Origin of the sequence: Xanthomonas sp. PPL134 (genome assembly GCF_040595915.1) — a bacterium.
Classification (GTDB): domain Bacteria; phylum Pseudomonadota; class Gammaproteobacteria; order Xanthomonadales; family Xanthomonadaceae; genus Xanthomonas_A; species Xanthomonas_A indica.
In genome coordinates, this window is sequence record NZ_JAMDLL010000006.1 from 54,914 (window position 1) to 166,751 (window position 111,838).

At 68.9% G+C, this 111,838-nt stretch carries 107 protein-coding genes and 1 pseudogene (2 of these 108 cut by a window edge); 48 read left to right on the top strand and 60 right to left on the bottom strand.

The annotated features are described in order from the left end of the window. Positions 1–1,967, bottom strand: the 5' portion of a protein-coding gene (hrpB, locus tag M3U25_RS12770; protein WP_355502940.1) for an ATP-dependent helicase HrpB. It extends 643 nt beyond the left edge of the window; the window shows 1,967 of its 2,610 coding nt (coding positions 1–1,967); its start codon is at positions 1,965–1,967; its stop codon lies beyond the left edge, outside the window. A 97-nt stretch (positions 1,968–2,064) separates the two neighbouring features. On the opposite strand from hrpB, the gene M3U25_RS12775 reads away from it, so the two are divergent. Beyond that, complete coding sequence (locus M3U25_RS12775) at positions 2,065–2,862, top strand: TatD family hydrolase (protein WP_355502938.1); 798 nt, start codon at positions 2,065–2,067, stop codon at positions 2,860–2,862. 134 nt (positions 2,863–2,996) lie between these two features. Here the strand turns inward: M3U25_RS12775 and M3U25_RS12780 are convergent, their stop codons facing one another. From M3U25_RS12780 to M3U25_RS12870, 19 genes are all read right to left on the bottom strand, one after another. Continuing rightward, the gene (locus tag M3U25_RS12780) at positions 2,997–3,500 is read right to left on the bottom strand and encodes a hypothetical protein (protein WP_019798367.1); all 504 of its coding nucleotides are present in this window, start codon (positions 3,498–3,500) and stop codon (positions 2,997–2,999) included. Positions 3,501–3,681: 181 nt separating this feature from the next. Next, complete coding sequence (gene panE, locus M3U25_RS12785; protein WP_355502936.1) at positions 3,682–4,626, bottom strand: 2-dehydropantoate 2-reductase; 945 nt, start codon at positions 4,624–4,626, stop codon at positions 3,682–3,684. Positions 4,627–4,796: 170 nt separating this feature from the next. Beyond that, positions 4,797–5,816 carry an OmpA family protein gene (locus tag M3U25_RS12790; protein WP_355502934.1) on the bottom strand — a complete coding sequence of 340 codons (1,020 nt, stop codon included), beginning with the start codon at positions 5,814–5,816 and terminating at the stop codon, positions 4,797–4,799. 142 nt (positions 5,817–5,958) lie between these two features. Next, positions 5,959–6,567, bottom strand: a complete 609-nt coding sequence (locus M3U25_RS12795) for a hypothetical protein (protein ID WP_355502932.1) — start codon at positions 6,565–6,567, stop codon at positions 5,959–5,961. Next, positions 6,567–7,235, bottom strand: a complete 669-nt coding sequence (locus M3U25_RS12800; protein WP_242159181.1) for a TadE family protein — start codon at positions 7,233–7,235, stop codon at positions 6,567–6,569. Before M3U25_RS12800 ends, M3U25_RS12795 begins: the two co-directional genes overlap by 1 nt. Next, on the bottom strand, positions 7,232–7,618 hold the full coding sequence (locus M3U25_RS12805; RefSeq protein WP_355502929.1) for a DUF192 domain-containing protein: 387 nt from the start codon (positions 7,616–7,618) through the stop codon (positions 7,232–7,234). The genes M3U25_RS12800 and M3U25_RS12805 overlap by 4 nt, the downstream gene beginning before the upstream one ends. Further along, positions 7,615–8,505 carry a type II secretion system F family protein gene (locus tag M3U25_RS12810; RefSeq protein WP_019795943.1) on the bottom strand — a complete coding sequence of 297 codons (891 nt, stop codon included), beginning with the start codon at positions 8,503–8,505 and terminating at the stop codon, positions 7,615–7,617. The genes M3U25_RS12805 and M3U25_RS12810 overlap by 4 nt, the downstream gene beginning before the upstream one ends. After that, positions 8,502–9,350 (bottom strand): type II secretion system F family protein, encoded by an 849-nt coding sequence (locus M3U25_RS12815; protein WP_242081467.1) that lies wholly within the window; start codon positions 9,348–9,350, stop codon positions 8,502–8,504. Before M3U25_RS12815 ends, M3U25_RS12810 begins: the two co-directional genes overlap by 4 nt. Beyond that, positions 9,350–11,074 (bottom strand): ATPase, T2SS/T4P/T4SS family, encoded by a 1,725-nt coding sequence (locus M3U25_RS12820; RefSeq protein ID WP_355502927.1) that lies wholly within the window; start codon positions 11,072–11,074, stop codon positions 9,350–9,352. Before M3U25_RS12820 ends, M3U25_RS12815 begins: the two co-directional genes overlap by 1 nt. Before the next feature lie 30 nt (positions 11,075–11,104). Next, positions 11,105–12,484, bottom strand: coding sequence for a pilus assembly protein N-terminal domain-containing protein (locus M3U25_RS12825; protein WP_355502926.1), 1,380 nt, complete (start codon positions 12,482–12,484; stop codon positions 11,105–11,107). A gap of 221 nt (positions 12,485–12,705) precedes the next feature. Further along, on the bottom strand, positions 12,706–13,554 hold the full coding sequence (cpaB, locus tag M3U25_RS12830; RefSeq protein ID WP_242159184.1) for a Flp pilus assembly protein CpaB: 849 nt from the start codon (positions 13,552–13,554) through the stop codon (positions 12,706–12,708). A 42-nt stretch (positions 13,555–13,596) separates the two neighbouring features. Continuing rightward, positions 13,597–13,791: a hypothetical protein gene (locus M3U25_RS12835; protein WP_160946803.1), complete on the bottom strand. Its 195-nt coding sequence runs from the start codon at positions 13,789–13,791 to the stop codon at positions 13,597–13,599. Continuing rightward, positions 13,788–14,480 (bottom strand): hypothetical protein, encoded by a 693-nt coding sequence (locus tag M3U25_RS12840; RefSeq protein WP_242159185.1) that lies wholly within the window; start codon positions 14,478–14,480, stop codon positions 13,788–13,790. Before M3U25_RS12840 ends, M3U25_RS12835 begins: the two co-directional genes overlap by 4 nt. Continuing rightward, positions 14,477–15,307: a TadE family protein gene (locus M3U25_RS12845; RefSeq protein WP_355502923.1), complete on the bottom strand. Its 831-nt coding sequence runs from the start codon at positions 15,305–15,307 to the stop codon at positions 14,477–14,479. The genes M3U25_RS12840 and M3U25_RS12845 overlap by 4 nt, the downstream gene beginning before the upstream one ends. Positions 15,308–15,318: 11 nt before the next feature. After that, on the bottom strand, positions 15,319–16,113 hold the full coding sequence (locus tag M3U25_RS12850) for a hypothetical protein (protein WP_242159187.1): 795 nt from the start codon (positions 16,111–16,113) through the stop codon (positions 15,319–15,321). Beyond that, positions 16,110–17,663 carry a pilus assembly protein TadG-related protein gene (locus M3U25_RS12855; protein WP_355588617.1) on the bottom strand — a complete coding sequence of 518 codons (1,554 nt, stop codon included), beginning with the start codon at positions 17,661–17,663 and terminating at the stop codon, positions 16,110–16,112. The genes M3U25_RS12850 and M3U25_RS12855 overlap by 4 nt, the downstream gene beginning before the upstream one ends. Before the next feature lie 130 nt (positions 17,664–17,793). Then, positions 17,794–18,072, bottom strand: coding sequence for a pilus assembly protein (locus tag M3U25_RS12860; RefSeq protein WP_242159189.1), 279 nt, complete (start codon positions 18,070–18,072; stop codon positions 17,794–17,796). Between the two features lie 678 nt (positions 18,073–18,750). Further along, on the bottom strand, positions 18,751–19,566 hold the full coding sequence (locus M3U25_RS12865) for an ABC transporter permease (protein WP_019795950.1): 816 nt from the start codon (positions 19,564–19,566) through the stop codon (positions 18,751–18,753). Between the two features lie 18 nt (positions 19,567–19,584). After that, entirely contained in the window at positions 19,585–20,586 is a 1,002-nt protein-coding gene (locus tag M3U25_RS12870) for an ABC transporter ATP-binding protein (protein WP_242159190.1), read from the bottom strand. Positions 20,587–20,723: 137 nt separating this feature from the next. Between M3U25_RS12870 and M3U25_RS12875 the strand changes: the two genes are divergently transcribed. The 7 genes from M3U25_RS12875 to M3U25_RS12905 all read left to right on the top strand — a co-directional run bounded on the left by M3U25_RS12875 (position 20,724) and on the right by M3U25_RS12905 (position 27,607). Further along, the gene (locus M3U25_RS12875) at positions 20,724–21,434 is read left to right on the top strand and encodes an FAD-binding oxidoreductase (RefSeq protein ID WP_237473131.1); all 711 of its coding nucleotides are present in this window, start codon (positions 20,724–20,726) and stop codon (positions 21,432–21,434) included. A 756-nt stretch (positions 21,435–22,190) separates the two neighbouring features. Then, positions 22,191–22,766, top strand: a complete 576-nt coding sequence (locus tag M3U25_RS12880; protein WP_355502917.1) for a hypothetical protein — start codon at positions 22,191–22,193, stop codon at positions 22,764–22,766. Further along, positions 22,763–22,963 carry a helix-turn-helix transcriptional regulator gene (locus tag M3U25_RS12885; RefSeq protein WP_010340539.1) on the top strand — a complete coding sequence of 67 codons (201 nt, stop codon included), beginning with the start codon at positions 22,763–22,765 and terminating at the stop codon, positions 22,961–22,963. The genes M3U25_RS12880 and M3U25_RS12885 overlap by 4 nt, the downstream gene beginning before the upstream one ends. A 90-nt stretch (positions 22,964–23,053) precedes the next feature. Next, positions 23,054–24,568 (top strand): alpha/beta fold hydrolase, encoded by a 1,515-nt coding sequence (locus tag M3U25_RS12890; protein WP_355502915.1) that lies wholly within the window; start codon positions 23,054–23,056, stop codon positions 24,566–24,568. A gap of 31 nt (positions 24,569–24,599) precedes the next feature. Further along, a complete protein-coding gene (locus M3U25_RS12895) occupies positions 24,600–25,346 on the top strand; it encodes an ATP-binding cassette domain-containing protein (RefSeq protein ID WP_242081456.1) in 747 nt (248 codons plus the stop codon). Next, positions 25,343–26,524 carry an ABC transporter permease gene (locus M3U25_RS12900; RefSeq protein WP_355502913.1) on the top strand — a complete coding sequence of 394 codons (1,182 nt, stop codon included), beginning with the start codon at positions 25,343–25,345 and terminating at the stop codon, positions 26,522–26,524. Before M3U25_RS12895 ends, M3U25_RS12900 begins: the two co-directional genes overlap by 4 nt. 144 nt (positions 26,525–26,668) lie before the next feature. Beyond that, a complete protein-coding gene (locus tag M3U25_RS12905) occupies positions 26,669–27,607 on the top strand; it encodes a CPBP family intramembrane glutamic endopeptidase (RefSeq protein ID WP_355502911.1) in 939 nt (312 codons plus the stop codon). A gap of 74 nt (positions 27,608–27,681) precedes the next feature. Here the strand turns inward: M3U25_RS12905 and M3U25_RS12910 are convergent, their stop codons facing one another. After that, positions 27,682–28,683, bottom strand: coding sequence for an energy transducer TonB (locus M3U25_RS12910; protein WP_242159195.1), 1,002 nt, complete (start codon positions 28,681–28,683; stop codon positions 27,682–27,684). 171 nt (positions 28,684–28,854) lie between these two features. Next, positions 28,855–29,463 (bottom strand): TIGR00645 family protein, encoded by a 609-nt coding sequence (locus M3U25_RS12915; RefSeq protein WP_017908501.1) that lies wholly within the window; start codon positions 29,461–29,463, stop codon positions 28,855–28,857. 113 nt (positions 29,464–29,576) lie between these two features. Here M3U25_RS12915 and M3U25_RS12920 point away from each other — a divergent pair, with 113 nt between their 5' ends. The 4 genes from M3U25_RS12920 to M3U25_RS12935 all read left to right on the top strand — a co-directional run bounded on the left by M3U25_RS12920 (position 29,577) and on the right by M3U25_RS12935 (position 35,224). Then, positions 29,577–30,266 (top strand): glutathione binding-like protein, encoded by a 690-nt coding sequence (locus M3U25_RS12920; protein WP_355502908.1) that lies wholly within the window; start codon positions 29,577–29,579, stop codon positions 30,264–30,266. Positions 30,267–30,336: 70 nt separating this feature from the next. Beyond that, positions 30,337–32,568, top strand: coding sequence for a S9 family peptidase (locus M3U25_RS12925; RefSeq protein WP_355502906.1), 2,232 nt, complete (start codon positions 30,337–30,339; stop codon positions 32,566–32,568). A 50-nt stretch (positions 32,569–32,618) separates the two neighbouring features. Further along, the gene (locus M3U25_RS12930) at positions 32,619–33,203 is read left to right on the top strand and encodes a cytochrome c oxidase assembly factor Coa1 family protein (RefSeq protein WP_242081451.1); all 585 of its coding nucleotides are present in this window, start codon (positions 32,619–32,621) and stop codon (positions 33,201–33,203) included. A 215-nt stretch (positions 33,204–33,418) separates the two neighbouring features. Continuing rightward, the gene (locus M3U25_RS12935) at positions 33,419–35,224 is read left to right on the top strand and encodes a DUF885 domain-containing protein (RefSeq protein ID WP_355502904.1); all 1,806 of its coding nucleotides are present in this window, start codon (positions 33,419–33,421) and stop codon (positions 35,222–35,224) included. Between the two features lie 57 nt (positions 35,225–35,281). Here M3U25_RS12935 and M3U25_RS12940 read toward each other — a convergent pair whose 3' ends face one another. The 3 genes from M3U25_RS12940 to M3U25_RS12950 form a co-directional block, all read right to left on the bottom strand. Beyond that, complete coding sequence (locus M3U25_RS12940; RefSeq protein WP_242159200.1) at positions 35,282–35,653, bottom strand: hypothetical protein; 372 nt, start codon at positions 35,651–35,653, stop codon at positions 35,282–35,284. A gap of 265 nt (positions 35,654–35,918) precedes the next feature. After that, entirely contained in the window at positions 35,919–36,383 is a 465-nt protein-coding gene (locus tag M3U25_RS12945) for a hypothetical protein (protein ID WP_355502901.1), read from the bottom strand. Between the two features lie 160 nt (positions 36,384–36,543). Then, entirely contained in the window at positions 36,544–36,909 is a 366-nt protein-coding gene (locus tag M3U25_RS12950) for a hypothetical protein (RefSeq protein ID WP_019797800.1), read from the bottom strand. Positions 36,910–37,105: 196 nt separating this feature from the next. Here M3U25_RS12950 and M3U25_RS12955 point away from each other — a divergent pair, with 196 nt between their 5' ends. After that, entirely contained in the window at positions 37,106–37,354 is a 249-nt protein-coding gene (locus M3U25_RS12955) for a hypothetical protein (RefSeq protein ID WP_010340624.1), read from the top strand. Positions 37,355–37,560: 206 nt separating this feature from the next. Further along, on the top strand, positions 37,561–38,553 hold the full coding sequence (gene hemB / locus M3U25_RS12960; RefSeq protein WP_242159202.1) for a porphobilinogen synthase: 993 nt from the start codon (positions 37,561–37,563) through the stop codon (positions 38,551–38,553). Positions 38,554–39,077: 524 nt separating this feature from the next. Here hemB and M3U25_RS12965 read toward each other — a convergent pair. Beyond that, positions 39,078–40,064 carry an NAD-dependent epimerase/dehydratase family protein gene (locus M3U25_RS12965; RefSeq protein WP_355502573.1) on the bottom strand — a complete coding sequence of 329 codons (987 nt, stop codon included), beginning with the start codon at positions 40,062–40,064 and terminating at the stop codon, positions 39,078–39,080. Between the two features lie 91 nt (positions 40,065–40,155). Here M3U25_RS12965 and M3U25_RS12970 point away from each other — a divergent pair, with 91 nt between their 5' ends. Beyond that, on the top strand, positions 40,156–41,043 hold the full coding sequence (locus tag M3U25_RS12970) for a LysR family transcriptional regulator (RefSeq protein ID WP_355502571.1): 888 nt from the start codon (positions 40,156–40,158) through the stop codon (positions 41,041–41,043). Between the two features lie 116 nt (positions 41,044–41,159). On the opposite strand, the gene M3U25_RS12975 is transcribed toward M3U25_RS12970, so the two are convergent. After that, positions 41,160–41,915 carry a DNA/RNA non-specific endonuclease gene (locus tag M3U25_RS12975; protein WP_242159205.1) on the bottom strand — a complete coding sequence of 252 codons (756 nt, stop codon included), beginning with the start codon at positions 41,913–41,915 and terminating at the stop codon, positions 41,160–41,162. Positions 41,916–42,114: 199 nt separating this feature from the next. On the opposite strand from M3U25_RS12975, the gene M3U25_RS12980 reads away from it, so the two are divergent. Further along, positions 42,115–44,622 carry a sulfite reductase flavoprotein subunit alpha gene (locus M3U25_RS12980; RefSeq protein WP_355502567.1) on the top strand — a complete coding sequence of 836 codons (2,508 nt, stop codon included), beginning with the start codon at positions 42,115–42,117 and terminating at the stop codon, positions 44,620–44,622. Positions 44,623–45,150: 528 nt separating this feature from the next. On the opposite strand, the gene M3U25_RS12985 is transcribed toward M3U25_RS12980, so the two are convergent. Continuing rightward, complete coding sequence (locus tag M3U25_RS12985) at positions 45,151–46,041, bottom strand: TolB-like protein (RefSeq protein ID WP_355502564.1); 891 nt, start codon at positions 46,039–46,041, stop codon at positions 45,151–45,153. Between the two features lie 52 nt (positions 46,042–46,093). On the opposite strand from M3U25_RS12985, the gene aroE reads away from it, so the two are divergent. The 9 genes from aroE to M3U25_RS13030 all read left to right on the top strand — a co-directional run bounded on the left by aroE (position 46,094) and on the right by M3U25_RS13030 (position 54,817). Then, a complete protein-coding gene (aroE, locus tag M3U25_RS12990; protein WP_242159208.1) occupies positions 46,094–46,942 on the top strand; it encodes a shikimate dehydrogenase in 849 nt (282 codons plus the stop codon). A gap of 37 nt (positions 46,943–46,979) precedes the next feature. Further along, positions 46,980–47,324: a hypothetical protein gene (locus M3U25_RS12995; protein ID WP_242159209.1), complete on the top strand. Its 345-nt coding sequence runs from the start codon at positions 46,980–46,982 to the stop codon at positions 47,322–47,324. A gap of 34 nt (positions 47,325–47,358) precedes the next feature. Beyond that, positions 47,359–47,724, top strand: a complete 366-nt coding sequence (locus M3U25_RS13000; protein WP_242159210.1) for a hypothetical protein — start codon at positions 47,359–47,361, stop codon at positions 47,722–47,724. 67 nt (positions 47,725–47,791) lie between these two features. After that, positions 47,792–49,921: an ATP-dependent DNA helicase DinG gene (gene dinG / locus M3U25_RS13005; protein WP_355502559.1), complete on the top strand. Its 2,130-nt coding sequence runs from the start codon at positions 47,792–47,794 to the stop codon at positions 49,919–49,921. A 144-nt stretch (positions 49,922–50,065) separates the two neighbouring features. Continuing rightward, positions 50,066–50,563 carry a hypothetical protein gene (locus tag M3U25_RS13010; RefSeq protein ID WP_355502557.1) on the top strand — a complete coding sequence of 166 codons (498 nt, stop codon included), beginning with the start codon at positions 50,066–50,068 and terminating at the stop codon, positions 50,561–50,563. Positions 50,564–50,579: 16 nt separating this feature from the next. Then, positions 50,580–50,702: a hypothetical protein gene (locus tag M3U25_RS13015; protein WP_355502554.1), complete on the top strand. Its 123-nt coding sequence runs from the start codon at positions 50,580–50,582 to the stop codon at positions 50,700–50,702. A 165-nt stretch (positions 50,703–50,867) separates the two neighbouring features. After that, on the top strand, positions 50,868–52,391 hold the full coding sequence (katB, locus tag M3U25_RS13020) for a catalase KatB (RefSeq protein WP_355502551.1): 1,524 nt from the start codon (positions 50,868–50,870) through the stop codon (positions 52,389–52,391). A 63-nt stretch (positions 52,392–52,454) separates the two neighbouring features. Next, a complete protein-coding gene (locus M3U25_RS13025) occupies positions 52,455–53,012 on the top strand; it encodes an ankyrin repeat domain-containing protein (RefSeq protein ID WP_355502547.1) in 558 nt (185 codons plus the stop codon). A 233-nt stretch (positions 53,013–53,245) separates the two neighbouring features. Continuing rightward, positions 53,246–54,817 carry an SDR family oxidoreductase gene (locus M3U25_RS13030; protein ID WP_160946773.1) on the top strand — a complete coding sequence of 524 codons (1,572 nt, stop codon included), beginning with the start codon at positions 53,246–53,248 and terminating at the stop codon, positions 54,815–54,817. A 55-nt stretch (positions 54,818–54,872) separates the two neighbouring features. Here the strand turns inward: M3U25_RS13030 and M3U25_RS13035 are convergent, their stop codons facing one another. Then, positions 54,873–55,301: a hypothetical protein gene (locus M3U25_RS13035; protein ID WP_242081435.1), complete on the bottom strand. Its 429-nt coding sequence runs from the start codon at positions 55,299–55,301 to the stop codon at positions 54,873–54,875. 158 nt (positions 55,302–55,459) lie between these two features. Next, positions 55,460–55,927: a metallophosphoesterase family protein gene (locus tag M3U25_RS13040; protein ID WP_242081434.1), complete on the bottom strand. Its 468-nt coding sequence runs from the start codon at positions 55,925–55,927 to the stop codon at positions 55,460–55,462. A gap of 357 nt (positions 55,928–56,284) precedes the next feature. On the opposite strand from M3U25_RS13040, the gene M3U25_RS13045 reads away from it, so the two are divergent. After that, complete coding sequence (locus M3U25_RS13045) at positions 56,285–57,592, top strand: MFS transporter (RefSeq protein ID WP_355502542.1); 1,308 nt, start codon at positions 56,285–56,287, stop codon at positions 57,590–57,592. Between the two features lie 115 nt (positions 57,593–57,707). On the opposite strand, the gene acpA is transcribed toward M3U25_RS13045, so the two are convergent. The 17 genes from acpA to M3U25_RS13130 all read right to left on the bottom strand — a co-directional run bounded on the left by acpA (position 57,708) and on the right by M3U25_RS13130 (position 69,977). Beyond that, a complete protein-coding gene (gene acpA, locus M3U25_RS13050) occupies positions 57,708–59,417 on the bottom strand; it encodes an acid phosphatase (protein ID WP_355502539.1) in 1,710 nt (569 codons plus the stop codon). A 159-nt stretch (positions 59,418–59,576) separates the two neighbouring features. Next, positions 59,577–59,819 (bottom strand): hypothetical protein, encoded by a 243-nt coding sequence (locus tag M3U25_RS13055; RefSeq protein ID WP_355502536.1) that lies wholly within the window; start codon positions 59,817–59,819, stop codon positions 59,577–59,579. A gap of 77 nt (positions 59,820–59,896) precedes the next feature. Next, positions 59,897–60,892 carry an AI-2E family transporter gene (locus tag M3U25_RS13060; RefSeq protein WP_355502579.1) on the bottom strand — a complete coding sequence of 332 codons (996 nt, stop codon included), beginning with the start codon at positions 60,890–60,892 and terminating at the stop codon, positions 59,897–59,899. Between the two features lie 270 nt (positions 60,893–61,162). After that, on the bottom strand, positions 61,163–61,552 hold the full coding sequence (locus M3U25_RS13065) for a VOC family protein (protein ID WP_017907682.1): 390 nt from the start codon (positions 61,550–61,552) through the stop codon (positions 61,163–61,165). After that, a complete protein-coding gene (locus tag M3U25_RS13070) occupies positions 61,549–61,887 on the bottom strand; it encodes a hypothetical protein (RefSeq protein WP_355502532.1) in 339 nt (112 codons plus the stop codon). Before M3U25_RS13070 ends, M3U25_RS13065 begins: the two co-directional genes overlap by 4 nt. 58 nt (positions 61,888–61,945) lie before the next feature. Further along, positions 61,946–62,242 carry a DUF2695 domain-containing protein gene (locus tag M3U25_RS13075; RefSeq protein WP_242159221.1) on the bottom strand — a complete coding sequence of 99 codons (297 nt, stop codon included), beginning with the start codon at positions 62,240–62,242 and terminating at the stop codon, positions 61,946–61,948. A gap of 100 nt (positions 62,243–62,342) precedes the next feature. Next, complete coding sequence (locus M3U25_RS13080) at positions 62,343–62,783, bottom strand: cyclic-phosphate processing receiver domain-containing protein (protein ID WP_355588625.1); 441 nt, start codon at positions 62,781–62,783, stop codon at positions 62,343–62,345. A gap of 198 nt (positions 62,784–62,981) precedes the next feature. Then, positions 62,982–63,350, bottom strand: a complete 369-nt coding sequence (locus M3U25_RS13085; RefSeq protein ID WP_355502525.1) for a hypothetical protein — start codon at positions 63,348–63,350, stop codon at positions 62,982–62,984. Positions 63,351–63,496: 146 nt separating this feature from the next. Continuing rightward, a complete protein-coding gene (locus tag M3U25_RS13090) occupies positions 63,497–63,799 on the bottom strand; it encodes a hypothetical protein (protein WP_355502522.1) in 303 nt (100 codons plus the stop codon). An 82-nt stretch (positions 63,800–63,881) separates the two neighbouring features. Next, positions 63,882–64,115, bottom strand: coding sequence for a DUF1161 domain-containing protein (locus M3U25_RS13095; protein WP_355502519.1), 234 nt, complete (start codon positions 64,113–64,115; stop codon positions 63,882–63,884). 229 nt (positions 64,116–64,344) lie between these two features. Further along, positions 64,345–64,884 (bottom strand): hypothetical protein, encoded by a 540-nt coding sequence (locus tag M3U25_RS13100; RefSeq protein WP_355502516.1) that lies wholly within the window; start codon positions 64,882–64,884, stop codon positions 64,345–64,347. 450 nt (positions 64,885–65,334) lie between these two features. Continuing rightward, on the bottom strand, positions 65,335–65,736 hold the full coding sequence (locus tag M3U25_RS13105) for a hypothetical protein (RefSeq protein ID WP_355502513.1): 402 nt from the start codon (positions 65,734–65,736) through the stop codon (positions 65,335–65,337). A gap of 781 nt (positions 65,737–66,517) precedes the next feature. Then, positions 66,518–67,102, bottom strand: coding sequence for a hypothetical protein (locus M3U25_RS13110; RefSeq protein ID WP_355502510.1), 585 nt, complete (start codon positions 67,100–67,102; stop codon positions 66,518–66,520). Between the two features lie 466 nt (positions 67,103–67,568). Further along, on the bottom strand, positions 67,569–67,937 hold the full coding sequence (locus M3U25_RS13115) for a hypothetical protein (RefSeq protein WP_355502507.1): 369 nt from the start codon (positions 67,935–67,937) through the stop codon (positions 67,569–67,571). A gap of 113 nt (positions 67,938–68,050) precedes the next feature. After that, on the bottom strand, positions 68,051–68,491 hold the full coding sequence (locus tag M3U25_RS13120; RefSeq protein WP_355502504.1) for an OmpA family protein: 441 nt from the start codon (positions 68,489–68,491) through the stop codon (positions 68,051–68,053). Positions 68,492–68,563: 72 nt separating this feature from the next. Continuing rightward, positions 68,564–69,091 (bottom strand): hypothetical protein, encoded by a 528-nt coding sequence (locus tag M3U25_RS13125; RefSeq protein ID WP_355502501.1) that lies wholly within the window; start codon positions 69,089–69,091, stop codon positions 68,564–68,566. A 58-nt stretch (positions 69,092–69,149) separates the two neighbouring features. Further along, positions 69,150–69,977 (bottom strand): DUF5677 domain-containing protein, encoded by an 828-nt coding sequence (locus M3U25_RS13130; protein WP_355502497.1) that lies wholly within the window; start codon positions 69,975–69,977, stop codon positions 69,150–69,152. 177 nt (positions 69,978–70,154) lie between these two features. Here M3U25_RS13130 and M3U25_RS13135 point away from each other — a divergent pair. Continuing rightward, positions 70,155–70,336, top strand: a pseudogene (locus M3U25_RS13135) (recombinase XerD); the annotation flags it as partial. A gap of 149 nt (positions 70,337–70,485) precedes the next feature. On the opposite strand, the gene ilvD reads toward M3U25_RS13135, so the two are convergent. Further along, complete coding sequence (gene ilvD / locus M3U25_RS13140; protein ID WP_355502494.1) at positions 70,486–72,324, bottom strand: dihydroxy-acid dehydratase; 1,839 nt, start codon at positions 72,322–72,324, stop codon at positions 70,486–70,488. Positions 72,325–72,568: 244 nt separating this feature from the next. Between ilvD and M3U25_RS13145 the strand changes: the two genes are divergently transcribed. The 6 genes from M3U25_RS13145 (at position 72,569) to M3U25_RS13170 (ending at position 77,983) form a co-directional block, all read left to right on the top strand. Continuing rightward, positions 72,569–73,930 carry a cellulase family glycosylhydrolase gene (locus M3U25_RS13145; protein ID WP_355502491.1) on the top strand — a complete coding sequence of 454 codons (1,362 nt, stop codon included), beginning with the start codon at positions 72,569–72,571 and terminating at the stop codon, positions 73,928–73,930. A gap of 102 nt (positions 73,931–74,032) precedes the next feature. Then, positions 74,033–74,596: a DUF1190 domain-containing protein gene (locus M3U25_RS13150; RefSeq protein WP_355502488.1), complete on the top strand. Its 564-nt coding sequence runs from the start codon at positions 74,033–74,035 to the stop codon at positions 74,594–74,596. A gap of 34 nt (positions 74,597–74,630) precedes the next feature. Next, positions 74,631–75,812, top strand: a complete 1,182-nt coding sequence (locus tag M3U25_RS13155; protein WP_355502485.1) for a glutathionylspermidine synthase family protein — start codon at positions 74,631–74,633, stop codon at positions 75,810–75,812. A 67-nt stretch (positions 75,813–75,879) separates the two neighbouring features. Continuing rightward, entirely contained in the window at positions 75,880–76,482 is a 603-nt protein-coding gene (locus M3U25_RS13160) for a hypothetical protein (RefSeq protein WP_355502576.1), read from the top strand. Positions 76,483–76,640: 158 nt separating this feature from the next. Beyond that, entirely contained in the window at positions 76,641–77,024 is a 384-nt protein-coding gene (locus M3U25_RS13165) for a hypothetical protein (protein ID WP_355502481.1), read from the top strand. Continuing rightward, on the top strand, positions 77,021–77,983 hold the full coding sequence (locus M3U25_RS13170; RefSeq protein ID WP_355502478.1) for a hypothetical protein: 963 nt from the start codon (positions 77,021–77,023) through the stop codon (positions 77,981–77,983). Before M3U25_RS13165 ends, M3U25_RS13170 begins: the two co-directional genes overlap by 4 nt. A 60-nt stretch (positions 77,984–78,043) precedes the next feature. On the opposite strand, the gene M3U25_RS13175 is transcribed toward M3U25_RS13170, so the two are convergent. The 8 genes from M3U25_RS13175 to M3U25_RS13210 all read right to left on the bottom strand — a co-directional run bounded on the left by M3U25_RS13175 (position 78,044) and on the right by M3U25_RS13210 (position 86,878). Then, positions 78,044–79,342: a DUF58 domain-containing protein gene (locus M3U25_RS13175; RefSeq protein ID WP_355502475.1), complete on the bottom strand. Its 1,299-nt coding sequence runs from the start codon at positions 79,340–79,342 to the stop codon at positions 78,044–78,046. A gap of 166 nt (positions 79,343–79,508) precedes the next feature. After that, positions 79,509–80,501, bottom strand: coding sequence for a MoxR family ATPase (locus M3U25_RS13180; RefSeq protein ID WP_355502472.1), 993 nt, complete (start codon positions 80,499–80,501; stop codon positions 79,509–79,511). After that, positions 80,498–81,685, bottom strand: coding sequence for a DUF4350 domain-containing protein (locus tag M3U25_RS13185; protein ID WP_355502469.1), 1,188 nt, complete (start codon positions 81,683–81,685; stop codon positions 80,498–80,500). The genes M3U25_RS13180 and M3U25_RS13185 overlap by 4 nt, the downstream gene beginning before the upstream one ends. Beyond that, the gene (locus M3U25_RS13190) at positions 81,682–83,388 is read right to left on the bottom strand and encodes a DUF4129 domain-containing protein (protein WP_355502466.1); all 1,707 of its coding nucleotides are present in this window, start codon (positions 83,386–83,388) and stop codon (positions 81,682–81,684) included. Before M3U25_RS13190 ends, M3U25_RS13185 begins: the two co-directional genes overlap by 4 nt. After that, entirely contained in the window at positions 83,378–84,421 is a 1,044-nt protein-coding gene (locus M3U25_RS13195) for a stage II sporulation protein M (protein ID WP_355502463.1), read from the bottom strand. Before M3U25_RS13195 ends, M3U25_RS13190 begins: the two co-directional genes overlap by 11 nt. Next, complete coding sequence (locus M3U25_RS13200; RefSeq protein ID WP_355502460.1) at positions 84,418–85,095, bottom strand: RDD family protein; 678 nt, start codon at positions 85,093–85,095, stop codon at positions 84,418–84,420. The genes M3U25_RS13195 and M3U25_RS13200 overlap by 4 nt, the downstream gene beginning before the upstream one ends. 173 nt (positions 85,096–85,268) lie before the next feature. Then, the gene (locus M3U25_RS13205) at positions 85,269–86,180 is read right to left on the bottom strand and encodes a DUF2167 domain-containing protein (protein ID WP_355502456.1); all 912 of its coding nucleotides are present in this window, start codon (positions 86,178–86,180) and stop codon (positions 85,269–85,271) included. Positions 86,181–86,317: 137 nt separating this feature from the next. Beyond that, a complete protein-coding gene (locus M3U25_RS13210; protein WP_355502453.1) occupies positions 86,318–86,878 on the bottom strand; it encodes an alpha/beta hydrolase in 561 nt (186 codons plus the stop codon). Between the two features lie 125 nt (positions 86,879–87,003). On the opposite strand from M3U25_RS13210, the gene M3U25_RS13215 reads away from it, so the two are divergent. Further along, positions 87,004–87,477 carry an Lrp/AsnC family transcriptional regulator gene (locus M3U25_RS13215; protein WP_355502450.1) on the top strand — a complete coding sequence of 158 codons (474 nt, stop codon included), beginning with the start codon at positions 87,004–87,006 and terminating at the stop codon, positions 87,475–87,477. Positions 87,478–87,486: 9 nt separating this feature from the next. On the opposite strand, the gene M3U25_RS13220 is transcribed toward M3U25_RS13215, so the two are convergent. Further along, the gene (locus tag M3U25_RS13220) at positions 87,487–88,038 is read right to left on the bottom strand and encodes a gamma carbonic anhydrase family protein (RefSeq protein ID WP_355502447.1); all 552 of its coding nucleotides are present in this window, start codon (positions 88,036–88,038) and stop codon (positions 87,487–87,489) included. A gap of 158 nt (positions 88,039–88,196) precedes the next feature. On the opposite strand from M3U25_RS13220, the gene M3U25_RS13225 reads away from it, so the two are divergent. From M3U25_RS13225 to M3U25_RS13245, 5 genes are all read left to right on the top strand, one after another. Further along, entirely contained in the window at positions 88,197–88,802 is a 606-nt protein-coding gene (locus M3U25_RS13225) for a class I SAM-dependent methyltransferase (RefSeq protein WP_355502444.1), read from the top strand. A 241-nt stretch (positions 88,803–89,043) separates the two neighbouring features. Beyond that, on the top strand, positions 89,044–90,552 hold the full coding sequence (locus M3U25_RS13230; protein WP_355502440.1) for a NosD domain-containing protein: 1,509 nt from the start codon (positions 89,044–89,046) through the stop codon (positions 90,550–90,552). A gap of 38 nt (positions 90,553–90,590) precedes the next feature. Continuing rightward, positions 90,591–91,877, top strand: coding sequence for a carbohydrate porin (locus M3U25_RS13235; RefSeq protein WP_355502437.1), 1,287 nt, complete (start codon positions 90,591–90,593; stop codon positions 91,875–91,877). Positions 91,878–91,914: 37 nt separating this feature from the next. Continuing rightward, positions 91,915–92,805: a type I 3-dehydroquinate dehydratase gene (gene aroD / locus M3U25_RS13240; protein WP_355502434.1), complete on the top strand. Its 891-nt coding sequence runs from the start codon at positions 91,915–91,917 to the stop codon at positions 92,803–92,805. Positions 92,806–92,853: 48 nt separating this feature from the next. Continuing rightward, positions 92,854–94,161 (top strand): MFS transporter, encoded by a 1,308-nt coding sequence (locus tag M3U25_RS13245; RefSeq protein WP_242159246.1) that lies wholly within the window; start codon positions 92,854–92,856, stop codon positions 94,159–94,161. 214 nt (positions 94,162–94,375) lie between these two features. Here the strand turns inward: M3U25_RS13245 and M3U25_RS13250 are convergent, their stop codons facing one another. Beyond that, positions 94,376–96,805: a membrane-bound PQQ-dependent dehydrogenase, glucose/quinate/shikimate family gene (locus M3U25_RS13250; RefSeq protein ID WP_355502431.1), complete on the bottom strand. Its 2,430-nt coding sequence runs from the start codon at positions 96,803–96,805 to the stop codon at positions 94,376–94,378. A gap of 346 nt (positions 96,806–97,151) precedes the next feature. Here M3U25_RS13250 and M3U25_RS13255 point away from each other — a divergent pair, with 346 nt between their 5' ends. From M3U25_RS13255 to M3U25_RS13275, 5 genes are all read left to right on the top strand, one after another. Beyond that, complete coding sequence (locus M3U25_RS13255) at positions 97,152–98,294, top strand: efflux RND transporter periplasmic adaptor subunit (protein WP_355502428.1); 1,143 nt, start codon at positions 97,152–97,154, stop codon at positions 98,292–98,294. Positions 98,295–98,304: 10 nt separating this feature from the next. After that, the gene (locus M3U25_RS13260; protein WP_355502424.1) at positions 98,305–101,433 is read left to right on the top strand and encodes an efflux RND transporter permease subunit; all 3,129 of its coding nucleotides are present in this window, start codon (positions 98,305–98,307) and stop codon (positions 101,431–101,433) included. Next, a complete protein-coding gene (locus M3U25_RS13265; RefSeq protein WP_355502421.1) occupies positions 101,430–102,866 on the top strand; it encodes an efflux transporter outer membrane subunit in 1,437 nt (478 codons plus the stop codon). Before M3U25_RS13260 ends, M3U25_RS13265 begins: the two co-directional genes overlap by 4 nt. A gap of 603 nt (positions 102,867–103,469) precedes the next feature. Beyond that, positions 103,470–104,327, top strand: a complete 858-nt coding sequence (locus tag M3U25_RS13270; RefSeq protein ID WP_048491578.1) for a PA4780 family RIO1-like protein kinase — start codon at positions 103,470–103,472, stop codon at positions 104,325–104,327. Between the two features lie 634 nt (positions 104,328–104,961). Continuing rightward, entirely contained in the window at positions 104,962–105,921 is a 960-nt protein-coding gene (locus tag M3U25_RS13275) for an alpha/beta hydrolase (RefSeq protein WP_355502417.1), read from the top strand. A 182-nt stretch (positions 105,922–106,103) separates the two neighbouring features. On the opposite strand, the gene mnmG is transcribed toward M3U25_RS13275, so the two are convergent. Continuing rightward, a complete protein-coding gene (gene mnmG, locus M3U25_RS13280) occupies positions 106,104–107,993 on the bottom strand; it encodes a tRNA uridine-5-carboxymethylaminomethyl(34) synthesis enzyme MnmG (protein ID WP_355502414.1) in 1,890 nt (629 codons plus the stop codon). 507 nt (positions 107,994–108,500) lie between these two features. After that, positions 108,501–109,016, bottom strand: coding sequence for a hypothetical protein (locus tag M3U25_RS13285; protein ID WP_355502411.1), 516 nt, complete (start codon positions 109,014–109,016; stop codon positions 108,501–108,503). A gap of 164 nt (positions 109,017–109,180) precedes the next feature. Between M3U25_RS13285 and M3U25_RS13290 the strand changes: the two genes are divergently transcribed. The 4 genes from M3U25_RS13290 to M3U25_RS13305 all read left to right on the top strand — a co-directional run. Then, a complete protein-coding gene (locus tag M3U25_RS13290) occupies positions 109,181–110,140 on the top strand; it encodes a pyridoxal-phosphate dependent enzyme (protein WP_355502408.1) in 960 nt (319 codons plus the stop codon). Continuing rightward, positions 110,137–110,760, top strand: coding sequence for a YdcF family protein (locus tag M3U25_RS13295; RefSeq protein ID WP_160946735.1), 624 nt, complete (start codon positions 110,137–110,139; stop codon positions 110,758–110,760). The genes M3U25_RS13290 and M3U25_RS13295 overlap by 4 nt, the downstream gene beginning before the upstream one ends. Positions 110,761–110,791: 31 nt before the next feature. Further along, positions 110,792–111,220, top strand: a complete 429-nt coding sequence (locus tag M3U25_RS13300) for a ketosteroid isomerase-related protein (protein WP_160946734.1) — start codon at positions 110,792–110,794, stop codon at positions 111,218–111,220. Positions 111,221–111,336: 116 nt separating this feature from the next. Further along, positions 111,337–111,838 carry the beginning of a glycosyltransferase family 39 protein gene (locus tag M3U25_RS13305; RefSeq protein ID WP_355502404.1) on the top strand. 1,013 nt of this gene lie beyond the right edge of the window, so the window shows 502 of its 1,515 coding nt (coding positions 1–502); its start codon is at positions 111,337–111,339; its stop codon lies off the right edge, out of view.

The following is a 111,838-nucleotide window of genomic DNA, read 5'->3' on the forward strand; positions in this document are numbered from 1 at the left end:
CGGCCGGCGGGGCGGCTGTCGAGCACGATGCGATCGAAGCGGGTCTCGCGTAGCGCGCTCAGCGCGCGCCGTTCGGGATCCCAACGCACCACGTCCTCTTGCGCGAAGCGCTGCGGGAATTGCGCGCGCAGATAGGTCTCGTCCACCGGCGCGGCGCGCAGCAGCAACGCGTCCTTGGCCTCGTGACGCAACTCGGTGGCGACCAGCCAGGGCTCGCCGCGCAGGTCGCTGTTGTCGAACAGGCGCGCGCTGCGGCCGTTGGCCAGCAGGTAGCGCAGCGGATCGTTCGGGTGGCGGGTGCCGATGCGGTCGGGAAAGGCATGCGCCAGCAGATCGCCGAGTTCATGCGCCTCCACGCTGTCCGGCGCCGCGGCGTCGCTGCGCAGGCGCCGCCGCCACTGCTTGGCGGCCGCGTCGATCGCCGCCAGCGCACCGCGGTTGGCGTCGTGCGGCACGCGGCCGCGTCGGAACGCGGCCAGGGCGCGCCAGCGCGCGGCCAGCGCATCGCCACCCTGGCGCAGCGGGTCGCGTGCTTCGATCAGGGCGGCGAGGTCGCAGGCCAGCGCCTGCGCGCGCGCATCGCCGGCGGCCAGCAGCATCGCCGCCAGGCGGGGATGGGTGCCCAGCGCGAGCATGCGCCGGCCGCTGGCAGTGATGGTGCCGTTCGCGCCGAGCGCGCCCAGCCGCTGCAGCAATTCGCGGGCGGCGGCCAGCGCGCCGGGCGGCGGCGGATCGACGAAGCGCAGGCCATCGCTGCCCCAGGCGGCCAGTTCCAGCGCCAGCCCGGCCAGTTCCACCTGCAGGATCTCGGCGCGGCGCTGCGCCTCCAGGCGCTGCGACTGCGGCCACAGCCGGTAGGCCCAGCCGCTGGCGACACGGCCGGCGCGGCCGGCGCGCTGGTCGGCCGAGGCCTGGGCGATGGCGGTCACGTCCAGCCGCGAGAAGCCGCTGTTGGGATCGTAGTGCGGCTCGCGGGCCAGCCCGGCGTCGATCACCACGCGCACCCCGGACAGCGTCACCGAGGACTCGGCGACGTTGGTCGCCAGCACCACGCGCCGCCGGCCCTGCGGATCGGGCTGCAGCACTTTGCTCTGCTGCTCCACCGGCAACTCGCCGTGCAACGGCAACACCTCGACCCCGCCTTCTTCTCCCTCCGGGAGAAGGTGGCGCGCAGCGCCGGATGAGGGGGCGCCGGAAGTGGTGTCTGCTGGGGCAACGCTCGACGCGGCGGCGGATGCCCCCTCGACGCCAACCCCCACCGCCGCCAGCGCCGCCTGCACCCGCCCGATCTCGCGCTGCCCGGGCAGGAACACCAGCACGTCGCCCGGATGCTGCTGCAGCGCATGCTCCACCGCACGCCGGGCCTGCGCTTCCAGCGATTCCTCGCGTCGCGCCGGGAAGTGCGCGATCTCCACCGGGAAACTGCGCCCGGCGCTGGACAGTCGCGGCGCGTCGAGGAACTGCGCCAGGCGCTCGCCGTCCAGCGTGGCCGACATCACCACGATGCGCAGGTCCTCGCGTACCTGCGCCTGCACGTCCAGGGCCAGCGCCAGGCCCAGGTCCGCGGCCAGGTGGCGCTCGTGGAATTCGTCGAACAGCAGCGCGCCGACGCCCTCAAGCATCGGGTCGTCCTGCAGCATGCGGGTCAGGATGCCCTCGGTGACCACCTCGATGCGGGTGCGGGCGGAGACCTTGTTCTCGAAGCGGATGCGGTAGCCCACGGTCTCGCCCGGCGCTTCGTCGCGCTGCCGGGCCATGAAGGTGGCGGCACTGCGCGCGGCAACCCGGCGCGGTTCCAGCATGACGATGCGCCGGCCCTGCAGCCAGGGCGCATCGAGCAGCGCCGGCGGCACCTGGGTGGTCTTGCCGGCGCCGGGCGGGGCTTCCAGCACCAGGCGCGGATGGGCGGCAAGGCTGTCGCGGATCTGCGGCAGCAGCGGATCGATCGGAAACACGGCGGACGTCATCGGCCAAGGATACGGGGCCGCCGCGCCGCTGTAGAGCGGCGTTCTGGGCCGGACCCGTACAATCGGCGCCTTTCCCGGCTGATTCCCGCGCAACCGCATGACCCTGATCGACATCGGCGCCAACCTCACCCACGAGTCCTTCGATCGCGACCGCGACGCGGTGCTGCAACGCGCCCGCGCCGCCGGCGTCGCGCAGTTGGTGGTCACCGGCGCCAGCCGCGAACACTCGCCGCTGGCGTTGCAGTTGGCGCAGCAGCACCCGGGCCTGCTGTACGCCACCGCCGGCGTGCATCCGCACCACGCGGTGGAGTACACCGCCGAGTGCGACGCCGAACTGCGCGCGCTGCACACGCACGCCGAGGTGGTGGCGGTGGGCGAGTGCGGCCTGGACTACTTCCGCGACTTCTCGCCGCGGCCGGCACAGCACCGCGCGTTCGAGCGGCAACTGCACTTGGCGGTGGATACCGGCAAGCCGCTGTTCCTGCACCAGCGCGACGCCCATGCCGACTTCATGGCATTGATGCGCCAGTTCGACGGCAAGCTCGGGCCGGCGGTGGTGCACTGCTTCACCGGCAGCCGCGAGGAACTGTTCGACTACCTGGATCGCGACTGGTACATCGGCATCACCGGCTGGCTGTGCGACGAGCGCCGCGGCGCGCACCTGCGCGAGCTGGTGAAGCACATTCCCGCCAACCGGTTGATGATCGAGACCGACGCGCCGTACCTGCTGCCGCGCACGCTCAAGCCCACGCCCAAGGACCGGCGCAACGAACCGGCGTTCCTGGCGCACATCGTCGAGGAGCTGGCACGCGATCGCGGCGAGGACGTGGCGACGGTCGCCGCCGCCAGCACTGCCGCCGCGCGGACGTTCTTCCGTTTGCCGACGCCGGCCTGAGGGCAGGCGCCGGCCGGTAAACAGGTGTAGGAGCGGCTTCAGCCGCGACCGGGCGTTACCGGCAAGGCGTCGTCGCGGCTGAAGCCGCTCCTACGAAAAGCGCAATGCGGCCTGCCGGGCGGCAGCCGCCCGCCTCACTCGACCTGCGCGTCCTCGCGCTTGGCTTCGGCCATGGCTTCCGGCTCCAGTTCCTCGGCGCTGCGGTTGAGCTTGACGAACACGCCCCAGGCGACCAGCAGCAGCGCCGCGCACAGCCCGACCGCGGCGGCGTAGGGCAGCTTGGCCGGGTCGTCGTGCATCAGTTCGAAGATCGACACCAGCGTCTCGATCGCCAGGGCGATGACGATGACCACGAAGAACCGCGACAGATAGCGGCGCACCCGGGTCGGTCCGCTGACCTTGACGTCGCGCTGCACCTCTTCCTCGTAGATGGTCTGGCCCAGCTCCAGGGTCACCAGCGCCACGGTGAGCAACCCGATCGCTTCCAGCACCACGTTGAAGCGGTCGCGCACCACCAGTTCGCCGCCCGGCGTCAGGCCGTACCAGAGCTCGAGCACGGCCATGCAGATCAGCCCGGCCGCGCACAGCAGGAACAGCAGGATGATGAGGAAATGCCCGCCGCGGAACAGTTTTTCCATGCGCGTGCCCGTCGCTTGCCCCTGTGTGGTGGGCGAGCATAGGCGCCAGGCACGTCAGCGGCGCGCGAAGACGCAGCGCCGCCCTCGGGACGGCGCGGGTACGGCATTGCCCGGAGCACCGTGGCCGGCGTGCGCAGGGCAGGAGCGCGTTGCGCGCGGCACTGGTGTCCCGCGGCAAACCTCAGCGCGCGGGAAGGCCGGCCTGGTAGGCCTGCAGGTGGCAGTACGCGGCCATCAGCAGCGGTGCCTCGTGCCCGGCGGCGCGGGCGCGGGCGAGCATGTCGCCGACGATCTGTTGCGCTTCCACCTGCTGCCCGGCTTCCAGGTCGCGCAGCATCGACGCCTTCATTGGCGATCCGGGGTGGGTCAGCAACTGCAGCGCACTGGCCTGCGCCGCCTCGGGCACCGCTTCGCCGGCGGCCGCGGCCACCGCCGTGCACTCGGCATACAGGCCACGCACCAGCGCCACGCCGTCGTCGCTGGCGACGATGCGCCCGATCGGCGCACGCATCAGGCAGGTGGCTGCGGCCAACGCGGTGAGGAAGGTGTACTTGATCCATTGCTCCTGGGCGATCCGCGGCGTGGCCAGGTGATCCACGTCGGCGTGCGCGCATGCATCCGCCAGGGCGCGCACGCGCGCGCTGTCGGCGCCGCGGCCGTCGCGCTCGCCGAAGGTCAGCGAGGCCGGCTTGGCCAGGTGCTGGATCGCGCCATCGGCATCGAGCACCGCACTGATGAAGCACAGCCCGCCGATCACCCGTTCCGCACCGAAGCGCGCATCCAGCGCCCGGTAGTGGCGCAGGCCGTTGAGGATCGGCAACACGCTGGTGCCGTCGTGCACGGCCGGCGCCACCGCGGCCAGCGCACTGTCCAGGTCGTAGGCCTTGCAGCTGAGCAGCACCAGATCGAACGGCCGCGCCTGCGCCGCAGCGGGCAGCGTTTCGGCGGTGAGCGTGTTCACCGCGATCGTCGCATCGCCGCGCGGACTGCGGATGCGCAGACCGTCGCGCTGCAGGCGCGCGGCCCGCGGCGGCCGCACCAGGAAGCTGACATCGACGCCGGCCTGGGCCAGGCGTCCGCCGAAGTAACCGCCGGTCGCGCCGGCACCGAGAATCAGGATACGCATGAGACGTGGATCGTCATGGAGTGGGAGGCGTCCGACTGCGGGAACGCATGCCGGCAAACGAGCGTGTATGCAGCGCGGTCGACGATGCGACGCAATCGGCTATGCCGTTGCGCCGCATCGCGCGCCGCACGCGCCGTCAGCTGACTGCACGTAGCGGCGACCAGTGCGGCTCAGCTCTTCTTCACCAACTCGACGCGGCGGTTCTGCGACTTGCCTTGTTCGGTCGCATTGTCCGCCACCGGATCGGCATCGCCGAAGCCGGCTGCGCTCAGCCGCGACGCATCGATGCCCTGCGCAACCAGGGCCGCGACCACCGCCTTGGCGCGGCCCTCCGACAGCGTCTTGTTGTGCGCGGCATCGCCGGTGCCGTCGGTGTAGCCGTTGACGGCCAGCTTCAACGCGGCGTCCTGCTTGAGCAATTGCACGACCTGCGCGATCTGCGGCTGCGAGTCCGGCAGGATGTCGGTCTTGTCGGTGGCGAAGTTGACGTGCAGCGCCACCTTGCCGGTCTTGTCGATCTGCGTCTTCAGTTCGCTGGCCGGCAGCAGGCTGGCGGTGACTTGCAGCGGCTTGGTTTCGGCGATCAGCAGGCCGCCGCCGAACTGGTAGCTGCACAGATGGATCCAGATATCGCGATCGGCGCGATGCACCACGAACACCTGCGCCGGGTTGTTCCAGACATCGCCCAGGCCGCTGTTGTACTTGGTGGCGACATCGCGTGGCCACTCCTTGATCTTCTGCGTGGCCGCTTCGGGAATCCGGCCATCGAAGATCTTCTTGCCGCCAAGTGCCGTGACGACCGCCTCGATGTTGCGTTCCAGTTCCAGGTCCGAGAAGGTCTTGCCCTGTGCGGCATCGATGTGCGCGGACCAGACCTTGCCCTCGACCGGCTGCAGGCGATCGCCGGTCCAGAACGGCACCTGGTCGAAGTCCGCAACGTCCGGTGTGCTGCTGGTGACATAGCCCGTGGGCAACGCGATGTAGGGGAAGTCTCCCAGCGGGACGTCGGACACCGGCAGGCTGGCCGGGTCGAATGCCGTGCTGGCGGCAGCCTGCTGCGTGGGAGCGTCCTGCGTGCTGCTGGCAGTCGCCGCGGGGGCCGTCGCCTGATCGTCGGGATGCGCGGGCTGCTGCTCATGCTTCTTGCACGCGCTCAGACTTGCGATGACGGCCAGGGCCAAGGTCGCCACTACTGCTCTTTTCACAGAGATACTCCTTGTCGGGGGACGAACCAAACTAGTGTAACGGCGAGATCGATCGATCTTGCCGCAGAACGATGAATCCGCGTCGACCAACGATGGCGACGCGTGCTTGGTCGCAATGGAAACGGGATCAGTGCGCGAGGTCGGGGGGCTGGAACAACGCGTCCGGCTGCGGACCATAGTCGACGCGCTGGATGTCCCATTGCTGCTGCTGTTCCAGCCCGGTCTTGCCGCGATAGGCGAGCACCAGGCCGGTATCGCGATCCAGCCACATGGTGCCCTGCCGGGTCCTGCCAGGACCGTCCGGGTTGGCCAGGCGATAGCGCCATTGCACCGCGGAGCGGCCCGCGTGCAGGCCGCTGTCGCCTCGCTGGCAGTCGGCGAACATGCCCAGGCCCGAACAGGGCTGTTCCGGGTCGAAACGCAGCGGCCAGCGCATGCCGGGAACCGGCATGGCACCGCCCTGCTGGCCGACGATCCAGCCAGTCGGCGCATCCTTCGCGAGGATCAGGGCATACGACCGACCGCTGGCATCCTGGAACTGGATGCGCAGCGCGCCGTCGCGAAAGAACACCGTCGCCGGCTGCGCCGCGCCGCGCGGCTGGATCCGGCTCAGGCCGCCAAGCTCGTTGGTGGTCACCTGCGCTACGCCAGCGAACCCGGCGTCCTTGGCGTGTACCACGCCGGCAAATGCCTGGCACAGCGCCACCACGCACGCCAGCCGTGTCTGTCGACGCATCACTTGTCCAGATTGCCCTGCGTATAGATCGGCGACTGCATGCGCACGATGGCGTAGCTCTCGATCGGCAAGCGCCTGGTGAATGGCTGCAGCGGAGACGATTCGAACGTGCCTGGCTTCAGGTACTGGGATTTTCCCCCCAACACCCAGTCGACAAAAGGAACCACCAGCGGCGCGTCGTAGACCACCTTGATCTTGAGGATGTTGGCGTCCTGCACATTGACGCCGCTGCTGCCGACCGCATCGCTGCGATACGCGAGCGTGTCGTTGGGCAACGCATACTGGCCGTTGTACTGGCGTTCGCGGAAGTTGCTCCACGCGGCGCGCGTCGGATTGATGACCGTGATGCGGCCATGCAGCGTGAGGTCGGCGAACGCCTTGGCGTATGCCACTTCAACCGCGGCTTGACCCGTGTCGTTTGCATACAGCGGCATCATGCCCTTGGCGAAGCCCTTGCGCATCTCCATGCGGTCCACCCCGCTGACCGCGCCCGCGCGCGCCGCCATCAGCGCGGCATAGTCGAGCGTGGACTTCATGCGGTACAGCAGCACGGCCTGGATGACGGCAAGCAACAGGAACAGCAGCACCGGTGTGATGATCACCAGTTCCACCATGGATTGGCCGCGCATGGACGAGCGGCTGCGCAGAGCGCGTACGCGTGCTTTCATGACCGGGCTCCCGAATAGGATGGCACCGGCGCGGTTGCGCGCCAGTGCCAGTGTTCGCCGCGTTGCGGTTGCAAGCGGTCCAGCGCACCGCCATGGAACTCGATGGTGGCCGCGGCGCGCCGGCACATCGCGGTGCGATACGGCCTGACGTTCTCGCGCCACTCCAGCACCACATCATCGTGACCCAGGAACACCAGATCCAGCGGATAGCCCATGCCGATGGTATGCACGCTGGCGCAGGGGCGGATCAGCAAGGCCTCAGAGCCGTCCGTGGCCAGTGCCGGGCGCACCAGCAGCCCGCGCGCGCGCGACCACCAGGTATCGGCCGCCCACACCTGCGGGATCGGGATGCCGGCGCTGCGCTCGATGCATCCGCGCTTCACAGGATGCCCTCCTGCAGCATCTTCAAGTAGATGAAGTAGCCCAGGAAAAGGAAGATCAGCGGGAAGAAGAACATCACCAGCGGCAGCATCATCTTCACCGGTGCTTCCAGTGCCAGCTTCTCGGCACGCAGGAAACGTTCCTCGCGGCGCTGGTTGGCCTGTGCGCGCAAGGTGTCGCTCAAATTGGCGCCGACCTTGTCGGCCTGGATCAGCGCACTGGTGAAGCTGGTGATCTGCGCGATGTCCATGCGCTCGGCCATGCGCCGCAAGGCCTCGGCGCGCGGCAGGCCGGCACGCAGATCGCGCAGCATGCGCGAGAACTCCTGCGACAGCGCCCCTGCGGGTCCCTTGGCGACTGCCTGCTCGATGCCGCCGGTGACGTTCAGGCCGGCCTCGACCGACATGGTGATGAAATCCAGGTAGACCGGCAGATCGCGCACGACGGTCTTCTGCCGGGCCTTGCGCCGCTCGCCCAGCCACAACGCGGGGTACAGCCAGCCCAGCACGCCGCCGAACAGTAGGCACATCAAGCCCGAGCCGATACCCAGATGGCCGAGCATCCCGGTGCACAGCAGGAAAAAAGCGATCACCACCAGCGCGCTGGCCATGCGCAAGCCGTAGAACTCTTCCGGCGTCAGCGTGTAGTCCTGGCCGGCGGCCTGCAACTGGCGATGCGTCTGTTCCAATTGCGCCACGCTCAGGCGCGGCGCGATGCGCCGGGTCAGCACCGTCACCAACGGCCACATCAGTTGCATCAGCCGCGGTAGCGGGTCGTAGTAGGTGCGGTCTTCCAGTTCGACCTCGCGGATCACGCCGCGCGTGCCGATCACCACCAGCGCGACGGCGCCGGCAGCCAGAAGAGCGATGAGGACGAGCATCCAGGTCATACGTCGATCGTCATGATCTTCTTGCAGAGACGGTAGCCCAGGTATTCCATGACCAGGCAGATGGTGATCACCACCCAGCCGTGCCAGCTATGGAACATCGGCTGCATGGTTTCGCTGTACATCAGGCTCAGATAGCCGATCAGGAACACCGGCAGCATCGCCATGACGATGCCCTGCAGGCGGCCCTGTGCGGTCAGCGACTTCACCTTCTTCTCCATGGTCAGGCGTCGACGCAGGGTCTCGGCCAGGGTCGCCAGGGTTTCCGCCAAGTTGCCGCCGACTTCGCGCGAAATGTTGACCGCCGAGACGAACAGTTCGGCATCGGTAATGGGCACGCGCTTGCTGAAGTTCTCCATCGCCTCTTCGGCGCGAAGCCCCATGTGCTGCTCGCGCAGGACCAGCGCCAGTTCCTGCGCCAGCGGCGGTTGCCCGTCGTGGACCAGCACTTCCATCGCCGGCGCGAAGCCAACGCCGGCACGCAGGCTGCTGGACAGCATCTGCAGCGCGTCGGGGAGCTGCTCCTGGATCTTCTCCAGCCTGCGCTTGCGCAGGAATGCGTAGACCTTGCGGGGCGCGAAGATCAGGAAGATCCCGATCAGCACCGCGATGACCAGGCTGCCGGTCAGCATCCAGATCAGCAATGGAATGATCACCATCACGATGGCGCTGATCATGTACACCTGGGCCGGATCCAGGAACAGGAACATGTCCGCGAGGTTCATACGGGCCTGGTCCATGAAGCTTTCGCGGTAGCGCTTCAGGAACTGCTCGCTGGAGCGCGCGATCAGCAGGATGGCCATCGCGGTCCCGGCAAACACCAGCAGGGCGATCAGCCACAGGCCCATCAGCGCGCGCCTCCCTGGTTGCGGAAGATGCCCAGATCCACCGACACGCCGCGCTCGGCGAGTTCCTCGTAGAACTCCGGCACCGCACCGGTCGCCACGAAATTGCCGGCGACCTTGCCGTCGGGGCCGTGGTAGGTGGTGGGCTTGAACAGGAACAGGTCCTGCATCTGGATGGTGCCGCTTTCGATGCCGGTGATTTCGGTGATGTGGCTGACCTTGCGCGAGCCGCAGGGATAACGGCGCTGGTGCACGATCAGGTTGACCGCCGACGCGATCTGTTCGCGCACCACGACCATCGGCAGCTCCATGCCGGCCATCATCACCATCACCTCCAGGCGCGACAGCGTCTCGCGTGGGTTGTTGGCGTGCGCGGTGGTCAGGGAGCCTTCGTGGCCGGTATTCATCGCCTGCAGCATGTCCAGACACTCGCCGCCGCGACACTCGCCGACCACGATCCGATCCGGGCGCATACGCAGCGCGTTCTTGACCAGGTCGCGGATGGTGATCTGGCCCTTGCCCTCCATGTTGGGCGGGCGGGCTTCCAATGCCACCAGGTTGGGCTGCACCAGTTTGAGTTCGGCCGCATCCTCGATGGTGACCACGCGGTCGCCGTCGGGGATGAAGTTCGACAGGATGTTCAGCAGGGTGGTCTTGCCCGAGCCGGTACCGCCGGACACCACGATGTTGCGGCGCTCGCGCACCGCCATGATCAGAAACTCCAGCATCGCCTCGTTCAGCGAGCCGAACTTCAGCAAGTCTTCACCCATCAGCCGACGCGTGGCGAACTTGCGGATGCTGATACTGGGCCCGCGCAGGGCGACCGGCGGGATCACCGCGTTGACGCGCGAGCCGTCCTTCAGGCGTGCGTCGACCAACGGCGAGCTTTCGTCGATGCGCCGCCCCAGGGGCGTGACGATCCGCTCGATCGCCGCCAGGCAGGCGCGTTCGTTGGAGAACACCACGTCGGACTTCTGGATGCGACCGGCACGCTCGATGAAGATGTCGTCATGGGAATTGACCATGATTTCGGTGACGGTCGGATCGTCGATCAGGTCCTCCAGCGGCCCCAGTCCGATCGCCTCGTCCAGCACCTGCTTGGCCAGTCTGCGCGGGCTGATGTCGGCCGGCAGATCGCTGAACTCGCGCTTGAGGATGTCGTCGATCAGGTTGATGGTGCTGTCGCGCAGCGCGCTGTCGTCCATGCTGCGCACGTCCATGCGCCGCAGATCCATCTGCCGCACCAGCGCCATATGCAGCTTGGTGCGCCAGGTGGCGATGTCCGACGGCGGCGGGCCAGCCACCACCATGTCGGTTGCCGCGGGCGCGGTCGGCAGGCGGTCGGCGGCGGCCTCGCTCGCCGCCGCAGGCGCTTCTGCTGCCCTGGTGGCGGCGCCGTCGTTGGCGGCAGGCGTCTGCCGGACGATGCGCGCATCGTCGCCACTGACCTTCAGCATGTACTGGCCGATGCGGATCTCGTCCTTGCCGTCGATCGGCCCCTGCTTGGCCAGCACCACCTTGCCGTTGAGCGTGATCGGCTCGCGCCCGCCCAGGGGCAGGATGAACACGCCCTCGTCCTCGCGCAGCAGGGTGGCGTGTTTGCCGGCAATGTTCCAGCCCTGCAGCATCACCAGATTGGCATCGGCGCGGCCGATGCCGCACTCGCGGTGCATGCATTTGACCTGACGCGTGTCGCCTCCTGGCGTATTGATCAGCACTGTGAACATGGCGGTGAACCTTGCGCTCCGTGGGGTGGATTACTTGATCAACTTGTCTTGGCGGGGGCTGATTTCGTCCTGCAACTCCTTCTCGATCCCCTGGGCGCGCTGCAGGTCCTGGAGGTTCTCCGGCGAGGTGGGGCTGACGATGCGCGGGGTCACGAAGATCACCAGTTCGGTCTTGTTGCCGCGGAAGCCATCGGAGCGGAACAGCTTGCCCAGGATCGGGATGTCGCCCAGCAGCGGCAGCTTGTCCACGGCCTTGGAGGCCTCCCGATCGAGCAGGCCGGAGATGACGATGGTCTGGCCGGCAATGACGTTCAGCTCGGTCTCGACGCGCCGGGTGAGGAAGCCGGGAACGCCCTGCACCGATACCGACGGATCGATCCGGCTGACCTCGGCCATGATCGAGGTATTCACCTGATTGGACGAGTTGACCGACGGGTTGATGTTCAGGCGGATGCCGTACTCCTTGTACTCGATCTGGGTCTGGCCAAGGATCGACGGCACCACGATCGGCACTTCGCCGCCGACCAGGAAGGTCGCGTTGCTGCCGCTCTTGGCGCTCAGCTTGGGTTGCGCCAGCACCCAGGCCTTGCCGCGGCTCATCAGCAGGTTGATCTTCGAGGCGATCGTGGTGGCGATGCCGAAGTAGCCCTGCGGCCCGGGCAGCTTGGTGGGCAGCTGGTCCTTGATGTCCTGGAAGGTCTGGTTGTCCTGCGGCAGTACGCGGAAGTAATTGTTCGTGGTCACGTCGCGGATGAGGCCGCCGATCGGACCATCGATGGTGCTGTCCCAGCGAATGCCCAGATCCTCCACGGCGTTCTTGTTGAACTCCATGATGGACACGTCCATCTGCACCATCGGCCGCATGCCCACCGGGTCGGCCCCGGCGAAGTTCAACACCTGCGGATAGATCTTCTGCAACGCCTGGATTTTTGCCGTGGTGGCCGCGTCGACGTCGTTGCCCGAGATCACCACATTGGAGCCGATGGCCCGCACGGTAACGCCCGGCGTATTGCCCAACAGTTCGCGCACGGTCTCGGCCGCACCTTCGGACTTGCTGCCACCCACCGTCACGTTGACGTCGCGCTGGCTGCCATCGGCCATCCATAGGTGGACGTTGGTCTCACCGGGCTTGGTGCCGATCATGACCAGCTCGGACTTGCCGACCGAGAAGACGCTCAGGACCTCGCCGTCGCCGACCGCGATGCGGCGCAGTGCCCCGGGTACCCGCCGCACCACGGCCTCGCCCGCATAGATGCTTTGCGACGGCTGGATCAGCGGGGCGACCGACGGCTTCTTGTCGCCGGCCAGAGCGACGCCGCCACCGGCTGACGAAGAGCCGCCGTTGCCCAGTTCCTGGATCTGCGATTCCACTGTCTGCTTGAGCTGGTCGACTTGGCGCCCTTGCGCCATCAGTCGCGCCTGTTCCGCCGATGTGGCATCCGCTGCCTGTCCGGCCGCCGGCGCCGGTGACGGCGCCGCAGTGTGCGCGGCTGGCCGTGCGGCTGCGGCGTTGGTGGCGGCCTGTTGTGCCGATGCGTTCCATCCCCCGGTGCCCGCCAGCAGCAAGCCGGCCAACCATGGCGCCGATGTCCCGGCCTTGCTCCTGCGACGGCGTGTTGCTTGCGTCATGCTTAACCCTTTCCGCCAATGATGAACTCAACGCGGCTGCTTCCGCTGCCTGTGTTTGCCGGATCGCCCGATCCCAGCGATCGCAACAACTGACTCTCGCTCATGCCCGTCGCCGCACCCGGCGAGGTGTCCTGTACTTCGCGCAGCAGCACGCGTACCGCGCCCACCTTGGAGGCAACGGCCAGCTGCTTGGCCTGGTACTGGTCCAGCTCAAGGGTGACGCTGGAGAAGCCGGTGGAGGTGTTGGACTCCTCACCTTCCTTCGGCGTCGACGCCTCGCCGATCCGGCTGCCGGCCGCGAGCACCTTGATCTTCTGCAGCAGCGGGAACACCTGTGCACCCGCTCCCTGGCCGCCAGCGCTGCCGGCACCGCCACTGCTGGTGGCGGCGTCCTTGACGAAGAAGATGTCGATCAGGTCGCCCGGCGCGATCATGCCCGAGATCGAATTGTTCTCGTCCACGCTCATCGTGTAGGCGACCTTGCCTTTGGGAATCAGCCGCGAGAACTGGTCGTACAGCGGGACCAGGGCGCTGGCGCTCAGCGGCGCACCGCCACGTGCCGGCGCCCGCAACATTCGGCCTTCGAACTGGGTGTGGTTGTCGGGCGTGACCGCATCGGCGGGAGCGAACTCGGCCGGGACCGTGCGCAGGGCCAGATCGCTGCCCTGCAGGATCGCCCCCTGCGGCAAATCGTTCACCGGTACGGCAACGTCGACCATCGGCCGGTTGTCCTGGGTGCGCTCGGCGACGGTGGTACGGATATAGCTGACTGCGATGAAGGCGGCCAGGCCGGCCATGACCACCGCGATCAGGATGAAAAGGACGTTCTTGCTGAGTTTGGGTTTCTGCATTGAAGAGGCGCCGTCGGGCAGGTCATCGCGAGGAAAGGGGGATCACCCCACCAGCACGTCCGACGCCGAGATGGCGTAGACGAAGGCGGCATAGAGATCTTTCAGGGCTGTCACCACCTCGGTGATCACGTCGGGCTTGGCGATCAGTACGATCACCAGCGCCATGACCACCACGGTGTATTCGATCGTGGACTGACCGCGCTGAAGGCGTCGGTCGGGCAGGGCATGCGCGTTCATTCGACCACCGCGACGATCACGGTACCGGTGTGTCCGCGACTCGAGGTCACGGTGACGCGATCGTCCTGCCGGGTGAAACGGGAAACGCAGTGCGGGCTGTTCGCCGTGCAGGCCGACGAAGACCCGTCGCGCGCATAGCCCTGCCCGGCAAAGTACCGCGCGTAGTACTGCTGGTTCTGCAGCGGCGTGTAGCGGTTGAGCATGCTCAGCGTCCTGACATGACGCGGCGTGTCCATGTAGACGATGTCCTCGGCGACCTGCGTATCGGGCAGCCGGCCGAAGCCCTTGCCGACGCCGTCGGCGGGGAGGTCCTTCTTGGGGACCTCCATGACGCCGATCTGGCCCTGCGTGCGGTTGGCGTCCCCGCTCAGTTCCACCGTGATGTAGTAGCCGCTCTTGGTCATGTGTCCGAGCACGGTCTTGTTGCCCATCGGCGTGGTCACGACGGCGTTGCCCCACTCCTTGCGATAGAACTGCTCGACCTGCTTCGGCGATTCGGCGACCCGGAAGCGGCTGGCCCGCATGGCGATACCGTTGTAGAGCATGTGCTCGGACACGATCTCGCCCGAGGCCTGGTCGGGGACCGGCACCTCCGGCCAGTCCAGCGCATGCGCCTGCTGCGCCGCGGCCGTCGACAAGAGCGCGCCAAGCCCGCCTGCGAGCATGCGGTGGGAAACGCGCGGACTCATGGCTTGCCCGGCTTGACCGGGTAGTTGGCGAGCTTGTCTGCAGGCACGACATCCGGCTCGATCGCCCCCAGCTCGAGATCGCCCAGAGAGCCGACCATGGGCAGGATCGGTGTCAAGGGCTTCAGCAAGTCGAAGACCCCGTCCAGCCCCTCGAAGTAGGAGACCGGCGCCAGTGGGCGTACTGTGGCGATCACGCTGCGCGCACCGCTGCGCGGACCGGAGGCATTCCAGGCATCGGTCAGCAGTGTCTGGTGACGCTTGTCGGCCAGATTGAGGTTGTCCAGCGGCTCGAGAAAGCGCGCGGGTCGGCCGTCTGCGGTCTTCAGGTCGCGATAGTTCAGCGTCACTTCCGCAGTGACGTAGCCGCTCTTGCTGGGCGGAAAGGCATTGTCGAAATAGTTCTTCGGTAGCAACTGGGCTGCTTCGTCGACGTAGCCGGGAGAACCCTTGTTGGCAGTACGCGTGACCGACAGGTCGCGCTTTTCCAGCAGCTTCTGGTTCGAGAAAGTATTGAGCATCTGATCGGAGAACGTCCCGCTGCTGACGCCGGACGTACGGCTGGTGATGGGCGCGTCTGCATCGGCGAAGTTGCGGTCAAGCGCCTTGCTCTGCAGCACGGCGCGGCTGGCCGGCTGATAGTTCTTGGCTACGCTGGCTTCCCAGGCGGCGTTGCGGGCCGCCTGCATCGCCATCTGCTTGCCATGCCCCAGCTTGGCGACGACCGGGATCAACAGGAACAGCGGCACCAGCACAGCGGCGCACACCGCCAACTCCACCATCCCCTGTCCGCGCATCTTGCGCGCTGGTGTAAAGAGCGTCGTCTTCATCCTGTGTCCTCCTAGTTTTCTTCCTTCTCACCTGCCACGTTGGAAGGAATCAGACCGCTGCCGAGACTGAACGACTTGACCTGCAGCACGCAGCCGTTGCCGCCCTGCAGCGGCTTGGCCTCCAGCGGAATGGATTGCAGATACGCACCGGCACCATCGATCGTGCAGCCGGCCGCATCGCCGGGCGACTCGGAAAAGCCCCACTTGCTGCCGCCCGACCACATGCACACTTCCTGCTTGCCGTTCTCCCAACGCGTGCAGGGCTGTCCCTTTACCTGAGCGTCGCCAGCCAGTTTCCAGCCGATGGCCTGCACGGTCTGGCGCTCCTGCGCGCGCGCACTGCTGTCGATGGCCATGTACATGCCGTTCGCGTCTTCGATGGCGTCCTTGTCCGTGTGCTCCTCGAGCTTGACCATGCACGCAGCCTGCGCGCTATCGCCATCGGCGCCGAGGGTCCAACTGACCTGGTGCGCGAACTGCCGATGCGCATCGATCATGATCTCGACCTCGCCGGTTCCCAGCTTGGCTTCGTCCTGCGGCGAAAGCGCACGCGTGGGCATGCCGGAGCCACGGCAGGCTTCCAGCTTCGCCTGGTAGTTCTTGCGTTCCAGGTTTTCGCCCCCCATGCGCGACTCCCAGGTCAGGACGACATGGAGGGCGGGCAGCGACCTGACCCCGCTTTCCGAGGAGGAATCCCCGCCGTTGCCGCCCTCGGTGGCGTCGTGCGACTGGCAGCCGGCGGTGGACGCCAGCGAGGCCATGCAAGCAAGCGCCAGCGCACGGGATCGGTTGGTCAATAACATCATGGAGCGGCCACCAGGAGTGTTCGGTCGGAAAGGGGGGTTTGCACCAGGCGCGCCTGCCAATACGGACTGAACAGGCTGCCTTTTTCGAACTTGCTATCGCCTCTGCCCCATACCGAACGCCGGAAGGCGCTGAGTTCGTAGGGACGATTGAAGTAGACCTGCGCACTGGCCATCGCGCGCAATTGCTCGCCGCGCGCCTGATCCTTCAGCTGCATCCGTCCACTGCCGATCTTCAGCGCCGAGCTGGTGCGCGCCTTGTCGACCCGGGTGCCGACTTCGACGGTGTAGATCGGCCCGGCATTGGCACCCTCGGGCTGCTGCGAGTAGGCGTCCTTGACGTCCCGATAGCGAGGGCTGATGCCGTAACGATAGCTGTTGATGAAAGCTTTGTTGCGTTTGAAGTCCGGCAGGACGGCCGGATCCCCTTCGATGAATGCACCGGCGATGTCGCTGCGTTTGGTGCCGTTGTAAGCCCGATAGGTGCGATTGTTTTCGTAGGGCGACCGCCATCCCCGCCCGTTGTTCATGCCGGGAAAGAAGTTGGGTTTGCGATTGTCGACCGCCTGGGTGCCAGCCCAGCCGATCGGAATCTTGAGGGTGGTGACAAGCAGCGGAAGCTTGAGTTGAAAGGTGTCCACGGCCGACCACCGGTCGTACTCGACCATGTCGGTGCCGCCGTTGTTGTTGAAGATGCCGAACGCCGTGCCGTCGCGTGCACGCGTGAACGTATCGCGCGACGCCATCACCACATTGCGGTAGCGCTCGCCGCCCTTGTTGGTGCTGGTCAGGCCGCGGCGTTCGCCTGGGGTATAGCTTTCCAGCTGATTGCCTGCGGAAAGCACGTTCTTGGCCAGAACGCCCTTGCCGACCACGGTCAAATCGGCATCGGGCACATTGTCCTTGACCACTTTGCTGGCCATGGCGAAGACGTTGGCCTCCGACGTGAGGTCGCCCACCGCCGCCTCGGCGGCCAGCGCGTAGGGATGATCGAGCACTTGATCCAATATGCCGATGGTGGTGTCCGCTGCCCGCAAAAAGGTTTGGCGAAATATCTTGAGCGTTCTGTTGATCACCGTCATCGCGCGATCGACGCCGATCAGGACTTGACCAAGGGCCGGCACCCAGAACAGCAAGACTTCCGCGACCTCTACGACCTTCTCGAAGTGCACCGACGATGAGTGCACCATGGTCAGCCAGGAGTTGAGACTGACGATCTGCGCGACGGCCACCTCGTTGGCGACGCGTCCGCGATTGAGATACGCCGCGAAATTGCGCGCGCGCGCCTGCTCGACGGCGATGCTGTACGCCGCGGCATCGGCGGCATTGGTGAGTTCGACCTTCTTGCCGACCACCTGTCCGGTGTTGAAGGTCACCAGCAAGCCGACGCATAGCACCATCAGGAAGACCAGCACCATCGGCATTGCCTGCCCGCGCATCCTGGCGCGAGCGCAGGTCGGCCCTTGGGCGACCGTCATGGTCGAGGAATCGGCAGCGGCGATGATCACCATACAGCGTCCTTCGGGCAACACCACGCCGAGGGCACGACGCATGCGTCGGACCCGGCTGGTTCCATGGGATTGAGGAGCTAGCTAATGCGCAGAAGCCTGTGGACGGCTCCTGCCGGTACGACCAACGGCAGGCCACCATCTGCCCGTCGTCGGGCAGATGGTGGCAAGAGCGTTACTTGTTGCCGTTGTAAGCGGCCATGCCCTTGTCTTTGTCGGCCTGCGCCTGCGCCTTGCCGGCGTTGGTGCCAGCGCGGTTGATCATCTGGCTGGCATCCTGCTTGCCCGACAGCTCCTGCGCCATACCGGCAACCTGGCTGCGGACGGTGCCGCCGAAGAACGTGAACACGCCGATCGCCGCGATCGCGATCAGGGCCACGATGATGATGTACTCGGTCATACCCTGGCCGTGCTGCTTGCGGCCGAAGCGGATGGGCTTGCGTTGGATCTTCATCTGATTCCTCTCCTTGGCTCGATCGCCCAATTACCGGCAACACACAAGCGTGCCCCGCGGCAACGTGTGGCGAGTGGGTTCATTAAGTGAAGTCGTTCACGGAGACGAAGCTGGTCTCCGGCCCGCGCTTTACGTCCAGTAAAGAGATGGTGTGTAGCGGACGTGTGCACTGTAGCGTCGGCTTATTGCCGTTACAAGAAAACTAGCGTTAATAAATTGGCGCTTAACTAGGTTCGCATCACATTATTGAGTCAAACTTTGGACGCGTGCGATCCCGTATGGAATATACAATTGTGAATTCGGTGCCGTTGCGCCGTGCGCACCGTCAGATTTGGATGTGATGCATGGCAGGTATGTCGGCGTGTGGCGCGTCATGCCATCCGCGCATGCCTCTGCGCTCGCTGCCCTGCGCGGGCGCGGACCGAGTGATCGCAGGCGGTCGGCGACGCAGAACGGGACAGCCGGCGATTTGTATCGACACGGTGCAAGCTGGCGACGCCTGCTTCGGCTAAGCCCGTGAAATCACGACATAGCTGGCAGACGGCGCGACGCCGTCCCAGGTTTGCCGTCAGAGATTCTGAGCCGGGCCGACGCAGGGAGGCGTCCCGGTGGTGCCGCCGCCTGCGGGGCCTGGGACGCGTGAGCCGTCTGCAACTCGGGCGCGGAGGACGCGGAACGTCAGCTCCGCAACCCCACCCCGCGCCGCAGCAACCACAGCGCCAGCGCCGCCAGTACCGCGACGAATCCCAGCATCAGGCTATAGGCCACCCACACCGGCACGTCGCTGCTGCCGAGCAGGCCGTAGCGGAAGGCGTTGACCATGTAGAAGATCGGGTTGGCATGGGTGGCGGCCTCGGCCCAGCCGGGCAGCAGCTTGACCGAGTAGAACACGCCGCCCAGGTAGGTCAGCGGGGTCAGGATGAAGGTCGGCACGATCGCCACGTCGTCGAACTTCTTCGCGTAGACCGCGTTGATGAAGCCGGCCAGGGAGAAGATGGTGGCGCCCAGCAGCACCGTGGTCAGGGTCACCAGCGGGTGCGGGATGCGCACCGGGGTGAAGAACATGGCGATGATCAGCACGATCACGCCGACCATCAGCCCGCGCAGCACGGCGCCGGCGACGTAGCCCCACAGGATCACCCAGTTGGGCATGGGGCTGACCAGCAGTTCCTCGACGTGGCGGCCGAACTTGGCGCCGAAGAAGCTGGAGCTGATGTTGCCGTAGCTGTTCTGGATCACGCTCATCATCACCAGGCCGGGGACGATGAACTGCATGTAGCTGTAGCCGCCCATGTCGCCCACGCGCGAGCCGATCAGGCCGCCGAAGATCAGGAAGTACAGGGTCATGGTGATCGCCGGCGGCACCAGGGTCTGGCCCCAGATGCGCAGGATGCGCTTGACCTCGCGGCGCACGATGGTGCCCAGCGCGATCCAGTTGCGCTGGGCCGGGGTGGCGTCGGAAACGGGAAGGGTGGAATCGGTCGGGGTCGTCATGGTCGTCGCCGTGGGGCATCAGGGAGTGGCGGACGGCGGCGTGGCGCCGGCGCTGGCCGTGGCGGCGTCGCGGTGCTCGCCGGTGAGGCGCACGAACAGTTCTTCCAGGCGATTGCTCTTGGTGCGCATGGAGCGCACGCGGATGCCGGCGTCGCCCAGCGCGGCGAACACGCGGTTGAGATCCATCGCCCGCGGCATGTCCAGGTCCAGGGTATGCGCGTCCTGCGCCAGCAGGGTGGTCCCCTCGATCGCCGGCAGCTGCGCCGGCAGTTCGCCGTCGATGTCCAGCAGGAAGCCTTCCACGTCCAGCTTGGCGAGCAAGGCGCGCATCGGGCCCTGCTCGACGATGCGGCCGCGGTCGATGATCGCCAGGTTGCGGCACAGGCTCTCCGCTTCCTCCAGGTAGTGCGTGGTGAGGATGATGGTGGTGCCGGCGGCGTTGATCTCGCGCAGCACGCGCCACATGTCGCGGCGGATCTCGATGTCCACGCCGGCGGTGGGTTCGTCCAGGATCAGCAGGCGCGGCCGGGTCATCATCGCGCGGGCGATCATCAGCCGCCGCTTCATGCCGCCGGACAGGGTGCGGCTCATCACCTGGGCCTTCTCCCACAGGTGCGCGCGCTTGAGTTCCACTTCGGCCAGGCGCTCGGCCTCGGCGCGCGGCATGCCGTAGAAGCCGGCGTAGTTGACCAGGATGTCGAAGGGTTTCTCGAACAGGTTGAAGTTGATTTCCTGCGGCACCAGGCCGATCAGGCGCATCGCCGCGCTGCGCTGGCTGCTGAGGTCGGTGCCGAACACCTCGACCTGGCCGGCGCTGAGGTTGACCAGCGAGCTGATGATGCCGATCAGGGTGGACTTGCCGGCGCCGTTGGGGCCGAGCAGGGCGAAGAAGTCGCCGGGCAGCACGTCCAGCGACACGCCATGCAGGGCCTGCACGCCGTTGTCGTAGGTCTTGCGCAGGTCGCGCACGCGCAGGGCAGGCGCCAGCGTCTGGGGAGAAGGAGTGGATGCGGGAGTCAAGGCGGGCCTTCGCGCCGCATCGACGGCGCAGGAGAAGTGCAGCCGCTATTATAGAAGACCTCGTGGGGTCGCCCCTGGCCACAGACTGTTGCATCTCCGTGCCTGCCCAATTCCCGCTGAAACTGGTCGATCGCCACATGCTGGCCCCGGCCGTCGGCCACTACCGCTTCGTTCGCGACGACGGCCAACCCCTGCCGTTCGTGCCCGGCCAGTTCGTGCAGGTGCACTTCCACTATGCCGACGGTACCGCGACCAAGCGCAGCTACTCGCTGGCCACCCGCCACGATCCGGCGCAGCCGGCCGATGCCACCGTCGAGATCGCGGTCAGCTTCGTCGCCGGCGGCGCGGCCACGGCGTTGTTCGAGGGGCTGGAGATCGGCGGCCAGGTCTGCGCCAGCGGTCCGTACGGCCGCTTCTGCCTGCAGCCCGGCGACGTCAACCGTCGCTATCTGCTGATCGCCACCGGCACCGGCGTCACTCCGTACCGCTCGATGCTGCCGCTGCTGGAAGCGGCGATGGCCGAGCGTGGCGTGGAGGTGGTGCTGCTGCTGGGTGCGCGGACGCCGGCCGAACTGCTGTACGGCGACGAATTCCGTGCCTTCGCCGATGCGCACCCCGGTTTCCGCTTCGTACCGTGCTTCTCGCGCGAACTGCCGGAGGCGCCGCATGCCGATGTGCGGCATGGCTACGTGCAGCAGTTCCTGGGCGAATTCGCGCCGCAGGCCGAGGGCGACATCGCCTACCTGTGCGGCAATCCGAACATGGTCGACGCCTGCTTCGATGCGCTGAAGGAGGCGGGGCTGCCGGTGCAGCACATCCGCCGCGAGAAGTACGTCAGCAGCAAGTAGCGGCCGCTGTCGGCGCGGCGTCCGCTCGTAGGAGCGGCTTCAGCCGCGACCGCCTCATCGGGAAGGCCTGTGGGGCGAAGCCGCATGCTTCCGAAACGCCGAGCGCGCTGCGCGCGCTTACCCTCACCCCAAGCCCTCTCCCGGCGGGAGAGGGGCTAGTCGCGCCGGCTGGGTTTGTCGTCGTCTCGTCCGGACAGGTCAACAGCCAATGGCGGTTGCCATCGGCGCGGACATCCTGCGTAGGAGCGGCTTCAGCCGCGACCGCCTCATCGGGAAGGTCTGCCGGGGGCGAAGCCGCATGCTCCCGCAGCGCTGGGTGTGCTTCGCGCCCTTACCCTCACCCCAACCCCTCTCCCGGTGGGAGAGGGGCTAGTTGCGCCGGCTGGGTTTGTCGTCGTCTCGTTCGGACAGGTCAACAGCCAATGGCGGTTGCCATCGGCGCGGACATCCTGCGTGGGAGCGGCTTCAGCCGCGACCGCCTCACCGGGAAGGCCTGCCAGGGGCGAAGCCGCATGCTCCCGCAGCGCCGGGTGCGCTTCGCGCCCTTACCCTCACCCCAAGCCCTCCCCCGGTGGGAGAGAGGGGCAGTTGTGCCAGCCCATGATGCTTTCACTCGATCTGTAAAGGACGCTTGACAGTCGTTCCCGCTGCGCGCATTCTCCTGTCAAGCGTGCTTGACAGGGGACAAGGTCGGCACGGCAGGAGCGGCAGCGCAACGGTGCCGGATCGGGGATCGGCTGAGAATCGGGGACAGTGATGGGCAACTGCAGGCGCAACGCGATCGTGATGCTGTGCGTGAGTCTGGCACTGCTGGCGGTGGCCTGGCTGCCGCTCGGCGGCAGCGACTATCTGCGTGGGGTATGCATGGGCGTCGGCATCGGCGGCCTGTTCATGGCGCTGTTGATGTGGTGGTCGCGGGGCAGCCTGGCCGACAGCGCACCGCGGGCGCTGGCGCGGCGCTACTACCGCGAGTTCTTTCCGCCGATGGGCGCCTACGTGGTGGTGATGCTGTTCTGGAAGCGCCTGCTCGACAGCGTCGATGTGCACTGGCTGCGCGTGATGGTCGCGCTGCTGCCGGCATTGACGTTGGCGCTGGTGATCCGCGCGGTGGCGCGTTTCGTGCGCGACTCCGACGAACTGCAGCGGCGCATCGAGCTGGAGTCCATCGCCATCGCTGCCGGCCTGACCTGTGGCGTCTATATGGCCGCCGGCTTCCTGCAGGCGGCGCAGGTGATCGCGGTGCCGGCCTCGAGCGCGATGCTGTGGGTGTTCCCGGCGCTGTGCATGACCTATGGGGTGGTCAAGGTCGCGAACGCGCGCCGCTACCAATGAACAGCCGCATCCGCGAACTGCGCGAGGCGCACGGCTGGTCGCAGGGCGAACTGGGCGAGCGGCTGGGCGTGTCGCGACAGACCATCAATGCGCTGGAGACCGGCAAGTACGATCCGAGCCTGCCGCTGGCGTTCCGTATCGCGCGGCTGTTCGCGCACAGCATCGAGCAGGTGTTCCTGTTCGATGAGGCCGAGTAAGCGCGCACTCCGTTCCATGCCCCACCGGGCACCGACGACGCCATGTTCCGGCATGGCATTCTGCAAGCCATGAACTCAAGGATGCGAACCATGCGACACCCCTCCCGGCCGTTCGCCATCGCGGCGGCGGCCCTGTTGCTCGCCGCCTGTCAGGCGGCCCAGGCACCGACGCCGCAATCGTCCGAACGCAGCTATGGCGCGCTGCGCTTCCACCCGTGCACGCTGACCAATCCGGTGGCCTCCAACAACGTGCCGGCGCAGTGCGCGCGCATGGCGGTGGCGGAAAATCCGGCGGCGCCGAACGGCCGCAAGATCGAACTCAACATCGCCTGGCTGCCGATCACCGGCGAGGGCGGCAGCGACCCGGATCCGGTGTTCTTCCTCGCCGGCGGTCCCGGCCAGGCCGCCACCCAGGTCGCCAGCATCGTCGACATGGCGCTGCGCGAAACCCGCAAGCGCCGCGACGTGTTCCTGATCGACCAGCGCGGTACCGGCCAGTCCAATCCGCTGAGCTGCCTGGGCCCGGACGGCAAGGAGATGCCGCTGGCCGATCCGGCGCGCGCGCCCACCGCGAACGAACTGGTCGACTACGCCCGCCGCTGCGCGCAGTCGCTGCAGGGGCGCGCCGATCCGCGCTACTACACCACCACCCAGGCGATCGGCGATCTGGATGCGGTGCGCGCCGCATTGGGCGTGGACAAGATCAACCTGATCGGCGGTTCCTACGGCACCCGCGTCGCCCAGCAGTACGCGCGCCGCTACGCGCCGCACGTGCGCAGCGTGGTCATCGATGGCGTGGCGCCGAACGATCTGGTGGTCGGCGGCGAGTTCGCCACCACCTTCGAGGATGCCATCGCCCTGCAGGCCGAGCAGTGCAAGGCCGACCCGGCCTGCGCCAAGCGCTTCCCCACCGATACCCGCACGCAGTTGCGCGCGGTGGTGGAGCGGCTGCGGCAGGCGCCGGTGGAGGTGGACTACCGCGATCCGGCCAGCGGCGAGAGCCGCCACGACCGGGTCACCGCCGACACCGTCACCAGCCTGGCGTTCTCGTTCTCCTACGCGCCGCAGACCGCGTCGCTGCTGCCGCTGGTGCTGGACGAAGCCGCCAACGGCCGCTACGGGCCGCTGATGTCGCTGGCGCGGATGATGGGCGGGCAACTGGACGGGCAGATGAACCGCGGCATGCAATGGTCGGTGATCTGCGCCGAGGACGCCGACCGCTATCGCGCGCCGCAGACCCACGACACGCTGCTCGGCCCGGACGTGGCGCAGATGTTCTTCGCGCCCTGCCCGGTGTGGCCGACCGGCACCCGGCCGGCTGACTTCACCGCGCCATTCACCTCCACTTTGCCGGTGCTGCTGACCTCCGGCCAGCTGGATCCGGTGACGCCGCCGCGTTACGCCGAGCGCGTGCTGAAGGGCCTGCCCAACGGCCGCCACCTGGTGGTGCGCGGCCAGGGCCACGGCACCATGACCCTGGGCTGCATGCCCAAGCTGCTCGGCCAGTTCTTCGAGACCGCCGATGCCAAGCACCTCGATGCCACCTGCCTGGACGCGATGAGCGGCGTGCCGGCCTTCACTTCATTCAACGGATGGGAACCATGAGCTGCGCAGCGTTCGACAGGGAGGGGCAGGCATGATCGTCGCCGACAATCTGCACAAGGCATTCAAGACCCGCGCCGGCGCCGTGCAGGCCGTGCAAGGGGTCAGCTTCCAGGCCGCCGACGGCCAGATCACCGGTTTGCTCGGCCCCAACGGCGCCGGCAAGACCACCACCTTGCGCATGCTGTACACGCTGATGGCGCCGGACCAGGGCCAGGTGCGCGTGGACGGCGTCGACGTGGGCCAGGATCCGATGGCGGTGCGGCGCGCGCTGGGCGTGCTGCCGGATGCGCGTGGCGTGTACAAGCGGCTGACCGCGCGCGAGAACATCGCCTACTTCGGCGAGCTGCATGGACTGTCGACGGCCCGCATCGCCGAGCGCACGCGGCTGCTGTCGAAGGCGCTGGACATGGACGACATCCTCGACCGCCAGACCGAAGGCTTCAGCCAGGGCCAGCGCACCAAGACCGCGATCGCCCGCGCGCTGGTCCACGACCCGCGCAACGTGATCCTGGACGAACCCACCAACGGCCTGGACGTGATGACCACGCGGGCGCTGCGCGGGTTCCTGCGCGAGCTGCGCGAGGAAGGACGCTGCGTGATCTTTTCCAGCCACATCATGCAAGAGGTGGCGGCGCTATGCGATCGTATCGTGATCATCGCCAAGGGCACGGTGGTGGCCGCGGGCACCGCTGACGAACTGCGCGCCCTTACGGGCGAACCCAATCTGGAAGACGCCTTCGTCAAGGCGATCGGCAGCGACGAGGGACTGCACGCATGAGCCTGCTCCGTACCGTATTCACCGTGATGCGCAAGGAATTGCGCGACCTCTCGCGCGATCGCCGCACCCTGGCCTTGGCCTTGCTGCTGGGGCCGCTGCTGTACCCGGCGCTGATCCTGGGCATGGGCGCGCTGGCCGAGAGCCGCGTGCGCACGCAGATCGACAAGCCGCTGGACATTCCGGTGATCGGCCGCGAACGCGCGCCGAACCTGGTCGCCTTCCTCGCCGCGCAAGGCCTGAACGCGGTCGCGCCGCCGAAGGACCTGACCGGGGCGATCCGCAGCCAGGACGTGGACCTGGCGCTGAAGATCGACGTGGACTACGCCAACGCCTGGCACGAAGGACGCCCGGCGCTGGTGGAGATCATCAAGGACAGCACCCGCCGCGACGCCGACATCCCGACCCAGCGCGTGCAGGCCGCGTTGAGCATGTACGGTCAGCAGGTCGGTGCCTTGCGTCTGCTGGCGCGGGGCATCGATTCGCAGGTGTCGCGGCCGCTGGACGTGGCGCTGCAGGACCTGGCCACGCCCGAGGCCAAGCGCGGTGCGTTGCTGGCGATGCTGCTGCCGGTGCTGCTGACCATCACCTCGTTCATCGGCGGCGCCTACCTGATCCTCGACGCCACCGCCGGCGAACGCGAGCGGCAATCGCTGGAGCCGCTGCTGGCCACGCCGGCCTCGCGCAGCGCCATCGTCAGCGGCAAGATCGCCGCGGCCTGCGTGGTCGGCCTGGTGTCGCTGCTGCTGACCCTGCTCGCGTTCAAGCTCAGCGCGCAGGTGGCCAGCGGCATCGGCCGCCAGCTCAACGTCAGCTTCGTGGCGATGCTGCAGATGCTGTTCGTGCTGTTGCCGATGCTGTTCATCGGCACCTCGCTGCTGACCTACCTGGCGGCCGCGGCCAAGAGCATGAAGGAAGCGCAGAGCCACATGACCTGGCTGATGCTGCTGCCGATGCTGCCCGGCTACGCCTTGATGGTGTATCCGCTGAAGACCACGCTGTGGCAGTTCGCGGTGCCGTTCCTGGCGCAGAACCAGATGCTGATGAAGATCATCCGCCGCGAGGCGATCGATCCGCAGATCTGGGCGGTCTACCTGCTCACCGGCTTCGGCCTGGCCGCGGTGCTGTGGCTGGCGGCGGTGCGCCGCTACCGGCAGGAGCAGTTGGCGATCTCCGCCTAAGCCGCCAGCAGCGCGCGGACAAGCGCCGCGCGCTGCGTCGCCCTGGTCGCGGTCGCCGTGCGAACACGCGACCGCGATGCGCATGGCGTTCCCGCACGGCGACTGCATCCGCCTTCCTGTACCCCGATCCGCAGCGAGCCCTGCATGTTTTCCGATCCACACGATGAGCCTGCACCGCATGCCGCCGGCCGCACGCGCCTGCTGGTGTTGGGCGAGGCGCGCATCCTGCAGCCGGGCATGCTGCGCTGGCTGAGGGCGGTGGCCTGGGCGATCGCCTTGCTGGCGCTGATGGTGGTCGTGGCAGTGGCGGTGCCGCTGCTGTGCGGCAGGCTCCTGCCACCGGGCGCGGGTCAACTCGCCCCGTATGCCACGGCATCGATGGCTGCCGTCCTCTACGCCGTGGCGGTCCGCCTGGGCGAGCGGCGCTGGCCGGCGGAGCTCGCCTGGCGCGCGGTGCCATCGCAGTTGACCCTGGGGGTGTTGCTGGGCGCGGCGATGTTCGCGGCGGTGATGGCGCTCATGGCGACGTTGGGCGTGTACGCGATCCGCGGGACCGGGCCGGCGCCGATGTGGGGGCCGCTCGGCAAGGCACTGCAGGCCGGCGTGGTGGAAGAACTGATGCTGCGCGCGATCCTGCTGCGGCTGCTGTGGCGCGCGTTCGGTCCCTGGCTGGCGTTTGCGTTGTCGGCGGCGCTGTTCGGCCTGGCCCACCTCGGCAATCCGAACGCGAGCGTGTTCGCCGCGCTCTGCATCGCGGTGGAGGCCGGCATCATGCTGGGCGCCTTCTACGTGCTCACCGGCCGGCTGTGGGTGTCCATCGGCGTGCATGCGGCCTGGAACTTCACCCAGGGCTATCTGTTCGGCGCGGCGGTGTCGGGCACCGACATGGGGCCGGCGATCGCGCGCAGCACGGTGCAGGCCGGGATGCCGGACTGGCTGAGCGGCGGCGCCTTCGGCCCGGAAGCATCGCTGCCGGGCCTGCTGGTGTGCACGGTGGTGGGCGCGATCGCGACCTGGGTGGCCTGGCGCAAGGGGCGCTTCGGCGCGCGTGGACGCCGTGCGGATAGTGCGCCGGTGTCCTGAGCGTTTTCGCACGGTGCCGCGCCTGGCGGTGCGGCATGCCCGGCCACGGCGGCCGGGCATGCGTCAACGGCGGCTCAACCGCCGGGATTGAAGGCCAGCGTCCGGCGGGTAGTCACCGGTGCGCTGACCGGCTCGAAGCGCCAGCGCTTGGTCGCGTTCAATGCCTCGCGGTCGAACACCCGCGGCGGCGTGGAGCGCAGGACGCGGGCATTGGTGACCGCGCCGTCGGTGCCGACGGTGATCTCCACCAGCACTTCGCCGGCCGTCCCCGAGCGCAGGGCTTCGGGCGGATAGCGCGGGGCCGGGGTGCTGATCGGGCGCAGGGTCTGCGCCGTGGCCGCCGGCGCGGCCGCAGGTGCCGCGGCAGGTGCCGGCGTCGGTTGCGTCGCGGCGGGCGTGGCGGGGCGGGCGGCGGCCTGGCGTTCGGCCTCCTGGCGTGCGCTCTCGCGGCGCGCGGCCTCCTGCTGTGCGGCGATCTGCTGCGCGGCCTGCGCTTCGCTGGCCTGCTGCTGCGCCTGCTTCTGCTGCTCGGCCGCGAGCTTGGCTTTCTGCTCGGCGTCCTTCTTGGCCTTGTCGGTCTCGTCCTGGCTGCGCTGGGCCACGGCCTCCATGCCCTTGCTCACGCCCTGCTTGAGCCGTGGCAGGGCCGGGGCCTGGGGATCCATCTTCTCGATCAGGCCGATCAGCCGCTGCGCTTCCGGGAAATCCTCGCGGTTGATGCTCTGTTCGGCGGCGATCAGCGTGTACGGCATCAGGTCGGTCAGCGCGCTCTTGACCCCGGCGTCGTCCGGCTGCTTGTCGCGCAGTGCCAGGTAGTACTCGACCGCGTTGTTGCCGGCCGGCGCGTACATGCGGTTCTCGCGCAGCGCCTGGCTGGCCGAGTCGTGCAACTGTTCGGTGCCCATCGACTGTACCTTGGCCGACACCGCCGGCGTCGCCGGTGCGTTGGCTGCGGCGGTGGCCGGCGTGGCGCTGGGTGGTGCGGTCTCGTCCTGCTTGGAGCAGGCCGCCAGCGCGGCCAGCAACAGGACCGGCGCGACACGGCGCGCCTTGGCGAGTGTGGTGAGTTGCGACATGCGTCCCCCTGAATCCCCGGTGTTGGCAATCAACGATGCGACGGCGGTGCGTTCGCGGTGCTGCGGCCCCCATGCCGCCAGCGCACCCCATCGGTCAATCTAGCATCCGCGGCCGCCGCGTGCGTGGCAGACGCTGCCATGCGGCAAAAAGCGTGACGCTGCGCGCGTCCGTCAATGCGCCGGGCGCGCCGGCGCGGACGCGGACATGATCCGGTCGGTCCAGGCGATGCCGATCGCCGACAGGATGAAGATGCCGTGGATGATGGTCTGCCACAGCACGCCGGTGGCGGTCAGCGTCGCGCAGCTCTTCAGATCCACCGTGCCCACGGCGCTGGCCAGCTGCTCCGGCGAACACATCGGCATGCCGCCGAGCGCGCCGACCGCGATGAAGGTCTTGAGCAGGTGGATCGAGGAGATGCCGATGATCGACAGCGCCAGCTTGACCTTGAGCACGCTGGCGTTGACGTGGCTCAGCCACTCCGGCTGATCCGGGTGGCCTTCCAGGCCCAGCCGCGACACGAAGGTCTCGTAGCCGCCGACGATCACCATCACCAGCAGGTTGGAAATCATCACCACGTCGATCAGGCCGAGCACGATCAGCATGATCTGCTGCTCGCCCAGGCTCGGCGCTTCGTGGATCAGGTGCCACAGCTCCTTGCCGAACAGGAACACGTACACGCCCTGGGCCACGATCAGCCCCAGGTACAGCGGCAACTGCAGCCAGCGCGAGGCGAAGATCAGGTTGGACAGGGGATGCAGGCGAGGCCGCTCGGGAGTCATGGCGTGGTCTGGAATGCTGCGTTGCGGGAGCGGCCAGGGTACCCGGCCGGCGGTGACGCTGCCAAGCCGGGGGGCGCCGCTACACTCGGGGTTCCCTGTCCAGGAGCGCCGCCATGATCGATCTGTACTACTGGCCCACCCCCAACGGCCACAAGGTCACCCTGTTCCTCGAGGAAGCCGGGCTGGACTACACGCTCAAGCCGGTCAACATCGGCGCCGGCGAGCAGTTCGCGCCGGAGTTCCTGGCGATCTCGCCGAACAACAAGATGCCGGCCATCGTCGACCACGCCCCGCCCGACGGCGGCGCGCCGCAGAGCGTGTTCGAGTCCGGCGCGATCCTGCTGTACCTGGCCGAGAAGACCGGCCGCTTCCTGCCGGCCGATCCGCGCGGGCGCGTGGTCGCGCTGGAATGGCTGTTCTGGCAGATGGCCGGGCTCGGCCCGATGACCGGGCAGATGGGCCACTTCAACGTCTATGCGCCTGAGAAGATCGGCTATGCGATCGAGCGTTACGGCAACGAGGTGCGGCGCCTGCACGGGGTGCTGGACAAGCGCCTGGCGCACAGCGCCTACCTGGCCGGCGACGACTACGGCATCGCCGACATGGCCAGCTATCCATGGATCGAGGTGTACAACGGCCTGACCCCCGACTACGCCGCCTTCCCGCACCTCAAGCGCTGGCACGATGCCATCGCCGCGCGCCCGGCCACCCAGCGCGCCTACGCCTTGAAGGAGCAGGTGAACCCGAACGCGGGCAAGCCGCTCAGCGACGCCGAGCGCAAGCACCTGTTCGGGCAGCGCTGAGCCGGCGCGCTTCTCAAATCCCGGGCGCACGCGCATCATCCGTGCGCTCGGTGCTCCATCAGGAACCTTCATGCGCTCTCTGTTCGCCGCTCTCGCCCTCATGCTCGCCACGCCCATCGTTCCCGCCCACGCCGAGAAACTGACCCTGGAGGCCATCACCGGCAGCAAGCCGCTGTCCGGGCCGACCCTGATGAAGCCCAAGGTGGCGCCGGACGGCTCGCGGGTGACCTTCCTGCGCGGCAAGGACAGCGACCGCAACCAGCTGGATCTGTGGGAGTACGACATCGCCAGCGGGCAGACCCGCATGCTGGTGGATTCCAAACTGGTGCTGCCCGGCACCGAGACCCTGAGCGACGAGGAAAAGGCGCGCCGCGAGCGCCAGCGTATCGCCGCCTACACCGGCATCGTCGAGTACCAGTGGGCGCCGGACGCGCATGCGCTGCTGTTCCCGCTCGGCGGCGAGCTGTACCTGTACGACCTGAGCAAGACCGGCAGCGCCGCGGTGCGCAAGCTCACCCACGGCGAAGGCTTCGTCACCGACCCGAAGATCTCGCCCAAGGGCGGCTACGTCAGCTTCGTGCGCGGGCGCAACCTGTGGGTCATCGACCTGGCCAGCGGCCAGCAGCACCAGCTCACCCGCGACGGCAGCGAGACCATCGGCAACGGCGTGGCCGAGTTCGTCGCCGACGAAGAGATGGACCGCCACACCGGCTACTGGTGGGCGCCGGACGACTCGGCGATCGCCTTCGCGCGCATCGACGAAACCGAGGTGCCGGTGCAGAAGCGTCCGGAGGTCTATGCCGACCACACCGAGGTGGTGGAGCAGCGCTATCCGCAGGCGGGGCAGCCGAACGTCAAGATCCAGCTCGGGGTGATCGCGCCGCGTGCCGGCGCGCAGCCGCAGTGGATCGACCTGGGCAAGAACCCGGACATCTACCTGGCGCGCGTGGACTGGCGCGATCCGCAACGGCTGACCTTCCAGCGCCAGTCGCGCGACCAGAAACGCCTGGAGCTGATCGAGGCGAGCCTGGCCAGCGGCAAGCAGCGCGTGCTGATCAGCGAGACCAGTCCGACCTGGGTGCCGCTCACCTACGATCTGCATTTCCTCAAGGACGGGCGCTTCGTCTGGGGGTCGGAGCGCAGCGGCTACGAGCATCTGTACCTGGCGTCGGAAGACGGGCGCACGCTGCGTCCGCTGACCCAGGGCGAGTGGGTGGTGGACGAACTGCTGGCGGTGGACGAGGCCGCCGGCAAGGTCTACTTCTCCGCGACCAAGGCGTCGCCGACCCAGACCCAGCTCTACGCGGTGCCGCTGGCCGGCGGCGCGATCGAGCAGCTGTCCAAGCCCAACGGCACGCATGCGGCCAGCTTCGCCAAGAACGCCAGCGTCTATGTTGACAGCTGGTCCAACACCACCACGCCGCCGCAGATCGAGTTGTTCCGCGCCAACGGCGAAAAGATCGCCACCCTGCTGGTCAACGACCTGGCCGATCCACAGCATCCCTATGCCGCCTACCGCGCCGCGCAGCGCCCGGTCGAGTTCGGCACCATGACCGCCGCCGACGGCAAGACCCAGCTGCACTACCGGCTGATCAAGCCGGACGGGTTCGATCCGGGCAAGCGCTATCCGGTAGTGGTCTACGTGTATGGCGGCCCGGCCGCGCAGACCGTGGTCGATGGCTGGCCCGGCCGCGGCGATGCGCTGTTCGACCAGTACCTGGCCCAGCACGGCTATGTGGTGTTCTCGCTGGACAACCGCGGCACGCCGCGCCGTGGCCGCGATTTCGGCGGCGCGCTGTACCAACACCAGGGCACTGTGGAAGTGGACGACCAGTTGCGCGGCGTGGCCTGGCTGAAGGCGCAGCCGTGGGTGGATGCGGCGCGCATCGGCGTGTACGGCTGGTCCAACGGCGGCTACATGACCCTGATGCTGCTGGCCAAGCACAGCGAGGCCTATGCCTGCGGCGCTGCCGGCGCGCCGGTCACCGACTGGGGCCTGTACGACAGCCACTACACCGAGCGCTACATGAACCTGCCCACGGCCAATCCCGATGGCTACCGCGACAGCCGCGTGGCCGCGCACCTGGACGGGCTGAGCTCGCAGTTGCTGCTGCTGCACGGCATGGCCGACGACAATGTGCTGTTCACCAACTCCACCTCGCTGATGAGCGAACTGCAGAAGCGCGGCAAGCTGTTCGAGTTGATGACCTATCCCGGCGCCAAGCACGGCCTGTCCGGCAGCAACGCGCTGCATCGCTATCGCACCACCGAGGCGTTCCTGGCACGCTGCCTCAAGCCTTGAGCACGCCGCTGCATTTCACCTTCCGCTTTCGCACGACAAGGAGTGACGTCATGTCGAGTCCGCCGCCACTGCCCGGGACGCCCGGTCCTGCCTCCGGCGCTGCGCTGCCGCCGGCCAAGCGTGGCTGGTGGGCGCGGCACTGGAAATGGGCGGTGCCGCTGATCGTGCTGGTGCTCGGCGCCCTGCTGCTGGCGTCGATCGCGGTGTTCGTGCTCGGCATCGCGCGCGTCACCAAGTCGTCCGAGCCGTACCGGGTCGGCGTGATGGCCGCACAACACGATCCGCGCGTGGCGGCCGCGCTGGGCGCGCCGATCAAGGACGGCATCATGCCCAGCGGCAGCTTCAACAGCAGCGGCGGTGGCAGTGGCAATGCCGAGCTGAGCGTGTCGCTGCACGGCAGCCGCGCCAACGGCACCCTGTACATCGAAGCCGAACGCCATGCGGGCGAGTGGCACTACACCACCTTGCAGGTATTGCCGGATGCGGGTGAAGCGATCCCGCTGCTCGATGCGCTCGGGCAGGACGCCGACAGCGACGACGACGAGGACGCGGACGGAATGGCGGTCGAGGCGCCGCCGGTGCCCGCGGCGGACGTGCACAGCGCCACGCCTGCCGAGGCCGACACCACGCAATAGCGGCGCAAGCGGTCTGCCGCGCACGTCGTGTGCGGTCGACGGTGGCCATCGGCACGCGATGGCGTACCGCCACGAGTCTGCACTGATGCAGCCACGCCGCGGCGTCGCCACCGCCGCATGCCGCATCGCCGCGCGGTGGCGGCCATGACCTCCGGCAGATGGCCGATCCGGCAATGCCGCGTACGGTCCCTGCATCATTCTGTCGGAGCTGCGCCATGAAGCCACGTGTCCTCGCCATCGCTCTGACCCTGGCGCTGGCGGCGCCTGCGCCGTTCCCGGCGCTGGCAGCAGCGGCCGCACCGGCGGCCGCGTCGGCCAAGCACGCACCCGCTTGGGTGGAGCGCAGCAATGCCTTCGCGCAGATCCTGCTGCAGGCGCAGGCGCCGTTCCAGGCCGAGGAGGTGAGCTTCTTCGGCGTACCGGGTTTCGACGACCAGGTTTCCGATTTCGGTCCCGACAACGCGCGGCGCTTCCGCGAGGCCACCAGCGCAGCGCGCCGCACGCTGCAGGAAAAACTGCAGGTGGAGCGCGATCCCAATGTGCGCCAGGACCTGGCGATCCTGATCCACGCCGCCGACCAGTCCATCGAGGGCAGCACCCTCAATGAGCGCTTTTTGCTGCCATGGACCGACGCGCCGCAGCACGTGTTCGGCGGCATCAACAACCTGTTGTCCGAGCAGGTACCGGCGGCGCGCCGCGCCAAGGCGCTGCTGCGGTTGCAGCGTTACGTCGGCCTTGCGCCGGGCAGCACCTCGACCCTGCAGCTGGCGCGGCAACGCTACGAAGAGAAGCGCGCCGACGGCAACCTCCTGCAGCCGACCAAGCGCGAGGTCGAGCAGGCCTTGAGCAATGTCGATACCTACGCCAAGGGCATTCGTTCGCTGTTCGCCGAGTACAAGATCACGGGCGCGGAGGCGGCGCTGGCGGCGATGGACCAGCAGTTCCAGGACTACGCCACCTGGACCCGCACGGTGGTGTTGCCGCAGGCGCGCGAGGATGCGCGCCTGCCGCCCGAGTTGTATGCGTTCCAGCTCAAGCAGGTCGGCATCGACATCGCCCCGCAGGTGCTGATGCAGCGCGCGCAGTTGGAATTCATGGAAACCCGCTCGGCGATGCAGCAACTGGCGCCGCTGGTGGCCGCCGCCAAGGGCCTGCGCGGCGACGACGCCCGCGACTACCGCACGGTGCTGCGCGCGCTCAAGCGCGACACCATCCCCGACGACAAGCTCGAGGCGCACTACCGCAGCGTCATCGACCGCATCGATCCGATCATCCGCCAGCAGCGCATTGTCGATGTGCCGCAGCGGCCGATGCAGATGCGCCTGGGCTCGCCGGCCGAAAGCGCCGCGCAACCGGCGCCGCATTTCCGCCCGGCGCCGCTGGTCGGCAACACCGGCGAGCAGGGCACCTTCGTGCTGCCGCTGGGCAATCCGGACAGCGACGGCAAGGGCGAGCACTACGACGACTTCAACTTCGGCGCGGCGGCGTGGACGCTGAGCGCGCACGAGGGCCGGCCCGGCCACGAACTGCAGTTCACCGCCATGGTCGAGCGTGGCGTGTCGCTGGCGCGCAGCCTGTACGCGTTCAATTCGGTCAACGTCGAAGGCTGGGCACTGTACGCCGAGGCCGAGATGGTGCCGTACGAACCGCTGGACGGGCAGTTGATCGCCTTGCAGTTCCGCCTGCTGCGCGCCGCCCGGGCCATGCTCGACCCGATGCTCAACCTCGGCCTGATCGACCGCGAGCGCGCGCGCCTGGTGCTGGAGAACGAGGTCGGCCTGTCGCCGGCAATGGCGCGGCAGGAACTGGACCGCTACATGGTGCGCGCGCCCGGCCAGGCCGGCAGCTACTTCTATGGCTACAGCCGCATCCTGGAATTGCGCATGCGCACCGAACTGGCGCTGGGCGCCAGGTTCGACCGGCTGAAGTTCAACAACTTCCTGCTGGACCAGGGGCTGCTGCCGCCGGACCAGCTGGCCGCGGCGGTGGACGAGGTATTCGTGCCGTCACAGCGCAAGTGAGCGGAGATCAACTAGGCGCGCCACTGCGCCAAACGGCGCAGTGGCAGTCGCTGCGGATCAATGATCCTTTGGAACCTTCTCGGGTCGCTGCCGTCCCGTCCAGTCGCTGGCCTTGCCGCCGCCGATCGGGCAAATATGCATGTACTGATAGACCGCATCGACAGCTTTCTGCGTCCACGGTTTGAAGCATACGTTTCCGACGCAGCAAGGGCCGGTCGACGTTGGCCAAGGACAGTAGCCAGGTACTGCAACCCACACGCCGGCTTGAGGAGTCACAGGCGTCCAGTTCTTGTCCTTGCCCTTGCAGCCTTGTGTGCACAAGACGAAGGGATCGTTGTCGCGACAGGCCAGATCTTCATAGACCTCCTGCGCGCCAGCGACACCCTGAAATCCCAGAAACGCCACCAGAATCCATATCCATCGCTTCATCGCACTTCCCTCTGTCGAAAGCGGTCCGTCCCAGACGTTCGGACCAAACGTGTCGTCGCATGCGGGCCGCACCCCGGATCGAGACCCGCGACGGGTCGTGCCGATCCTGCCCGCAAATAGCTTAGCAAGGGTTTCAGCACGCCAGGGGATGCCATGCGCCACGGGCCCTACCCGGCCCAGCGGGCTGACACGGGCGATCCGCTTCGGAGCGAGGCGCGTGCATCGGCCGGGCAGGCCAACAGGCCCATGCCCGACCTGACCGGATTCAGCGACCGGGCGGCGGTGCAGGCTGCGGCGCCGCCGGCGCTGGCCCCTGCGCCCCCGGCGGCACCCAGATCGCCATGCCCGCGGCGCGCTTCTGCGTGGTGGGGATGCCGATGCCCAGGCCGCCGCCGACGTGGCCGCCGTAGCTGCCCGCGCCGACCGACAGGCCGCCGCCGGAGCGCTGCGAGCCCACGCCCATCAGCACCACGCCGTTGGCACCGAGCTTGGCCGCGTCGCGCTTGAGCCGGTCCACCGCCGCGTCGGTCTGGCCCTGGGTGCCGAAGCCGGCCGCACTGGAGGCCTCCAACTGGGCGATGTCGATCGCCCCGGGGGGCGGCGCGGAATAGATCTGCACCAGCGCCGGATCGATCGGCGGGCGTGCCGCACCGACCATCACCTTGGAGGAGCTGGCGCAGCCGGCCAGGGCCAGCAGCAACGCCAGCGGCAGCAACGGTCGGACAGTCATGGCCTTACCCCCGTATTCGGATCTCACGCGATCATAGGCGGGCCGGGTGAATCGCGCCGAACCCGCCGCCGTCACCCTGGCAGGGTGGGCGTGATCCCCATGCCAAGGGGCGGGCGTCTGGCGGGGCAGCACGCCGCTGCGTCGTGCAGCGGCATGATCGTCAGTGCTCGTAGGGCACGTTCTCCGGACGCCGGCTCGGGTCCGTCCAGTCGCCTTGGGTGACGGCGGCAGGACAGATGTCTTCGTACTGCCTGACGGCCACGATCGCGGTGGGCGTCCACGCGCCGCAGTGCGAACCGTGCTTGCAGCAGCGCACCGGACTTGGCCGCAAGCAATACCCGGGGTCCGCTTGCCAGGAGCCGCTGATCGGGTCGACCGGGCTCCAGTTCTTGTCCACGCCCTTGCAGCCTTGGGTACAGAACACGAACGGGTCGTTGTCGCGGCACACGAGCTTCTTGTAGACGGGCTCGGCGACGGCGGGGAACGACAGTAGGCAGATGGCGAAACTCCATATCCAGCGCTTCATGGGCTGCTCCTAGATGGGGGACGGTCCAGGTTCCTGTCCCGCATAAAGACGATCCAGTGCGTGCATCCCCTACCCGCGTTGCCTGGGCGATCCGTTGCGCGGTCAGCGGGGACTGCCCGCTATCAGCCGGGCGGACGCGCCGCGCCAGCCTCTGCAGTGCGCTATCGTGCAGGCTGACATTCGCATGGAGGCCGGCATGGGCCTGATCAGTCTGCTGTGGGGCATCGTGGCGTTGCTGTGGATGATCCTGGCCTTCATCCCGCTGCTCGGCTGGGGCAACTGGTTCCTGATCCCGTTCGCTGCGGTCGGTGCGCTGATCGCCGCGATCGGGCTGCTGTTCACCGCCGCGCCCAACCGCGGCCGCGCCAAGACCGGCCTGATGCTCAATGCGCTGGTGATCGTGGTCGGGGTGATCCGGCTGAGCCTGGGCGGCGGCGTGATCTGAGCCGCAGGCCGGCGACCGGCATGCTGTGTTGCACCATCCCATGCGGCGGGCCACGCCGGCGGGAGTAACATGCGCAGCCGACGGCGCCGCTCACGGGCCGCCTTGCGTTCACGCCGGTGCCGGCGGCGCGGCCTGCGGTGCCTTGGCGGCATCGGCCCGTGCGACCGGCGCGGCCTCCCAGTATCCGTCCACCCAGGAGCCTGCACGTGGCCCATCCCCACTATCGCCCCCGGCGCATGCGCCGCGATGCCTTTTCGCGCCGCCTGATGCGCGAGCACACCCTCACCGTCGACGACCTGATCTGGCCGGTGTTCGTGCACGACGTGCCTGGGCGCACGCCCATCGCCTCCATGCCCGGCGTGGAGCGCCTGTCGATCGAGGAACTGCTGAAGGAGGCCGAGGCGGCCCTGGAACTGGGTATCCCGGTGATCGACCTGTTCCCGGTGATCGACCCGGCCGGCAAGTCGCTGGACGCGGCCGAGGCCTGGAACCCGGACGGCCTGGCGCAACGCGCGGTGCGCGCGCTGAAGACGCGCTTCCCCGAGCTGGGGGTGATGACCGATGTGGCGCTGGATCCGTACACCAGCCACGGCCAGGACGGCATCATCGACGACCGCGGCTACGTGCTCAACGACATCACCGTCCAGGCGCTGGTGCAGCAGTCGCTGTCGCACGCGCAGGCCGGCGTGGACATCGTCTCGCCGTCGGACATGATGGACGGGCGCATCGGTGCGATCCGCCGCGCGCTGGATGCCGACGAGCACCTGCACGTGCGCATCATGGCCTACTCGGCCAAGTACGCCTCGGCGTTCTACGGCCCGTTCCGCGAGGCCGTGGGCAGCGCCGGCAACCTCGGCAAGGCCGACAAGACCACTTACCAGATGGATCCGGCCAACGGCGACGAGGCCCTGCGCGAGATCGCCCTGGACCTGGAAGAGGGCGCGGACATGGTGATGGTCAAGCCCGGCATGCCCTACCTGGACGTGGTGCGGCGGGTGAAGGACGAGTTCCGCGTGCCGACCTTCGCCTACCAGGTCAGTGGCGAGTACGCGATGCTCAAGGCGGCGATCGGCAACGGCTGGCTGGACGAGCGCGCCTGCGTGCTGGAGTCGCTGATGGCGTTCAAGCGCGCCGGTGCCGACGGCGTGCTGACCTACTTCGCGCCGCAGGTGGCGCGCTGGTTGCGCGAGGCGCGCTGATCGATCGTGTCTCTGTAGGAACGATGCCAGGGAGCCTCTGACGATGCGCCTTGCCGCGGCGAAGCGGGACAGGTCGGTGGACTCGTAGCAGCGGTTTCGGTTGCGACCAGGCATGTCGGCCGCGGCTGAAGCCGCTCCTACGAAATGGTCTTCCGACATTAGCTAGAGATGTCCTTCAGCCTCCACGCGTTTGCTTGGAAGCCTCTCGCAACTGAAGTCGCTTCCACAGTCGCACGATCGTGCAGTCCGTCGACCGCGGATCCTCGTAGGAGCGGGGGGAGGCCCGCCCCGGCGTTTCCCGGGCAGCCCCGGCGCGGCGGGAGGCCCGCCAACCCCCCCCGCGGGGCGCTTCCCCTGTCCGCGGCCCCCGGAGAGCCCCCCCCCCCAAAGTTCTGCCTATACCCCTCGGCCTGCTGGGGGCCGGGCCGCGCCCGCGCCCCCTCGCCGGCCCCCCCCCCCCCGCGACCTGGCTTTCCCGGTCATGCCCGGTCGCGGCTGAAGCCGCTCCTACCCACACGGCGGCGCTATGCCGATGACGTCGCCGCCGGTAGACAACCCAGCCCGCGCAGCGTCGCCTCCACCGCCACGTCCAGCGGCGTGTGCGGCTCTTCGCCGAGCAGCTCCAGCAGCCGCGTGTTGCGCATGCGCAGCGGCTGCCGCCACAGCGGACGCATCTCGTGCAGTTCGCGCGCCAGCGGCCAGAACGGCACGGCCAGGGTCAGCAGCGGCCACGGGAAGCGGCGCATGCGCGGCGGCGCCAGGCCGTGGCGTTGCGCGACCCGCGCGATCGCCGCGGCCATCTGCGTGCCGTCGGCGTCCCAATGTCCCTCCATGTGCAGACGGGCGAAGGCCGGCAGACGCTCGCGTCGTTGCAGCAGCGCCCGCATGGTCCGCGCCACGTCCGGCACGTAGGCCCATTGGTGGCCTACGCCCGGATCGCCCGGCAGGGTCACCGTCGTGACCGGTCGTCCCGGCCGCACCAGCCCTTGCGCGAACCAACTATTGCCCACGCGCGGGCCGAAGAAATCCCCTGCGCGCACCACGATCGCCCGTGCGCCTTGCGCGGTCGCGGCCTGCAGGCGTCGCTCCAGTTCCACCCGGATCGCGCCCTTGCGGGTGATCGGCGCCTGCGGTGCGTCTTCGTCCGGCGCCGGATAGGCGTCCGGGCCGTAGTTGTAGACCGTGCCCGGCAGGACCACGGTGGCGCGCTCGGCGATGGCCGCGGCGACGGTGTTGTCGATCATCGGCAGCACCAGTTCCGACCAGCGCCGGTAACCCGGTGGATTGACCGCATGCACGATCACCGCGCACCCCTGCGCCGCCTGCAATACGTCCGCCCGTTGCTGCGCATCGCCGCGGCACCAATGGATGCCATCGCGCTCCTCGCTGGCGTGGGCGAGGCCACGTTGCAGGGCGCGCACCTGCCAGCCGGCGTCGCGCAACTGCCGCGCCAGTTCGCCGCCGATGCCGCCGCTGGCGCCCAGCACCAGGGCCGTGGAAGAAGAGGACATGACAGCGCTCCGTTGGGGTCGGCGGTCAGTGTCGGTGTCGGTGCCGCTGAAGAAAATTGGCGAATAGCGCGGACCGGCTATACATTTCTGTATGGACAACACGATCGGCTGGGAACTCTATCGGTCCTTCCTGGCGGTGCTGGAGGAAGGCTCGCTGTCGGCAGCGGCACGCGCGTTGGGCCTGACCCAGCCCACCGTCGGCCGGCACGTGGCGGCGCTGGAACAGGCGCTGGCGGTGCCGCTGTTCGTGCGTTCGCAGACCGGCCTGCTGCCGACCGATGCCGCACTGGCCTTGCGCGGGCATGCGCAGGCGATGGGCAGCCTGGCCGCGTCGCTGCAGCGCGCTGCGGGCCGCCACGGCGATGCGGTACGCGGCACGGTGCGCATCGCCGCCAGCGAGGTGATCGGTGCGGAGGTGCTGCCGCCAGTGCTGGCGACCTTGCGCCGCGCGCATCCGCACCTACGGCTGGAACTGGTGCTGAGCAACCGGGTGCAGGACCTGCTGCATCGCGAAGCGGACGTGGCGGTGCGTATGACCCGGCCGACCCAGGAGGTGTTGGTCGCGCGCCACGTCGGTGCGGTGGCGGTGGCGTTGTTCGCGCACCAGGACTATGTGGACCGCTGCGGCCTGCCGCAGACGCTGGAGGACCTGCCGCAGCATGCGCTGATCGGCTTCGATGCGGAAACGCCGTTCCTGCGCGCCGCGCGCAGTGCGCTGCCGCTGTGGCGGCGCGAGGCGTTCGCGTTGCGTGCCGACAGCGACTTGGCGCAACTGGCGCTGTTGCGTGCCGGCTGCGGCATCGGCTTCTGCCAGGTCGCCCTGGCGCGGCGCACGCCGGCGCTGGTGCCGGTGCTGCCGCAGCAGGTGCGCGTGGGCCTGGAAAGCTGGATCGTGATGCACCAGGACGTGCGCGGCAGCGCCGCCTGCAGCGCGGTGTTCGCGGCACTGGTCGAGGCGATGACGGCGCACACCGGCTGAGGTGCGCGCGCTTGCAATGGCGGCCGGCTGGCGCATTCGCGCATCCGACCGCCCCAACCCGGGCAGGGAATCAGGACGCTTCTACGAATCCCGATTCCCCACTCCCGGATCCCCGCTTACGGCAACGTCAGCGCGATCGGATTGGCCTTCATGCTGGCGCTGATTGCCGGGAACGGATCCACGCCGGACATGGTGATGACGTCGTTGATCGACACCACGTCGCAGTTGATGGTGCTGTCGTTGACGCACATGTAGGCGGCCGCGCCGTTGCCCGGCTCGTACACCGCCTTCCACACGTAGTTCGGGATCTGCACGTTGTCGGCGCCGATGCTGCTGCGCGTGCCGCTGTCGAAGGCCGGGCCGGTGACCACGTAGACCTCGCCGCGCTGCTTGGCCAGCTGGCGCACCTGCTCTTCGATCCGCGCCCACTCGCCGGTGTTGAGCTTGTGGTCCTGCGGGACCACGTTGGCCATCGAGAAGGTTTCCTTCTCTGAGTTAGTGGTCGAGGCATCGCCGGCCGGGGTCATGTGCCCGCGGTCGAAGCCGGAGTTGGTGTAGTCCGAGGTGTGCGAGCGGTCGGCGGCGGGGATGCCGGTCTCGTCGTGGAAGGAGCCGACGCGGCCGATCGATTCGGCGCCGGCGACCTGCTGGTCGGTCAGGTGCTCGGCCGAGTACAGCGGGCCCTTGGTCACGCCCGAGGCCATCAGCACGTATTCGGTATGGCAGACCTCGGTGGTGCGGCTGGTGATCGACGCGTCGAGCGTCGGCGCCTTGCCGCCGGCGTAGAGCGTGGGGCAGCTGGTGGCGGCGCTGGCCGCCTGGGCGGCGAACAGCGCAAGCAGGGCAAGACAACCGCGCAGGGAGACGGACATTGCAGGAACCTCGGGGGTGGTCGATGGAGGTGAAGAAACTGGCCAGGTTCGATGTCCGCCAGGTGACCGCTGGATGTGCGGCAAATGGCAACCGCGGCGGCGGTCACGCTTGGCGGTAGACGCCGCGCCGGGCCGGATCAATCGCATGCGATAAGCGTTCTCATTTACAATGCGCGCCCGCCCTGTCCCCGCCCGCGCCGTGATCAAGACGCTGTTGTTCCAGTTGCACTGGCTGCTCGGCATCAGCGCCGGGCTGGTGCTGTCGGTGATGGGCCTGAGCGGCGCCACGCTGGCCTTCGAGGACGAGATCGTGCGCCTGGCCAATCCGCCGCTGGCGGCGATCGCCGCGCGCCATGCCGCCGGCGAGCAGCCCTTGCCGCTGGCCGAGCTGGCGCGGCGCCTGGACCTGGACGGCGCACACCGCAGCAACCGGCTGCTGATCGACCCCACCGGCACGCGGCCGTCCGCGGTACGCCTGCCCGGCCGCGACGGTGGCCGCCTGTACTTCGATCCCTACACCGGCGCGGTGCTGCCGGCGCCGCGCCTGGACGGGTTCTTCTCCTTCGTCGAAGACCTGCACCGGCGCCTGGCCGCCGGCGAGCGCGGCAAGGCGGTCACCGGGGTTTGCGCCTTCGTGCTGATCTTCTTCTGCCTGTCCGGGCTGTACCTGCGCTGGCCGCGGCGCTGGTGGAGCTGGCGCGCCTGGTGGGCGGTGGAGTGGAACCGACAGGGACGCAGCTTCCTGTGGAGCCTGCACTCGGTGATCGGCACCTGGTGCCTGCTGCTGTACCTGCTGATCGCCGCGACCGGGTTGTACTGGTCCTACGACTGGTACCGGCAGGGGCTGGTGGCGATGCTCGGCGGCGATGCCGCGCCGAAGGACAAGGCCGGCGGCCGCGGCGGCAAGCCGCCGGCGGTGGACTACGCACGGCTGCAGGCGGCCCTGGCGACCGTGCCCGCTGCGCAGCGCGCCTACCTGGATCTGCGCCTGCCCGGCCGCAGCGGCCAGCCGATCGTGGCCCGCTACCTGCCGCCCGATCCGGCGCACGACCGCGCCTACGACAGCGTGGAGGTCGATGCGGCCAGCGGCCGCATCCTGCGCCACCTGGAGTATCGCCAGCAACCGCTGGGCGGGCGCCTGCTGACCAGCATGTTCGCCCTGCACACCGGCAGCTTCTTCGGCCTGCCCGGGCGCGTGGCGATGCTGCTGGCGAGCCTGTGCATGTCGCTGTTCTTCGTCACCGGCTGGATGCTGTACCTGGACCGCCGGCGCAAGAAGCGCGCCTTGCGCGATGCGCGGCGTGCGCTGCCGGGGCTGGTCGGCGATGCCGCCGGTTCCTGGCTGGTGGGCTTCGCCAGCCAGAGCGGCCTGGGCGAGCGCCTGGCCTGGCAGACCGCCGCGCAACTGCAGGCCGCCGGCCTGGCGGTGGACGTGCGCTCGCTGGCGCAGCTGGACCTGGCGCACCTGCGCGGCACCCAGCGCGCGCTGTTCGTGATCAGCACCTTCGGCGATGGCGAACCGCCGGACGCGGCACGTGGCTTCGTCCGCCGCGTGCTGCGCCAGGCGCAGGCGCTGCCGGACTTGCGCTATGCGGTACTCGGCCTGGGCGATCGCCAGTATCCGCAGTTCTGCGGCTTCTCGCGGGAGGTGCAGCACTGGCTGGACACACAGGGCGCGCAGGCGCTGTTCCCGGCGCTGGAGGTGGACAACGCCGATCCGCAGGCGCTGGCGCAGTGGCAATGGCAACTGTCCGCGCTAACCGGCGTGGCGGCGTCGGCGCCGGTGTTGCAGGCGCCGGAACCGCTGGACTGGCGCCTGGCCGGCCGCGTGCTGCTCAACCCCGGCAGCGCCGGCGCCCCGGTGTGGCGCATCGACCTGGCGCCGCCGCCGCAGGCGCACTGGCACGCCGGCGACATCCTGGAAGTGCAGCCCTGCCACGCCGCCGATACGGTCCGCGTCTGGCTCGCCATGCAGGCGCTGAACGCCGAACAGACGGTGCACGCCGATGGCGTGCGTCAGCCGCTGTGGCAGGCGCTGGCATCACGGGCGTTGACGCCGCCGGCGCCGGGCGACGATCTGCAGGCCTGGGTGGATGCGCTGCCGAGCCTGCCGTTGCGCGAGTACTCGATCGCCTCGGTGCCGGCCGACGGCCTGCTGCAACTGGTCGTGCGCCTGACCCTGCGCCACGACGGCAGCCCCGGCGTGGGCGCCGGCTGGCTGTGCCAGCACGCGCCGGTGGGTGCCGTGCTGCGCGCGCAGGTGCGGGCCAACCCCGGGTTCCGCCGGCATGGCGATGCCCCCATGGTGCTGATCGGCAACGGCACCGGTATCGCCGGCCTGCGCAGCCTGCTGCGCGAGGCCGAGCAGGCCGGCGTGCATGGGCACTGGCTGCTGTTCGGCGAGCGCAACGCCGCGCACGATGCGCTGTTCGGCGACGAGCTGCGGGCCTGGCAGGCGGCCGGCCACCTGCAGCGCCTGGACCTGCTGTTCTCGCGCGACCAGGCGCACAAGCGCTACGTGCAGGACGGGCTGCGCGAGGCCGCCGACACGCTGCGCGCCTGGGTGGCGCGTGGCGCCACCGTGTACGTCTGCGGCAGCCTCGCCGGCATGGCGCGCGGCGTGGATGCCGCATTGCGCGAGATCCTCGGCGAGGACGCGCTGGATGCGCTCAGCGCCGAGGGGCGCTACCGACGCGATGTGTACTGAGATGATGCGCCGATAGCGCGTAATCGGCGTCCGCTGCGTGCTTGCGTCGACTGCTGCTGCACATCATGTGCCGGCTGGAGATGCGAGTGGCGCGACTTCAGGGCGTCTCTTATCGTCTGCGCCGGTCATGGATCAACCGGATACGCCGTGCCTCGTAGGAGCGGCTTCAGCCGCGACCGGCACCCGGGAATGCACGTCGCGGCTGTTTCTGCAAAAAAGGGCGAAATGCGCTCGTGCAAGACCACGGCGTGTCTCGCTGACTGCGGTAGAGCGCGTTGTTGGAGGAGTGCTTCGGTTGCGGCAAGCGCAGAGGGGATGCGCCCAGGTGCCATGCGTCCGGACTGAAGTCCTCCCACAACGGCCTCTTCTTACGTCGCTTGCCCGACGGCATGGCAGCGGCCCGGGCATCCCGGAAACGCCCGGGCGTGGTCGCCGGACGGCGTGCCTGCCGCCACCGCACTCCTTCGGCGAACCTGCGCGACTGCGCTCGACCAATTGCCGCGTGCGTCGCGTCGCCGCGCAACCCGCTTACATGCAGTCGCCGCTGCCGGTCGCCGCCGGCGCCTTGATCCGGTACAGGTCGCGCTTGCCGGCCTTCGGCGCGCGGGCGCTGCCGGACAACAGCAGTTCGCCCGGCTTGGATGCGTCCACTACGGCGCCGGCGGTGTGGCCATCGCTGCCGTTGAACGACAGCGCCAGCGGCTGCGGGTCCGCGTAGCGGCCGCCGGCACATTGCGCCAGCAGCACCTGGCTGCGCGCGCTGCCATGCGCACGGGCGAACAGCAGCGCGCGGCCGTCGCCCAGCCAGGCGGCGTCGCTTTCGTCGTCGGCGCTGTTGACCCCGGCCAGCGCCTGCGGGCGCACGAACCCCTGGCCGTCCAGGCGCGCCACGAACAGGTCCAGGCCGCCGGCGCCGCCATGGCCATCGCTGGCGAACAGCAGCCGCGTGCCGTCCAGCGAGAGGGCCGGCGCACGTTCGTCGCCCGCCGAATTCACTGCCGCGCCCAGGTTCTGCGGCGCGCCGTAGCCGCCGCCGGCCAGCACCGGCGCACGGTACAGGTCGCTGCCGCCGTGGCCGCCGGGACGATCGGAGGCGAAGTACAGCCAGCGGCCGTCGGCGCTGAAGAACGGGTCGCTGTCCTGGTTCGGCGAATTCACTGGCGCCGGCAGCGGTTGCGGGTCGCGCCAGCGCCCGTCGCGCAGCACCGCCTGCCACAGGTCGCCGCCGCCGGGCCCGCCGGCGCGGTCTGGACTGGCCCAGACGATGCGCTGGCCGTCGGGCGACACGCTCGCGCGGGTCTCGTCGGCGGCGGTCGACACAACCCCCATGCCCTCGATGCCGAATTCGGAAAGCGCGAACGCACACGGCGCGCAGAGTAAACTCGCGGCCAGCGCGAGCGGCAGGGCAGGGGTCCGCATGAGGGATTCCATGGAATGTCGCCGCCAGTCTAAAACAACCAACGAGCGCTCCATGCCCAACTCCCGTTTTGCCGTGTTCGGCCATCCCGTCGCCCATTCGCTGTCGCCGCGCATCCACGCCGCCTTCGCCAAGCAGACCGGCATCGCCCTGCAATACGAGGCGATCGACGTCCAGGCCGACGGGTTCGCCGCGGCGCTGGCCGCCTTCGCCGCGGCCGGTGGCGTCGGCGCCAACGTGACCCTGCCGCTGAAGGAAGCCGCGTTCGCGCTCAGTCTGGTGCACAGCGCACGCGCGCAGTCCGCCGGTGCGGTCAACACGCTCAGCTACCGCGATGGCCAGTGGCACGGCGACAACACCGACGGTGCCGGCCTGGTGCGCGACCTGACCGGCCGCAACGGCCTGGACCTGCGCGGTCGCCGCGCGTTGCTGCTGGGCGCCGGCGGCGCCGCGCGCGGCGTGGCGCCGGCGTTGCTGGACGCCGGCGTGCAGCAGCTGGTGGTGGTCAACCGCGCGCCGGAACGCGCCGACGCGCTGGTCGATGCGCTGGGCGAGCCGGCGCGCGCGATCTCGCGCTATTGGGAAGACCTGCGCGAGCTGGGTGATTTCGAACTGATCGTCAACGCCACCACCATCGGCCGCGATCCGGCCGCCAGCTTCACCCTGCCGCTGTCGCTGATCAACAGCATGACTCTGGCGGTGGACCTGAACTACGGCGAGGTCGCGATCGCATTCCTGGCCTGGGCGCGCGCGGCGCGGTGTCGCGACACCGTGGACGGCCTGGGCATGCTGGTGGAACAGGCCGCCGAGAGCTTCGAGGCATGGCATGGCGTGCGCCCGGAGACCGATCCGGTGTATGCCGCGCTGCGCGAGCGCGACGCAGTGCTGGTCAGCGCCGACTGAAAGACGTCGCCTCCGCCATCTATCCGGGAGTAAACGCATGGACGAATCGTTGATGCTGCAAGTGCTGACGCGACTGCTGACGCAGTTGCCGCTCTTGCTGGTCTATGTGGTCGGTCTGGCGCTGCTGTTCACGCGCCGTCCTGGCCGTGCGCGCACCTTGGGCATCTGCGGGCTGGCGATCCTGCTGCTGGCCTTGGGCCTGGGGACGGCGATGTCGTTCGTGCCGATGTGGCTGATTTCCCAAGGCCATAGCTACTCGTCGGTCTCGAGCATGCTCGGCATCGTCAGCTTCGTCGCCGCGCTGATACTCGCGGTGGGCATGCTGCTGGTGGTGCTGGCGCTGCGCTTCGCTCTGCCGCCGCGCGTGGCGGCACCGCACTGACCGACGCCGACGGGCCTGGCCCATGGAGGGCGCCATGCTGGCGATGGGGCTGTACCCGGTGCTGGACGTGAGCGCACTGACCGGCGCGCTCGGCCTGCTGGCGCGCCTGCTGCTGCCGCTGATCGCCCTGCTGCTGCTCCCACGGCTGGCGCCGGGCCGCGCGCGCACCCGGGCACGGCTCGGGCTGACGGTGTTGCTGGTGGGCGCGCTCCTGCCGCGGCTGTTGGACGCGGTGCTGAGTTGGGCGGCCCTGATCGACGGCCAGTTCCGCGCCAGGCATCCGGGCGTCTATGCGCTGGTGCATCTGCTGGACGATGCGCTGTACGTGGTCGGCCTGGGGTTGCTGCTGCGCGCGCTGTGGCTGGCGCTGCCGCGCAAGGCCGCGCCGCCGGCGCCGTAAGGCGGCACGGCGCGCCGTTCAGTTCCCGCGTTTCAGTCCTTGCGACGGGACGTGAGAAAATGTCGGGATGACCGAGTCCCCTTCGCCGTCGACGCCGCCCGCGTCCGGCCCGTCCCCGCGCCAGCTCACCGAACCGGTCAAGCTGGCCATCCGCGATGCCTACGCCAAGCTGCAGGCCAATACGCCGGGCTTCCGCGTGCGCCGCGCGCAGAGCCAGATGATCGGCGTGGTCTCGCGCGCGCTGGGGACGTCCGGCGGGGTGGGCGTGGCCGAGGCGCCCACCGGCGTCGGCAAGAGCCTGGGCTATCTGACCGCCGGCGTGCCGATCGCACTGGCCAGCAAGAAGAAGCTGGTGATCAGCACTGGCACGGTGGCGTTGCAGTCGCAGCTGGTCGAGCGCGACATCCCGGCCTTCCTCAAGGCGACCGGGCTGGAGGCCACGGTGGCCCTGGCCAAGGGCCGCACCCGTTACCTGTGCACGCGCAACGTGGCCGAGCTGCATGGCGAAGCCGCGCAGGACAGCATGTTCGAGGACGAGGCGCCGCTGTACGACCGCCCGCTGAGCCCGGCCGAGGCCGAACAGGCGCGGGCGCTGGCCAAGGCCTATGCCGACAGGACCTGGAACGGCGACCTGGACGCCGCGCCGGAGCCGGTGCCGCCGTCGCTGCGCGCGCGCATCACCACCAATGCCGCCGGTTGCGCCGGCCGACGCTGCTCGTTCGCGGTGCAGTGCCCGGTGCTGAAGGCGCGCGGCGAGGTGCGCGATGCGCAGATCGTGGTCACCAACCACGCCCTGCTGCTGTCGGCGCTGTCGCTGGGCGACAGCGACAACGGCCAGCCGCTGATCGCGCCGCCGTCGGACATGCTGCTGGTGCTCGACGAGGGCCACCACATCGCCGGCGTCGCCATCGACCAGGGCGCGGCGAATCTGCCGCTGGACGAGATGGCGCGGCGCACCGGCCGCCTGCAGGCGCTAGTCGGCGCCGCCTACCGGCTCGCCGACAAGGACCGCATCGGCAATCAGTTGCCCAACGAGGCGGTCGAACTGGCCGCGCAGGTGGCCAAGGGGCTGAAGGCGTTCCGCGCCGAGATCGAGCGGGTGTGGGTGCCGGAGCCGGGCCAGGACGAACCGATGTGGCGCGCGCCCAACGGGCGCCTGCCCGAAGCGTGGAAGTCGCTGATCGACGCGCAGGCGCAGGACACCGGTGCGCTGCTGAACTGGGTGCAGGCCGCGCACCAGATGGCGGCCAAGTCCAAGCAGGAGGATGCGGCCAAGGAACGCCTGCAGCGCAATCTGGGCATGGCCCTGGAGATGGTGGAGCAGCAGTATGCGCTGTGGCTGGGCTGGCGCCGCGAGGACCAGGACGGGCAGCCGCCGATGGCGCGCTGGATCACCGCCTCGCGCGATGCCGACCTGATCTGCCATTGCTCGCCGGTGTCGGCCGCGCAGGTGCTGCGCTCGCTGCTGTGGAGCGAGGTGGACGCGGCGGTGCTGACCTCGGCAACGCTCACCGGCGGTGGCGATTTCCAGGCGCTGGCGATCGACAACGGCCTGCCCGCGCATGCCGAGATGGTGTCGTTGTCCTCGCCGTTCGACCTGCCCAACCAGGCCGAACTGATCGTGCCGGCGTTCCCGGTGGCGCCGGACGACCGCGAGGGCCATCCGCGCGAGGTGGCGCGCTACCTGGTGCGCGAGCTGGACTGGGGCAAGGGCTCGATCGTGCTGTTCACCTCGCGCTGGAAGATGCTCAAGGTGGCCGACCTGTTGCCGATCGCGCAGCGCAACCGCGTGCTGGTGCAGGGCGACGGCTCCAAGTCGCAGATGATCGGCGAGCACATGCGCCGCATCGCCGCCGGCGAAGGCTCGGTGCTGTTCGGCCTCAATTCCTTCGGCGAGGGCCTGGACCTGCCAGGCGAGGCCTGCACCACGGTGGTCATCACCCAGGTGCCGTTCGCGGTGCCGACCGATCCGCAGACCGCCACGCTCGGCGAATGGTTCGAGAGCCGCGGCCTCAACGCCTTCAACCTGATCGCGGTGCCGCACGCGCTGCGCACCCTGACCCAGTTCGCCGGCCGCCTGATCCGCACCGCCGACGACCACGGCCGCGTGATCATTCTCGATTCGCGGCTGCTGACCAAGCGCTACGGCAAACGCATCATCGATGCGTTGCCGCCGTTCAAGCGGGTGATCGGCTAACGGATGTGACGCCGGTTGGGCTGGCGATGTGACGCCGTGCGCCAAGTCGGCATCGCAGTGGCGGCGATGCCGTGCGGTTGCCGCCGCAGCGCGGACAGGCCGCGCGCGCTGGTCTAGTATCGCGGGCGACAGGGGGGAATGATCATGCGAATCGCCAGACAGTGGGCGTTCGGAGCGGCGTTGTGCATGCTGGCGGGCATCGCCGTGGCGCAGCCGACAGGCGCACCGACAGAAGACGCCGCGGCGGCAGCGCCGGCCAATCCGGCCTACCGCACGCAACTGCTGCAGTTGATCAGCGACGACGCGCAGGCGCGCGCCGACCTCAAACGGGACTACACGCCGCAGCGGCTGCAGCACGATACCGTGTCGCTGCGCGCGTTCGCGCGCGAGGTGCGGATGGCGCAGAAGGAAAGCCAGGAGCGCCTGACCGAGCTGATCCGGCGCCAGGGCTTTCCCGATGCGCAGGCGGTCGGCGCCGAGACGGCGCACGCGGTGTTCCTGATCGCCCAGCGCATCACCGAGCCGGGCTTCCGCGCGGACTTCCAGCGCGGCATCGACGCGGCCGTGCAGCGCGACGCCTACAGCCGTGCCGATCAAACGCTGTTCGCCAATCGTAGCCGTGCGCTGAGCGCGAAGCGCTAGCGTCGCGATCGCGGCAATGCCGACGCGGCATCGCGCCGCGGTGCGCGTGCGAGCGCATCGCCAGGTGTCGACGCTGCCGATGCCCTTCGCGCATGTCTACATTTTGCGGCCGATCTGCACCGGCATCGCCGTCGATTGACGCTGCAGCTGCGCTGTCGCTGCAACGGAATGCGCGCTCCCGCAATGGTCGCGATCACAGTGCGCATGCGTGATTGGCCGCGTCGATGGCATCGATTGCAAGGAACGAATGTTCTGTGCGCCGCACTGCCGCCATGCTGCAGCTCCCTTCACGCGAGCCGACGCCATGCGCCCTGGATCCCTGTTGTTGCTAGTCCTGTTGTCGCCTTCCCTGATCCTGTCGGCCAGCGCCGCACAGTCCACGCTCACCCGCGACAACGGCGCACCGGTGGGCGACAACCAGAACTCGCAGACCGCCGGGCCCAACGGCCCGACGCTGCTGCAGGACGTGCAACTGATCCAGAAGCTGCAGCGCTTCGACCGCGAGCGCATCCCCGAGCGCGTGGTGCACGCGCGCGGCACCGGCGTGCATGGCGAGTTCACCGCCACCGCCGACATCTCCGACCTGAGCAAGGCCAAGGTGTTCGCGCCGGGTACCACCACGCCGGTGTTCGTGCGTTTCTCCTCGGTGGTACACGGCAACCATTCGCCGGAAACGCTGCGCGATCCGCACGGCTTCGCCACCAAGTTCTACACCAGCGAAGGCAACTGGGACCTGGTCGGCAACAACTTCCCGACCTTCTTCATCCGCGACGCGATCAAGTTCCCGGACATGGTGCATGCGTTCAAGCCGGACCCGCGCACCAACCTCGATGACGACGCGCGCCGCTTCGATTTCTTCTCGCACGTGCCCGAGGCCACCCGCACACTGACCCTGCTGTACTCCAACGAAGGCACGCCGGCCGGCTACCGCTTCATGGACGGCAACGGCGTGCATGCCTACAAGCTGGTCAACGCACAGGGCCAGGTGCACTACGTCAAGTTCCACTGGAAGAGCCTGCAGGGCCTCAAGAACCTGGATCCGCAGCAGGTGGTGGCGGTGCAGGGCAAGGACTACAGCCACCTGACCAATGACCTGGTCGGCGCGATCAAGCGCGGCAACTATCCGAAGTGGGACCTGTACATCCAGGTGCTCACGCCCGAGGATCTGGCCAAGTTCGACTTCGATCCGCTGGACGCCACCAAGATCTGGCCGGGCGTGCCCGAGCGCAAGATCGGGCAGATGGTGTTGAACAAGAACGTGGACAACTTCTTCCAGGAGACCGAGCAGGTGGCGATGGCGCCGGCCAACCTGGTGCCGGGCATCGAGCCGTCGGAAGACCGGCTGCTGCAGGGGCGCATCTTCTCCTACGCCGATACCCAGCTGTACCGCGTCGGCACCAATGGCCTGAGCCTGCCGGTGAACCGGCCGCGGGTGGCGGTCAACAACGGCAACCAGGATGGCGCGATGAACGCCGGCAGCACCAACAGCGGCGTGAACTACGAGCCGAGCCGGCTCAGCCCGCGGCCGCAGGATCCGAGCGCGCGCTACAGCCAGTTGCCGCTGTCAGGCACCACCCAGCAGGCCAAGATCACGCGTGAGCAGAACTTCAAGCAGGCCGGCGAGCTGTTCCGCAGCTACAGCAAGAAGGAGCAGCAGGACCTGATCCAGAGCTTCGGCGAATCGCTGGCCGGCACCGACGACGTGAGCAAGCACATCATGCTGTCGTTCCTGTACAAGGCCGATCCGGCCTACGGCAGCGGCGTGGCACGGGTGGCCAAGGGCGACCTGGCGCGGGTCAAGCAACTGGCCGCGCAGTTGCAGGATTGATGCGTCCCACGCGCGGCGTGGCGGCGCTATCGCCGCGCTGCGCATCTTCTTGCGGAGATCACCATGCGTCGTGTTGTTCTTTTCCTGCTCGGCCTGGCGGTGAGCGCCACGGCCGCCGCGGCACCGGCCGCGCCTGCGGCGCCCGATCCGGCCGCGGTGCAGGCGCAATTGCGCACCTATTTCTTCGATGCCGCGCGGCAGGGCCGCCAGAACATGCTGGCCGAGTTCATCCGGGCCCATTACGACCTCGATACCCGCGACGACAAGGGCTATACCGCGTTGATCCTGGCCGCCTACCACGGCCAGCAGGCGGCGGTGGAGCAGTTGCTGCGCGCAGGTGCCGACCCTTGCGCGCAGGACAAGCGCGGCAACACCGCGCTGATGGGCGCGATCTTCAAGGGCGAACTGAGCATCGCCAAGCGGCTGATGCAGGCCGATTGCGCGCCGGACCAGCGCAACAACGCCGGGCAGACCGCGGCGATGTACGCGGCCCTGTTCCAGCGCACCGAGGTGCTGAAGGAACTCGCGGCCAAGGGCGCCGATCTGCAGGCCAAGGATGCGCAGGGCAACGACGTGGCCCGGCTGCAGCGCGGCGAGTTCGCGACCGCACCGGCGCGCTGAGCGATCGCGCCCCGCCTCCGGGGCGGGTGCCGGGCACGGCCATCGCACCGCGCGTGGATCGCGGGCCCCGGATCGGCGAAAATGCCCGGGTGGCCGGTTCCTCCGGCCCGCCGCGGCCCGAGCCGCGCTGTCCGCCGCCTTGGCGGGCGGCGGCGCATCCGGGCTGCGTGCTGCCCTGTCGGCATCGTGCCGGCGCCCTGCCGCGGCTCGCCGTTGCCCATCCCGGATCTGTCTTGAACGCCACTGCCCCTGTTTCGCCCGACGAGCTGCCCCTGGCCGAGCGCCTGCGCATCGCCCTGGACCTGCTCGAGGCCATCGCCGCCGACCGGCGCGTGCTCGATACCGTGCCGGAGGCCGAGCGGGTGCGCCTGCTGCAGGTGGTCGCGCAGGTCTTCAACCCCGAACCCAAGGCGCGGCGCAAGCTGCTCAAGGAACAGGCGCGCGAGCGCCACCAGGAGAAGGTGCGCAAGGCCGAGGAGCTGCTGGCGCAGACCGGCATCCGCGCGCTGCGGCGCAAGCCGGTGTTCAGCACGCCGAACTATTTCCCGCCGCACACGCCGGAAGCGCTGATCCACGCGCAGGCCGCGGCGGCCGAGCCGGCAGCGCACTCGCCCGAACTGCGCCACTGCTACGTGTGCAAGCAGAAGTACACCGAGCTGCATCACTTCTACGACCAGATGTGCCCGCCCTGCGCGGAGTTGAACTACGTCAAGCGCACCGAGACCGCGGACCTGCGCGGGCGCGTGGCGCTGCTCACCGGCGGCCGGGTCAAGATCGGCTACCAGGCCGGGCTCAAGCTGCTGCGCGCCGGCGCCGAGCTGATCGTGACCACGCGCTTCCCGCGCGACTCGGCGGCGCGCTACGCGCAGGAGCCGGATTTCGCCGAATGGGGCCACCGCCTGCAGGTGTACGGGCTGGACCTGCGCCACACGCCCAGCGTCGAGGCGTTCTGCAGCGAACTGCTGGCCACCCGCACGCGCCTGGATTTCATCGTCAACAACGCCTGCCAGACCGTGCGCCGGCCGCCGCAGTTCTACGCGCACATGCTGGCCGGCGAGACCGCCGCGCTGCACGAGCTGCCCGAACACGTGCGCCGGCTGGTGGGCCAGTACGAAGGCCTGCGCGGTCCCGACCTGCTGCCGTCCGGGGGGAACACGCTGCCGGCCGGGGCCGGCAATGGACGCGCCGGTGCCGACGGCCTGCTGCGCGCCGCGGAACTCTCGCAGGTGCCGCTGCTGGCCGACGATCTGCTCGCCCAGCAGCACCTGTTCCCGGAAGGGCGCCTGGACCAGGACCTGCAGCAGGTGGACCTGCGCGGGCGCAACTCATGGCGCCTGCTGCTGGACGAAGTGTCCTCGGTGGAACTGCTGGAGACGCAACTGGTCAACGCGGTCGCGCCGTTCGTCCTCAACGCGCGGCTCAAGCCGCTGATGCTGCGCACGCCCGAGCGCGACAAGCACATCGTCAACGTCTCGGCGATGGAGGGGCAGTTCTACCGCAACTTCAAGACCACCCGGCATCCGCACACCAACATGGCCAAGGCCGCGTTGAACATGATGACCCGCACCTCGGCGGCCGATTACCAGAACGACGGCATCCACATGAACAGCGTGGACACCGGCTGGGTCACCGACGAGGATCCGGCCGAGATCGCCGCGCGCAAGGTGCAGGAAGAGCGCTTCCATCCGCCGCTGGACATCGTCGATGGCGCCGCGCGCATCGTCGATCCGATCATCCACGGCTTCAACACCGGCGAGCACGTGTGGGGCCAGTTCCTCAAGGACTACGCGCCGACAGATTGGTGAGGCGGCGCGCCGCCATCGCCACGGTGCGCGACGTGCATCCGCGTCCGCGCGCGGCCTAGCCGCGCGTGCGGTCCGCGGCCGTGGCGGCAGCGGGTTCGGCGTCCTTCTCGCGGCCCCAGAACTCCACCATGATGGTCATCATGGTCCACACGATCAGTGTCGGCTGCACCTTGTCCGGCAGCAGGTCGTGACCCTTGAGCATCACGTCGATCACCTTCGGCAGCAGCAGCGCCATCACCAGGGTGTAGATCGCGTAGGCCACCCGGTGCCGGCTGCTGGAAATGAACAGGATCGAGATGACCAGGCTGGCGAGCACGGCCAGCGCCACGCCGAACTGCCAGGCACTGAGGCGTTCGGTGCCGGTGAGCACCAGGCCCAGGACGGCGCCGAAAAACATGTTCAGGCCGTTGAGGTTGGCCTGGTACTCGTCCTTGGTCATGCGGCCGAGGCCGACCTTGCCGAACACGTTCCATCCCTTGCGCATGCTCGTTCCCCTTCGCGCTGTCGCATCCTGGCGCCGCCACGCCCATCGGCTGGCCGCACGCCTCCCCGCGCCCACTGTAGCGAAGATCGCGCGCGTTCGCCGCCTGTCCGCCGCACGCGGGGCCTCCGTGCGCCGACAGCGCGGGACGCGCGCCTGCGCTAGTCCAGGGTCTGCAACTCGCCGCGCGGGCCGGTCGCGGTCAGATACAGGTGGCCGAGGCTGATCGGCAGGCGGAAGCGGCGCGGGCCGGCGCTGCCGGGGTTGAGGTAGAGCACGCCATCGCGGGTCTGCAGCGACGGCATGTGCGAGTGGCCGCTGATCACCACGTCCACGCCGTCGGCGACGTGGTCCAGCGTCTTCAGGTCGTGGCGCACGTGCAGGCGCACGCCCTCGATGTCCAGGTCCAGGGTCTCTGGCAGCGCCTGCGCCCACGGCGCGGTATCGATGTTGCCGCGGATCGCGTGCAGCGGCGCCAGTGCCCGCAGCGCCTCCAGTACGTCGGCTTTGCCGATGTCGCCGGCATGCACGATGGCCGCACAACCGCGCAGCGCCTCCAGCGCCTCGGGCCGCAGCAGGCCATGGGTGTCGGCGATCACGCCGAGATGCAGCGGTCGAAGGGCAGGCATTGGCGGCGCTTCCTGGGGCGTGACCAGCCTGCAGCCTACCGATTCGGGAGTGGTGGCGTCGTCGACCGCATGTGCGCGCCAGGTTCTTTGGGGACCGTATGCGGACGCCCGGGGCGGATCAACGCCGGCATCGGCGCTTGCGCGCACGGCCGGCGCGTCGCGGCGCATCCCGGCGTTGCAACCACGCGTGTCCACGAGCCGCATCCTCGGACCGCCATGCATTAACCCGCACGTAGCGGCGCGCCGCGCCGTGGCGGCATGCGCACGCGACGTGTTGTACCGTTGCCACGCGCGCCGCCGCCGATGTCGCACACCATCGCACGGCGGCGCCTTTTCTTCTCCAGCAGACTTCGATCGATGGCCTCTTCCGCTACGTCCCCAGCCGCCGCCGAGGCCGCGCCGCACGGCGCCGCCGCCGTGTTCCGCGTGGTCACCGGCAACTTCCTCGAGATGTACGACTTCATGGTCTATGGCTTCTATGCCACGGCCATCGGCCATGCGTTCTTCCCTGCGAAAAGCGCGTTCGCCTCGCTGATGCTGTCGCTGGCCACGTTCGGCGCCGGCTTCCTGATGCGGCCGATCGGCGCGCTGGTGCTGGGCGGTTACATCGACCGGCACGGGCGTCGCAAGGGCCTGATCCTGACCCTGGGGCTGATGTCGGCCGGCGTGCTGCTGATCGCCTTCGTCCCCGGCTACGGCACCATCGGCGTGCTGGCGCCGCTGCTGGTGCTGCTCGGTCGCCTGCTGCAGGGCTTCTCTGCCGGCGCCGAATTGGGCGGCGTGTCGGTGTACCTGGCCGAGATCGCCACGCCGGGCCGGCGCGGCTTCTACGTGGCCTGGCAGTCGGCCAGCCAGCAGGTGGCGGTGGTGTTCGCCGCCGCACTCGGCGTGGCCCTGCATGCGCTGCTGTCCGACAGCGTGATGGACAGTTGGGGATGGCGCGTGCCGTTCGCCATCGGCAGCCTGATCGTGCCGCTGATCTTCCTGATCCGCCGCTCGCTGCAGGAAACCCCGGAGTTCGCCGCGCGCCAGGCACCGGACCTGGCCGGCATCGCGCGCTCGCTGCGCGCCAACGTCGGGCTGATCCTGGCCGGCGTGGGCATGGTGATGATGACCACCGTGTCGTTCTACCTGATCACCGCCTACATGCCGACCTACGGCCGCACCGAACTGCACCTGAGCGAGCTCGACAGCCTGGTGGTGACCGGCTGCATCGGCCTGTCCAACTTCGTGTGGCTGCCGGTGATGGGCGCGCTGAGCGACCGCATCGGCCGCAAGCCGCTGCTGGTGTTCGCCAGCGTGGCGATGCTGCTGACGGTGTGGCCGGCGCTGCAGTGGCTGGTCGACGCGCCTTCGTTCGTGCGGCTGCTGCTGGTCGGCGAGTGGCTGTCGCTGCTGTACGGCGCCTACAACGGCGCGATGGTGGTGGCGCTGACCGAGGTGATGCCGGCGGAGGTCCGTACCACCGGCTTCTCGCTGGCCTACAGCCTGGCCACCGCGACGATGGGCGGCTTCACCCCGGCGGTGTCCACCTGGCTGATCCACACCACCCATAGCCGCGCCGCGCCGGCGTTGTGGCTGTCGCTGGCGGCGCTGATCGGCCTGGCCTGCACGCTGCTGCTGTTCCGTCGGCAACGCGGCGCTGGCACGTTCCACGCCGCCTGATCGCGGCACGGCGTGGAGGCGGGGCCGGGCAGCGGCAGAATGGCGCGTCGTCGCCAAGTGCGATCGCCCGCCGCGGGCAGCGGCGGGCGACGCGCGTACCCGTGCTGGCGCGGGATCAGCCCAGGTCCAGCGCGGCGGTGAGATCGCCCGGCACCACGCCGCTGGCGGCGTGCATCGCGCGTTCGCGCTCGACCAGGCCCGGCAGCGGCTCCAGGCCGAAGCGGCGGGTGATGAAGCGCAGGATCGAGCCGGTGTCGTAGACGCTGTGGTCGACATGGCCGCGCTTGGCATACGGCGACACCACCAGCGCCGGGATGCGTGAGCCGGGGCCCCAGCGGTCGGCCTTGGGCGGCGCCACGTGATCCCACCAGCCACCGTTCTCGTCGAAGGTGATGAACACGACGGTCTTGTCCCACAGCGGGCTGTTGCGCAGCGCGTCCACCACCATCGCGATGTGGCGATCGCCGGCGGCCACGTCGGAGTAGCCGGCGTGCATGTTGAGGTTGCCCTGCGGCTTGTAGAAGGTCACCGGCGGCAGCGTGCCGGCCTGCACGTCGGCGAGGAAGCGGTTCTGCGGGGCGCTGTCGCCCAGGCCGCCGTCGCGCAGGTGGCGTGCCCGCGCCGGCGTGCCGGGGGCGAGGTTGGCGAAGTAGTTGAACGGCTGGTGGTGGATCTGGAAGTTGGGACTGCCCGGGAACTCGCTGGTGTCGCCGGTGTCGCCCTTGCCCTGCACCGCCAGCCCCCAGCCGCCAGCGTACCAGGCCCAGTCCACGCCCTTGGCGTCGAGCGCGTCGCCGATGTGGCGGTGGGTCTGCGGCGGCAGCGTGTTGGGGCTGTTGGGGTCGGCGTAGTCCGGGCGCGCCGGGTCCTGGCTGGTGCTGGGCTGGAACGGCGGGCTCAGGGTGTTGATCGCCCAGAAATCCGGGGTCAGCGCGCCGTTGCGCACGAAGCGCGGGCGGCCGTTGAGCGCGGTGCCCGGCGAATCGTCCTGCACCGCCAGGCGGATCTCGTCGGGGCGGTCGCTGGCCAGCACGCTGATCTGCGTCCGTGCCGGGCTGCTGTCGGCCTTGGGGTAGTAGGGCGCCTGCGCGGCGATCAGGTACTGGTGGTTGAGGAACGAGCCGCCGAACGCGCCCATGAAGAAGTTGTCGCAGAGCGTGTACTCGCGGGCCAGGCTCCACAGCCGCAGCGTGGCCGGCGCATCGCCGTAGTGGCCCATCACCAGCCCGCCGGCGTCGCTCCACGCGGCGAAGCCGTCGTTGCGGCCGCCGTTGATCTGCATCTGGTTCTCGTAGAAGCGATGCACCAGGTCGCGGGTCACGATGCCGTGCGGCAGCAGTTGGCCGTCGGGCGTGCGCAGCGCGAACGGCGCATTGGGCAGCGGCCCGATCGCGTCCTCACCGATCTTGTAGCGGCGATGCGCCACCACCTGTTCGTCCGGCGCCAGCCCGCCCCAGATCGGCGGCAGGATGTCGAGCACGCTGCCGTCGCGGTCCAGCTGCCGCGCCTGCGCCGGCGTCACCTTGGACAGCGGCTGCTGCAGCCCGGGGAACTCGGGGAACAGGTTGTTGAAGCTGCGGTTCTCGGCGTAGATCACCACCACGTGCTCGATCTTCTGCCGCAGTTGCCGATCCAGCTCCGTCGCCGACAGCGCACGCGCGGGCGCGCGCTTGGCGGTCGCGGCCTGGGCCTCGGCGGGGCCGCCAAGCGCCAGGGCGCTGCCGGCCAGGGCCAGGCCACCGAGCAGGCGCCGGCGTTGCGGGTTTTCGGGAGTGGTGTCGGTGTCGGCGGTGGTGGACGCGGGATCCTGAGGCGGCTTCTTCACGGTGTCATCGGGCGAGGGAAAGGCACCCGCCAGTGTGGGCCGCGTGAATGACAAGTCAAAGCGAGCCGGTCCCAGTGCCGGACCCGCGTTCAGCGGCCGTATCGCGGGAGCGACCCGGCGCGGATGTCGAGATGGATCGAGCGCGGCGCTCGCTTCGGTTCAGCGAGCAGGATGGACCCCAAAGCCCTGTTCGCACAGCGCGGCGCACCGTCCCGAATCGTCGCGCGCCGCCGCCCCATTGGCGATGGTCGCGCTCGGCGCCGGGCCGAGCGGCGCCTCGCCCAGGCACGCGGCCAGCGCCGTCAGACGCGTCTGGAACCGGTGCTGCATGTCGGCGATCTGCCGGGGATCGCGCCCGAGCCAGGCATGGCCCTTGTCGTTGTACGCAGCGGCACCGTGCAAGGTGTCGACCAGATCGCGCTGCGGATCCTGCGGCCGGTCGACATCATGGGGTGCCGGACGGGATGCGGCAGCGCCGGTCAGGCGGGCTTTCCGGCCCCGTCCGCCCCTTCGGCATCGCCCAGCGCATGTTGCACGTACAGGCGCTTGACCAGCACGTAGAGCACCACGGTGAGCGGCGCCGCCAGCACCACGCCCATCGGCCCGAACAGCACGCCGATGCCGAACAGCGAGAACAGCAGCAACGCCGGCGGCAGGTCCACCGCGCGCGCCTGGATCAGCGGCTGCAGCACGTGGCCCTCGAGCTGCTGCAGCACCACGAACAGCAGCAGCGCGCCCAGCGCCACCTGCGGGCTGACGGTGAAACCCAGCAGGATCGCCGGAACCGCGGCCACGATCGGGCCGACGATGGGGATGAAGTCCAACAGCGCGGTCAACAGGCCGATGCCCAGCGCCACCGGCACGCCCAGCAACCACAGGCCGATGCCGGTCAGGGTGCCGATCACCGCCATCGCCAGCAATTGCCCGGTCAACCATGCACGCAGCGCCTGGCCGCTGGCGGTCAGCGCCTCGTCGGCGACGCCGCGACGGTCGCGCGGCAGCAGGTGCAGCAGGCCCTGCCGATACAGCGTCGGCTGCGCGGCCAGGTACAGCCCGCCGACCATCATCAGCACCGCGTCGGTGACGCCGCCACCGGCCGACAGCACGATCGCGCCGGCGTGCGTGGCCAGGGTCGAGGCGCCGTCGCGCAACTGGTCGGGGATGCGCTCGATCTGCGGCCCCAGCGGGCCGGACTGCAGCCACGCATGGAACTTGTTCCAGGCTGCCGGCAAGGTCGCGCGGAAGGTGTCGATCTGCGCGGCGACCTCGGCGCCGAACAGCAGCACGATGGCCGACAACGCCAGCACCAGCATCAGGATCACCAGCGCCAGCGCCGCCCACTCCGGCAGCGGCAACCACTTGCGCAACAGCGTGGCCAGCCCGTGCAGCAGCACGCCCACCACCACCGCGCCGAACACGATCAGCAGCAGCTCCGACAATTGCCAGGCCAGCAGCGCCAGCGCGCCCAGCGCCATGACGACCAGGACCCGCGCCGTGAACGCGCGCAGGGGCGAGGGGGAATTCGGGAGCGAGGCATTCATCGGTGGCGCGGATCCCGATCAGGACAATGAGCGCGGACAGTAGTGGCAGGGCGGTGCAGGGCGAGCGAAGATCGCGCACCGCCCGTCGGCAGCGCCTGCCCACCGGTCGGCGCGGGGGCGATGCCGACCGGTGGGGTGGTTTCGACGCTCGTTGGTCGGGCGTGCGGTGCTACCGGTCGACCAACCGACCGGCCGAGGCCAGCGCTACTGGCCGGCGGGCGGCTGCCAGAGTTCCACCTTGTTGCCTTCCGGGTCGATGACCCAGGCGAAGGCGCCGTATTCGGATTCGTCGATGCGGTCCAGCACGTGGCAGCCTTCCTCGCGCAGCGCCGCAACCAGGGCGTGCAGATCGTGCACCCGGTAATTGATCATGAAGGGCGCCGTGCCGGGCGAGAAGTGCGGCTCCTGCGCCGCCGCGCCGATCGACCAGACGGTGGAACCGGTCACCGGTGCGCCGCTGCCGTCGTTCCATGCGAAGGCAGTGCCGCCCCAAGCTTGTACATCGATGCCGAGGTGCCGCTGGTACCAGGCCTGCAGTGCGGCCGGATCCTGCGCCTTGAAGAAGATGCCGCCGATCCCGGTGACGCGTTTCATGGAGCCTCCGCTGGTCCGATGGTGGGCTGGCCGGGCAGTGGCTCGTACCCGTCGCCGCGGCCGCTCAGCCAGCGCAGTCTACGCTTGCCGGCCTCGCCCAGGTACGCCGCGGCGGCCAGGAGCAGGGGATGCCGAAGATCCGCATCGGTCATCGTTCGCGCGCGTCCGCCCACCTCGATGCTCAGGAAATGCGCCTGGTCCGCCTCGTCGTCGTAGCTGCGCGCCAGCAACTGGTCGTGGCCGTCGCTGAAGCGATAGAGGGTGTAGGCGTAGTAGTAGCCGTCCGCGTCGTCGGGCTCGCTGGCATCCACGTGGTGGGTGATGTCGACGTGCATGTGGGGAGATTTCTTTGGCCGCCGTGTGGTCAGGCCGTACTGGAGACCACGTCCACCTTCACTGCTTACCCCAGCGTTCCTCGACATTGAAAAGCACTTCGCAATCGCAGAAGCCGCCGTGCGCACCGAGCCAGGGGATGACTGACGCCGGCGGAACATCACGGGAGGCGAGAAACTGGGTGGTGAGTCGCAAGGAATGATCGCAGCCGTCGGCGAGCGCTTCATTCAAGTAATCGAACAAGGCCCAGAGCGTTTCCTTGGGGAGAGGAAGGGCGGCTTCTTCAAGTGGACGCTTTTCGTCCTCTGCCGCCTCGCGGATGGCTTTGCGACGTTGAGCTTCCGGATCCTTTGTCATTGTGGCTGTCGCTGGTAGAAAACGAGGATATGGCGTGAAGAATCAGCAAATGCGAAGCGCGCCGCGCAATGCGCAGGCGATCAGTCGCATGTCAGTCGCATCACGGTGGAGCCACGTGCCCACGCTCCGCCGCCATCCGCTCGATCGCCTCGATCCCAAGACGCATCTTATCTCCCGCGGAAGTGTTTGCAGAATGGACGTGCATCCTCGGCGGAACGAAGGACCGAAGTGCCACTGCCTCCTCGATCCAGAGCACTACGTCATACCCGGTTCCGCGTGCATCGTCGCCTAGATCGTGGTCCAGGCTGAGTTCCTGTACCTTCCCGGTTTGGAGCAGTGCGATGACATCGTCCGGCCAATAGGCCCTTGTCCATCCCGTGGGTGTCTCTCGCTCGTCGTCCAGAAATACACGCATGGCAATCGGCACCTGCTTTCGGATCGGGGGGTCTGCCCATCGACCCGTACGCGACGAACCTACTACAGTCCAAGGAGCGGCGCGACCTCGCACGCCGCGAGACAAGGGCGAAGCGGCGCGCCGCATCAACCGGCGAGCGGCGTGGGCGGCAAGGCCTGTCACGGATGGTTCCGCGCAGTTCCGTCGCCGCCGGCCCCATCGCCACGAAATTCAGCACATCCGTGGCCGCTTATGCCGGAACACAAGGCCTTCCGGCGCGAATTAGCGCCGGCGGATCGCATCGTGTGCCGTAGACGGCGGCAGTGCGGTTATCGATCGGATACATCACACCTTCAGGCGTGCAAGGGCGATGATGTGCCTGGCCTTTTCGTCACCAAGCGCGCCTACTTCCACTTCTTGAATGATGCCGCGACGCAAAAGGCCGGCGAAGACGAGGATGAGCTGAGAATAGCGGTAGTCGTATGTCCGAGCGATTTCGCGCTCCCTTTTTACGGCTTGGTCGATCAGGGGCCATAGAGCGTCCGGCGTGTCGATGCTTGCGGCACTGCGTTTAAACTCTTGGAGATAGGCCTGGAGTTCGCGTTGAAGCGCCGTGTCGAACAGTGCTTTGGCTGCCTTTTTCTCGGAAGCGCTCCAGGTCATGTCATGCATGGCGGCTTTCTCTTTCCGGGGACCCAGCTTGTTGTGGATCATGCCAGAGCGGGGCCGCATGCGATAAGGAGTGGCTTGCGCCGGCGATGCCGGTCGGGTGCATCAGTCGATTACTGGGTGTGGCTTATGCACTTCTGTTGGCACGAGCGGCAATGCTGCCTTGATTTCCAGGTAGAACGCCCAGGAAGTCAGTCGCGCTGGTTCCAGGCCTTGATCGCCAGGGTGACGCGCTGGCGCGTCTCGGCATCCGCTTTGCGAACCAGATACGGCGACCGATTGCCCAACACTCCGGGCGCGGTCGACTGCACGCGCTCGGCGAGCTGCGCGATGAAATCACGCCCGAGCGCGCGGAATTGCTCTACTTCCTGGGCAATCAGCGCCATGGTCCACGTATAACCGACCGGGCCATGGCTGCAGTTGACGTCGAGCAGCAGCGTGTCGCCGTCGCGCAGCAGGAACCAGGCGTGCGGTTCGTGCTCCACTACCTGCATGGCGCCGTCCTGCGATGCGCGAGGACGACGCCCCGCGCGGGGTTGTACCACCTTGCGTGCATGACGTCACAGCTCCTGTCGCTTACGTCGACGGCTTGTTCTTGCTGTACACAATCTTCTTGCTTCCCGCCGCACAACTGCCGATGACCTTGCGATCCTGGATGTCGGCGTTGTCGACGATCTCCAGTGTGTAGTCCTTGACGCCGTGGGCATCGAGTTTCGCAGTGAGCTCGGCCTTCAATTCATCGCAATTCTTGCGGGCAAGCGCCGGCGACGAAGCGAGGGCAAGTAACAGGAAGGCGATCGCGTATTTCATGATGGGGCCGATGGTTGAGGGAAGGGATCTTTCGCAGCCAGCTGAAGGAAGTACTGCACCTGTCGGTGAAAACGAACATTTGTCTATGGCGAGTGCTGGGTGTGGCAAGGACGCCCGCGTCGAGTGTAACAACTTGCCGAGTGCGCCAATCGCCACGGCCGTCGCACCCGCCACGCCGCCACAGTAGGCGACGTGCTGGCGAGGATCGCCGCATCGTGCTGCATCGTAGTCAGGGATCAGCCCAGACGCCCGCGTCGTGCATCAGCCGCATCGTGTAGTTGAGTTGCAGGGTCTGGTTCGGGCCGCAGGCGATCTGCGTAGTCTTGTCCGATGCCCCAGGTCCGGAGACGGAGATGGACGAGGCGGATCGGAGCGGGTCGAACAGGCTGTACCGGTAGCCGCCATTGGCGAACTCGATCGATGCGTTGCCGTTCAAGAACGATCTGTAGGTGAACAGTCCTGCCGGCGGCTTCTTGTCGGGGGGATACCGCAGGGCCAGCTTGCCACCCTCCGATGCCCGGTACTGCAGGTAGCCCGAAGACCGGTTGACCACCTTCGACGAGCACAGCGAAAACACGCGCTTGCGCGTCTGGCACGTCCACAGGGTGAGCTCCTCCTTGTCGCAGAGCGGGCTGTGTTGGTACTCGCTCTCGGAGTCCATCAGTGCCGTTTGGGTGATGGAAGGGCCGGGTTCGGAGGCCTGTGCTATTGAGAGTGGTACGAAAAAGGCTAGAGCGACCGGAGAAAAGGCAAGAACGGCGTACTTCATGATGGCTGAGCCTTGAGTATGGCCGGACCGCGAGTTGGCACGTGATGAGGAATCAGCTGCCATTCGAAGAATCTGCCGAGATTTCCCGCTCGACCTTTGCCCAATCTATGACGCTGGAAAGCAAAGGCCACGTCTTGACGGCCTGATGCAGGTTATGGGCGAAGCCAAGTAGCACTCCGGCGGCCACGGCAACGACGTTGGGGATGCAGGATGGACCAAGTGTGTATCCGAAGAGGAGTCCTGCAGCGATGATAAGCAGGATCCAGTGAAGCAGCGATCTGCGATTGTCCCAAACAGCACGAGTGAATGATGCTGGCCGACTGTGTGCCGCTCGCAAACGCGAGAGGAAGGCTATTCGGTGGAGCACTGCGTCATCTTTCATGAAGACTGGAGCCTGATCTTTGAGTGAAATTTTGAGATCTTCGTATGCTTGGTTTAGCGCCGAGCGCTTCATGAGCGAGGCCGAGTATCGCCTTCATGACCAGACCTCTGGCGTAGATTCGCTCTTCGAATTTGCCAACCAACCAGCAGGCCGGAGGCCGCACCCGCCAGCAGTTCCAGCCATTCCAGGATGACAAAAATGGCCGGTTCGTCCGTCATGTCTGCAGGCAACAGCGCGGCGACTACATCTGCCACGGCGGCGTAGACGACCAAGACGAGGCAGGCATGCGCGAGGCGGTGTTGTGCCACATGTAGTGCGAGGTGCGCAAACAGCGCGGCGCACAGCAGGAACGAGAGGAAGTTCCAGGCATTAACGAGCCCTCCGAGGTCAAAGAGACCACTTAACAAGCCAACGCCGCACTGGAGAAGGAACAGTAGCGCGGCATAGGCAAGGATCGCTTTCCAGTTCATGCGGACATGTGCGAGGTGTGTGGTGAAAGCGGAGGTCAGCGCCTGTCCGCCGCAGCGCGCTGGACAATCTGGACGTCTTCCGCATCGATCACAGCTACCTCAACTCGGCTTTGGTGGCTGGGAAATGCTATGGGCGGATGGTAGGCGCCCTGTGGGCGAAGTCAGCGGAAGGTTCCAAGTCGGGGCGCTTGACTACCCAGTTAGGCGGGGATGAGTGCTTGAAAGCCTGAGCTAGTTATGGCGGTAGTCATCTTCGTGCAGCCATGGACTCAACTGGCCATCTCCCTTGCCCGTAGTCGTCCCGCGTAGGGTGCAACGATCGAGAGGACGATACAGAGGGCTAGCCATACCCAAGGAGACTCCAGCTCTTGGAGGTTGCCAATGACTTGAACTTTGTTTGGCCCATCTTTGCGATACAGAACCGGAAGCCCCTGATCTGAAGACGCCTGCTTGTACTGATCGGACTTTAGGTGCGCGTGGGAACTAAGGGTCTCACCAGATTCAAGTTTCAGGAGTACCGCATGGCCGTACTTCCGCTGATCTGAGGCCACTCGTATTTCATCTTGCGGGCTGTCGCCCACGGGTTGGGGCAAGAGGAACAGCCTGGCGGGTGCAGACGACAGGCGGTACTGGAACCAAGGCACTACGTTGCTGACAAACACAACGAATGTCGAAGCGGCCATCAGGTACAGCACGACGACAAACAATAGACGTTGGAATCTCATGTTGAAGACTGGGTCAAGTGGGGCGTATGGTGGGATCAGTGCGGCCTGACATCGGATCAAGCCGCGCTGCGAAGCGGCGTCGGGTCGAGAACATTGTTGGCGCGCACCCACTTTCCATGCTGCGCGAAGGCTACGGCGCCAAAGGCGAACTCGATGGCCGCCCCCACGGCAACCACGAAGACCGCGGGCGCGCGACACAACGCCAAGACAATTGCGCTCGCAGCGAGCGCCAGACCCAGCACCCAGTAGAGCCGCATGCCATAGACAGATGCAAACACCAGATAGCGGCCCCCGATGACGAGCAACATGCCCAAGAAGAACCAAGCCGGCTGACGGAGGCCCAGCCCGTACGCGAGCGGCAAGCTGAAGATGAGCCAGAACGTGCTCGCTCCGGCAAGTTGACCGAGCGGATTGCCTTTAATGTGCGCGCCAGAGGCTCCAAGAAGCTTGCACAGCAGCACGCTGACCGGGTAGATCAACATGCCGCCAATAAGCAGCGCCCAGATAGCGCGCTCTGGCGAGACGAATGCCGCAAAAGCGGTGGCGACTGTCCACGCCGTCGCCGAGGCCACGATTCCAGTACTTCCGCTCAAGTAGCCGCGACGCATGTCCCACTGCGCGTCTCTGATCGTCATTTCCATAGAGCCCCTTCTCGCTATTGTGTGTGCTAATGCTTGAGTTGAGCCGCGTTGCGAAGCGGCGTCGGCTTGAGCGAATGGTTAAACGGCGCTGCCAGGCGGTGGTAAGGCATGGCCCGTGCTCCCCAGCACTGCCGCCGAGCGCCGAGCATGCCATAGATCGTAGCCTTGGGGCTCGCCCGAGGCGCTGGCTGCTGGATGTGACCGAAGCTCAAGGTAATGAGCGCAGCGGGGCAACGACGCCGGACGACGAAGCAGAGGGGGGCGATCCGATGACTGGAGACGTGAGGACTGCGCGCCGGAGCCGACCGTTGAGGCGCCAGCGCTGTTGCCGAAGGTGGAAGCCGCGCTGCACGTACAGCACTGCCGCCTAACACCTGAGTTAAGCCGCGTCGCAAAGCGGCGCCGGCTTGAATAGCTTGTTAGGCGCCAACCCGACCACCGTGCCACGTGTCCAGGAGCTCATTTGTTAGGCGGTCTTTTCTGGGGCCGAACCAGGCCCGGCGTCCAGACCCGATGGGTCCGACCCAAGCAGGTCCTCAAACAGCATGGGCGCGTCATCTGGTTTGATCCCTGGATCCGCCATTTTATAGAGCGTGTCGAACACGGCCTCATAGGATGCCATGCGATAGATGAGGGACAGGTCGCGCCTCGATGCTCCCAAAGAAAGCAATCGTTCCAGGACAGGGCCGACGTCCCCGAATGGACCATCGGGCTGCTGCTGCGATGTATTGATTGTATTGTCGATCCAGACTTCCTGCATTGGCGAATTGATGATTTCGCTCCACAGTAAATCTAGGAATTCTTCGCGGCTTGGGTACTCTTCAGAATCATTCATGTTGTAGTGGTCTCGTATGCCTAGGAATGAGTTTTGTATCTGATGCCTGAGTTAAGCTGCGCCGCGAAGCGGCGTCGGCTTTAATGAATTGTTGGGTGCCATGCTGGAGCACTTTACGGCTCAATGTCCACGTTTAGCTCGGCGCGCTGATTGAGCGAGTTCTCCTCCCGTTTGCCAGCGATCGGGCGAGTGGACCCGTACTCGGTTAGAGCAATGACACAAAGCGGATCTACGCCAGCCGCTAGCAGGAACCTGTATAGGAGAAGCGCTCGACGTTGGGCGAGATAGCGGCACTCTTGCCCGGAACACTCATACTGATCAGTATGGCCCGCAATCTCGAACCTGACGTCCGGGTGGCGCTTGATTAGCTCGACAGAGCGATTCAAGTTGGCAATTTGGTCTGCCCCAGTTGCAGCCTCGTCGATCGTCTCACCTTTGATGGGATGGCCGGCCTTGAAGAAAGCACCATACAGGTCGAGTGAAGAACTGCATGCAGCGGCGGAATATCCACCGAGCAGAGCTGTCGATAGCAGGATTGAGAGGAGCTTGGACATGTCACCTAACACCTGGGTTAAGCCGCGCCGCGAAGCGGCGTCGGCTTGAATGACTTGTTAGCAAGACAGCTCTCAAATCTGGTCAAGACGCGCACCAAGATCTGAGGCAAACTGCAAGTAGCTCACCACCGAATCTGGATTCGGCGAAAAATCAGGGTCATGTGCAGCGAGATTTCTCAGTTCTCGCATGCTATCGATGATTGAGCGATCACTTGACGTGATCAGCCCTGACTTCATTAGCGCATCAATGGAGCCGCGTGGATAGCGCCTCGCAGTCGCATTTGTAAGGCCTTTGCGCATTGCCAAAGAGATAATTTGCTCTTCCAGGCGAAGCCACGAATCCAACACGGCTCCTCGAGGGTTTTGAGTTGCGATCAGAGCTGCGTTATCAGGGCTTTTAGTGCTTGGAAGTGCCTGAGCAGAGGACTCTAGCTTAAGGACATCTCTCTCAAACTCGACCTCAGCCATTCCGACCTTGCCGCGTTTCATGGTCTTGAGCAGGGCAGTAATTTCGCTCCGAAACAGCAAAATAACCACAACAACGGCGAGTGGCCATGCGAGGGATTTGATGAGCTCAGCAATGAACGAGAGAGTATCCATGTCCTGCTAACACCTGAGTTAAGCCGAGCCACGAAGCGGCTTCGGCTTGAACGAATTGTTAGCGCTCAACGTGGGGAGAAAACAAAGCCTCCATTTCGTCTCGCGCCGCTACCAGTAGCGTAAGGGCGAAGGAAACGCACAAGCAACTGTAGTTGTCCTCAATCTCGCAATGCACCCCGCGCCCGCGCTCGTCGAACTGGCCGGCGTGGTAGAAAGACAAGGGAAGGCCATGCACATGGCTGGAAAGGAATTTGTACAGCCAACGAAACTGCTGAACTTCCACGCCAGCCGCGGCAGCAACTGTCTCCAGCGGCGCGAGAAACGCGCTCTTGCCGTGAAGAAACTTGCGCTGGTCTGAGGCAGGAAGGGTCAAGAAGAAGGCATTGCTATTGAGTCGACCCCTAAGCTCAGCGGACTGCTCTTGAAACCCAGGTATGTCGGCCGAGTTTGGATCCATCTCCTCAAACAGATGAATCCTTGCCGTGCAGTCATGGAGATTGAAGATGTTCCAGCGGCAACCCCACTCATTCTGGGTGGTTTGCTCGATGCACAGATAGAAGAACGCTAGCCTTACCTCAAGCAGAGACCTGACAAGTACTGCTAGTGAGGCATAGTCCCAGTGGTCGGTGATCTTCTTTGACCATGACGTGCCTGGAGCTAGGATCGCGAAGCTAACGCCGCGAGCGCAAAGTGTGGTGAACAAAACACTGGCATAGAAGTGGGCTCCTGATGGTGCAGGGATGCCAGCACAGTTGCGAGAGACATTGAGGCAGTCGCTAAGGACGGTCTCGAACGCTTTGATGCGTTCTTTGTAGTCGTCAGATGCGGCAGTGCTGACGTTCTCCGCAGGGCGGCCAAATAGCTTTCTTATGAGTGCCAGGGACATTGCCTTTGAGTGCTAACTACTAATTAGACCGCCCAAAAGCGGTGATGCGCCAAGTATCCACCAACGCCAGACATCCGCAAAGCGAGAAATTCCCACCCTGCATCAATGACTTGCCTGATGGTGGCCGCGGCTCTGTGCGCCAATGCTGGCTACGTTATCCGACGTTCGAGCTGGCGTATGAGTTACACCCATGACGATGAAGGCGTAACGGCGCATCAACCGCCGAGGTTGCTGTAGCAGGTGCGGGCCGGTTGCGACTTCGGCATGACAGCCTGCGTACCGAGCAAATGTCTGTTGGCTGGACGGGACGCTTCATCCTGGTCAATGGTGAACGGCATTCAGCGCGGAAGGGGCAGGCCGCGCAGATCCTCCGCATGTGCCGTGGTGTCCAGAAAAGCAGCATAGCCGTGGGCGTTTGCGGTCACGCGTCGGGACTGAAGTCCCTCCCACAATGCAGTACCTGGACGCCATGAAGACCGCGGCAATCCGCGGCCTTCATGACAACGCTTCACCCATCCAGCAGCGCCTTGTTCCGCACCGCCCCCTTGTCCGCACTGGTTGCCAGCAACGCATAGGCTTTCAATGCGGTGCTGACCTTGCGCGGACGCGGCTCAGCCGGCTTCCAGCCGCGGGCGTCCTGGTCGGCGCGACGCGTGGCCAGTTCCGCGTCGGAGACCAGCAGGTCGATGCGGCGTTGGGGGATGTCGATGCGGATGCGGTCGCCGTCGCGAACCAGGCCGATGGCGCCGCCCGCCGCCGCTTCCGGCGAGGCGTGGCCGATCGACAGGCCGGAGGTGCCGCCGGAGAAGCGGCCATCGGTGAGCAGGGCGCATTGCTTGCCCAGGCCCTTGGACTTCAGGTACGAGGTCGGGTACAGCATTTCCTGCATGCCGGGGCCGCCCTTGGGGCCTTCGTAGCGGATCACCACGACGTCGCCAGCCTTGACGTCGTCGGCGAGGATGCCCTTGACCGCGGCGTCCTGGCTTTCGAACACCTTGGCGTTGCCCTCGAACACGTGGATGGATTCGTCCACGCCTGCGGTCTTCACCACGCAGCCATCCTCGGCGATGTTGCCATACAGCACCGCCAGCCCGCCCTCCTGCGAGTAGGCGTGGGCGACGTCGCGGATGCAGCCGCTGGCGCGGTCGGCGTCCAGGCTCGGCCAGCGCGTGGCCTGGCTGAAGGCGACCTGGGTGGGGATGCCGGCCGGCCCGGCCTGATAGAAGGTCTGCACGGCGGGGTCGTCGCTCTGGGTGATGTCCCACTGCGCGATGGCGTCGGCCAGGCTGCGGCTGTGCACGGTGGCCTGGTCGGTGTGCAGCAGGCCGCCGCGGGCCAGTTCGCCGAGGATGGCGACGATGCCGCCGGCGCGGTGCACGTCCTCGATATGGTACTTCTGCGTGTTCGGCGCCACCTTGCACAGCTGCGGCACGCGCTTGGACAGGCGGTCGATGTCGCGCAGGGTGAACGGCACCTCGGCCTCCTGCGCGGCGGCGAGCAGGTGCAGGATGGTGTTGGTGGAGCCGCCCATCGCGATGTCCAGGGTCATCGCGTTCTCGAACGCTTCGAAGGTGGCGATGCCGCGCGGCAGCGCGCGCGGGTCTTCGGCGCCGTACCAGCGGTGGCACAGTTCCACCGCGGTGCGGCCGGCCTTGAGGAACAGTTGCTCGCGGTCGGCGTGGGTGGCGACCACGGTACCGTTGCCGGGCAGGGCCAGGCCCAGTGCTTCGGTCAGGCAGTTCATCGAGTTGGCGGTGAACATGCCCGAGCAGGAGCCGCAGGTGGGGCAGGCGCTGCGCTCGAACGCGGCGACCTTCTCGTCGGAGGCGGTGGGATCGGCGGCGATCACCATCGCGTCGATCAGGTCCAGGTTGTGGTCGGCGAGCTTGGTCTTGCCGGCTTCCATCGGCCCGCCGGAGACGAACACGGTGGGGATGTTGATGCGCAGCGCGGCCATCAGCATGCCGGGGGTGATCTTGTCGCAGTTGGAGATGCACACCAGCGCGTCGGCGCAGTGCGCGTTGACCATGTACTCGACCGAGTCGGCGATGATCTCGCGGCTGGGCAGCGAATACAGCATGCCGTCGTGGCCCATGGCGATGCCGTCGTCCACGGCGATGGTGTCGAACTCCTTGGCCACGCCGCCGACGCGCTCGATCTCGCGCGCGACCAGCTGCCCGAGATCCTTCAGGTGCACGTGGCCGGGCACGAACTGGGTGAAGGAATTGGCGATGGCGATGATCGGCTTGTGGAAGTCGGCGTCCTGCATGCCGGTGGCGCGCCACAGTGCGCGGGCGCCGGCCATGTTGCGGCCGTGGGTCGAGGTCTTGGAGCGATAGTCGGGCATGGGAGCAGCGAACGTGCGGGCGGGGAGGCTGGCGATGGTGGCGCGATCGGATCGTTGCTGCTGCAACCGTCCTGGCGGCCACCGGGTGGGCCGATCACGTTAGCACGCAGGCCGGCGCCGCCGCGCGCCGGCCAGGAGTGAGAAGCGGTTCGCAGACCTGCCCGAACACGCTTGGCAGACTGCGGTGGCCGGTGCGTCAGGGGGCGTAGGCCCGGCTCGCCCATCATGACCACAGGAGGTGTCCATGCCCCGGCATGTGCGTTCGTCGTCTTCCGCTGTTTCCTCCCCCACCCCGTCCCTTGCCTCCGCCCCGGTCGATCCGGGCCGCCGCAATGTCCTGCGTGCCGGTGTCGGCATCGCTGCCGGCGCCGCATTGTGGGGCCTCGGCGGCCAGGCCCGTGCCGCCGGCACGCTGCCGTTCGCCGGCCTCAACCTGTCCGGGCTGGCGTCCAACAACTTCGTGGACAACGCCATCATCGACCGGCACTACCGCGACATCCGCGACCAGCACATCGCCGCCGCTGGTGCCTGCCCGCTGTTCCGCCTGCCGACCACCGCCGCACGCTTCAGCACCGGCCAGGGCATGCCGCTCAACGCCACGTATTGCGACCAGGTCGAGCAGGTGCTGAATCGGCTCGCGCAGCGCGGCAAGGTGGCGATCCTGGAGTTGCACGACTACATGCGCCTGCCGATCAAGGTGGCGAGCAAGTCCGGTTACCGGCGCGATGGGTCTGGGCAGTTGATCGGGCCGGATGGGCGCGCGGTCACCGACCCCGCCGATCAATCGGTGTGGAACGGGACCTACCGCAAGGGTAATTTCCTGTATCTGGCCTACTTCGATCCGGCCGACACCCTGCTCAAGCTCTACGAGTACCGCGTGATCGGCACGCCGGGCTGCACGCTGTACAACGCCGCCGGCCTGCCGGATCTGTGGAGCCGCATCGTGCAGCGCTTCCGTTCGCATCCGGCGATCTTCGGCTGGGGCCTGATGAACGAGCCCTACGAGGGGCCGGAGTACAACGCCGACGGCAGCAAGCTGGTGATGGCCGACCACTGGCTGCGCACCGCCACCGCCACCGCGGCGCGCATCTTCGATTTCGACCGGTCGCATTACGTGTTCGTCTGCGGCAACGAATACGCCAGCGCCCGCCGGTGGAAAGAGGCGTCGAACAACCTGGACACGATCCCCGACCCGTACGACCGCATCGTCTACGAGGCGCACAACTACCTGGACAACCAGGGCCAAGGCGGCGGTGCCTGGGCCAATCCCAATGAATCCGTTGCGCCGGACACCGGCATCGAGATGGTCACGCCGTTCATCGACTGGCTGGCACACCGAGGCAAGCGCGGCTTTCTCGGCGAGCATGGCTATCCGGCCGGCAACGCCAGCGCGGAGTTGGCGACCAAGCGCATGCTCGCGCACCTGCAGGCCAACAACATCCCCAGCACGCAATGGTGCTTCGGGCCCGGCTGGCCGGACAACGACGTGCTGGGCATGAGCCGCGATGTCGGCATGGACATCCAGGTCAAGTCCAACATCGCCGCGGTGCAGCCGTATTTCGACGCGCGCCTGTCGAGCTACGTGCCGCCGCCGCCGACGAGCTGACGCGTCGCGACTGCGTCCGCAGCGACGTCCAACCCCCGGCCGCGGGTTTCCGCGGCCGGCGGAACCGGGCATCATCGTGGCTGGACTCAGGAAGACGTTGCCATGAAAAGGTCGAAGACGACCGCACTGTTGCTGATGAGTGCCGCGCCGCTGTTGTTCACCGCCTGCGGGCGCGAGCTGGAAACCAAGGCCCAGGAAGGCCTGTACACCTCGGTGGATGCCTGCGTGGCGCAGACCCACGACATCGCCACCTGCCGCGAGGCCTTCGCGCAGGCGCAGAAGCAGGCGGCCGAGCAGGGGCCCAAGTACGCCAGCCGCGAGCAGTGCGCGCAGGACTATGCGCCGGAGCGCTGCGTGGAGCAGCGCGACAGCCACGGCCATTCCTTCATCGGGCCGATGATGACCGGTTTCTTCCTGTCGCAGATGCTCAACAACAACCGCGCCGCCGGGTTCAATGCTGCGCCCGCCTACCAGGATCGGCAGGATCAGTGGCAGCGGCCGGCGTCCTATTCCGGCGGCGCCGGTGGTGCCGGTGCGGCGGCCAGCGGCACGACACTGCGCGGCAACCAGACCATGACCCATATCGGCGCCACGCCGAACCGGGCGGTCACCGTCAGCCGCGGCGGTTTCGGCGAATCCGGTGGCGGGCGCGGCTTCGGCAGCTGAGCCCGGCTTTCTTTTTCATCGCACGAGACCCCGCATGAAACGCATCGCGATCGTCGAGCGCGGCGACTGGCGCGCCCAGGCCGCGGAGTACGGCTTCCGTTTCCACACCATCGACGGGCAGCGCTACTGGGACGAACGTGCCTACTACGCGTTCAGCCTGCGCCAGATCGAACGCGATCTGGAGGATCCCAGCGCCGAACTGCACGCGATGGCGATGGGCCTGCTCGACGAGATCGTCGCCAGCGAGGCGTTGATGCAGCGGCTGGCGATTCCGCCGGCGTTCCGCGACTGGATCGCCGACAGCTGGCGGCGCCGCGAGCCGCATCTGTACGGCCGCCTGGACCTGGCCTACGACGGCCGCGGCCCGGCCAAGCTGTACGAGCTGAACTACGACACGCCGACCTCGTTGTTCGAATCGGCGTTCTTCCAGTGGCAGTGGCTGGAAGACCAGCGCGCGCAGGGTCGCCTGCCGGACGACGCCGACCAGTTCAACTCCATCCACGAGGCCTTGCTGGAGCGCTTCGCCGCGATCGCCGGCTGGCTGCCGCCGCCGCTGTACTTCGCCGCGGTGCGCGATTCGGAAGAGGACCAGGGCACGGTCGCCTACCTGCGCGACTGCGCTGCGCAGGCCGGTGTCGGTGGCGAGCTGATCGCGATCGAGGACATCGGCCTGTCCAGCGACGGCCGCTATACCGATCTGGACGACACGGTGATCGGCGCGCTGTTCAAGCTGTATCCACTGGAGGACATGTTCGCCGAACGCTTCGGCCAGGCCCTGCCGGGATCGGGCCTGCGCCTGCTGGAGCCGCCGTGGAAGGCGCTGCTCAGCAACAAGGGCATCCTGCCGCTGCTGTGGGAACGCCACCGCGGCCACCCGAACCTGCTGCCGGCCGCGTTCGACGACGGCAGCGCGTTGCCGCCGGGCTGGGTGCGCAAGCCGCTGCATTCGCGCGAGGGCGCCAACATCGTGCTGCACCTGGACGACGGCCGCGTGCTGGAAAGCGATGGGCCCTATGCCGGACCCTACATCCGCCAGCAGGCGCATCCGCTGCCGGCGTTCGAGGGCCGCTACCCCATGGTCGGCAGCTGGATCGTCGGCGACCGTGCCTGTGGCATCGGCATCCGCGAGGACGATGGCCCGATCACCCGCGACAGCGCGCGGTTCCTGCCGCACGCCATCGTCGAGGACGCGCGGCCGGGCGTGCTGTATGCCTGAGTCTGTGTCGCGCGCCGATGCGGCGTCGCCTGGCGCGCCGCGCCGGCATCGCAACGACGGCACGCCCTTGGCCGCCTATGCCGACCAGGTGGCGGTGCGCTGCCATCGCTGCGGCGCGCCGGGCTGGGTACTGGCGCAGTGGGAGCCGTATCGCTGGCAGGCACGCTTTCGTTGCGGGCAGTGCGCCGCGGGGCTGGACAGCGACGCCGACGACTGGGTGGGGGCGGTGCAGTTGGAAGGCCATCGCGCCTGCGGCCATTGCGGACACAAATGGGTCCGGGTCCGTGCGACATCGAGCGGCGCGGCACCTCCGCCGGCAACCTTGCCCGGACGTTGCGCGCAGTGCGGAAAGGTCAGCGCGGTGGCCGTCACCACGTATCGTATGCGCGACGGATCGCCCTGCGACCCGCATTTCGGCCTGCCGTTGGCGCTGGTAGCGCCAACCCGCGCCGGGGTGCTGTGGGCCTACAACCCGCGCCATCTGCAGGAACTGCAGGACTACGTGGCGGCGACGCTGCGCGAACGCCGCGGCCTGTTCGGACGCTCGATGGTGGCGCGCTTGCCGGCGTGGATGAAGCTGGCGCGGCATCGGCCGCTGATGCTGCGCACGCTGCAGCGCCTGCAGCAGGCCAGTGCGCAGTTGCCGCCGGTGCCTGCGGCGGCAACGTAGCGGCGACGTCAGGGGGTTCATCCTCCGCCGGGAAAGCGGCCGGTGGAGTCGCGCCATGCGCGCCGCATGCGAAATGTCTACGGCGTGATACGCATCACGGTTGACTGCTCTTGCTCGACTGACGAAGATCGACGTCGGGGAGTGCTGTAGGGGCCAGCATGTCTGCATATCGTGCTCGCGCCAGGGTGCTGGCGCTGCTTGCGTGCGTCGCCGTCAACTGCAGCGCGTGCGCGGTGGTGACGGTCGCCACCGCGCAAGACGACGTGGTCGTGCGCGGTCTGTTCGGCACGCGCATCGCCACGGCAGGCTTGGCGCCTGTGGCGATCCGCTCGCAAGGTCTGGGAATTTCGCAGACCCCGCGCGCATGGACGTTGGGCTGGCACGCCGAAACCGCGATCTATGCTCCCCTTGGTGCGGACGCATGCCGCATCGTGCTGATTTCCAATACCGAAGCCGAGGTCCGTCGCCTGCTTGCGATCCTGCAGGCCGGTGGCGGCGATTTGTCGCAGGTCTGCGTCCACTCACAGGAGGTGTCACGATGAAAACGTCTCTTGCCTGTTGCTCTTTTCTGCTGTTGGGTGGCTGCGCGCATCTGGAGCAGGCGCCGCTGGTGTATGCGTCGAAGACGACATTCGGTGTCGATGTTTCCACGGCATCCACCGAGAACCCAGGCATTTCGATGAACCTGGGCTACAAACAGGTGGATGCGGCCTATGTGCCGGTGGCGGTGGCAAGAAAGTGCAACGATGGGGTCGCAGGTGCCGACTGCAGCAAGAAAGGGTACGAATTGTTGGTGATCTCAGGCGTCGCCAGAGAGGGCGACTCGGACGCGGACGGGACCAGCGAAGACGCGCGGATCGAAGTCGCCAAGAAGGCATCGACAGACTATGCGAGGGCGCTGTCGGAGGAGACGCTGGCGAAGCAGGCGATGATCGAGGCCGATAGCAAGCTCAAGCAACTGCGCGAAAGCTACGGCGCAGCCGCCAAGCGGCAAAGCGCATACGATCAAGCGAAACTGAAATGGGCGTCACTCCAGGCAGCGGCGGGCAGCCAGGGCACGGTCGACGAGGCGGACGTAAGTGCCGCGAAGAGCGCCATGGACGCGCTCGTGCCCAATGCCGAAGACCAGGCGATTCTCGCGGGTTTCGCTCAGAGCGAGAATGACCTGCGGCAGAACGCCGCCGCCGTGGCGGCTGAATACGCGAGCAAGCAGAAAGCCGCAGAGCTGCAGGAAGCCATTCTCAAGTCCGCCAATGCGAAGATCGCACGCAGCAATCTGGGCGACTCCTATTCCGTCTTTGGCAGCTTCGATGGCACGAGCACGGCGAATGGCAGTGGCTCCGCGTCGATCGGGCTGGGCAAGATGTTCTCGACCGGCGTGGCCGCGCAGCGTTTGGCGGGCGGCATATCGACCATGGCCTGCTATGACCTGATTAAGAGCAAGGTTCCTGCCGCCGTGGCCGCGGCGGAATTGGAGAAGCTGTTGCAGCACTGCCAATAAGGCAGTGTTTGCGCCGACGGCAAGCGCGGTCGAGCGCTGCGGCGCCGCCTCGGCCGCTCGCTACAGCAACCCGTCGCGCTTCACCGCCAGGTAGCGCTCGATCAGTGCGGCGGGCAGTTCCTCGCCGGTGACGTCGAGCACCATCACGCCGTGGCTGCGCAGGGCATCGTGCGCGGCGCTGCGTTGCTGCAGGTAGCGCGCCACCGCGCCGGCCTGCACGGCCTGCGGCAGGTCGTGGACCTCCTCGCTCAGCGCCTGGTCCAGCTCGCGCTCGCGCAGGCTGGCCACGCACACCAGGTGGCGGCGCTGCAGCAGGCGCACCGCGGCCAGCAGGTCTTCGATGTCCTCGTCGCGCACGTTGCTGACCAGCATCACCAGCGCGCGGCGGCGCTGGCGCAGCGACAGTTCGGTGGCCGCGGCCAGGTAGTCGGTGGCCACCGGCTGCGGCTGCAGGTCGTAGCTGGCGCGCAGCAGCACGTCGACCGTGGCCATGCCGCGTTGCGGCGCCACCCAGCGCGCCTCGCCGCCGCTGGCCATCATGCCCACCGCATCGCCCTGGCGCAGCGCCAGGTACGACACCACCAGCGCCGCGTTGAGCACATGGTCGAAGTGCGACAGGCCGGACTCGCTGGCCAGCATCCGCCGCCCGGTGTCGATCAGCATCAGCAACTGCTGGTTCTTCTCGTCCTGGTACTCGCGCGAGATCAGCTTGCGCGCGCGCGAGGTGGCCTTCCAGTCGATCTGGCGCAGGCTGTCGCCGATGCGGTACTCGCGCATCTGGTGGAAGTCGGTGCCTTCGCCGCGGCGCCGCTTCAGGTGCGCACCGACCAGGCGCGAGGCCTGTTCCGCACTGAACAGGGCGAAGCGGGTCAGCGGCGCGAAGTTCGGATACACGCGCACGGTCTGTACTTGTCCGGCCAGGCGTTGCTGCCGCCACAGGCGCCAGGGCGCATGCAGGCGCAGGTGGGTGCCGTCGAAGGCGAAGCGGCCGCGCGCGGTCGGGCGCAGTTGATAGCGCACCTGGGTCTGGTGCGCGGCAGGCAGGGTCATGCGCTGCGGCAGGCCCTGCAGCTCCCAGCCGCTGGGCACCAGGTCGAACAGGTCCACGCGTTGGCGCTGCGGGCTGTCCAGGTGCAGCACGACCTCGCGCTGCACGCCCAGCGGCAGCGCTTCGGGCAGGTCGCGGTGCACCTGCGGCGTCGGCCGCCGCCACAGCCGCCACGCATCCAGCGCCGCGACCAGCGCGATGCCTGCCGCCACCGCCTGCCAGCTCCACAGCGGCAGCCAGCCCAGCGCCACGGCCAGGCCGCACAGCGCCCACAGTGCGAGCAGGGCCAGCAGGGGCGGGGCGGGTCTCATCGCTGGGGGGCCGGGAGTGGGGAATGGGGAATGGGGAATCGGAAAAGCGGCAGGGCTGCAGCGCGACGCGTCGCCGCGTTCGTCGCTTCATCGCAATCGGGAATGACTGAAAGCGCCGAGAATCCCGGCTTTTTCCATTCCCGATTCCCCATTCCCGACTCCCCGCTCATTTCCGCGGCGCCTCCACCTTGGCCAGCAGCGCGCTCAGGGCGTCGTCGGCGCTCTGGCCTTCGATCTGCAGTTCCGGGGCCAGGGCGATGCGGTGGCGCAGGGCGGGCTTGGCCACGTCGCGGATGTCGTCGGGGATGACGAAGTCGCGGCCGGACAGCACCGCCTGCGCGCGCGCCGCGCGGACCAGGGCGATGCTGCCGCGGGGGCCGGCGCCCAGGGCGACGCCGGGCCAGCGGCGGGTGGCGGCGACGATGCGCACGGCGTAGTCGATGACCTGCGGGTCGACGGCGATGGCGGCGGTGCCGGCCTGCATCGCCACCACGTCCTCGGCGCCCAGCACGCGCGGCACCTGCGACAGGTCGAAGTCGCCGGCGCTGCGGCCGCTGGTGACCGCGGCGACCATCCGCGCCTCGTCCTCCAGCTGCGGGTAGTCGATCAGGATCTTCAGCAGGAAGCGGTCCAACTGCGCTTCCGGCAGCGGGTAGGTGCCTTCCTGCTCGACCGGGTTCTGCGTGGCCAGGGCCAGGAACGGCGGCGCCAGCGGGAAGGCCGTCCCTTCGATGGTGACCTGGCCTTCCTGCATCACTTCCAGCAGCGCCGATTGGGTCTTGGCCGGCGCGCGGTTGATCTCGTCGGCCAGCAGCAGGTGGGTGAACACCGGGCCGCGGCGGATCTTGAAGCTCTCGGTCTTGGGGTCGTACACAGCGTGGCCGCTGACGTCGCTGGGCATCAGGTCCGGGGTGAACTGCACGCGTGCGTAGTTCAGTTCCAGCGCCTGCGCCAGCGCGCGCACCAGCAGGGTCTTGCCGAGGCCGGGCACGCCCTCGATCAGCACGTGGCCGCCGGCCAGCAGCGCGATCAGGATCTGCTCCAGTACCTGCGGCTGGCCGATGAAGGCGTGGCCGACCGCGGCGCGGATCGCCTCGGCGCGTTCGATCAGGGCAGGGCCGGCGAGCGGCGCGACGGCGTCGGAGGAGGCGGTGGTCATAACTGGTTTCTCATCTGGACGAGGAGGCGGATACGCTCGCGCAAGGCGGCGGGTTGATTGGGCGGCGGCGGCTGCAGCGCCTGTTCGACCTGCGCCACCGGCAGCTGCAGGCGGTCGGCGATGGCGGCGGCCTGGGCCGGGCCCTCCAGCGCGGCGGCGAGCGGCGCGCGCCGCCGCAGCCGCGCCAGGAACGCCTCGCGCACCGCCGCGTGCAGCAGGTCGGCGCGGCCGTGGCGCAGCAGGTGTTCGCCGCTGGCGCGCACGTGTTCCAGCAGCGAGCGGCGGTCGGCCGGCGGTGCGGCGCGCAGCGGCCCGAAGCGCTGCATGCGCGACCACAGCCAGGCCAGCAGGATCAGCAGCGCCGGCAGCCAGGCCGGCCAGCCGCGGGTGAACAGGGTGCGCCACAGCGACGGCAGTTCGGCCGAATAGATCAGGTGGATGGTACCCTGGCCGTAGTTCGGCCCCAGCACCTGGCGGGCGAGCAGGCGGTTGCCGGCCTCGCGCAGCCCGCCGCTGCGCAGGACCGGGTCGTTCTCCATCGGCGAACCCTCGAACATCTTGCCGATCCGGCTGTCCTGGTTCTCGAGGAAATCCAGTTGCGACAGCACGTCCACGCTGCCGTCGCCGTAGGGCACGCGCGCAAACACGAAGTCGTCGTCCTCGCCGCTCCACCAATTACTGGGCGTGTCCGGATCGATGTGGAAGCGGCGGCCGTCGCAGAAGACTTTTTGCGGCGCCGCGCCGGGCACCGCCATCATCAGGCAGTTGTCCGGACTGCGCGCCTCGACGGTGACGTCCAGCGCTTCCAGGATCGGCACATCGCCGTGCTTGACCTCGGCCGTGGGCGTGCGCAGCACCAGATGCCCGCCATGCTCCACCCAGTCCAGCAAGGCGTCGCTGTCGGCCTGGCCGAGCATGCGCGGATCGCCGTACAGCACCACGCTGTCGTGCGGGTGCAGGCGCATCGCCGCCAGGTCCAGGCGTTGCCGCGACTCGGCGCGCACGCCGTCGGCGCGCAGGGTCTGGCGCAGCGCGTACAGCGGGTTGTAGGCGGCCTCGCCGCGCGGCGGCAGCACGATCACCCGCTCGGCGCGTTCGTAGCGGCCGAAGAACCAGGCCGCGGCGACGCTGGCCAGCAGCAGGCCGACCAGGAAGATCAGCGCATTGCGCGTGCCGCTGTTCATGCCTGCCACCGGAACTGCCGCTGCAGGTCGTCGACCAGCGCATCGAAGGCGCCGTCCTCGGGCAGGCGGCCGGCGTAGGCGGCGTGCTGCCAGACCCGCACCATGCGCGCGAACAGGCTGCGATCGGTCTCCTCGGGCAGACGCTGCGCGGCGCGCAGGCATTGCGCCTCGGTGGCGCTGGGCGGCAGCACCAGGTCGGCGCGCTCGCACAGCGTCGCCACGCTGGCCCGGTACAGCAACGCCAGTGCGTCGCGGTGGCGGCCCTCGCGCCAGGCGCGCCGCGCCACCGTCGCCACGTCGTCGGGCAGCGGCTGCGGCGCCAGCACCGGCACGTGCTCCGGCGCCACCGCCGCCGCCGCGCGTCGGCGTCCGCCGCCGCGCATCCATGGCAGCCAGTGCTTGGCGGTCAGCAGCAGCACCAGCAGCACGATCCCCGCCAGCAGCCACATGCCCCATCTGCCGACGAAGGCGATGGCCTGGCCTGCGGCCTGCAGCCATTCGCCAAACGGGGTGAGGGTGCGCTCCTTGCTGTCGTCCGGTTTCGGCGGTTCGTCGGGATTGCGCTTCTTCCAGTAGCCGATGGTGCGCTTGGCGGTCAGCAGCGGGTCGGCGTAGGCGCGGTCGGCGGCGCGGGCGAAGCGCGCATCGGCGGCGGGCACGGTGTCGAACACCTCGTCCAACGGGACCGGGCGCGCCCCATGGTGATGGCGCTCGGTGACGTGTGCGGCAGGCGTCTTGCCGTCGGCATCGGCGTCGGCATCGGTGTCGGCATCTGCGTCCGCGTCCGAGTCGGTGGCGGTCTCGCCATCGGCATCGCGCGTGTCGTCGGCTGTGGCCGGCGCTGCCGCAGTCTGCCCTGCCGTGTCGTCGGCCACCGGCTGCGCACGCAGCGCCGCGGCCGGTGCGGCGAGCAGGGCCACGCACAGCAGCGCCAGCGGCGCGGCATTGCGCAGGCGCGCGGCCATCCGGCGCAGCGCCATCTCCACGTCCCAGGCTTCGAGCTGGGTGCGCCGGTTGAGGTACAGGCCGAAGCCGGCGCCGACGAAGAACGGTTCGATCAGGGTCATCGCCAGCCAGCCGATGGCGTTGAAGCCGAGGTCGGCCCACACCGGGGTCTGCTGGCCGATCAGCGACCAGGCCGCGCGCGCGGTTTCCGGCAGCAGGTCGATGGGCACGAACAGGAAGATCGTGGCGATGCAGGCCAGGCACAGCATCGCCTCGAAATGCCAGTACACGGTGGCCATCAACAGCGCATGACCGTAGACGGCCCCGCCCAGGGTGCGGCGGCGCTCGCGCTGCTGGTCGGTGCTCGCGCCTTCCAGCAGCTCCAGCGGCATGAACACGCTGCGCGCCGGGCTCAGCCGGCGCCAGGTCAGGTAGCCGAGCAGCGTGCGCCAGCCCCAGGTGCCCTGCGCGCGCACGGTGTCGCGCACGCGCGGCACGTCGCCGAACACCGCGCGCGAGATCACGAACAACGGAATCCGATCCAGCACCGGCTTCAGCCACCACAGCAGCAGCGGCGCCAGCCACAGTTGGTCGATCGCCCAGGCGCCGAGGTTGAGCACGGCGAACAGCGGCAGGGTGATCAGCAGCCAGGGCTTCCAGATCGCCCCAGCGTGGCGGCGGACCAGGGCGCTGCCCAGTTCCATCGCTTCCCAGGCCGAGCGTGCGCGCAGCACCACGTCCAGGCGCTCAATCCGCATCGATGGCCTCCGCCCGGCCGCGGCCGCCGCGCCACAGCCACGTCAGCACCAGCGTCCACAGCACCGCCGACACGCTGTACTTGATCCACGCCGGCACGGTCGCGATGGACGACCAGAACGCCTCGATGAAGGCGGCCACCAGCAACATTGCCGCCACGCCCAGGCATAGCCGGGCGCCGATCCTGCCGCCCTCCACCAGCGCATCGATGCGCCGCCGTCGTCCCGGCGCCAATACCTTCAGTCCCAGCTGCAGGCCGGCGCCGCCGGCGATCACGATCGCGGTCAGTTCGAACGGCGCATGCCCGGCGACGAAGCGCCAGAAGGTGACGCCGTAGCCGATCTGGTGCAGGTGCCCGGCCACCGAGCCGATGGTGATGCCGTTGAACAGCAGCACCAGCACCGTGCCCAGCCCCGCCAGCAGGCCGCTGGCGAAGGTGCGCAGGCCGATGCTGATGTTGTTCATGATGTAGTGGCCGAACATCTGCCAGTCGGTGCCGCTGTCGCGACCGAGCTTCTGTGCGCTGGCGGCCGGGTCGTACATGCGTTCGATCTGGCTGACCTGCATCGGGTCCATCAGCCCGTGGATCAGTTCCGGCCGGAACTGCAGCAGCACGAAGAGGGTCACCAGCGGCACCACGAACAGCGCGGTGGCCGCGGCCATGTAGCCGGCCTGGCTGCGCACCAGCTGCGGGAACTCGGCGAACAGGAACTCCGCCGCGCGCCGCCAGCGCGGACGCGGCGCCCGGTACAGGACGGTATGGCCCTGCTGCATCAGGTGCTGCAGGCGCGCGGTGACCTGCGGGCTGTAGCCGCGCCTGCGCGCCAGCGCCAGTTGATGGCACACGCGCCGGTAGCGTGCCGGCATGTCTTCGTCGGCGAGCGGCGGCGGCTGGTCTGGCACGGCCGCGTGCTTGGGGTCGACGGCGGTGTCGGCGGCCTTCGCCGGCTTGCGTCCGCTGCCGCTGCGCTGCAGCCAGGCCTCGAACGCCTGCCACTCGTGCTGATGGCGCAGGACGAACTGTTCCTGCTTCATCGGCGGCCCAGCAGCCAGTTGGCCATCGCATACAGGCGCAGCACCCCGGCCTGGCCGGCCGCATCGGTCAGCGGCTGCGCCAGCGCGGCCAGTTCCAGCTGCCGCTCGGGGGTGAGCCGCGGCGCGCGCTCGGCGAAGGCGATCAGCGCGGTCTGTTCGGCCGGCAGCAGCGGCCGCGGTGGCGCGAGCGCGCTGGCGATCGGCGGCAGCGCCGCGTCCTCGCGCGGCGGCTGGTGCACCACCAGCGTGCCTGCGACCAGATCGCCCAGGCGCCGCGAATGCGCATCGAACAGGCAGGCGATCAGCCCGACCGCATAGCCGAACGGCAGCATGTCCACGGTGCGCAGCAGGTTGCGGGTGATCGCCGCCATCCACCCCGCCGGCGCGCCGTCGCGCGCCACCACGCGCAGGCCCAGCGCCTGCTTGCCGAGGGTCTGGCCACGCCAGCCCTCCAGTACGATCGGGTAGCCCCAGAACACCAGGAACATCGCCACCAGGTACAGGCCCTGGCCGAGGCCGCCGAGCAGGCCGAGGAACATGCCCATGGCGGTGAGCAGGGCGAAGCGCAGCGCCAGGTCGATCAACCAGGCCAGCGCGCGCGGCACCGCGCCGGCGGCCGGCAACTGCAGCGGCACGCCCTCGGGCGTGATGACCTCGCGGTAGGTATCGAGCATGCGGTTCACCGCCGCCGCGCGGCGCGGCGGACAGGGGCGCCTGCGATGTGGGGAGGCCGTCCTTCCGTTCGGCCGGCTGCCTGTGGCGGCATGCTGCTCTCGACTGCGTCCTGCTTCCGAAGCGGCACTTTAGCCGGCAAGGCGTGAATTGCCCAGCGCGCCGGCGGCGCCGATCAGCGCACCGTGCCGCCGTCGCGCTGGCGCCCGGAGAACAGCTTGCGCACACCGGCGACCAGGGCCATCAGGCCGACCAGCACCAGCTTCCAGGCCTTGGCCAGCAGCAGGCCGAGCTTGGCGAACAGGCCGGCCTTGGCCGCCAGGCCGCCGCCGATCAGGGTGGCCAGGCCGTAGCTGGCGATCTTGTCGGTGGACGGGTTGTGGTCGGCATAGCGCGCGCCGCTGTCGAACTCGGCCATCGGCAGCAGTTGCTGCATGCCCTCGCGCACCTGCGCCAGTTCGCCCATGCCCGAGACCGCATTGAGGCTGAGGTAGCCATGCCGGCCGAGCACGCGGATGTCGTAGTTGAGGGTGTGCTCGCGCTCGCCCGCGAACGCCAGCTCGCGCGCCCAGTACAGCTTCTTGCTGCCGGTGTCGTAGCGCGGCGGCACGGCCCAGCCGATCAGGTCGACCTGATCGTAGCCGGCCTTCTTGCGCTGCGCGTTGGACTCGCGCGTCTCGTCCTGCATGTCCTTGAGCATGGCCTGGTAGTCGATCTTGCTGGCGTCCTCGTCGGACACGTAGCCGTCGTCGGAATAGGTGACCACCACCGCCCAGCTGCCCTTCTCGTCGAGCGCGGGGTGGCGCGGCACGATCAGGCCCAGCACGTCGTCGTCGGGCGGGTTGCCCCAGTAGCTCTCCAGCACCCGGCGCGCGTCGGTCTCGTCCAGGAAGCGGAACGCCGGGCCGAGGTCGAAATGCACCTTGGCCTGCGGCAGTTCGATATGGCCGTCGCGGAAATGCAGCGAACCGACGAACTGCTCGGCGGTCATGTCCGGGCCGCTGTCCTGGGCCAGCGCCGGAACGGCGGTGGTGCACAGCGCGCAGAAAAAAGCGGCCAGCAGGCCGCGCAGCGAAGTCGTGATCATCGCGATTCCATTCGGTGGCGTCCCCACGCCAGAGACGCATAGTGTCGCGCAAGCGCGCGCGGCGCGCCAGTCGCGAGCACGCCTTTTCCCGGCCCACGGCGCCGCGCGGCATCCCGCCGGCGCTGTGTCGGTGGCGCTCAGGCGGGGAAGGCCGGCGCAGGTCCGAGGCCGGCGTCGAAGGCGGCCAGCAACTGTGCACCGTGCGGCCATGCGCCCAGGCTGCTGGCCGCATTGAGATGTCCCTGGCGGTCGAGTGCGACCAGTCCGCTGCCCCAGTCGGCCGCGCAGCGGCGGCTGTAGCACGGCGCCGCGTATGGATCGTCGCTGCTGGCCACGATCAGGCTGGGAAACGGCAGCGGTGCGGTCGGCACCGGCACGAAACTGGCGGCGTGCGCATGCGGAAACGCGGCGCTGTCCGGGTCGGGTACCGCGACCAGGAAGGCGCCGCGTGGCAGGCGTTCGGCACGCGCGGCCCAATGCGCGACCAGCAGGCAGCCCAGGCTGTGCGCGACCAGCAGCGGCGGCGTGGCGCAGTGCTGCACGCAGCGGTCGAGCGCGCGCAGCCAGTCGTGCAGTTGCGGGTGCGCGAACGACGCCGGCTGCAGCCGGCGCATGCGCGGGTCGTGCTGCTGCCAGAGGGTTTGCCAGTGCTGCGGCCCCGAGTCGCCGATGCCCGGTACGATCACCACGTCCTGCATGCGCTACGCTCCGTCGGAAGAAAGCATGAGTGTCGCGATGCCTGCCCGGCATCGCCATGGCAATGCATCGGCCCATGCGGCGTTTTTCCGATGAATCCACGGTGCGTGACGAGGGGGCGAGGCGAGTGGCGGCGAAAACCTGGCGGGGCGATGCCCTGGACTACGCGATCCTGGAGGCGCTGCAGTGCGACGGACGCATCGCCCTGGCGGCGCTGGGGCGGCGCCTCGGGCTGTCGCAGCCGGCGATGTCCGAGCGCGTGCGCCGGCTCGAGGAACAGGGGGTGATCACCGGCTACACCGCCCGGGTCGACCCGCGCGCGCTGGGCCTGGCGACCTCGGCCATCGTCCGCCTGCGCACCACGCATGCGCAGATCGGCGCCTGCCTGGACCTGTTCGCGCAGATGCCGCAGGTGCTGGACGTGCATCGGGTGACCGGCGAGGACTGCTTCGTGCTGCGCGTGCTGGTGCCTGCGCCGGCGCAGCTGGAGCCGGTCATCGACGCCCTGGCGCGCTTCGGTGCGGTGACCACCAGCGTGGTGCTGCGCAGCGAGACGCCGCGCCCGATCGGCCGCGCCTTGCTGGCGCTGGCGGCCGAGTAGCGGTGCGGGCTACTGCGGCGCGGCCGCGCCCGCGGCCAGGTAGCGGTCCTTCAGCCGCACGTAGTGCTGCGCCGAGTAGTGCAGGCTCTCGATCTCCTTGTCGCTGAGCATGCGCGCCTTGCGTGCGGGATTGCCCAGCCACAGTTCGCCCTCGCCGACGGTCTTGCCCGGGCCGACCACCGCACCGGCGCCGACGAAGCCGTACTTCTTCACCGTGGCGCCGTCCAGGATGCACGCGCCCATGCCGATCAGGCACAGGTCCTCGATGGTGCAGGCGTGGATGATGGTGCCGTGGCCGACGGTCACGTCCGCGCCGATCAGGGTCGGGTAGCCGGCGGCGTTGAACGGGCTGTGGTGGCTGACGTGGATGATGGTGCCGTCCTGGATGTTGCTGCGCGCGCCGATGCGCACGTAGTTGACGTCGCCGCGGATCACCGTGCCCGGCCACACCGACACGTCGTCCGCCAGTTCCACGTCGCCGATGAGGGTGCAGGCCGGGTCCACATAGACGCGCGCGCCCAGCTGCGGGGTCTTGTCGAGGTAGGGGCGGATCGGGGACATGGCGCTCTCCGGCGGTGGGCGGCCGGCGGCCACGCGGGCGCCGATGATACCGCGCTCGCTCGGGCCGGCTGCCGCGGCGGGCGCGTCCCCCGACGCCTGTCGCACACAAGGGCTAAGCTACGCCGGGCGTCGTGCGACGCCGTCGCGGAGCAATCGCCATGGTGGATCGCCCGACCGTCGCGGCCTACGACGCCGATGCCGCGCGCTATGCGCAGGACTGGCGCGACCAGGCCGCGCCCGAGGACATGTACGCACTGCTCCGCCGGCATTTCGCGCCGGGGCCGACCGCCGACGTCGGCTGCGGTGCGGGGCGCGATACGGCCTGGCTCGCAGCGCGCGGTTTCGAGGTGTGCGGCTACGACGCGAGCGCCGGGCTGCTCGAGGAGGCGCGGCGGCGCTACCGCGGCCTGCGGTTCGAGCTGGCCGCGTTGCCGGCGCTGGACGGCGTCCCGTCCGGCGCGTTTCGCAACGTGCTGTGCGAAACGGTGGTGATGCATCTCGACCAGGCGGACGCGGCCGCCGCCGCCGCGCGGCTGGCCGAGCTGCTGATGCCGGAGGGCACCTTGTACCTGAGCTGGCGGGTGGCCGGAAACGACGCGCCGCGCGATGCGCACGGCCGCCTGTATACCGTGCTGGATGCGGCGCGGATGCGTGCGGCGCTGGGCGGCGGCATGCAGGTGCTCGACGACCACGAAGTCATCAGCGCCTCCTCCGGCAAGCGCGTGCATCGGCTGATCGCGCGCAAGGCCGCCGCCGCCGCGTAGCGCCACGCACCTGGCATGTGCCGTGGTTGCACCGCCGCTCCCAAAGCGCCAGGGTTCGACGCGGCCAAAATCCGATTGTGCGATAAACGCACCGACAATCGATATTCGCACTTGAATGGTGCACTGCGATAAAACTAGCGTTGCCCCTGTTCCGGCGCCTGGCAGCGCACGACGCGTGCGCCACCGGCGGCCGCGGCGCCGCCTGCCGCCGGCGCGGTCCCGATTCTGTTGGAGATGGTGCATGTCCTGTGCGTTTTCCCGCGGCCTGGCCCTGCTCGCGGCCCTGCTTCCCGGCGCCGTGCGCGCCTACCAGGCCGAGCCGCCGCCGCCGGAGCGCAGCGTGCTCACCGTGGATCGCTACGCCGACGACGCCGCCCCGGGCTCCCTGCGCTGGGCGATCACCACCGCCAACCAGGCGCCCGGCCGCTACCGCATCGAGATCGCCGCGGTGGGCGCGCCGCCCTACGTGATCCGCCCGCGCGCGCCGTTGCCGGCGTTGCAGGGGCCGCTGCAGGTGGTCGGCCTGGCACGGGCGCACGACGGCCAGTACATCGCCATCGACGGCGCCGGCTACATCCAGGGCAAGGGCACCGCCGCCTGCCCGGGCGCGGAGAAGGACCAGTTCGGCACCAACGTGCGCAGCACCACGCTGCCCGGCCTGGTGCTGCGCGATACCCATGGCGTGGAACTGAGCGGCCTGGAGATCCGCAACTTCTGCATCGGCGTGCTGATCAACCGCGCCAGCGACAATGTGCTGCGCGACAACCGCATCGTCGCCAACCACGGCGGCGCCGGGGTGATGCTGACCGGCGACGACGGCAACGGCCAGTCCACCGCCACCACCACGGTGCGCAACCGCATCGTGCGCAACACCTTCCTCGACAACGGCGACGGCCTGGAACTGACCCGCGGCGCGGCCTGGAACCTGGTGGCCGACAACCTGTTCCGCTCCACCGATGCCAACCCCGAGCCCTCGCAGGGCATCGAGATTCTGTGGGGCAACGACAACACCGTGCTGCGCAACCGGTTCGAACGCTATTCCGACGGGCTGCAGATCAACTGGGGCAACCGCAACACCATCGCCGACAACGACTTCGCCGGCAATTCGATCGGGGTCAGCGTCACCGGCCGCGACAACCTCATCGAGGGCAACCGCCTGACCGGCAACGGCATCGGCATCGCGGTGCGCCCGCAGCCGCGCAGCGAAGCCAACCGGTTCAGCGCCAACCTGCTGTCCGGCAACGGCTTGACGATCGAGCGCTGTTTCGCCGGCGGCGCCTGCGTGCCCGGCCAGCCGCGCGGCGCCATCGTGTTCGGCGTGCCGGGCCTGGAACACGCGCCCTTCGTCGGTTCGCGTGGCATCGGCGTCGATCCGGACCCGCGCAAGCGCGCGGCGATCTGCGGCGCCGCGGCGCCCGCCGACTGCCAACCGCCGCCGAACTTCGGCCAGGCCGCTCCGCAACTGCGCGCAATCGAACGTGGTGCCGGCGTGCCGCAGGTGCAGGGCAGCTTCGTCGGCCGCCCCGGCCATCTGTACACGGTGGAACTGTTCGGCAACCGCCGCCCTGGCGACGACGAAGCCGAACGCTATCTCGGCCGCGTCGAGGCGCCGGTGGATGCACAGGGGCAGGGCCGCTTCGCGCTGCCGCTGGACGGCGACAGCACGGGTCTGGCCACGCTCACCGCCACCGTCACCAGCGACGACGGCGCGACCTCGCCGCTGAGCGCGCCGCTGGCGGTGGCACCGTGAGCCGCGCCGCATCCGCCGGCGTTCGCACGGTGCGACGCGTGCCGTCGTTGCCGGCCTGGTCGCTGCTGGCCACGGCCGTCGCCTTGCTCCCGGCGGTCGCCGCCGCGCAGGACGCCACCGACCTGGCGCACAGCACCTTCAGCGGCGACTGGGACGGTACGCGCAGCGACTGGCTGCAGCGCGGGGTCAACGTCCGCGGCGACTACGTCGGCGAAGCCATGGGCGTGGTCGACGGCGGCCGTGGCGAGCGCGGTGCGCGCTATGCGCAGCAGGTGCGGCTGGGCGTGGACCTGGACCTGGCGAAACTCGCCGGCTGGGACGGCGGCGCGCTGCACGTGACGGTCAACGACCGTCGCGGCCGCAGCACCTCGGCCGACCTGCTCGGCAACCGCTTCCCGATCCAGGAAGCCTACGGCGGCCAGTTCACCCGGCTCACCGAACTGAGCTACGACCGCCGCTTCAACGACGGGCGCACGTACGTGAAGGCCGGCTTCTACGCGATGGGCAACCAGTTCGGGGCGCACACGCTGCTGACCAACTTCGTCAACGCCGCGTTCTGCGCGCATCCGCTGGCGATGTCCGGCAACAGCGGCTGGTACAACTATCCGAACGCGCGCTGGGGCGCCGAGGCGGCGCAGCAACTGACGCCGGCGACGAACCTGCGGGTCGGCTGGTTCCAGGTCAACCCCAGCACCAACAACAACGTGCACACCGCCTTCGACCTGGACGCGCGCGGCACCACCGGCTCGCTGTTTCCGGTCGAGCTCACCTGGACGCCGGGCGCCGGCGGCGCCTATCCGGGCACCTACAAGGTCGGCGGTTACTACGACTCCTCGCGGGTGCCGCGCAAGGGCCTGGATCCGCGCGCCACCACCGGCCGCGACGGCGCCTACCTGCTGGTGGAGCAGAAGCTGTATTCCCCCGGCGGCGAACGCGGCCGCGGCCTCACCGGCTTCGCCCAGTACATGGTCTCCGACCGCGCCACCGCGCAGATCACCCGCTGGTACGCACTGGGCGGCGTGTACCAGGGCATCGGTCGGCGCAGCCAGGACCGCATCGCCCTGGGCTATGTCGGCGCCGACATCAACCATCGCCTGCTCGACGCGCGGCGCGCGGCGTTGCTCGATGCCGGCGTGCCGCCGGACGCGCCGGTGTTCGCGCTCGAGACCGCCGAGGAACTCTACGAACTGTCCTACAGCGCGCAGCTCACACCGTGGCTGATGCTGCGGCCGGATGTGCAGTACATCGTCAACCCCGGCACCTTCGCCTATGCGCGCACCGACAACGCGCTGGCGGTGGGGCTGCAGGTCAAGCTCACCTTCTGAGCGCGCGCTGCGCGCCTTCCTGTCCAGGCCGACCCCGATGCCCTTGTTCCCACGACGACTGACCTTCCTGTGCTGCGCCGGCCTGTTGCTGGCGTCGCCGCTGCAGGCCGCACCCGCGGCGCCCGCGGCGACGTCCGCGGCCACCCCGCTGCCGGCGCCGCGCGTCCTGCAGATCCGCGGGCTTGCCATCGGTGCCGGCCTGCCCAAGATCATCGTGCCGATCACCGCGCACGACGCCGAGCAGGCGTTGGCGCAGGCGCAGCGCATCGCCGCCTCCCCCGATGCGGACCTGGCCGAGTGGCGCATCGACCTGATGGACGGCGCCACCGACGCGGCGGCGCTGGCGGCATTGGGGCCGCGCGTGGCGCAGGCGCTGCACGGCAAGCCGCTGCTGCTGACCTTCCGCACCAAGGCCGAGGGCGGCGCGGTGGCGATCGACGATGCCGCCTACGGTGCGCTGTACGCCCGTCTGCTGGATGCGCGCTTCGCCGACCTGCTCGACGTGGAGATGGTCCACGACCCGGCGGTGCTGCGGCAGCTGGTGGAGCATGCGCACCGGCAGGGCGTGTACGTGGTGATGTCCAGCCATGACTTCCATGCCACCCCGCCCGTGGCGGAGATGGTGGCGCGGCTGCAGCGGCAGCAGGCGCTGGGCGCCGACGTGCTGAAGATCGCGGTGATGCCGCGCGATCCGGGCGACGTGCTGCACCTGCTCGACGCCACCTGGCAACTGCGCCAGCGCAGCGGCCAGCCGTTGCTGACCATGGCGATGGGGCCGCTGGGTGCAGTGTCGCGGCTGTCCGGCGGTACCTTCGGGCAGAGCCTGACCTTCGGCATGCTCGGCAGCGCCTCGGCCCCCGGCCAGATCGATGCGGCACGCCTGCGGCAGGCGCTCGATGCCCTGCACGCGGCCGCGCCCGCCCAGTGACGCCGCCTCGCCGCGGTTCTCGTTCGCCGTTCCTGCAGGAGTGACCCCATGAGCCATGCCGCCGCCCCGCCCACCGCGCTCGTCCTGGACCGCATGAGCGGTTTCCAGTGGACGGCGATCGCGGTCTGCGTGCTGTTGAACATGCTGGACGGGTTCGACGTGATGGTGATGGCCTTCATCGCCCCGCACGTATCCGAGGCCTGGCATTTGTCCGGCAAGCTGCTGGGGATCGCGCTCAGTGCCGGACTGGTGGGCATGGCGCTGGGCTCGCTGCTGCTGGCGCCGCTGGCCGATCGTTGGGGCCGGCGCAGCATGATCCTATGCTGCCTGGTGATCCTGACCGTCGGCATGGCCGCCTCGGCGCTGGCGCAGGACATCTGGCAACTGGCCGCGCTGCGCGTGTTCACCGGCATCGGCATCGGCGGCATGCTCGCCGGCGTGGGCGTGATCACTGCCGAATACGCGAGCCCGAGGTGGCGCAGCACGGCGGTGGCGCTGCAGGCCACCGGCTATCCCATCGGCGCCACGCTGGGCGGGTTGATCGCCGCGGTGCTGCTGGAACGCTGGGGCTGGCACGCGGCCTTCCTGTTCGGCGCACTCGCCTCGCTGCTGTGCATCCCGGTGGTGCTGGCGCTGCTGCCGGAGTCGCTGGATTTCCTGCTCAGCCGCCGCCCGCCGGATGCGCTGGCGCGGCTCAACGCGCTGCTGGCGCGCATGCGCGCACCGACGCTCGACGCGCTGCCGCCGCGCCCGCCGGTACAGGAGAAGGCAGGCTACGCGGCGCTGTTCACCCCGCGCCTGCGCCGCAACAGCGTGCTGATCGCCTTGGGCTTTTTCATGCACATGTTCGCCTTCTATTTCGTGCTGAGCTGGACGCCGAAACTGCTGGTGCAAGCCGGGCTGTCGGCCGAACAAGGCGTCACCGGCGGCGTGCTGCTGAACCTGGGCGGCATCGTCGGCGGCGCGGTGTTCGGCGCGCTGGCCGCACGCGTCGCGCTGCCGCGGTTGACCGCGGCCAGCTTCCTGATCGCCGCACTGGGCATGGCAGCGTTCGCCACGCTGGGTGCGCAGCTGCAATTGGCCTTTCCGGTGGCCTTCGTGATCGGCGCGGCGCTGTTCGGCTCGATGGCCGGCCTGTATGCGCTGGCGCCGATCGTGTTCGCGCCGAGCGTGCGCACCACCGGCCTGGGCTGGGCGATCGGCATCGGCCGCGTCGGCGCGATCCTCTCGCCGATGACGGTGGGCGTGCTGGTCGACGCCAACTGGCAACCGGCCAACCTGTACTACGTGCTGGCGTTGCCGCTGCTGGTGGCCATTGCCGCGGTGTTGACGATGCGGCTGCAGCCGGCGCGTTGAGGACAGGGCGGCGCGGGCGCGCGTCTGCGCCGACGCCGAGAACACCGCGCTTGACGGTGCGGGCAGCGCCGACCTGGCCTACGCCACCGCGCGCTGCGCGGCGCCGTAACCCATCGTCGGCCGACGTGCTGCGCCCGGTCGAGGCGCTACGCGGTCCGACGAACGCGAGGCCATCCATTGCCACCACGTGCGGTGGCAATGGGGCGCCGTCTGCCTACTTGGCGTTCGGCAGCGCGTAGGCGATCACGTAGTCGCCGCGGTCCGGCGACTGCCGCGCGCCGCCGGCGGTGATCACCACGTACTGCTTGCCGGTCTTGGTCGACACGTAGGTCATCGGACCGCCCTGGCTGCCCACCGGCAGCCGCGCCTTCCACAGTTCCTTGCCGGTGCCGCTGTCGAACGCGCGCAGGTAGTAGTCCTGGGTGCCGGCGATGAACACCAGGCCGCTCTGCGTGGCCAGGGTACCGCCCAGGGTCGGCATGCCGACCGGAATCGGCAGGTGCATCTTGAAGCCGAGCGGGCCGGTGTCCTGCACGGTGCCCACCGGCACCTGCCAGGCGATGCTTCGGGTCTTCAGGTCGATCGCGCTCAGCGTGCCGAACGGCGGCGCCTGGCAGGGGATGCCCAGCGCCGACAGGAAGCGGTTCTTGTTGACCGCGTACGGCGTGCCCTTCAGCGGCACCGCGCCCATGCCGGTGTTGACCGCCTCGCCGCCGCTGGAGGTGGCCGCCTTCTCGGCCTTCTGCGGGATCATCTGCACCCACAGGCCCAGGCGCATGTCGTTGGCGAACACCACGTCGTGCACCGGGTCGACCGACAGACCGCCCCAGTTCATGCCGCCCAGCGAGCCGGGGAAGCTCAGCGACACGTCGGTACCGGGCGCGGTGTACAGGCCTTCGTAGCGCATCTTCTTGAAGGCGATGCGGCACAGCATCTGGTCCAGCAGGGTGGCGCCCCACATGTCCGCTTCGGTCAGGTGCTTGGTGCCGATCTGCGGCATGCCGACCGATAGCGGCTGGGTCAGCGCATACGGTTCGTGGGGGATGTCGGCGGCCTTCACCGGCACCTCGCGGACCTCGGTCAGCGGTTTGCCGGTGGCGCGGTCGAGCACGTACAGCTGGCCGGCCTTGGTGCCGATGATCAGCGCCGGCACCTTGCGGCCGTCGGCCATCGGGAAGTCGATCAGGCTCGGCTGCATCGGCAGGTCGAAGTCCCACAGATCGTTGTGCACGGTCTGGTAGACCCACTTGACCTTGCCGGTGCTGGCGTCCAGCGCGGTGATCGAGGCGCCGAAGCGGTGGTCCAGCGCGCTGCGCTCGGCGCCGTACAGGTCGGTGGACGGGCTGCCCATCGGCAGGAACACGGTGTTGGAGGCAGCGTCGTAGGACATCGGCGCCCACACGTTCGGCGTGCTGCGCACATAGGTCTTGCCCGCGGCCGGCGGCTGCGTGTCCTGCGGGTTGCCCGGGTCGAAGGCCCAGCGCTGTGCGCCGGTGATCACGTCGAAGCCGCGGATCACCCCGCCGGGCATGTCGGCCTGGACGTTGTCGGCGACGCGGCCGCCCACCACCACGGTGGTCCCGGCCACGGTCGGCGCCGAGGTCAACTGGTAGAACGGATCGGGTGCGGCGCCGAGGCCGGCCTTCAGGTCGACCTGGCCGTTCTGGCCGAAGCCGCTGCAGAACGCGCCGGTGTCCGCATCCAGCGCGATCAGCCGCGCGTCGATGGTGTTGGTCAGCACGCGGCGCCGGCAGTTGGCGCCGGCCGGCAGCACCGCCGCCGCTACCGGCGACGCGTTGGCCGCCGTTGGTTGGGCCAGCGCCGCGTCGGCATCGAAGTAGGCCAGGCCGCGGCAGCGCTGCCAGACCGAGGACTGCGCATTGATCTCGTGCTTCCACAGTTGCCGGCCGCTGCTGGCGTCCAGCGCGATGACGTTGTTGTGCGGGGTGCATACGTACAGCGTTTCGCCGATCTGCAGCGGGGTGGTCTGGTCCTCGGCACCGTTGCCGTCGCTGAGGGCGACATCGCCGGTGCGGTAGGTCCAGGCCACCTGCAACTGGCCGACGTTGCCGCGGCCGATCTGGTCCAGCGCGGCGAAGCGGTTGCCGCCGGCGGTGTTGCCGTAGTGGCTCCAGTCGCGCTGCGCCTGCGCCGGGGGCACCGGCACCGGTGCCGGCCCGGGGCCGCTGGCGGCCACCGGCGGATGCGGCACGAACATGCCGGCCAGGCCGCCGGCGCAGGCCAGCGCCAGCACCGCTGCCAGCGCATACGCGCCGCGGCCGCCGGGCAGGCCGCGGGCACGGCGCAGGGTCGGGTAGACCAGGGCGACCAGCAGCGCCAGCACCGCCGGCATCATCAGCCGCGACACCAGCGGCCAGAACGCCAGGCCGGCGTCCCAGTACGCCCAGGCCACGCTCAGCACGAAGGCCAGCGCGTACAGCCAGGCGCCGGCCGGGCGCCGCCGCAGCACCAGCACCGCCGAGGCCACGCAGGCCGCGCCCATCGCCAGGAAGTAGGGGCTGCCGCCGAGCGTGGCCAGGCGGATGCCGCCGACCAGCAGCGCCAGCCCGATCAGCGCCAGCAGCAGGCCGACGCTCCACAGCACGATCCGGCCGCCGGCCGACACATCCGATTGGGTTTGCACGTTTTCGATCCTCTGCAGGGGAGACGCACGGCGTCCGCGACCGGCCACGAGCGCGGCGAAGGCGGGGCGTGCGCACGATGACATGCCGCGGCGGGAAAGCACGTCGGCAGATTGGGCGATTATCGCATTTGTGTTCGGTAATAGAACGAACGACGACGTTCGCCGACGCGATGCTGCGTGCCGGTTTCCGACGTTTCTCCGACCTTGGTGAAGCCCGTACAACGCACTGTTACAGGGATGGTGCGATGCGACACATCCGTGGAGTAGCGTTGCGCGTTTCTTCCCAGCCGCACTCCCCATGTCCGACCTCCTCCAGGCGCCTCGTCGTCCCCTTCGCTGTGCCGTCGTGCTGGCCATTGCCGTGGCCGGAGGCTGCTCCGGCGACAAGCCAGCGGCTGCGCCGCCGCCGCGGGTGGGGGTGCTGACCGTGGGCGCACGCACGCTGCCGGTCGAGCGCACCCTGGCCGGTCGCACCGTGGCCTACGAGACCGCCGACGTGCGCCCGCAGGTCGGCGGGCTGCTGCGCCAGCGCCTGTTCCAGGAGGGCCAGGAGGTCAAGGCCGGGCAGGCGCTGTACGTGATCGACCCGGCGCCGTACCAGGCCGCCTACGACATCGCCCGCGGCAACCTGGTGCAGGCCGAGGCGGCGCTGGCCAGCGCACGGCCCAAGGCCGAGCGCACCCGTACCCTCACCGACATGGATGCGGCCAGCAAGCAGGACGCCGACGACGCGCTGTCCACCCTGCACCAGGACGAGGCGGCGGTGGTCGCGGCCAAGGCGGCGCTGCAGGCGGCGCGGATCAATCTCGACTACACCCGCATCACCGCACCGATCTCCGGCACCATCGGCACCTCCGCCTACACCGTCGGCGCGTTGCTCACCGCCGCGCAGGACGCGGCGCTGACCACCATCCAGCGGCTGGACCCGATCTACCTGGACGTCACCCAGTCCAGCACGCAGATGCTGGCGCTGCGCCGCCAGCTCGATGCCGGGCAGATCCACGCCATCGACGGCAAGGCGCAGGTGCAGGTGCGGCTGGAGGACGGCAGCACCTACCCGCATGCCGGCACCCTCGAATTCGTCGGCACCCAGGTCAACGCCGGCACCGGCAACGTCACCCTGCGCGCGGTGGTGCCCAACCCCGAGCACCTGCTGCTGCCGGGCATGTACCTGCGCGCGGTGTTGCCGATGGCCACCGACCAGGGCGCGGTGCTGGTGCCGCAGCAGGCGGTGACCCGCGACAGCAAGGGCGAGCCGCTGGTCAAGCTGCTCGACGCGCACGACAAGGTGGTGGAGCGGCACATCCGCACCGGCGAGGCCCTGGGCCACGACTGGGTGGTGGAGTCCGGGCTCAAGCCGGGCGAGCGCCTGATCGTGGTCAACGGCAGCCGCGCCGAACTCGGCAAGCCGGCGCAGCCGTATCCGGTCACCGCCGCCCAGCTCGACGCCGCGCCGGCGCTGCCGGGCGACGACGCCCAGGCCGACTGAGGACTCCCGCATGTCGCGCTTCTTCGTCAACCACCCGGTGGTGGCCTGGGTCATGGCCATCGTCATCGTCCTGATCGGCATGCTGGCCATCCATGGGCTGCCGGTCGAACGCTATCCGCACATGGCGCCGCCCACCATCACCGTGCGCGCCACCTACACTGGCGCCTCGGCGCAGACGGTGGAGAACACCGTCACCCAGCTGATCGAACAGTCGCAGCAGAGCCTTGACCACCTGCTGTACATGACCTCCACCAGCGCCTCGGACGGCACCGCGCAGGTCAACCTGGTGTTCGAGACCGGCACCAACGCCGACACCGCGCAGGTGCAGGTGCAGAACCAGTTGCAGTCGGTGATGTCGGTGTTGCCGCAGGCGGTGCAGCAGAACGGCCTGGTCATCACCAAGTCCAGCGGCTCGCTGTTCGAGGTGGTGGCGTTCACGTCCGACGACGGCAGCATGGACAACTTCGATGTCGCCAACTACATGGAATCGAACATCGACGACCAGATCAGCCGCGTCAGCGGCGTCGGCAACATCCAGCCGCTGGGCTCCGAATACGCCATGCGCATCTGGCTGGACCCGGAGAAGCTGCGCAAGTACGCGCTGATGCCCTCGGACGTGGAGAACGCGCTGCAGTCGCAGAACACCGACGTGTCGGCCGGCGAGATCGGCGGCCAGCCGGCGCTGCGCGGGCAGCGCCTGGACGCCACCGTGACCACCCGCAGCCGCCTGCAGACCCCGGCGCAGTTCGGCGCGATCGTGCTCAAGAGCGATGCCAGCGGCGCCGCCGTGCACCTGTCGGACGTGGCCAGGATCGGCCTGGGCCCGGAGACCTACGACAGCATCACCCGCTTCAACGGCAAGCCCTCGGCCTCGCTGGGCATCGAGCTCAACTCCGACGCCAACGCGGTGGAGACCTCCAGGGCGATCGACCAGCGCCTGCAGGAGCTCAAGCAGTACTGGCCGCACGGCTTCAACTACCACATCGCCTTCAGCACCACGCCGTTCGTCACCACCTCGATCAAGGAAGTGGTCATCACCCTGATCCAGGCGGTGCTGCTGGTGGTGGCGGTGATGTACCTGTTCCTGCAGAACTGGCGCGCCACGCTGATCCCGACCATCGCCGTGCCGGTGGTGCTGATGGGCACCTTCGGCGTGCTCGCCGCGTTCGGCTACTCGATCAACACCCTGACCATGTTCGCGATGGTGCTGGCGATCGGCCTGCTGGTCGACGACGCCATCGTGGTGGTGGAGAACGTGGAGCGGGTCATGGGCCAGGAAGGCCTGCCGCCGAAGGAAGCGACGCTGCGTTCGATGCAGCAGATCGGCGGCGCCCTGGTCGGCATCGTGCTGGTGCTGACCGCGGTGTTCGTGCCGATGGCGTTCTTCAACGGCGTCACCGGCGTGATCTACCGGCAGTTCTCGATCACCATCGCCGCCTCGATGATCCTGTCGGTGCTGGTGGCGATGACCCTGACCCCGGCGCTGTGCGTGACCATCCTCAAGCCGCTGCACCAGGGCGAGGCGCCGATCGGGTCGCACGGGCGCCTGGGCTGGTTCTTCGTCTGGTTCAACACCCGCTTCCGGCACCTGTCCGAGCGCTACCGCACGCTGGTCGAGCGGGTGCTGGGCCGGCGCGCGCTGGGCCTGGTCGCCTATGCGCTGCTGATCGCGGTCACCGGCCTGCTGCTGTGGCGCCTGCCCGGCGCGTTCCTGCCCGACGAGGACGAGGGCATGCTCAACGTGCTGGTCAAGCTGCCGGCCGGCTCCACCCTGGAGCAGACCCTGGCGGTGACCGACCGGCTGACCAAGGCCGCGCTGAAGGACCCGGGCGTGCGCTCGGTGCTGTCCTCGGCCGGCTTCAGCGTCACCGGCGCCGGCCAGAACGTCGGCATGGCCTTCGTGCGCCTGAAGGACTGGGACGACCGCGACGACGACGCGGCGACCATCGCCGACCATCTGAACAAGGCGCTGGCCGACGTGCCCGACGCGGAACTGTTCGTGACCTCGCCGCCGGCGATCACCGGCCTGGGCGACGCCTCGGGCTTCACCTTCGAACTCATGGACTACGAAGGCGCCGGCCATGCCGCCCTGGTCGCCGCGCGCGACAAGCTGCTGCGCCTGGCCCAGCACGATCCCAAGCTGATGAACGTGCGTTACGCGAGCCTGGAGGACGCGCCGGTGTACGCGGTCAAGATCGACGACGCCAAGGCGCAGGCGCTGGGCGTGGACCCGGGCGACATCAACGCCACGCTCAACAGCGCGCTCGGCGGCGACTTCGTCAACAACTTCATCTACAAGGGCCGCATCAAGAAGGTGTTCGTGCAGGGCGATGCCGACGCGCGCATGGCGCCGCAGGACCTGGACCGCTGGACGGTGCGCAACGCCGGCGGCGACATGGTGCCGATGTCGGCCTTCACCCGCTCGCACTGGACCAGCGCGCCGGCGGCGCTGGAACGCTACAACGGCGTGTCGGCGATGGAACTGACCGGCCAGGCGGTGCCCGGGGTCAGCTCCGGCGCGGCGATGGACGCGATGGCCGAACTGAGCAAGCAACTGCCGCACGGCTTCGGCTATGCGTGGTCGGACATGGCCTACCAGGAGAAGCTGTCGGCCAACCAGGCGCCGGCGCTGTATGCGATCTCGCTGCTGTTCGTGTTCCTGTGCCTGGTGGCCTTGTACGAGAGCTGGTCGATCCCGTTCGCGGTGATGCTGGCGGTGCCGGTAGGCGTGTTCGGCGCGGTGCTGCTGATGACCCTGCGCGGGCTGGAGAACGATGTCTACTTCCAGGTCGGCCTGCTGACCACGGTGGGCCTGGCGGCGAAGAACGGCATCCTCATCGTCGAGTTCGCGCGCGACCTCGAACACCGCGGCGAAAGCCTGCTCGCCGCCACCCTGCACGCGGTGCAGATGCGCCTGCGGCCGATCCTGATGACCTCGCTGGCGTTCCTGCTCGGCGTGCTGCCGCTGGTGTTCAGCAAGGGCGCCGGCTCGGCCGCGCGCCACTCGCTGGGCACCGGCGTTACCGGCGGCACCCTGGCCTCGATCACCCTGGGCCTATTCTTCGTGCCGCTGTTCTACGTGATCGTGCGGCGGATGTTCCCCGGGCGCCCGGCCGCCACCGAGGAGGCGCAGGCATGAGCGCGATCTTCCGCATGAGCGTGGCGGCGGCCACGCTGCTGGCCCTGTCCGGCTGCACCCTGGCACCGACCTACGTGCGCCCCGCGGCGCCGGTACCGGCCGACCTGGCAGCGGTCGACGCGGCACCCGCCACGGGCACCGCCACCGACACGCTGGCGATGCCGGACTGGCAGCAGGTGTTCCTGGATCCGCGGCTGCGCCAGACCATCGCGCTGGCCCTGCAGAACAACCGCGACCTGCGCGTGGCCGTGCTGTCCATCGACAAGGCGCGCGCGCAGTACCGCATCCAGCGCGCCGCGCAGCTGCCGTCGTTCGATGCCAACGCCAGCATGAGCCGCGGCCGCAGCAGCGCCGCCAGCAACGACGACGGCGTCTCCCAGGTCAGCACCAGCGACACCCTGCAGGTCGGGCTCAGCAGCTGGCAGTTGGACCTGTTCGGGCAATTGCGCAGCCTCAGGCAGGAGGCCCTGCAGAACTGGCTGTCCAGCGCCGAGAACCAGCGCAGCGTGCGCCTGAGCCTGGTCGCCCAGGTTGCCGCGGCATGGCTGACCGTGGGCGCTGACCAGGAACAACTGACCCTGGCGCAGCAGACCCTGGACAGCCAGACCCAGACCCTGCAACTGACCGAGCGCCAGCACGGCGTCGGCAGCGTGTCCGGGCTGGACCTGGCGCAGCAGCAGACCAGCGTGGAATCGGCACGCGTCGCCGTCGCCAGCGCCGCCACCCAGTTGGCGCAGGCGCGCGATGCGCTGCAGCTGCTGGTGGGCGCGCCGGTGGAGGCGGCGCTGCTGCCGACCGCGCAGGCGATGCAGGACAGTGTCGCGCTGGCGCCGCTGCCGGCGCACCTGTCCTCGACGCTGCTGCTGCAGCGCCCGGACGTGCTCGCCGCCGAGCACACCCTGCAGGCGGCCAACGCCGACATCGGCGCCGCACGCGCGGCGTTCTTCCCGTCGCTGAGCCTGACCGCCTCGACCGGGCGCAGCAGCGATGCCCTGTCCACGCTGTTCTCCGCCGGCAGCCGCACCTGGTCGTTCGTGCCCAGCATCACCGCGCCGATCTTCCACGCCGGCGCGCTGAAGGCCTCGCTGGACGCGTCCAAGCTGGGCAAGGACATCGCCGTGGCGCAGTACGAGAAGGCGATCCAGTCGGCCTTCGCCGAAGTGGCCGACGCCCTGGCCGCGCGCGACCACCTGCAGGCGCAGCTGAGCGCGCAGCAGGCCCTGGTCGACGCCAGCCAGCGCAGCTACACCCTGGCCGACGCGCGCTACCGCGCCGGCCTGGACGGCCACCTGGCGGTGCTGGATGCGCAGCGCTCGCTGTACGCCGCGCAGCAGGCGCTGATCGCGTTGCGCCTGCAGGACGCCAGCAACCGCGTGACCCTGTACCAGGTGCTCGGTGGGGGCGCCGACGCCCAGGCCACTGCCGCGCCCTGAGCCGGAGTGCGGCAGGCCCTAGGCAACTGAGGCGGAGAGTGGGGCAGAGAGTAAAGCGGAGCTCGAGGCAGGCCTGAGCATGCAGAAGCGTCGCCACGCGCGACGCCCCCCTTTGGGAGGGACTTCAGTCCCGACGCATGGCAGTTGGACGCCGTCCAACTGACGTCCTGTGCGACATCCCCATCGCGCCTCACGCGGCCAGCCGCGCGCTGTTTCCCTGGCCGAACCCGGTCGCACGCAACGGCACGTGCCGCACAGTTAGCGCGGGAGGCGCTTGTTGTGGGAGGGACTTCAGTCCCGACGCGATAGCCGTCGAACGCCTCTGCAACCATCGACCCAAGCAACGCGCGCGCCCTCGCGGCACACAACACGACAGCCTTGCGCCACCGTCTCGATCGCTGAACGCAGCGGCACGCCTCGGCGGACGTTGTAGACAAATGCCGGACGCCTGCGCCCCGCATCTCGTGCGTCGCACAGGCCGCAGGCCGCGCCGGACGCAGCTTCGGCGCGTTGGCGCCATCGGCGACGCCGCACCGACGCGCCCGGCAAGACGCCAGGCTTGGGCCATAATCGCGGCGACCCACTCCAGGTATGCCGCACCCGATGAAGATTCCTCCGAGCCTGCAGCCGTTGATCGACGATGGCGTCATCGACGGCGTGCTGCGCCCGCTCAAGAGCGGCAAGGAGGCCGCGGTCTACGTGGTCCAGGCCGGCGACGACGTGCTCTGCGCCAAGGTCTACAAGGACATGGCGCAGCGCAGCTTCCAGGCGCGCGTGCAGTACCAGGAAGGGCGCAAGGTGCGCGGCAGCCGCCAGGCGCGGGCGATCGGCAAGGCCAGCAAGTTCGGCCGCCGCGAGCAGGAGGCCGCGTGGAAGGACACCGAGGCCAACACCCTGTACCAGCTGGTGGATGCCGGCGTGCACGTGCCGCAGCCGCGCGGCTATTTCCACGGCGTGCTGCTGATGGACCTGGTCACCGATGCCGACGGGCAGAGCGCGCCGCGGCTGAGCGAAGTGGAACTGGAACCGGCGCAGGCGCAGGCTTTCCACGCCCAGCTGGTCGGGGACGTGGTCAAGATGCTGTGCCTGGGCCTGGTCCACGGCGACCTGTCCGAATACAACGTGCTGGTCGGTGCCGACGGCCCGGTGGTGATCGATTTCCCGCAGGTGGTCAGCGCCGCCGGTAACAACGCCGCCCGCACCATGCTGCTGCGCGACGTGCATAACCTGCGCGATTGCCTGGGCCGCTTCGCCCCCGAGCTCAACGCCACCCATTACGGCGAGGAGATGTGGGCGCTGTACGAGAAGGGCACGCTGCGCCCGGACAGCGCGCTCACCGGCCGCTTCGCCTTCGATACCCGCCGTGCCGACGTGCGCGCGGTGCGCGCCTCGATCGAGGACGCGCGGCAGGAAGCCATCATCCGCCAGCAGGGCCGCGAGGCCGCCGCGCAGGACGACTAGCGCGGTCCTCCCGCTCCGAGCACGCCGCCCTGCGGGTGGGCGTGCCTGTGGGCGGGACGCGGCGACATGGAGGCTCGACTGCGTTCGGATGAGCGCATGCAGCACGGCCACCGCCGCCCGCAACGCCCCATGGCCTCGGCCAGTCCGCGCATCGCTGCCGCGTCGCCCGATCGGCACCCGATCGAGTGCGCCGACTCCAGCAGCGCACGCGGCCACAGGCGTGCGGCCCCGACCCATCGGATCAGGCTGGCAAGACGTCGACGACACCGCGCCGGTGGAGCCGACGCCAGCAGAGCGCGGCGCCCCGCAACGCCAGCGGCGTGCGCGCCAGCCCCGACGCGATGTCCTCGGATGTACGGCAGGCTGCGGCGCGAACCCTGTGTTCGCGCACGCGCATGTTGCGCTGCAATGCGGCGCAGTCACATGCGCGACCCCGGCCCGCGTGCGCCGCAAACCGCGCGAAGCCTTGTCACGCCCTGCATTGCGCCCGCCGCCGCGCCGCTGCAGGCGGCCGTCTGCCGCTGGCCCGCCAGGCGCCGTGATGCGCGTTCCAGTTCGATTATTTGCGGAAACGGTTATGAGAAATAACAATCTGGTCGACGCCGCTTGCGCAGCCGCCCCGGGAGGGCCACCCATGTATTTCGATCCAGAGGTCGTCCGTTTCTTTGCCCTGGCGCAGCAGTCCGGGCAGCCGCCGATGGAGGAACTGCCCTTGCCCGAGGCGCGGGCGATGATGCGCGGCGTCGCCGCGCAGTTCGGGTTCCCGCGTGCGGAGATGGCCGAGGTCCGCGACCTGCAGGCGCCCGGTCCGGCCGCGCCGATTCCGCTGCGCCTGTATCGCCCGCACGGCCTCGACGCCGGCCCGGCGCCGACCTGCCTCTACGCGCACGGCGGCGGCGGCGTGGTCGGCGACCTCGACTCGCACGACGATGTGTGCCGGCAACTGGCCGCGCGCGCCGGCTGCCAGGTGCTGGCGGTGGACTACCGGCTGGCGCCCGAGCATCCGGCGCCGGCCGGCATCGAGGATGTGATCGCGGTTGTGCATTGGGTGGCCGCGCATCCGGGCGAGGTCGGCGCCGATCCGCAGCGCCTGGCCATCGCCGGCGACAGCATGGGCGGCGCCCTGGCGGCCAGCGCCGCGCTGGCCGCGCGCGATGCCGGCATCGCCCTGCGCTGCCAGATCCTGATCTATCCGCTGACCAACCTGCATGCGGACAATCCTTTCCCCTCGCGCGTGCACAACGCCGGCATCCCGCCGCTGACCGAAGCGGCGATGCGCTATTTCGACCGTCAGTACCTGCCCGACCCGTCGCTTGGGTCGGACTGGCGCATCTCGCCGGTGGTGGCGCCGGACGTGGCCGGCGTCGCCCCGGCGCTGGTGGTGCTCGCCGACCGCGACGCGCTGCACGACGAAGGCCTGCACTACGCGCAGCGACTGCGCGAGGCCGGCGTGGAAACCCTGGTGCGTGTCCACCCCGGCATGATCCACGGCTTCATCAACATGGGCAGCGTGATGCGCGTGGCCGGCGAAACCCTGGACCTGGCCGCGCTGCTGCTGCGCCAGCGTCTGCTGCCGGTGGCCGCGCAGGACTGAGCCCACCGCAGCGCGCACCACGTCCCGGCAAGCTCCGCCGGTCGCTGCTTCGCCAGGGACAATGCGTCCGTTGCGTCCGTAGGAGCGGCTTCAGCCGCGACCGGGTATTGCCGATGCACCTTCCGGTCGCGGCTGAAGCCGCTCCTACGGTGGTGATGCGCGCGATGCGCGTCCGCGACCGATCACGCCACCCGGCTGCGCCGCGCCCGTTCCAGGTGCACCAGCAGCAGCGAGATCGCCGCCGGGGTCATGCCGGGGATGCGCTGCGCCTGGCCCACGGTCTGCGGGCGCACGCGCTCGAGCTTCTGCTGCACTTCGGCCGACAGCCCGCGCACCTGCGCGTAGTCGAACGCGGCCGGGATCGGGGTGTCCTCGTGACGCTGCTGGCGTGCGATCTCCTCGCGCTGGCGGTCCAGGTAGCCGGCGTACTTGATGCCGATCTCCACCTGCTCGGCCACCTGCGCGTCGGCCACGCCGGGACCCAGCGACGGCACCCGCATCAGTGCGGCGTAGTCCAGCTCCGGGCGCTTGATCAGGTCCAGTACGGTGGTCTCGCGGCTCACCGCCACGCCCAGCGTGGCCGCGACCTCGCGGCCCAGCGCATTGCCCGGGGTGGCCCACAGCGCGCGCAGGCGCTCGTTCTCGCGCGCCACCGCCTCCTGCTTGGCCTGGAACCGCGCCCAGCGCATTTCGTCGACGATGCCCAGGTCGTGGCCGATACCGGTCAGGCGCGCGTCGGCGTTGTCCTCGCGCAACTGCAGCCGGTACTCGGCGCGGCTGGTGAACATGCGGTACGGCTCGCTGGTGCCGTGGGTGATCAGGTCGTCGATCAGCACGCCGATGTAGGCCTGGTCGCGGCGCGGCGACCACGGCTCCAGCCCGCGTACCTGGCGCGCGGCGTTGAGGCCGGCGATCAGGCCCTGCGCGGCCGCTTCCTCGTAGCCGGTGGTGCCGTTGATCTGCCCGGCGAAGAACAGCCCGGGCATGGCCTTGGTCTCCAGCGAGGCCTTGAGCCCGCGCGGGTCGAAGAAATCGTATTCGATGGCGTAGCCGGGGCGGGTGATGTGGGCGCGCTCGAAGCCGCGGATCGAGCGCACCAGCTCCAGCTGCACGTCGAACGGCAGCGAGGTGGAGATGCCGTTGGGGTAGATCTCGACCACGTCCAGGCCTTCCGGCTCGACGAAGATCTGGTGGCTGGCCTTCTCGGCGAAGCGCACTACCTTGTCCTCGATCGAGGGGCAGTAGCGCGGGCCGATGCCTTCGATCTGGCCGGTGTACAGCGGCGAGCGGTCCAGCGCGCCGCGGATGATGGCGTGGGTGCGCTCGGTGGTGTGGGTGATCCAGCACGAGACCTGGCGCGGATGCTGGGCGACCTCGCCCAGGAACGACATCACCGGCAGCGGATCGTCGCCGGGCTGTTCCTCCATCGCCGCGTAGTCCAGGCTGCGCCCGTCGATGCGTGGCGGGGTGCCGGTCTTGAGCCGGTCCACGCCGAAGCGGCCGTCGCGCAGCGCCTGCGCCAGCGCGGTGGCCGGTGGATCGCCGGCGCGGCCGCCGGCGTACTGGGTCTGGCCGATGTGGATCTTGCCGGCCAGGAAGGTGCCGGCGGTCAGCACCACCGCCGCGGCCTCGAAGCGCAGCCCGGTCTGGGTCAGCACGCCGCGCACGCACTCGCCGTCCATGACCAGGTCGTCCACCGCGGCCTGGAACAGGGTCAGGTTCGGCTGTGCCTCGACCAGGCGCCGGATCGCGCTGCGGTACAGGCTGCGGTCGGCCTGGCAGCGGGTCGCGCGCACCGCCGGGCCCTTGGAGGCGTTGAGGGTGCGCCACTGGATGCCGGCCAGGTCCGCGGCCTGCGCCATCGCCCCGCCCAGCGCGTCGATCTCCTTGACCAGGTGGCCCTTGCCGATGCCGCCGATGGCCGGGTTGCAGCTCATCGCCCCCACCGTCTCCACGTTGTGGGTCAGCAGCAGGGTGCGCGCGCCGGCACGCGCGGACGCCAGCGCCGCCTCGGTGCCGGCATGGCCGCCGCCGATCACGATCACGTCATAGCGGTAGAAGGAGTCGCTCATCGGGGTCTCGCGGCCGGCCCGTGAGCCGGCGGAAGGGGGCCGCAGGCGGGAGCGCCCTCGGCGGGAACAGGAATTTTAGCGGTTGCATCACAAATTGCAGATCTGGGCCTCAAGTTGGCACGCAATCTGCAGATATTCCCACTGCACCCAACGTGGCAATGCGTCAGGGGCGTATGACTGGAATTGGAACAGGGGCCAGTCACGCGCACGTTGGGGGAGCTGGGGGCCGGTAGTCGGGGGACTACCGGCCCTTTTTTATGCCCGTTTTCGCCCGGCGCCGGCGCCGGGCCAGCAACGGCAAGGCCCCAACGCGAAAAGCCCCGGCGGACCGGGGCTTTTCGTTGTGAGGCGCCGACGCCCGACAGGGCCGGAACAGGGGGGATCCAGATTTCCCTGTCGGACATCGACATAGACGGTGGGGTCACCCCTTCGGGTCATAAAGCGACGCAGTCGGTCACCCCGTAGGACGTAGAGTGCGTGTTGGGGCTGGCGAACGCAAGCCCTTTCTCAGGGCTCGAGTGTGCGACGTGTCCCATTGCTGCGCCCCATATTGCCGGGGCGTGGGGCAGGCGGGCGCTGCATCCCCTCGGGACGCTGCATCGCCGGCCGGGCCGGCTGCATCGACTGCGGCCGCGGCGACGAATTGAGCGCGTCCGGACGCCGCAGGCGGTCCATGTCGCGCCAGGGCGAGGGCACCCGACCGCCCACGCTGGGCGGCGGCGGGCGCGAACCGCCGTCGTCCGGCCGCGGACGCGGCGGCGGGCGGTGGCGCGGGCCGTCGTAGCCGCGATAGTAGTAATACGGCACGCCGTAGCCGTAGTAGCCGTAGTAGGCGGGGCCGTAACCGTAGTAGGGCACCGCGCCGTAAGGCGAGTAGTACTCGGAATAGCCGGCGGGGTAGCGGTACTCGACCGAGGGCGCGCCACGGTAGTAGCCACCGTCGCCGCCTCCGGCGTAATCGTAGGTGGCGCAGCCGCCCAGTGCGGCCAGCAGTCCAGCGGCGCAGATCAGGCGCAGTTTCATGGCGTTTGCCCTCCAGCAGGCTGGCTGACAGGTTCGGTCCGTTGCATTGAATCCCCCCTTAACTTCCCGCGCCGCACTTGAACGCTTAAGTCGCGCGCAACGGCGGCGAGCCGGCGCGGCTGGCGGGCGCTGCACGTTGGCGACGATACGCTACCCTTTCCCGCATGGTCTCACGTTTTCTGCCCGAGTTCGGCGACGTCCTGGCGGCCGCCGCACGCATTGCCGCGCACGCGCGGCCGACCCCGGTGCTGCGTTCGCAGGCGCTGGATTCCGCCAGCGGCGCGCAGCTGTACTTCAAGGCCGAACACCTGCAGCGCGGCGGCGCGTTCAAGTTCCGCGGCGCCTGCAATGCGGTGTGGGCGCTGGATCCGGCACAGGCGGCCTGCGGGGTGGTCACCCACTCCTCGGGCAACCACGGCGCGGCGCTGGCCTTGGCCGCGCGTACCCGTGGCATCGGCTGCCATGTGGTGGTGCCGGAAGGCGCGGTCGCCGCCAAGCTCGCCAACATCGCCCGCCACGGCGCCACCCTGTGGCGCTGCGCGCCGAGCATCGCCGCCCGCGAGGCGCTGTGCGCCCAGGTGCAGCGCGACACCGGCGCGACCCTGGTGCATCCCTACGCCGATCCGGCGGTGATCGCCGGGCAGGGCACCGCCGCGCTGGAGCTGCTGGACGCCAGCGGCGGGCTGGACCTGCTGGTGGTGCCGGTCGGCGGCGGTGGCCTGGCCGCGGGCAGCCGCCTGGCCCTGTCGGCGCTGGCGCCGCAGGCGCAGCTGCTGCTGGCCGAGCCGGCCGGTGCCGCCGATACCGCGCGCTCGCTGGCCGCCGGCGAGCGCCGCGTGGACATGGTCCCGGACACGATCTGCGACGGCCTGCGCGGCAGCCTCGGCGAACCCAACTTCGCCCTGCTGCACGGCCATGCCGAGGTGCTGGTGGTGGACGACGCGGCGACCGTGGCGGCGATGCGGCTGCTGTGGCAGGTGCTCAAGCAGGTGGTGGAGCCGTCCTCGGCGATCGCCCTGGCGGCGGTGCTGGCGCAGCCGGCGCGCTTCGCCGGGCGCCGGGTCGGGGTGATCCTGTCCGGCGGCAACGTCGACCTGGACGCCCTGCCGTGGGGCGCGGCATGAGTGCGCGGGGCGGGTTCCGCTGGCTGCGCTGGCTGCTGCGCCTGGCGGCGCTGGTGGGGCTGTGGCTGCTCGGCGTGGCGATCTACATCGTCTGGGTCGGCGACCGCGACCAGGCGGCGCCGGCCGACGCGATCATCGTGCTCGGCGCGGCGGCCTACGACGCCAAGCCCTCGCCGGTGTTCGAGGAGCGCATCCGCCACGGCCTGGACCTGTACCAGCGCGGCTACGCGCCGACCCTGATCTTCACCGGTGGCTTCGGCAACGGCGCGCGCTTCGCCGAGTCGCAGGTGGCAAGGCGCTACGCGCTGCGCCACGACGTGCCGGCCGATGCGATCCTGATCGAGACGGTGTCGCGCACCACCCGGCAGAACCTGATCGAGGCGCGCCGGCTGATGCGCGAACACGGCCTGCACCGGGCCATCGTGGTCAGCGATCCGCTGCATATGGCGCGGGCGCTGCGGCTGTGCCAGGAACTGCAGATCGACGCGCTGGCCTCGTCGACGCCGAGCAGCCGCTTCCGCAGCTTCCAGACCCGCTGGCGCTTCCTGCTGCAGGAACTGTACTTCTTCCATCGCGACCTGCTGGAGCGGGGCGTCGAGCACGGCGGCGAGACCGTATGATGGGCCTTTCCACGGCCGGAGGGCGGCAGCCATGAGCAACCACGGAGTTCCTGTGCAGGACCAGTCCATCGCCCTGGTCCAGGCCTATTACGCCGCGTTCAACCGCGGCGACTGGGACGGCATGCTGGGCATGCTCAGCGACGACGTCGCCCACGATCTCAACCAGGGCCCGCGCGAGACCGGCAAGGACGTGTTCGCCGCGTTTTTGCAGCGCATGAACGCCAGCTACCGCGAGCAGTTGCACGACATCGTGGTGCTGGCCGCGCAGGACGGCCGCCGCGCCGCCGCCGAGTACGTGGTGCATGGCGAATACCACCACACCGACACCGGCCTGCCGGAGGCGCGCGGCCAGCGCTACGTGCTGCCGGGCGGAGCGTTCTTCGATATCCGCGACGGCAAGATCGCCCGCGTCAGCAACTACTACAACCTCGAAGACTGGATCGCGCAGGTCTCCGCCTGAGCCGCACGCCGGCCTGAGGCCGGCGCGTTCGCGCTGTCGCAAAACTGTCCGCCGGCCGTCATCCGCGGCCGCAGGCGCCACGGCTATGGTCGCCGCGCCGACCGAGAGGACCGCCGATGCGCGCGCTGCTTCGTTCCCCGGCCGTCGCGGTGGCGCTGCTGGCCTGCACGCTCGCGCTGGCCCTGCTGGGCGCCCGCGGGATCTGGGACGCCGACGAAGGCCGTTACACCAATGTCGCGCTGAACATGCTGCACAGCGGCGACTGGCTCACGCCCCGGCGCAGCGAGGACGTGGCGCACTGGACCAAGCCGCCGCTGACCTACTGGGCGATCGCCGCCAGCGTCGCCGCCTTCGGGCCGTCGCCGTGGGCGGCGCGCTTGCCGTCGGCGCTGGCCTACCTGCTGTGCGTGCTGCTGGTCTGGCGCCTGGCCGCGCGGCTGTTTCCCGAGCGGCCCACGCTGCCGGCGCAGGCGGCACTGCTGTACGCCACCATGCTGGCGCCATTCGGCGCGGCGCAATGGATTTCCACCGACTTCCTGCTCGCCGCCTGCGAGACCCTGGCGGTGTGGGCCTTCGTCGAAGCACGTGCGCACCCGCCCGGGCAGGGCAAGCGCTGGA

Coding starts and splice junctions, on each gene's coding strand:
- M3U25_RS12775 (WP_355502938.1), top strand. CDS start 2,065: ATGACCCTGATCGACATCGGCGCCAACCTCACCCACGAGTCCTTCGAT.
- M3U25_RS12780 (WP_019798367.1), bottom strand. CDS start 3,500: ATGGAAAAACTGTTCCGCGGCGGGCATTTCCTCATCATCCTGCTGTTC.
- panE (WP_355502936.1), bottom strand. CDS start 4,626: ATGCGTATCCTGATTCTCGGTGCCGGCGCGACCGGCGGTTACTTCGGC.
- M3U25_RS12795 (WP_355502932.1), bottom strand. CDS start 6,567: ATGCGTCGACAGACACGGCTGGCGTGCGTGGTGGCGCTGTGCCAGGCA.
- M3U25_RS12800 (WP_242159181.1), bottom strand. CDS start 7,235: ATGAAAGCACGCGTACGCGCTCTGCGCAGCCGCTCGTCCATGCGCGGC.
- M3U25_RS12810 (WP_019795943.1), bottom strand. CDS start 8,505: ATGACCTGGATGCTCGTCCTCATCGCTCTTCTGGCTGCCGGCGCCGTC.
- M3U25_RS12815 (WP_242081467.1), bottom strand. CDS start 9,350: ATGGGCCTGTGGCTGATCGCCCTGCTGGTGTTTGCCGGGACCGCGATG.
- M3U25_RS12820 (WP_355502927.1), bottom strand. CDS start 11,074: ATGTTCACAGTGCTGATCAATACGCCAGGAGGCGACACGCGTCAGGTC.
- M3U25_RS12825 (WP_355502926.1), bottom strand. CDS start 12,484: ATGGCGCAAGGGCGCCAAGTCGACCAGCTCAAGCAGACAGTGGAATCG.
- cpaB (WP_242159184.1), bottom strand. CDS start 13,554: ATGCAGAAACCCAAACTCAGCAAGAACGTCCTTTTCATCCTGATCGCG.
- M3U25_RS12835 (WP_160946803.1), bottom strand. CDS start 13,791: ATGAACGCGCATGCCCTGCCCGACCGACGCCTTCAGCGCGGTCAGTCC.
- M3U25_RS12840 (WP_242159185.1), bottom strand. CDS start 14,480: ATGAGTCCGCGCGTTTCCCACCGCATGCTCGCAGGCGGGCTTGGCGCG.
- M3U25_RS12845 (WP_355502923.1), bottom strand. CDS start 15,307: ATGAAGACGACGCTCTTTACACCAGCGCGCAAGATGCGCGGACAGGGG.
- M3U25_RS12850 (WP_242159187.1), bottom strand. CDS start 16,113: ATGATGTTATTGACCAACCGATCCCGTGCGCTGGCGCTTGCTTGCATG.
- M3U25_RS12855 (WP_355588617.1), bottom strand. CDS start 17,663: ATGCGTCGTGCCCTCGGCGTGGTGTTGCCCGAAGGACGCTGTATGGTG.
- M3U25_RS12860 (WP_242159189.1), bottom strand. CDS start 18,072: ATGAAGATCCAACGCAAGCCCATCCGCTTCGGCCGCAAGCAGCACGGC.
- M3U25_RS12865 (WP_019795950.1), bottom strand. CDS start 19,566: ATGACGACCCCGACCGATTCCACCCTTCCCGTTTCCGACGCCACCCCG.
- M3U25_RS12875 (WP_237473131.1), top strand. CDS start 20,724: ATGCTGGCCCCGGCCGTCGGCCACTACCGCTTCGTTCGCGACGACGGC.
- M3U25_RS12880 (WP_355502917.1), top strand. CDS start 22,191: ATGGGCAACTGCAGGCGCAACGCGATCGTGATGCTGTGCGTGAGTCTG.
- M3U25_RS12885 (WP_010340539.1), top strand. CDS start 22,763: ATGAACAGCCGCATCCGCGAACTGCGCGAGGCGCACGGCTGGTCGCAG.
- M3U25_RS12890 (WP_355502915.1), top strand. CDS start 23,054: ATGCGACACCCCTCCCGGCCGTTCGCCATCGCGGCGGCGGCCCTGTTG.
- M3U25_RS12895 (WP_242081456.1), top strand. CDS start 24,600: ATGATCGTCGCCGACAATCTGCACAAGGCATTCAAGACCCGCGCCGGC.
- M3U25_RS12900 (WP_355502913.1), top strand. CDS start 25,343: ATGAGCCTGCTCCGTACCGTATTCACCGTGATGCGCAAGGAATTGCGC.
- M3U25_RS12905 (WP_355502911.1), top strand. CDS start 26,669: ATGTTTTCCGATCCACACGATGAGCCTGCACCGCATGCCGCCGGCCGC.
- M3U25_RS12910 (WP_242159195.1), bottom strand. CDS start 28,683: ATGTCGCAACTCACCACACTCGCCAAGGCGCGCCGTGTCGCGCCGGTC.
- M3U25_RS12915 (WP_017908501.1), bottom strand. CDS start 29,463: ATGACTCCCGAGCGGCCTCGCCTGCATCCCCTGTCCAACCTGATCTTC.
- M3U25_RS12920 (WP_355502908.1), top strand. CDS start 29,577: ATGATCGATCTGTACTACTGGCCCACCCCCAACGGCCACAAGGTCACC.
- M3U25_RS12925 (WP_355502906.1), top strand. CDS start 30,337: ATGCGCTCTCTGTTCGCCGCTCTCGCCCTCATGCTCGCCACGCCCATC.
- M3U25_RS12930 (WP_242081451.1), top strand. CDS start 32,619: ATGTCGAGTCCGCCGCCACTGCCCGGGACGCCCGGTCCTGCCTCCGGC.
- M3U25_RS12935 (WP_355502904.1), top strand. CDS start 33,419: ATGAAGCCACGTGTCCTCGCCATCGCTCTGACCCTGGCGCTGGCGGCG.
- M3U25_RS12940 (WP_242159200.1), bottom strand. CDS start 35,653: ATGAAGCGATGGATATGGATTCTGGTGGCGTTTCTGGGATTTCAGGGT.
- M3U25_RS12945 (WP_355502901.1), bottom strand. CDS start 36,383: ATGACTGTCCGACCGTTGCTGCCGCTGGCGTTGCTGCTGGCCCTGGCC.
- M3U25_RS12950 (WP_019797800.1), bottom strand. CDS start 36,909: ATGAAGCGCTGGATATGGAGTTTCGCCATCTGCCTACTGTCGTTCCCC.
- M3U25_RS12955 (WP_010340624.1), top strand. CDS start 37,106: ATGGGCCTGATCAGTCTGCTGTGGGGCATCGTGGCGTTGCTGTGGATG.
- M3U25_RS12965 (WP_355502573.1), bottom strand. CDS start 40,064: ATGTCCTCTTCTTCCACGGCCCTGGTGCTGGGCGCCAGCGGCGGCATC.
- M3U25_RS12970 (WP_355502571.1), top strand. CDS start 40,156: ATGGACAACACGATCGGCTGGGAACTCTATCGGTCCTTCCTGGCGGTG.
- M3U25_RS12975 (WP_242159205.1), bottom strand. CDS start 41,915: ATGTCCGTCTCCCTGCGCGGTTGTCTTGCCCTGCTTGCGCTGTTCGCC.
- M3U25_RS12985 (WP_355502564.1), bottom strand. CDS start 46,041: ATGCGGACCCCTGCCCTGCCGCTCGCGCTGGCCGCGAGTTTACTCTGC.
- aroE (WP_242159208.1), top strand. CDS start 46,094: ATGCCCAACTCCCGTTTTGCCGTGTTCGGCCATCCCGTCGCCCATTCG.
- M3U25_RS12995 (WP_242159209.1), top strand. CDS start 46,980: ATGGACGAATCGTTGATGCTGCAAGTGCTGACGCGACTGCTGACGCAG.
- M3U25_RS13000 (WP_242159210.1), top strand. CDS start 47,359: ATGCTGGCGATGGGGCTGTACCCGGTGCTGGACGTGAGCGCACTGACC.
- dinG (WP_355502559.1), top strand. CDS start 47,792: ATGACCGAGTCCCCTTCGCCGTCGACGCCGCCCGCGTCCGGCCCGTCC.
- M3U25_RS13010 (WP_355502557.1), top strand. CDS start 50,066: ATGCGAATCGCCAGACAGTGGGCGTTCGGAGCGGCGTTGTGCATGCTG.
- M3U25_RS13015 (WP_355502554.1), top strand. CDS start 50,580: ATGCCGACGCGGCATCGCGCCGCGGTGCGCGTGCGAGCGCATCGCCAG.
- katB (WP_355502551.1), top strand. CDS start 50,868: ATGCGCCCTGGATCCCTGTTGTTGCTAGTCCTGTTGTCGCCTTCCCTG.
- M3U25_RS13025 (WP_355502547.1), top strand. CDS start 52,455: ATGCGTCGTGTTGTTCTTTTCCTGCTCGGCCTGGCGGTGAGCGCCACG.
- M3U25_RS13035 (WP_242081435.1), bottom strand. CDS start 55,301: ATGCGCAAGGGATGGAACGTGTTCGGCAAGGTCGGCCTCGGCCGCATG.
- M3U25_RS13040 (WP_242081434.1), bottom strand. CDS start 55,927: ATGCCTGCCCTTCGACCGCTGCATCTCGGCGTGATCGCCGACACCCAT.
- M3U25_RS13045 (WP_355502542.1), top strand. CDS start 56,285: ATGGCCTCTTCCGCTACGTCCCCAGCCGCCGCCGAGGCCGCGCCGCAC.
- M3U25_RS13060 (WP_355502579.1), bottom strand. CDS start 60,892: ATGGCGCTGGGCGCGCTGGCGCTGCTGGCCTGGCAATTGTCGGAGCTG.
- M3U25_RS13065 (WP_017907682.1), bottom strand. CDS start 61,552: ATGAAACGCGTCACCGGGATCGGCGGCATCTTCTTCAAGGCGCAGGAT.
- M3U25_RS13070 (WP_355502532.1), bottom strand. CDS start 61,887: ATGCACGTCGACATCACCCACCACGTGGATGCCAGCGAGCCCGACGAC.
- M3U25_RS13075 (WP_242159221.1), bottom strand. CDS start 62,242: ATGACAAAGGATCCGGAAGCTCAACGTCGCAAAGCCATCCGCGAGGCG.
- M3U25_RS13080 (WP_355588625.1), bottom strand. CDS start 62,783: ATGCGGCGCGCCGCTTCGCCCTTGTCTCGCGGCGTGCGAGGTCGCGCC.
- M3U25_RS13085 (WP_355502525.1), bottom strand. CDS start 63,350: ATGATCCACAACAAGCTGGGTCCCCGGAAAGAGAAAGCCGCCATGCAT.
- M3U25_RS13090 (WP_355502522.1), bottom strand. CDS start 63,799: ATGCAGGTAGTGGAGCACGAACCGCACGCCTGGTTCCTGCTGCGCGAC.
- M3U25_RS13095 (WP_355502519.1), bottom strand. CDS start 64,115: ATGAAATACGCGATCGCCTTCCTGTTACTTGCCCTCGCTTCGTCGCCG.
- M3U25_RS13100 (WP_355502516.1), bottom strand. CDS start 64,884: ATGAAGTACGCCGTTCTTGCCTTTTCTCCGGTCGCTCTAGCCTTTTTC.
- M3U25_RS13105 (WP_355502513.1), bottom strand. CDS start 65,736: ATGAACTGGAAAGCGATCCTTGCCTATGCCGCGCTACTGTTCCTTCTC.
- M3U25_RS13110 (WP_355502510.1), bottom strand. CDS start 67,102: ATGGAAATGACGATCAGAGACGCGCAGTGGGACATGCGTCGCGGCTAC.
- M3U25_RS13115 (WP_355502507.1), bottom strand. CDS start 67,937: ATGAATGATTCTGAAGAGTACCCAAGCCGCGAAGAATTCCTAGATTTA.
- M3U25_RS13120 (WP_355502504.1), bottom strand. CDS start 68,491: ATGTCCAAGCTCCTCTCAATCCTGCTATCGACAGCTCTGCTCGGTGGA.
- M3U25_RS13125 (WP_355502501.1), bottom strand. CDS start 69,091: ATGGATACTCTCTCGTTCATTGCTGAGCTCATCAAATCCCTCGCATGG.
- M3U25_RS13130 (WP_355502497.1), bottom strand. CDS start 69,977: ATGTCCCTGGCACTCATAAGAAAGCTATTTGGCCGCCCTGCGGAGAAC.
- ilvD (WP_355502494.1), bottom strand. CDS start 72,324: ATGCCCGACTATCGCTCCAAGACCTCGACCCACGGCCGCAACATGGCC.
- M3U25_RS13145 (WP_355502491.1), top strand. CDS start 72,569: ATGCCCCGGCATGTGCGTTCGTCGTCTTCCGCTGTTTCCTCCCCCACC.
- M3U25_RS13150 (WP_355502488.1), top strand. CDS start 74,033: ATGAAAAGGTCGAAGACGACCGCACTGTTGCTGATGAGTGCCGCGCCG.
- M3U25_RS13155 (WP_355502485.1), top strand. CDS start 74,631: ATGAAACGCATCGCGATCGTCGAGCGCGGCGACTGGCGCGCCCAGGCC.
- M3U25_RS13165 (WP_355502481.1), top strand. CDS start 76,641: ATGTCTGCATATCGTGCTCGCGCCAGGGTGCTGGCGCTGCTTGCGTGC.
- M3U25_RS13170 (WP_355502478.1), top strand. CDS start 77,021: ATGAAAACGTCTCTTGCCTGTTGCTCTTTTCTGCTGTTGGGTGGCTGC.
- M3U25_RS13175 (WP_355502475.1), bottom strand. CDS start 79,342: ATGAGACCCGCCCCGCCCCTGCTGGCCCTGCTCGCACTGTGGGCGCTG.
- M3U25_RS13180 (WP_355502472.1), bottom strand. CDS start 80,501: ATGACCACCGCCTCCTCCGACGCCGTCGCGCCGCTCGCCGGCCCTGCC.
- M3U25_RS13185 (WP_355502469.1), bottom strand. CDS start 81,685: ATGAACAGCGGCACGCGCAATGCGCTGATCTTCCTGGTCGGCCTGCTG.
- M3U25_RS13190 (WP_355502466.1), bottom strand. CDS start 83,388: ATGCGGATTGAGCGCCTGGACGTGGTGCTGCGCGCACGCTCGGCCTGG.
- M3U25_RS13195 (WP_355502463.1), bottom strand. CDS start 84,421: ATGAAGCAGGAACAGTTCGTCCTGCGCCATCAGCACGAGTGGCAGGCG.
- M3U25_RS13200 (WP_355502460.1), bottom strand. CDS start 85,095: ATGCTCGATACCTACCGCGAGGTCATCACGCCCGAGGGCGTGCCGCTG.
- M3U25_RS13205 (WP_355502456.1), bottom strand. CDS start 86,180: ATGATCACGACTTCGCTGCGCGGCCTGCTGGCCGCTTTTTTCTGCGCG.
- M3U25_RS13210 (WP_355502453.1), bottom strand. CDS start 86,878: ATGCAGGACGTGGTGATCGTACCGGGCATCGGCGACTCGGGGCCGCAG.
- M3U25_RS13220 (WP_355502447.1), bottom strand. CDS start 88,038: ATGTCCCCGATCCGCCCCTACCTCGACAAGACCCCGCAGCTGGGCGCG.
- M3U25_RS13225 (WP_355502444.1), top strand. CDS start 88,197: ATGGTGGATCGCCCGACCGTCGCGGCCTACGACGCCGATGCCGCGCGC.
- M3U25_RS13230 (WP_355502440.1), top strand. CDS start 89,044: ATGTCCTGTGCGTTTTCCCGCGGCCTGGCCCTGCTCGCGGCCCTGCTT.
- aroD (WP_355502434.1), top strand. CDS start 91,915: ATGCCCTTGTTCCCACGACGACTGACCTTCCTGTGCTGCGCCGGCCTG.
- M3U25_RS13245 (WP_242159246.1), top strand. CDS start 92,854: ATGAGCCATGCCGCCGCCCCGCCCACCGCGCTCGTCCTGGACCGCATG.
- M3U25_RS13260 (WP_355502424.1), top strand. CDS start 98,305: ATGTCGCGCTTCTTCGTCAACCACCCGGTGGTGGCCTGGGTCATGGCC.
- M3U25_RS13265 (WP_355502421.1), top strand. CDS start 101,430: ATGAGCGCGATCTTCCGCATGAGCGTGGCGGCGGCCACGCTGCTGGCC.
- M3U25_RS13270 (WP_048491578.1), top strand. CDS start 103,470: ATGAAGATTCCTCCGAGCCTGCAGCCGTTGATCGACGATGGCGTCATC.
- M3U25_RS13275 (WP_355502417.1), top strand. CDS start 104,962: ATGTATTTCGATCCAGAGGTCGTCCGTTTCTTTGCCCTGGCGCAGCAG.
- mnmG (WP_355502414.1), bottom strand. CDS start 107,993: ATGAGCGACTCCTTCTACCGCTATGACGTGATCGTGATCGGCGGCGGC.
- M3U25_RS13285 (WP_355502411.1), bottom strand. CDS start 109,016: ATGAAACTGCGCCTGATCTGCGCCGCTGGACTGCTGGCCGCACTGGGC.
- M3U25_RS13290 (WP_355502408.1), top strand. CDS start 109,181: ATGGTCTCACGTTTTCTGCCCGAGTTCGGCGACGTCCTGGCGGCCGCC.
- M3U25_RS13295 (WP_160946735.1), top strand. CDS start 110,137: ATGAGTGCGCGGGGCGGGTTCCGCTGGCTGCGCTGGCTGCTGCGCCTG.
- M3U25_RS13300 (WP_160946734.1), top strand. CDS start 110,792: ATGAGCAACCACGGAGTTCCTGTGCAGGACCAGTCCATCGCCCTGGTC.